95 protein-coding genes, 3 rRNA genes and 5 riboswitches (2 of these 103 running past the window's edge) are annotated in these 115,343 nt (G+C 38.5%); of the genes, 18 read left to right on the forward strand and 80 right to left on the reverse strand.

Features of this window, described 5'->3' with window-relative positions; translation table 11 throughout:
- The 21 genes from glpK to MKY46_RS20435 all read right to left on the reverse strand — a co-directional run.
- On the reverse strand, window positions 1-374 hold the 5' end (the start) of the coding sequence (gene glpK, locus MKY46_RS20335) for a glycerol kinase GlpK (protein ID WP_058844190.1). Its footprint begins 1,123 nt before the window's first position; 374 of the gene's 1,497 nt are visible here — the first part of the coding sequence; it begins with the start codon at window positions 372-374; its stop codon lies beyond the left edge, outside the window.
- 19 nt (window positions 375-393) lie between these two features.
- On the reverse strand, window positions 394-1,197 hold the full coding sequence (locus MKY46_RS20340; protein WP_036123422.1) for an MIP/aquaporin family protein: 804 nt from the start codon (window positions 1,195-1,197) through the stop codon (window positions 394-396).
- A 162-nt stretch (window positions 1,198-1,359) separates the two neighbouring features.
- Window positions 1,360-1,917, reverse strand: coding sequence for a glycerol-3-phosphate responsive antiterminator (locus tag MKY46_RS20345; RefSeq protein WP_036123424.1), 558 nt, complete (start codon window positions 1,915-1,917; stop codon window positions 1,360-1,362).
- A 67-nt stretch (window positions 1,918-1,984) separates the two neighbouring features.
- Window positions 1,985-3,628 carry a glycerol-3-phosphate dehydrogenase/oxidase gene (locus tag MKY46_RS20350; RefSeq protein ID WP_340835253.1) on the reverse strand — a complete coding sequence of 548 codons (1,644 nt, stop codon included), beginning with the start codon at window positions 3,626-3,628 and terminating at the stop codon, window positions 1,985-1,987.
- 663 nt (window positions 3,629-4,291) lie between these two features.
- Entirely contained in the window at window positions 4,292-5,260 is a 969-nt protein-coding gene (locus tag MKY46_RS20355) for a tRNA dihydrouridine synthase (RefSeq protein WP_101966914.1), read from the reverse strand.
- Between the two features lie 195 nt (window positions 5,261-5,455).
- Window positions 5,456-6,823, reverse strand: coding sequence for a 23S rRNA (uracil(1939)-C(5))-methyltransferase RlmD (rlmD, locus tag MKY46_RS20360; RefSeq protein WP_340835705.1), 1,368 nt, complete (start codon window positions 6,821-6,823; stop codon window positions 5,456-5,458).
- Between the two features lie 109 nt (window positions 6,824-6,932).
- Complete coding sequence (cydS, locus tag MKY46_RS20365; RefSeq protein WP_004225690.1) at window positions 6,933-7,055, reverse strand: cytochrome bd oxidase small subunit CydS; 123 nt, start codon at window positions 7,053-7,055, stop codon at window positions 6,933-6,935.
- Window positions 7,056-7,069: 14 nt separating this feature from the next.
- On the reverse strand, window positions 7,070-8,095 hold the full coding sequence (locus MKY46_RS20370; protein ID WP_036123446.1) for a cytochrome d ubiquinol oxidase subunit II: 1,026 nt from the start codon (window positions 8,093-8,095) through the stop codon (window positions 7,070-7,072).
- Window positions 8,092-9,438, reverse strand: a complete 1,347-nt coding sequence (locus MKY46_RS20375) for a cytochrome ubiquinol oxidase subunit I (RefSeq protein ID WP_036123448.1) — start codon at window positions 9,436-9,438, stop codon at window positions 8,092-8,094. The genes MKY46_RS20370 and MKY46_RS20375 overlap by 4 nt, the downstream gene beginning before the upstream one ends.
- Window positions 9,439-9,991: 553 nt before the next feature.
- Complete coding sequence (locus tag MKY46_RS20380; RefSeq protein WP_036123451.1) at window positions 9,992-10,906, reverse strand: diacylglycerol kinase; 915 nt, start codon at window positions 10,904-10,906, stop codon at window positions 9,992-9,994.
- 73 nt (window positions 10,907-10,979) lie between these two features.
- Entirely contained in the window at window positions 10,980-11,543 is a 564-nt protein-coding gene (locus MKY46_RS20385) for a thioredoxin family protein (RefSeq protein WP_036123452.1), read from the reverse strand.
- 157 nt (window positions 11,544-11,700) lie between these two features.
- The gene (gene gatB, locus MKY46_RS20390; RefSeq protein ID WP_036123454.1) at window positions 11,701-13,128 is read right to left on the reverse strand and encodes an Asp-tRNA(Asn)/Glu-tRNA(Gln) amidotransferase subunit GatB; all 1,428 of its coding nucleotides are present in this window, start codon (window positions 13,126-13,128) and stop codon (window positions 11,701-11,703) included.
- Window position 13,129: 1 nt separating this feature from the next.
- Window positions 13,130-14,593 carry an Asp-tRNA(Asn)/Glu-tRNA(Gln) amidotransferase subunit GatA gene (gene gatA, locus MKY46_RS20395; protein WP_058844195.1) on the reverse strand — a complete coding sequence of 488 codons (1,464 nt, stop codon included), beginning with the start codon at window positions 14,591-14,593 and terminating at the stop codon, window positions 13,130-13,132.
- 24 nt (window positions 14,594-14,617) lie between these two features.
- Window positions 14,618-14,905, reverse strand: coding sequence for an Asp-tRNA(Asn)/Glu-tRNA(Gln) amidotransferase subunit GatC (gatC, locus tag MKY46_RS20400; RefSeq protein ID WP_004225708.1), 288 nt, complete (start codon window positions 14,903-14,905; stop codon window positions 14,618-14,620).
- Between the two features lie 232 nt (window positions 14,906-15,137).
- Window positions 15,138-16,277 (reverse strand): CamS family sex pheromone protein, encoded by a 1,140-nt coding sequence (locus MKY46_RS20405; RefSeq protein WP_036123459.1) that lies wholly within the window; start codon window positions 16,275-16,277, stop codon window positions 15,138-15,140.
- A 110-nt stretch (window positions 16,278-16,387) separates the two neighbouring features.
- Window positions 16,388-18,391 carry an NAD-dependent DNA ligase LigA gene (ligA, locus tag MKY46_RS20410; protein ID WP_340835256.1) on the reverse strand — a complete coding sequence of 668 codons (2,004 nt, stop codon included), beginning with the start codon at window positions 18,389-18,391 and terminating at the stop codon, window positions 16,388-16,390.
- A gap of 14 nt (window positions 18,392-18,405) precedes the next feature.
- Entirely contained in the window at window positions 18,406-20,658 is a 2,253-nt protein-coding gene (gene pcrA, locus MKY46_RS20415; RefSeq protein WP_089934640.1) for a DNA helicase PcrA, read from the reverse strand.
- A 32-nt stretch (window positions 20,659-20,690) separates the two neighbouring features.
- Window positions 20,691-21,380, reverse strand: a complete 690-nt coding sequence (locus tag MKY46_RS20420) for a heptaprenylglyceryl phosphate synthase (protein ID WP_101966911.1) — start codon at window positions 21,378-21,380, stop codon at window positions 20,691-20,693.
- A 110-nt stretch (window positions 21,381-21,490) separates the two neighbouring features.
- Window positions 21,491-21,811, reverse strand: coding sequence for a YerC/YecD family TrpR-related protein (locus MKY46_RS20425; protein ID WP_004225717.1), 321 nt, complete (start codon window positions 21,809-21,811; stop codon window positions 21,491-21,493).
- Between the two features lie 15 nt (window positions 21,812-21,826).
- Window positions 21,827-22,882, reverse strand: a complete 1,056-nt coding sequence (locus tag MKY46_RS20430; protein WP_445299955.1) for a DUF3048 domain-containing protein — start codon at window positions 22,880-22,882, stop codon at window positions 21,827-21,829.
- A 69-nt stretch (window positions 22,883-22,951) separates the two neighbouring features.
- A complete protein-coding gene (locus tag MKY46_RS20435) occupies window positions 22,952-24,673 on the reverse strand; it encodes an adenine deaminase C-terminal domain-containing protein (RefSeq protein WP_340835260.1) in 1,722 nt (573 codons plus the stop codon).
- 199 nt (window positions 24,674-24,872) lie between these two features.
- Here MKY46_RS20435 and MKY46_RS20440 point away from each other — a divergent pair, with 199 nt between their 5' ends.
- A complete protein-coding gene (locus MKY46_RS20440; protein WP_058844200.1) occupies window positions 24,873-25,298 on the forward strand; it encodes a YgaP-like transmembrane domain in 426 nt (141 codons plus the stop codon).
- A gap of 113 nt (window positions 25,299-25,411) precedes the next feature.
- Here the strand turns inward: MKY46_RS20440 and purD are convergent, their stop codons facing one another.
- The 31 genes from purD to MKY46_RS20595 all read right to left on the reverse strand — a co-directional run bounded on the left by purD (window position 25,412) and on the right by MKY46_RS20595 (window position 60,982).
- Window positions 25,412-26,668 (reverse strand): phosphoribosylamine--glycine ligase, encoded by a 1,257-nt coding sequence (gene purD / locus MKY46_RS20445; protein WP_036123475.1) that lies wholly within the window; start codon window positions 26,666-26,668, stop codon window positions 25,412-25,414.
- 81 nt (window positions 26,669-26,749) lie between these two features.
- Window positions 26,750-28,276: a bifunctional phosphoribosylaminoimidazolecarboxamide formyltransferase/IMP cyclohydrolase gene (gene purH / locus MKY46_RS20450; protein ID WP_340835261.1), complete on the reverse strand. Its 1,527-nt coding sequence runs from the start codon at window positions 28,274-28,276 to the stop codon at window positions 26,750-26,752.
- A 113-nt stretch (window positions 28,277-28,389) separates the two neighbouring features.
- On the reverse strand, window positions 28,390-28,959 hold the full coding sequence (gene purN, locus MKY46_RS20455) for a phosphoribosylglycinamide formyltransferase (protein WP_036123479.1): 570 nt from the start codon (window positions 28,957-28,959) through the stop codon (window positions 28,390-28,392).
- Window positions 28,959-30,014 carry a phosphoribosylformylglycinamidine cyclo-ligase gene (gene purM / locus MKY46_RS20460; protein ID WP_036123480.1) on the reverse strand — a complete coding sequence of 352 codons (1,056 nt, stop codon included), beginning with the start codon at window positions 30,012-30,014 and terminating at the stop codon, window positions 28,959-28,961. The genes purN and purM overlap by 1 nt, the downstream gene beginning before the upstream one ends.
- A gap of 92 nt (window positions 30,015-30,106) precedes the next feature.
- Entirely contained in the window at window positions 30,107-31,531 is a 1,425-nt protein-coding gene (purF, locus tag MKY46_RS20465; RefSeq protein ID WP_058844201.1) for an amidophosphoribosyltransferase, read from the reverse strand.
- Window positions 31,507-33,741, reverse strand: coding sequence for a phosphoribosylformylglycinamidine synthase subunit PurL (purL, locus tag MKY46_RS20470; protein ID WP_089934998.1), 2,235 nt, complete (start codon window positions 33,739-33,741; stop codon window positions 31,507-31,509). Before purL ends, purF begins: the two co-directional genes overlap by 25 nt.
- Window positions 33,728-34,411, reverse strand: coding sequence for a phosphoribosylformylglycinamidine synthase subunit PurQ (gene purQ, locus MKY46_RS20475; protein WP_054611985.1), 684 nt, complete (start codon window positions 34,409-34,411; stop codon window positions 33,728-33,730). Before purQ ends, purL begins: the two co-directional genes overlap by 14 nt.
- A gap of 2 nt (window positions 34,412-34,413) precedes the next feature.
- The gene (gene purS / locus MKY46_RS20480; protein WP_340835263.1) at window positions 34,414-34,662 is read right to left on the reverse strand and encodes a phosphoribosylformylglycinamidine synthase subunit PurS; all 249 of its coding nucleotides are present in this window, start codon (window positions 34,660-34,662) and stop codon (window positions 34,414-34,416) included.
- A 2-nt stretch (window positions 34,663-34,664) separates the two neighbouring features.
- A complete protein-coding gene (purC, locus tag MKY46_RS20485; protein ID WP_089934996.1) occupies window positions 34,665-35,375 on the reverse strand; it encodes a phosphoribosylaminoimidazolesuccinocarboxamide synthase in 711 nt (236 codons plus the stop codon).
- A gap of 130 nt (window positions 35,376-35,505) precedes the next feature.
- Window positions 35,506-36,801, reverse strand: coding sequence for an adenylosuccinate lyase (gene purB / locus MKY46_RS20490; protein WP_089934994.1), 1,296 nt, complete (start codon window positions 36,799-36,801; stop codon window positions 35,506-35,508).
- A gap of 13 nt (window positions 36,802-36,814) precedes the next feature.
- The gene (gene purK, locus MKY46_RS20495; protein WP_036124076.1) at window positions 36,815-37,939 is read right to left on the reverse strand and encodes a 5-(carboxyamino)imidazole ribonucleotide synthase; all 1,125 of its coding nucleotides are present in this window, start codon (window positions 37,937-37,939) and stop codon (window positions 36,815-36,817) included.
- A complete protein-coding gene (gene purE / locus MKY46_RS20500; RefSeq protein WP_089934991.1) occupies window positions 37,936-38,424 on the reverse strand; it encodes a 5-(carboxyamino)imidazole ribonucleotide mutase in 489 nt (162 codons plus the stop codon). The genes purK and purE overlap by 4 nt, the downstream gene beginning before the upstream one ends.
- Window positions 38,425-38,633: 209 nt before the next feature.
- Window positions 38,634-38,732: riboswitch (purine riboswitch) on the reverse strand.
- A gap of 93 nt (window positions 38,733-38,825) precedes the next feature.
- Window positions 38,826-39,020: an NETI motif-containing protein gene (locus MKY46_RS20505; protein ID WP_089934989.1), complete on the reverse strand. Its 195-nt coding sequence runs from the start codon at window positions 39,018-39,020 to the stop codon at window positions 38,826-38,828.
- A gap of 142 nt (window positions 39,021-39,162) precedes the next feature.
- Window positions 39,163-39,438 carry a hypothetical protein gene (locus MKY46_RS20510; protein ID WP_036124085.1) on the reverse strand — a complete coding sequence of 92 codons (276 nt, stop codon included), beginning with the start codon at window positions 39,436-39,438 and terminating at the stop codon, window positions 39,163-39,165.
- A gap of 120 nt (window positions 39,439-39,558) precedes the next feature.
- A 5S ribosomal RNA gene (gene rrf, locus MKY46_RS20515) occupies window positions 39,559-39,674 on the reverse strand.
- A 187-nt stretch (window positions 39,675-39,861) separates the two neighbouring features.
- Window positions 39,862-42,789: ribosomal RNA gene (locus tag MKY46_RS20520) — 23S ribosomal RNA — on the reverse strand.
- A gap of 309 nt (window positions 42,790-43,098) precedes the next feature.
- Window positions 43,099-44,650: ribosomal RNA gene (locus tag MKY46_RS20525) — 16S ribosomal RNA — on the reverse strand.
- Together the 16S, 23S and 5S rRNA genes form the textbook arrangement of a ribosomal RNA operon.
- A 488-nt stretch (window positions 44,651-45,138) precedes the next feature.
- Window positions 45,139-46,440 (reverse strand): NCS2 family permease, encoded by a 1,302-nt coding sequence (locus MKY46_RS20530; protein ID WP_036124549.1) that lies wholly within the window; start codon window positions 46,438-46,440, stop codon window positions 45,139-45,141.
- Window positions 46,441-46,566: 126 nt separating this feature from the next.
- A riboswitch (purine riboswitch) is annotated at window positions 46,567-46,668 on the reverse strand.
- 217 nt (window positions 46,669-46,885) lie between these two features.
- A complete protein-coding gene (locus MKY46_RS20535) occupies window positions 46,886-47,554 on the reverse strand; it encodes an MOSC domain-containing protein (RefSeq protein ID WP_036124551.1) in 669 nt (222 codons plus the stop codon).
- A 185-nt stretch (window positions 47,555-47,739) separates the two neighbouring features.
- Window positions 47,740-49,293: a glutamine-hydrolyzing GMP synthase gene (gene guaA, locus MKY46_RS20540; RefSeq protein ID WP_036124553.1), complete on the reverse strand. Its 1,554-nt coding sequence runs from the start codon at window positions 49,291-49,293 to the stop codon at window positions 47,740-47,742.
- Between the two features lie 156 nt (window positions 49,294-49,449).
- Window positions 49,450-49,551, reverse strand: a riboswitch (purine riboswitch).
- A 32-nt stretch (window positions 49,552-49,583) separates the two neighbouring features.
- Complete coding sequence (locus tag MKY46_RS20545; RefSeq protein ID WP_340835267.1) at window positions 49,584-51,767, reverse strand: DUF4129 domain-containing transglutaminase family protein; 2,184 nt, start codon at window positions 51,765-51,767, stop codon at window positions 49,584-49,586.
- Window positions 51,764-52,945, reverse strand: coding sequence for a DUF58 domain-containing protein (locus MKY46_RS20550; RefSeq protein ID WP_340835269.1), 1,182 nt, complete (start codon window positions 52,943-52,945; stop codon window positions 51,764-51,766). Before MKY46_RS20550 ends, MKY46_RS20545 begins: the two co-directional genes overlap by 4 nt.
- Window positions 52,942-53,886, reverse strand: coding sequence for an AAA family ATPase (locus MKY46_RS20555; RefSeq protein WP_058845189.1), 945 nt, complete (start codon window positions 53,884-53,886; stop codon window positions 52,942-52,944). Before MKY46_RS20555 ends, MKY46_RS20550 begins: the two co-directional genes overlap by 4 nt.
- Before the next feature lie 195 nt (window positions 53,887-54,081).
- Window positions 54,082-54,762, reverse strand: coding sequence for an ABC transporter ATP-binding protein (locus MKY46_RS20560; protein ID WP_340835272.1), 681 nt, complete (start codon window positions 54,760-54,762; stop codon window positions 54,082-54,084).
- Window positions 54,759-55,559 (reverse strand): ABC transporter permease, encoded by an 801-nt coding sequence (locus MKY46_RS20565; RefSeq protein WP_340835708.1) that lies wholly within the window; start codon window positions 55,557-55,559, stop codon window positions 54,759-54,761. Before MKY46_RS20565 ends, MKY46_RS20560 begins: the two co-directional genes overlap by 4 nt.
- On the reverse strand, window positions 55,559-56,011 hold the full coding sequence (locus MKY46_RS20570) for a nitrous oxide reductase accessory protein NosL (RefSeq protein WP_058845192.1): 453 nt from the start codon (window positions 56,009-56,011) through the stop codon (window positions 55,559-55,561). Before MKY46_RS20570 ends, MKY46_RS20565 begins: the two co-directional genes overlap by 1 nt.
- Window positions 56,008-57,279: a NosD domain-containing protein gene (locus MKY46_RS20575; RefSeq protein ID WP_340835274.1), complete on the reverse strand. Its 1,272-nt coding sequence runs from the start codon at window positions 57,277-57,279 to the stop codon at window positions 56,008-56,010. The genes MKY46_RS20570 and MKY46_RS20575 overlap by 4 nt, the downstream gene beginning before the upstream one ends.
- Before the next feature lie 60 nt (window positions 57,280-57,339).
- Window positions 57,340-57,987, reverse strand: a complete 648-nt coding sequence (locus tag MKY46_RS20580; RefSeq protein ID WP_340835275.1) for a hypothetical protein — start codon at window positions 57,985-57,987, stop codon at window positions 57,340-57,342.
- A 208-nt stretch (window positions 57,988-58,195) separates the two neighbouring features.
- Window positions 58,196-58,516 carry a hypothetical protein gene (locus MKY46_RS20585; protein WP_058845195.1) on the reverse strand — a complete coding sequence of 107 codons (321 nt, stop codon included), beginning with the start codon at window positions 58,514-58,516 and terminating at the stop codon, window positions 58,196-58,198.
- Window positions 58,517-58,675: 159 nt separating this feature from the next.
- Window positions 58,676-59,500, reverse strand: a complete 825-nt coding sequence (gene nadE, locus MKY46_RS20590) for an ammonia-dependent NAD(+) synthetase (protein WP_271911045.1) — start codon at window positions 59,498-59,500, stop codon at window positions 58,676-58,678.
- A gap of 21 nt (window positions 59,501-59,521) precedes the next feature.
- Entirely contained in the window at window positions 59,522-60,982 is a 1,461-nt protein-coding gene (locus MKY46_RS20595) for a nicotinate phosphoribosyltransferase (protein WP_340835277.1), read from the reverse strand.
- 312 nt (window positions 60,983-61,294) lie between these two features.
- Between MKY46_RS20595 and MKY46_RS20600 the strand changes: the two genes are divergently transcribed.
- Together MKY46_RS20600 and MKY46_RS20605 are read left to right on the forward strand one after the other, a co-directional pair.
- Window positions 61,295-61,636 carry a P-II family nitrogen regulator gene (locus MKY46_RS20600; RefSeq protein WP_036124574.1) on the forward strand — a complete coding sequence of 114 codons (342 nt, stop codon included), beginning with the start codon at window positions 61,295-61,297 and terminating at the stop codon, window positions 61,634-61,636.
- A 15-nt stretch (window positions 61,637-61,651) separates the two neighbouring features.
- Window positions 61,652-62,950 carry an ammonium transporter gene (locus MKY46_RS20605; protein ID WP_036124576.1) on the forward strand — a complete coding sequence of 433 codons (1,299 nt, stop codon included), beginning with the start codon at window positions 61,652-61,654 and terminating at the stop codon, window positions 62,948-62,950.
- 135 nt (window positions 62,951-63,085) lie between these two features.
- On the opposite strand, the gene MKY46_RS20610 is transcribed toward MKY46_RS20605, so the two are convergent.
- Complete coding sequence (locus tag MKY46_RS20610) at window positions 63,086-63,586, reverse strand: methylated-DNA--[protein]-cysteine S-methyltransferase (protein ID WP_036124579.1); 501 nt, start codon at window positions 63,584-63,586, stop codon at window positions 63,086-63,088.
- 94 nt (window positions 63,587-63,680) lie between these two features.
- Between MKY46_RS20610 and MKY46_RS20615 the strand changes: the two genes are divergently transcribed.
- The 3 genes from MKY46_RS20615 (at window position 63,681) to MKY46_RS20625 (ending at window position 66,210) form a co-directional block, all read left to right on the forward strand.
- Window positions 63,681-64,412 (forward strand): ABC transporter ATP-binding protein, encoded by a 732-nt coding sequence (locus MKY46_RS20615; RefSeq protein WP_340835279.1) that lies wholly within the window; start codon window positions 63,681-63,683, stop codon window positions 64,410-64,412.
- Window positions 64,409-65,161 (forward strand): ABC transporter permease, encoded by a 753-nt coding sequence (locus tag MKY46_RS20620; protein WP_089934273.1) that lies wholly within the window; start codon window positions 64,409-64,411, stop codon window positions 65,159-65,161. The genes MKY46_RS20615 and MKY46_RS20620 overlap by 4 nt, the downstream gene beginning before the upstream one ends.
- A 74-nt stretch (window positions 65,162-65,235) precedes the next feature.
- On the forward strand, window positions 65,236-66,210 hold the full coding sequence (locus MKY46_RS20625) for a proline dehydrogenase family protein (RefSeq protein WP_036124585.1): 975 nt from the start codon (window positions 65,236-65,238) through the stop codon (window positions 66,208-66,210).
- Window positions 66,211-66,249: 39 nt separating this feature from the next.
- Here the strand turns inward: MKY46_RS20625 and MKY46_RS20630 are convergent, their stop codons facing one another.
- From MKY46_RS20630 to MKY46_RS20675, 10 genes are all read right to left on the reverse strand, one after another.
- Entirely contained in the window at window positions 66,250-66,861 is a 612-nt protein-coding gene (locus MKY46_RS20630) for a response regulator transcription factor (RefSeq protein ID WP_036124587.1), read from the reverse strand.
- A 21-nt stretch (window positions 66,862-66,882) separates the two neighbouring features.
- Window positions 66,883-68,031: a sensor histidine kinase gene (locus MKY46_RS20635; RefSeq protein WP_419185187.1), complete on the reverse strand. Its 1,149-nt coding sequence runs from the start codon at window positions 68,029-68,031 to the stop codon at window positions 66,883-66,885.
- Between the two features lie 130 nt (window positions 68,032-68,161).
- Window positions 68,162-69,193 (reverse strand): fatty acid desaturase, encoded by a 1,032-nt coding sequence (locus MKY46_RS20640; protein WP_036124589.1) that lies wholly within the window; start codon window positions 69,191-69,193, stop codon window positions 68,162-68,164.
- A gap of 110 nt (window positions 69,194-69,303) precedes the next feature.
- Window positions 69,304-69,804, reverse strand: a complete 501-nt coding sequence (locus tag MKY46_RS20645) for a GNAT family N-acetyltransferase (RefSeq protein ID WP_036124592.1) — start codon at window positions 69,802-69,804, stop codon at window positions 69,304-69,306.
- Window positions 69,805-69,909: 105 nt separating this feature from the next.
- Window positions 69,910-73,341, reverse strand: coding sequence for a methionine synthase (gene metH, locus MKY46_RS20650; RefSeq protein ID WP_340835282.1), 3,432 nt, complete (start codon window positions 73,339-73,341; stop codon window positions 69,910-69,912).
- Window positions 73,334-75,181 carry a bifunctional homocysteine S-methyltransferase/methylenetetrahydrofolate reductase gene (locus MKY46_RS20655; protein WP_340835284.1) on the reverse strand — a complete coding sequence of 616 codons (1,848 nt, stop codon included), beginning with the start codon at window positions 75,179-75,181 and terminating at the stop codon, window positions 73,334-73,336. Before MKY46_RS20655 ends, metH begins: the two co-directional genes overlap by 8 nt.
- Before the next feature lie 91 nt (window positions 75,182-75,272).
- Window positions 75,273-75,373, reverse strand: a riboswitch (SAM riboswitch).
- A gap of 99 nt (window positions 75,374-75,472) precedes the next feature.
- Entirely contained in the window at window positions 75,473-76,867 is a 1,395-nt protein-coding gene (locus MKY46_RS20660) for a protoporphyrinogen oxidase (RefSeq protein ID WP_058843593.1), read from the reverse strand.
- A 232-nt stretch (window positions 76,868-77,099) separates the two neighbouring features.
- The gene (locus tag MKY46_RS20665; RefSeq protein WP_340835285.1) at window positions 77,100-78,392 is read right to left on the reverse strand and encodes a globin-coupled sensor protein; all 1,293 of its coding nucleotides are present in this window, start codon (window positions 78,390-78,392) and stop codon (window positions 77,100-77,102) included.
- 624 nt (window positions 78,393-79,016) lie between these two features.
- On the reverse strand, window positions 79,017-80,303 hold the full coding sequence (locus MKY46_RS20670; RefSeq protein WP_036124602.1) for an SEL1-like repeat protein: 1,287 nt from the start codon (window positions 80,301-80,303) through the stop codon (window positions 79,017-79,019).
- A 72-nt stretch (window positions 80,304-80,375) separates the two neighbouring features.
- Entirely contained in the window at window positions 80,376-81,392 is a 1,017-nt protein-coding gene (locus MKY46_RS20675) for a YdcF family protein (protein WP_036124604.1), read from the reverse strand.
- Between the two features lie 184 nt (window positions 81,393-81,576).
- On the opposite strand from MKY46_RS20675, the gene MKY46_RS20680 reads away from it, so the two are divergent.
- Together MKY46_RS20680 and MKY46_RS20685 are read left to right on the forward strand one after the other, a co-directional pair.
- On the forward strand, window positions 81,577-82,047 hold the full coding sequence (locus MKY46_RS20680) for a hypothetical protein (RefSeq protein ID WP_036124606.1): 471 nt from the start codon (window positions 81,577-81,579) through the stop codon (window positions 82,045-82,047).
- Window positions 82,035-82,322, forward strand: coding sequence for a DUF2653 family protein (locus MKY46_RS20685; RefSeq protein WP_036124608.1), 288 nt, complete (start codon window positions 82,035-82,037; stop codon window positions 82,320-82,322). Before MKY46_RS20680 ends, MKY46_RS20685 begins: the two co-directional genes overlap by 13 nt.
- A 45-nt stretch (window positions 82,323-82,367) precedes the next feature.
- Here the strand turns inward: MKY46_RS20685 and MKY46_RS20690 are convergent, their stop codons facing one another.
- The 4 genes from MKY46_RS20690 to MKY46_RS20705 form a co-directional block, all read right to left on the reverse strand.
- Window positions 82,368-82,736 (reverse strand): ion channel, encoded by a 369-nt coding sequence (locus tag MKY46_RS20690; RefSeq protein ID WP_036124610.1) that lies wholly within the window; start codon window positions 82,734-82,736, stop codon window positions 82,368-82,370.
- 104 nt (window positions 82,737-82,840) lie between these two features.
- On the reverse strand, window positions 82,841-84,463 hold the full coding sequence (locus MKY46_RS20695) for an S-layer homology domain-containing protein (RefSeq protein WP_340835291.1): 1,623 nt from the start codon (window positions 84,461-84,463) through the stop codon (window positions 82,841-82,843).
- Between the two features lie 100 nt (window positions 84,464-84,563).
- Window positions 84,564-85,730, reverse strand: coding sequence for an endonuclease Q family protein (locus MKY46_RS20700; RefSeq protein ID WP_340812197.1), 1,167 nt, complete (start codon window positions 85,728-85,730; stop codon window positions 84,564-84,566).
- A gap of 100 nt (window positions 85,731-85,830) precedes the next feature.
- Window positions 85,831-86,001 carry a hypothetical protein gene (locus MKY46_RS20705; RefSeq protein WP_170829888.1) on the reverse strand — a complete coding sequence of 57 codons (171 nt, stop codon included), beginning with the start codon at window positions 85,999-86,001 and terminating at the stop codon, window positions 85,831-85,833.
- A gap of 208 nt (window positions 86,002-86,209) precedes the next feature.
- Between MKY46_RS20705 and MKY46_RS20710 the strand changes: the two genes are divergently transcribed.
- From MKY46_RS20710 to MKY46_RS20720, 3 genes are all read left to right on the forward strand, one after another.
- Complete coding sequence (locus tag MKY46_RS20710; RefSeq protein ID WP_036124620.1) at window positions 86,210-86,788, forward strand: TetR family transcriptional regulator; 579 nt, start codon at window positions 86,210-86,212, stop codon at window positions 86,786-86,788.
- Between the two features lie 71 nt (window positions 86,789-86,859).
- The gene (locus MKY46_RS20715) at window positions 86,860-87,213 is read left to right on the forward strand and encodes a DMT family transporter (RefSeq protein WP_036124623.1); all 354 of its coding nucleotides are present in this window, start codon (window positions 86,860-86,862) and stop codon (window positions 87,211-87,213) included.
- A complete protein-coding gene (locus MKY46_RS20720) occupies window positions 87,213-87,527 on the forward strand; it encodes a DMT family transporter (protein ID WP_058843587.1) in 315 nt (104 codons plus the stop codon). Before MKY46_RS20715 ends, MKY46_RS20720 begins: the two co-directional genes overlap by 1 nt.
- Window positions 87,528-87,811: 284 nt before the next feature.
- On the opposite strand, the gene MKY46_RS20725 is transcribed toward MKY46_RS20720, so the two are convergent.
- Both MKY46_RS20725 and MKY46_RS20730 read right to left on the reverse strand, forming a co-directional pair.
- Window positions 87,812-88,603, reverse strand: coding sequence for an ABC transporter ATP-binding protein (locus MKY46_RS20725; protein WP_340835294.1), 792 nt, complete (start codon window positions 88,601-88,603; stop codon window positions 87,812-87,814).
- Window positions 88,604-88,608: 5 nt separating this feature from the next.
- Window positions 88,609-89,655, reverse strand: a complete 1,047-nt coding sequence (locus MKY46_RS20730; protein WP_340835297.1) for a FecCD family ABC transporter permease — start codon at window positions 89,653-89,655, stop codon at window positions 88,609-88,611.
- 145 nt (window positions 89,656-89,800) lie between these two features.
- Window positions 89,801-89,988, reverse strand: a riboswitch (cobalamin riboswitch).
- Window positions 89,989-90,290: 302 nt separating this feature from the next.
- On the opposite strand from MKY46_RS20730, the gene MKY46_RS20735 reads away from it, so the two are divergent.
- Window positions 90,291-90,860 (forward strand): YdhK family protein, encoded by a 570-nt coding sequence (locus tag MKY46_RS20735; protein ID WP_271911064.1) that lies wholly within the window; start codon window positions 90,291-90,293, stop codon window positions 90,858-90,860.
- A 40-nt stretch (window positions 90,861-90,900) separates the two neighbouring features.
- On the opposite strand, the gene MKY46_RS20740 is transcribed toward MKY46_RS20735, so the two are convergent.
- The 6 genes from MKY46_RS20740 to MKY46_RS20765 all read right to left on the reverse strand — a co-directional run bounded on the left by MKY46_RS20740 (window position 90,901) and on the right by MKY46_RS20765 (window position 96,243).
- Window positions 90,901-91,602, reverse strand: coding sequence for a response regulator transcription factor (locus MKY46_RS20740; RefSeq protein WP_036124632.1), 702 nt, complete (start codon window positions 91,600-91,602; stop codon window positions 90,901-90,903).
- Window positions 91,580-92,974: a HAMP domain-containing sensor histidine kinase gene (locus tag MKY46_RS20745; protein ID WP_340835301.1), complete on the reverse strand. Its 1,395-nt coding sequence runs from the start codon at window positions 92,972-92,974 to the stop codon at window positions 91,580-91,582. Before MKY46_RS20745 ends, MKY46_RS20740 begins: the two co-directional genes overlap by 23 nt.
- Window positions 92,975-93,488: 514 nt before the next feature.
- Complete coding sequence (locus MKY46_RS20750) at window positions 93,489-94,031, reverse strand: NADPH-dependent FMN reductase (RefSeq protein WP_271911067.1); 543 nt, start codon at window positions 94,029-94,031, stop codon at window positions 93,489-93,491.
- A 63-nt stretch (window positions 94,032-94,094) separates the two neighbouring features.
- Window positions 94,095-94,712, reverse strand: a complete 618-nt coding sequence (locus tag MKY46_RS20755) for a nitroreductase family protein (protein WP_089934260.1) — start codon at window positions 94,710-94,712, stop codon at window positions 94,095-94,097.
- A gap of 62 nt (window positions 94,713-94,774) precedes the next feature.
- Window positions 94,775-95,758, reverse strand: coding sequence for a ring-cleaving dioxygenase (locus tag MKY46_RS20760; RefSeq protein WP_036124640.1), 984 nt, complete (start codon window positions 95,756-95,758; stop codon window positions 94,775-94,777).
- Window positions 95,759-95,808: 50 nt separating this feature from the next.
- Complete coding sequence (locus tag MKY46_RS20765) at window positions 95,809-96,243, reverse strand: MarR family winged helix-turn-helix transcriptional regulator (protein ID WP_036124642.1); 435 nt, start codon at window positions 96,241-96,243, stop codon at window positions 95,809-95,811.
- A 150-nt stretch (window positions 96,244-96,393) separates the two neighbouring features.
- Between MKY46_RS20765 and MKY46_RS20770 the strand changes: the two genes are divergently transcribed.
- Complete coding sequence (locus MKY46_RS20770; protein ID WP_058843583.1) at window positions 96,394-98,379, forward strand: catalase; 1,986 nt, start codon at window positions 96,394-96,396, stop codon at window positions 98,377-98,379.
- Window positions 98,380-98,430: 51 nt separating this feature from the next.
- On the opposite strand, the gene MKY46_RS20775 is transcribed toward MKY46_RS20770, so the two are convergent.
- The 3 genes from MKY46_RS20775 to MKY46_RS20785 form a co-directional block, all read right to left on the reverse strand.
- A complete protein-coding gene (locus MKY46_RS20775) occupies window positions 98,431-98,895 on the reverse strand; it encodes a YusW family protein (RefSeq protein ID WP_036118972.1) in 465 nt (154 codons plus the stop codon).
- 104 nt (window positions 98,896-98,999) lie between these two features.
- The gene (locus MKY46_RS20780; RefSeq protein WP_340835304.1) at window positions 99,000-101,213 is read right to left on the reverse strand and encodes a YcdB/YcdC domain-containing protein; all 2,214 of its coding nucleotides are present in this window, start codon (window positions 101,211-101,213) and stop codon (window positions 99,000-99,002) included.
- Between the two features lie 126 nt (window positions 101,214-101,339).
- On the reverse strand, window positions 101,340-102,512 hold the full coding sequence (locus tag MKY46_RS20785; RefSeq protein WP_419185182.1) for a glycosyl hydrolase family 18 protein: 1,173 nt from the start codon (window positions 102,510-102,512) through the stop codon (window positions 101,340-101,342).
- Window positions 102,513-103,187: 675 nt separating this feature from the next.
- Here MKY46_RS20785 and MKY46_RS20790 point away from each other — a divergent pair.
- Both MKY46_RS20790 and MKY46_RS20795 read left to right on the forward strand, forming a co-directional pair.
- Window positions 103,188-103,607, forward strand: coding sequence for a hypothetical protein (locus tag MKY46_RS20790; RefSeq protein ID WP_058843580.1), 420 nt, complete (start codon window positions 103,188-103,190; stop codon window positions 103,605-103,607).
- Window positions 103,608-103,620: 13 nt separating this feature from the next.
- A complete protein-coding gene (locus MKY46_RS20795) occupies window positions 103,621-108,711 on the forward strand; it encodes a DUF4132 domain-containing protein (protein WP_340835306.1) in 5,091 nt (1,696 codons plus the stop codon).
- Window positions 108,712-108,754: 43 nt separating this feature from the next.
- Here the strand turns inward: MKY46_RS20795 and MKY46_RS20800 are convergent, their stop codons facing one another.
- Together MKY46_RS20800 and MKY46_RS20805 are read right to left on the reverse strand one after the other, a co-directional pair.
- On the reverse strand, window positions 108,755-109,486 hold the full coding sequence (locus MKY46_RS20800; RefSeq protein WP_036118980.1) for a hypothetical protein: 732 nt from the start codon (window positions 109,484-109,486) through the stop codon (window positions 108,755-108,757).
- Window positions 109,479-110,816, reverse strand: coding sequence for an AAA family ATPase (locus tag MKY46_RS20805; RefSeq protein ID WP_101967020.1), 1,338 nt, complete (start codon window positions 110,814-110,816; stop codon window positions 109,479-109,481). The genes MKY46_RS20800 and MKY46_RS20805 overlap by 8 nt, the downstream gene beginning before the upstream one ends.
- Before the next feature lie 150 nt (window positions 110,817-110,966).
- On the opposite strand from MKY46_RS20805, the gene MKY46_RS20810 reads away from it, so the two are divergent.
- From MKY46_RS20810 to MKY46_RS20820, 3 genes are all read left to right on the forward strand, one after another.
- Complete coding sequence (locus MKY46_RS20810; RefSeq protein WP_036118983.1) at window positions 110,967-111,431, forward strand: hypothetical protein; 465 nt, start codon at window positions 110,967-110,969, stop codon at window positions 111,429-111,431.
- Window positions 111,432-111,970: 539 nt separating this feature from the next.
- On the forward strand, window positions 111,971-113,719 hold the full coding sequence (locus MKY46_RS20815) for a methyl-accepting chemotaxis protein (protein ID WP_036118985.1): 1,749 nt from the start codon (window positions 111,971-111,973) through the stop codon (window positions 113,717-113,719).
- Between the two features lie 135 nt (window positions 113,720-113,854).
- Window positions 113,855-115,343: the beginning of an amino acid adenylation domain-containing protein gene (locus tag MKY46_RS20820; RefSeq protein WP_340835309.1), read on the forward strand. Its footprint extends 1,679 nt past the window's final position; only the first 1,489 of its 3,168 coding nucleotides appear in the window; its start codon is at window positions 113,855-113,857; its stop codon lies off the right edge, out of view.

The raw sequence follows: 115,343 nt of genomic DNA on the forward strand, positions 1-115,343 counted from the left end.
AATAAATCATTGTAACCGCTTTCCTTTAACTGCTCACAAATTTCATTCGTTTGACGTGATTGCCAAACAATTGCGTTATAAACAGGTTTGCCAGTATGTTTATCCCACACTACGGTTGTTTCGCGTTGGTTGGTAATCCCAATCCCTGCAATTTGGCTTGAATCCACACCTTTTTCTGATAACACGGTTGCAATACAAGATAGGATAGATGACCAAATTTCCTCTGCATGATGCTCTACCCAGCCTGCTTGTGGAAAATGTTGTTGGAATTCTTGTTGGGCAGTGTGTACAATTTTACCCTTTTCATCAAATAGAATAGCTCTTGAACTTGTTGTACCTTGGTCTAACGCTAAAATATATTTTTTTTCTGACATAGAAATCCCTCCAAATAAATTAGTCTTCAACTTGAACATTCTTAACCGTTAATTGTGCCCCTATGAAAATAGTAACAACAATTACTGCGACAATCCAAAATGCTATACTATTTTTCCCTTCAAATATTTGTTGGAAAAACAATGCACCAAATGTACCACCAATAATTGGACCTACAACTGGTATCCATGCATATCCCCAACCAGAATCACCTTTTCCTGAAATCGGCAAAATAAAATGGGCGATACGTGGACCCAAATCGCGGGCAGGGTTAATCGCATAGCCTGTTGGGCCACCTAAAGCCATCCCAATCACAATAATTAACAGACCAACTAAAAATGGATTTAAACCATCTGTAATCGTATTTGTACCTAACGCTAAAATGCCTAATACTAAAATAAATGTTCCTATCATTTCAGATAGTAGATTTGATAAAGGATGCTTAATAGCTGGCATTGTGGAAAATGGCGCTAATTTTGTATCTGCATCTGCTGTTGCCTGCCAATGTGGTAAATACATAAAGTAAACAAGCGTTGCTCCTAAAAATGCACCAATCATTTGTGCTGCAATATATGCTGGTACATCTCCCCATGGAAAATTGCCAATCGTGGCAAGAGCAATGGTTAGTGCAGGATTTAGATGAGCACCGCTAATTCCCCCTACTGCATAGGCTGCCATTGCAACAGCAAGTCCCCATGCAAAGGTAATAACAATCCATCCACCACCAAAGCCTTTCGATTTGTTTAGCACAGTACCAGCTACAACGCCGCCACCAAATAAAATAAGAATCATTGTGCCGACCAGCTCAGCTGTAAACGTAGACATAGTGAAGTCCCCCTTTGTGATAATAGCCCATAGAAAACAAAAAGGAACCCACATTTAATCAAACTACATTAAAACATGTAGATGAACAAATGTGGGTTCCTTTTCCTAACCACGCGCTTATGAACTTAAGTTCATTTTAGAGAAAAAAACATACAGAGTCAACTATTTATTGAAATTTTCCCATAATTTCTTATTAGATGTTGTAACGGCGATAGCGCCCCCAGTTAACGCTTCTTCAATATTGTCCACTGTACGCACTAAGCCACCTGTAATAACAGGGATTTGTGTCCGCTCATAGATTTCTTGAATCATAGACGGAATAATGCCTGGTAATAGCTCAATATAATCAGGCTGTGCTGTTTCAATCATCGAATAACTTTTTTCAAGAGCAATCGTATCAATCAAAAACACACGTTGAATAGCCATAATTCCACGAGCTTTGGCTTTCATTAGCATATTGGAACGAGTTGAAATAATACCAGCGGGACGAACATCATTACATAAAAAGTCCGCTGCAAAATTATCCGTTTTTAAGCCATGAATTAAATCAGCATGAATAATTAATTTTTTTCCATGCCGATGTGCCTCACGCTTTAAAGACATCAATAAGCTAATATGCACCTCCAAGAGGACAATATAAGTGAATGGACTTGCTATTATTTCGTCAAACTGCTTAACAGTACGCGCTGCAGGAATTACCTGTTGATTATCAAAATGCATACCATTCTCTCCTTCCCTTATAATACAGGGTAAATGCTCACCTTATATTATGAGAGTAACTACCTCATTATAGCGCAGTTGTCGCTCGTTTTATTTCTTTCTTAACATCTTCTTCATATTGTGTACGTTGCTGTGCTGTCCAGTTGAGTTGCTTAGCCATTTCATCTAAAATAGCCTCTTTATATTGTTTAACAATGGCCATTTGGAAGAACATATATCCTGTACGGCGAACCATAAAGTCATTCGGATGAACGACCAATTCATGATGAATACCATACATTAATTGTGCATACAGCCATGATGGTAAAACTGGATGTCCTTCCTTAACATAGTTAAAGACAATATCTACATTGCTACCATAATGCTGTGTTAAAAATTTAGCCTCTTCTTCGGATAAGCCTAATTTTTTGCCTAATCTTGTATGGTCATGTAAGAAGGCATATAATTTCTTTGAACCGCCAATGTCACCACCAGAAATTGGTATTTTTTTTGTTGTACATGGAGAAGATTGAATGCCAAATTGTTGCTCTAGTTCCTGTGCAATCGTATTTAATACCGTTTCAGCCATTTTACGGTAGCCTGTTAATTTCCCACCTGCAATTGTTACAAGTCCTGATGGTGATACCCACACTTCATCCTTACGAGAAATTTCAGACGGATTTTTTCCGTCCTCATGAATCAACGGACGCACACCTGCCCAGTTTGATTCAATATCCGCATCTGTCACCTTTACATTTGGGAACATATAACGAATCGCGTTCATTATATAATCGCGATCCTCTTGATAAATATCCATATTACGAGCATCGCCCTCATAAAATGTATCTGTTGTTCCTACATAGGTCTTACCTTGACGAGGAATGGCAAATACCATGCGACCATCAGGTGTATCAAAATAAACAGCTTGTTTTAATGGGAACTTTGATTCATCAAAAACAATATGCACACCTTTTGATAAAATTAAATGCTTCCCTGCCTGCTTCCCTTCAATTGTGCGCACATCATCCACCCATGGACCAGCAGCATTAACCACTGCCTTTGCACGAATATCGATTGTACGGTCTGTTATTAAATCCTTTGCTACAATGCCATTGATTTTTCGCTGTTCATTATATAAGAAGTTTTCGGCTTTCATATAATTAATTAATGTTGCACCTTTTTCAATCGCTGCCTTCGCTACCTCAATCGTTAAACGAGCATCATCCGTACGGTATTCCACATACATACCACCGCCAAGCAACCCCTTTGTTTTCACTAATGGCTCCTTCTCAATGGTTTCAACTGCATTTAACATATAACGACGCTCAGCACGTCTGACTCCTGCTAAAAAATCATAGACACGCAAGCCAAGATTTGTAGAGTATTTTCCAAATGTCCCGCCCTTATGAAAAGGTAACAGCATCCAAACAGGTGTTGTCACATGTGGACCATTTTCATAAACAATGGCACGTTCCTTTCCTAACTCTGCTACCTCTTTTATTTCAAATTGCTTTAAATAGCGTAAACCGCCATGTACTAATTTTGTCGAACGGCTAGAGGTACCTGCTGCAAAATCCTGCATTTCCACTAATGCTACAGAAAGACCGCGAGCAATAGCATCTAGTGCAATACCACATCCTGTAATGCCCCCACCAATTACTAATAAATCATACTCCCTACCTTGTAGTTCCTCCATTGTTTGTTGTCGTTGTATCGCAGAAGCTGTACTCATACTTTATTTCCTCCCTCATCATTTTAAAGATAAAAAAAGACCATCAAAAGCATATGTACGCTAGGTACATACGTTTTCAATGGTCTCTCAGTTACTCAAACCTGCTATTAACTTACTTTTTATTGTAATATGCACATTCGAAAAAGGCAAGTTTATGTTTTAGCAGTATACTGTTATGTGAAGAAATATGCGCTACGAAAGTAGCTACACATGCCTAAACAAAAACGTTTTTTAGCAAAAGATGATAGCCTCTACTGTTCATTTGAAACTTAATAAACATTTGATCGTAAATATATTAAAAAATTGTAACGGTTAAAAAGGATTGAGAATTTATGAAGGATTGGTGGCAAAGAAGAAAAGGCAAGAAGTACCACAGCGGTTATACATTTTTAGATTTTTCATTTTTGATGTACTCGTTTGGATACCTGAACTCATTCTCTTGCCTTTTAGAGTCCTTTTCTGGTTACTTAGAGGCATAGGGAGATTGATTGGTGATATATTTGATTTTGTCTAAAAAATGCTGTTTGCTTATAAAGGTTAAAATAAATAGGAAGATTCATTTGTAGCCTTTATACCCGAAAAAAAGCAAGAGTAAGGAGTGGATATTGCTTACTCCTGCCCTTGCTTTTTATGAATTATGCTCCATTCTTACCAGCTTACAGGTCACTCCATATTATTTGCTTCAAAGTTATCTAGCAGTGCACGCACTTCATCTGTTGATTTCGTGTTCATCAATTGGCTTCTTAATTCACCAGCTCCACGGAATCCTTTGACATAAATTTTGAAAAAGCGATGAAGCCCTGTGATGGAACGTGGTAGTACTTCCGCATATTGATCTTGCAGATCGAGCTGCAGTCTTAAAAGATCAAGATACTCTTTACTGCTATGCTCTTTTGGCTCTTTTTCAAAAGCAAACGGATTTTTAAAAATACCTCGCCCAATCATCACGCCATCAATACCATATTGTTCAGCTAGCTGCAGTCCCGTTTGACGGTCAGGAATATCTCCATTGATTGTTAGTAGCGTATTTGGTGCAATACGATCACGTAACTTTTTGATTTCCGGAATAAGCTCCCAATGCGCATCTACTAAGCTCATTTCCTTTCTTGTTCGTAGATGAATCGAAAGGTTCGCTATATCTTGTTGTAAAATATGTGTTAGCCACTCCTCCCACTCATTTATCTCCTTATAGCCAAGACGAGTTTTCACGCTAACAGGCAGTCCGCCCGCTTTTGCTGCTTGAATCAATTCTGCCGCGACATCTGGACGGAGAATAAGGCCACTCCCTTTTCCTCTTGATGCCACATTCGGTACAGGGCAACCCATATTAATATCAATGCCTTTAAAACCTAGCTCTGCCATACCAATACTCATTTGACGGAAATAGTCGGGATTATCCCCCCAAATATGTGCCACCATTGGCTGCTCATCTTCTGTAAAAGTCAAACGGCCACGTACACTTTTCTGTCCCTCTGGATGACAATAGCTATCCGAATTTGTAAACTCTGTAAAAAATACATCCGGCCGACCTGCTTCATTTACTACATGTCGAAAAACAACATCTGTCACATCTTCCATTGGTGCCAGCACAAAAAATGGTCGTGGTAAATCACGCCAAAAATTATCTATCATGTTAAACCCAAATCCTCTCACTATGAATAAAACTCTATACTTTCAGTCCAAAATATAAAGCTCAATTTTACATTTATATCATGCCCAATAACTTTTTGAAAATCAGTCACGTTTATTATATCGAAAATCGTTCTTAAATGGTAATTGTCTAAATAGAAAGCAGATAGTATAGATTTCTCTACACCATCTGCTTTTCTACTCTACTAACGTTAGCCAAGCAACCGCTTCACAATGCGTCGAATGCGGGAACATGTCTACTGGCTGAATTTCCTGTGTTTGATAGCCGCCATCCTCCAAAATACGAAGGTCGCGTGCTAGTGTAGCTGGGTTGCAGGATACATAGACCACTCGTTTTGGCCGTTGCTCTAAAATGGTAGTTAGTAGTGCTTCGTCGCAGCCTTTGCGTGGTGGATCGACTACTAGTACGTCTGCTTCCTTGCCCTCTTTATACCATCTTGGAATAACTTCCTCTGCTGGGCCAGCCTCAAAATAAGTATTTGTAAAACCATTGAGTACTGCGTTGCGTTTAGCATCTTCAATTGCTTGTGGGACAATCTCCACGCCCATGACTGCCTTTGCTTTTTGTGCCAGGAATAAAGAGATGGTACCAATGCCACAATACGCATCAATGACGCGTTCATCCCCCTGCAAGTCAGCATAATCCAATGCTTGTTTATAGAGGACCTCTGTTTGCTCTGGGTTGACTTGATAGAAGGAACGAGCTGAAATCTCAAAACGTACATCGCCAATTGTATCAATAATGATGTCCTTGCCCCAAAGATTGATGGTATCATCACCAAAAATCACATTGGTTTTTTCATTATTCACATTTTGCATAATCGACGTAACGTTCGGAACTAATCTTTGAATCACTGCAACGGCTGCCTCTTTTTGTGGGAACTTTTTCTTTTTTGTTACAAGGACAACCATGACCTCACCTGTTGCTCGTGCTTTACGAATGACAACGTGTCGCAGCATTCCTTCGTGTGTATGCTCATTGTAAGGGCGAATTCCTATCGCCGTTAATTCCTTTTTCAAGCCTGCAAGAATGGCGTCCGCTTCTCCTGTTTGAATTAAGCAACGATCCATATCTACAATGCTATGCGTTTTTGTTTTATAAAAACCTGCAATCGCTTGTCCTTCTTCATTTACAGAGAAGGGGATTTGCGCTTTATTACGGTAATGCCAAGGCTCTTCCATTCCTTTTACAGGAAGCACAGGTGCATTAATTTTACCAATGCGCTGCATCACATTGCGCACCATATTTTCTTTCCACTTTAACTGCCCCTCATAGGATAAATGCTGTAGTTGACAGCCGCCACATTGCTTGAAATAATCACAGGGTGCTACTACTCGATCTGAAGATGGCTTAATAATATCTACAACTTTTGCAAAGCCATAATTTTTCAAGGTTTTCATCACATGTATTTCAGCTGTTTCGTTCGGAAGTGCGCCTTGTATAAATAGTGGGTAGCCATCAACCTTTGCGACGCCATTGCCATCATGTGTTAAATCTTCTATATAAACTGAAAGTCGATCATTTTTTTTCACGGGTGCTGACATTCGTACATCCTCCATTTCAATCTCCTTATTGTAGCATGTGTTGGCGAATGAAAAAAGAACAAGACTTGCCCGTTATATTGTTCTCCTCACTAACTTGAAAAAAGAGCCGCTATTCGCGACTCTTTTCTTGCTCTTTTGTAATATGATAATCCCTTGGTGCCCACCAAAATGCACACAAGATCCCAAGAATGACGACAATAAAAGGTGCATAAAAAATTAAGAAACTTTGCATACCTTGATTTCCTCCTATGCGTGATTGTCTTCTTTTCCTGTCACATAATTTTTATTGAACAAGAATAGTTTCATCAATAAATAGAGTGAAGGAAGAAGAAGGCACAGCCCTAAAATAAATGCGATGACTAAAGCAACCGCCATTTGTGTGCTTGTAAAACTATCATAAATTGTTAAATACGGATACAGTAAGTATGGATATTGTGCTATCCCATATGCAAAGAAGGCTACAGCAAATTGAGCAATAAGAAGCCCAACTGCAAGTCCGTACTTTTTACGCATGGCAATGAGCATGACTGTAATAATAAATAAGACAGCTGAAATCGCAAACATCCACCATAAATTCACCATGTGACTATAACTTTCTGGGTTAATGGATTTCATTTCATACATAATGCCCAGTGCACTAATCATTAACGGTGCTGCCCAAACAAGTGCATATTTTCGCATCAGTTTAGTCGCTTCTACGTCATTTGCTTTATGAGCATACCACGTTAAAAATACGGCTGAAATATACAGCACAGCAGCGATGCTCAGTACCACAATGCTCCAAGCAAATGGACTTGTATATAAAGTCCAGTAGTTTAGCACAGGTTGCCCATCAATCAGATCAACATAGCCTCCACCAGCAATGGCAAAAACAACAGATAAGGAAGCGGGAATTAATAAACCTGCCACACCGTATGTCAGCGTATACCCTATATGTCCTCGCGTGCCATACGATTCAAAGGCATAGTAGGAGCCACGAATTGCTAACAGTACAAGCGAAATACTGACTGGCACAAGTAAAATCGTTCCGTAATAAAAAGCAGTTTGTGGGAAAAATCCAACGATCCCTACGAAGAAGAATACTAAAAAGACATTGGTTACTTCCCAGACAGGCGATAAATAACGTTTGATAATATTTGTTAAAATATGATTTTTACCAATTAGTAGGCTATAAGCGTTGAAGAAGCCTGCACCAAAATCAATGGATGCGACAATGACATAGCCAAATAGAAAAATCCATAATACGGAAATACCTAATACCTCTAACGTCATAGGATGTCACCGCCTTTTTCAGAGTGGCGATCTTCAATTTCACGCTCGATTGGATTCTTTTTAAACATTCGAACCAAGACGACAATACTTCCTACTGCTAAAACTGCATAAACACCTGCGAACAATAGCATCATTAAATCCACATGGTCACTCGTAGTAGCTCCCTCCGGTGTACGCATTAGACCATACAGTATCCATGGTTGACGTCCAACTTCCGCAAGCCACCAACCTGCTTCGATGGCAATGATTGACAGAGGTCCTCCCGCAACAATAATCCATCTATACCATCGCGAATGAATAAATTGCCAGCCCCGTGCTTTCCCTACAACATAAAGTAATGAAACTAGCACCATAAACATACCAATGGACACCATAATATCAAAGAGATAATGAATATAGAGTGGTGGTAAATCCTCCTCCGCAAATTGATCTAAGCCAATTACCTCTGCGTTAGGATTAAAATGTGCAAGAATGCTCAAAGCATACGGAATTTTAATGGCGTATTTTACTTCTTCTCCATCTAATACACCAAATAATACAAGCGATGCTTTACCCTCTGTTTCAAAATGCCATTCTGCAGCGGCTAGTTTTTCGGGTTGATATTCAGCTAAGTATTTTCCTGAAAAATCTCCAATTACAGCAGCAGCTATGGAGAAAATTAAGCCAATTTTCATAAGTAAAAGCAAGGATTTTTTATGGTATACATGCTTAGAGCCTTTTAACATTCTGTATCCTGCAATAGCTGCTAGTACAAATGCCGATGTCATATACGCTGTCACAAGTACATGCGCTACCTTTGTCGGCATGGCCGGGTTAAACATCGCTAAAAAAGGTTGAATATTGACAAGTTCTCCGTTTACAATATCAAATCCTTGTGGTGCATTCATAAAAGCATTAACAATTGTAATGAAGACCGCTGACATCGACGCTCCAACAGCGACAGGAATTAATAGTAGCATATGTTTTTTCTGACTATCAAAGCGGTCCCATGTATATAAATAGATCCCTAAAAATATAGCTTCAAAGAAAAATGCAAACGTTTCCATAAACAATGGTAATGCAATCGTTTGACCAGCAAGTTGCATAAAGTTAGGCCACAATAATGAAAGCTGTAAGCCAATGGCAGTTCCTGTTACAACACCTACGGCCACAGTAATAACAAAACCACGCGCCCAACGTCTCGCCATTAAGATATAATGCTCATCATTCTTTTTATACCCAGTCCATTGAGCAATCATAATCATCAACGGGACACCTACACCAATCGTTGCATAAATAATATGGAACGATAATGTTAACTCCGTTAATGCTCGACTCCAAAAGACTGCTGATTCATTAATCATCTCATTGCCCCCCTAACTTCCAAATATTCTTCCAAGAATGGAAAGTAGCATAATAATTGCAACACCAAAACTTATCCATATAAGTTTCTTTTCTTGTGACTTATACAAAGGCAACACTTCCTTTCCCTTATCCATACCCCCATTTTCCACTATTACAACGAATAAAACCTTAATAACGGACCGAAATTTCAGGCTATTATTAAGGTTTCAAATTTTGTTCAACTAATATACGCACATTTGCCAAACATTTTTCTAAATTCATTCACAATCTAAGTTCTAAAGATGAAATTGTATAATTTAGTCCATTCCAATTTAATAAAGGAAGCAATCGGATTAAGTAGGTTTTCAGAGATTCTTATGTGGCACAGTTCTGGTTTTCGACTTCTATTGGGAAAGTTAACTTTGGGAGTGTGGGGGGTAGATATTTTTGGGAGTGGTGAAGCTTTTCTCTTTAGGGGACTTCCTAATATGCAGATCCCTTACTTTTATAAGTACGATCAGATAGAATCCAAAAAGCTCATCCAACTAAAATAGGATGAGCTTTTTGGATTGATTAAATACGGTCTTCTTCTCGAATATCTGCAAGTGGGACAAAGATTTCAATGTGACGCTTCAGATTTTCAAATGTCGCCGGTGCGTCTCCGCCATATTCGCCATCTAGGTTAAGATGGACTTCGTTTTCAGTCGTAACTTTGACAACGCTGGCTTTTTTATAAATGACACGATCGTCATTTAAATGTTCGCCTCGTAATGCCATAGCAGCTAGTTGAATAAACTCTGGAAGGCTTACTTTTTTCAGTACTATTACTGTAAAGTAACCATCATTAATACTCGCATCAGGGGCAAGTTTTTCAAAGCCACCTACTGAATTCGTTAAACCACATAGGAACATCATGGCGTCCCCATCAAATACTTCGCCATCATATTCAATACGCATATGGGAAGCTTTGATGGATGGAATCATTTCTACTGCCTTTACATAATAGGCTAACTGACCAAGCATTGTTTTCATTTTACTTGGTACTTCATAAGTGAGTTCTGTAATGCGTCCCCCAGCAGCAATATTAATGAAATAGCGTTCGCCATTTAAGAGACCCACGTCCACTGGTAATGTGTCGCCTTGAATTATAATGTCTACAGCCTCATCAATATTTCGAGGAATATGCACAGCACGGGCAAAATCATTTGTAGTACCCATCGGAATTAGACCAACTTTCGGACGGTTTTCAAATGGACTTACACCTGAAACAACTTCATTTAATGTGCCATCTCCACCAACTGCGATGATGATATCAAAACCACGCTCTACCGCATTTTTTGCTGCAAGCGTTGCATCTCCCTCACATGTTGTTGCATGACAGGATGTCTCATAGCCTGCTACCTCTAGTTTTTCCAACACCTCTGGTAGATGTTTCTTAAATACTTCGCGTCCAGATGTAGGATTATAAATGATTCTTGCTCGTTTCATAACATACCTTCCTGCTTCATAAGATTCTATTTCATTCAACGAAATTCTACGTTGAAATGTTGCAATGCTCTTGTTATTTTTGTAATGCGTTTGTTACCTGTTTTTTAAAGTCCTCATAGACATACGTCCAGTAAGTTGAGTTCGAGATATTTTCCTCTCGAATTTCTGCATAAAGAGCTTTTTGAGCTTCTTCAAATGTTGGATCTTCTTTATCTGGTAAACTCGCTCGTTTCGTTACGACTAACTCTTGTAATTCAGGCGCACGTGGTCCCCATTTTCCTACAACCTCACCTGCATCATCTAACAACAGATAAATCGGGATAGCACGACCACCGTTTGTTAAATAACGATCAATTAACTCTGTATCAGCATCGCGAAAAACGGTACGCATTTCTAACCCTGCCGCTTCAGCAACACGACGAATAATAGGGTTGTTTAACATAGCGTCTCCGCACCAATCTTCTGTAATAGTTAAAATTTTTGGCTGCTTATCTTTTAGTAATTCGATGAAGCCATCGTTTGTTGGCACTTCAAAACCATCATAAATACGGAAGCTCTCTTCTTTCAACGTCGTCATGTTCTCCATATATTGTTGTATCGAAATAGCTTCTTGAAAATATTGTTGTTCAGTTTTCATTGGCTCGTCCCCCTTATTATTGTCTATTCTATATTTTGCTATGAATACTCTTTTTAAACAACTATTAAGTGTTATAAATTGCAAATTAGTTACATTTTTGAAAATTAATAGCCGAGGGAGCAATAAAGCTCTCTCGGCTATTATGTTACAACGAGTATTATCGTTTGGCAATTTCTTGTTGTAATAATTTATTAACCATTGGAGGGTTGGCTTGACCTTTTGTTGCCTTCATAATTTGACCAACTAAGAAGCCAATCGCACGATCTTTACCATTTTTAAAGTCTTCGATAGATTGTGCATTGTTATCTAAAACTTCTGTTACGATGGCTAGTAGTGCACCTTCATCGGAAATTTGAACTAAACCTTTCGCCTTCACAATATCCTGTGCAGAACCACCGTTTTCTACTAATTCAGCAAATACTTTTTTACCGATCTTAGAAGAAATTGTTCCGTCAGTGATCAATTTCACCATCTCAGCAAGGTTTTCTGGTGTTAGTGCAGTATCTTTAAGGTCTTTTTGTTCCGCATTTAAGTAAGCTGAAACATCACCCATTAGCCAGTTAGCAGAAAGTTTCGCATCTGCACCGTTCACAATCATTGCCTCGAAGAAGTCTGAGATTTCTTTAGAAATAACAAGAACTCCTGCATCATATGGTGTTAAGCCTAATTCTTCTACATAACGTTTTTTACGAGCATCTGGAAGCTCAGGAATTTCTGATTTCACTCTCTCTAGCCATGCATCATCAATCGAAAGACGAACTAAGTCTGGCTCTGGGAAGTAACGGTAATCATCTGTTCCCTCTTTCACACGCATTAAAATTGTTTTACCTGTTTTTTCATCGAAACGACGTGTTTCTTGCTCAATAATACCGCCTGATAATAATACATCTGCTTGACGTAATTCCTCATGCTCTAAACCACGACGAACATAGTTGAAGGAGTTCAGGTTTTTAAGCTCCGTTTTTGTGCCAAATTCTTCTTGACCATACGGACGAAGAGAAATGTTGGCATCACAACGTAATGAGCCTTCTTCCATCTTACAATCAGATACGTCTGTATATTGAATAATTGATTTTAATTTTTCTAGGTAAGCATATGCTTCGTTTGGTGTACGAATGTCTGGCTCAGAAACAATCTCAACAAGTGGTGTACCTTGACGGTTAAAGTCAACTAATGAGTGATCCCCAGCATGTGAAAGTTTACCAGCATCTTCTTCCATATGAAGACGTGTAATACCGATACGTTTTGTATAGCCGTCTACTTCAATATCGATCCAGCCGTTTTTACCGATTGGTTTATCAAATTGTGAAATTTGATAAGCTTTCGGATTATCTGGATAGAAGTAGTTTTTACGGTCAAATTTTGTTTCTTGTTCGATTTCCATATTAAGTGCAAGTGCAGCACGCATTGCGAAATCTACTACATTTTTGTTAAGGACTGGTAGGACACCAGGGTACCCTAAATCAATTACTGTTGTATTTGTATTTGGTTCAGCACCAAAATGAGCTGGTGCTGGTGAGAAGATTTTTGAGTTTGTTTTCAACTCAACGTGTACTTCTAAACCAATGACTGTTTCAAAGTTCATGTTATTTTCCCTCCCACATTTGAGGAACTTGTTTATGGAACTCTGTTGCTTGTTCAAAAGCATGAGCTACACGGTAAATAGTTGCTTCATCGAAGTATTTACCAATAATTTGTAAACCAAGTGGTAGTCCGTTTTCAAAGCCACATGGAATTGAAATAGCAGGTACTCCAGCTAAGTTCATCGGGATTGTTAAAATATCGTTCGCATACATTGTCATCGGATCATCGACGTTTTCACCAATTTTAAATGCTGGTGTTGGGGATGTAGGCCCAATGATAACATCAAAGTCTTCAAATACTTTGTCGTAGTCTGCTTTGATAAGTGTACGTGCTTGTTGCGCTTTTTTATAATACGCATCATACGTGCCGGCACTTAGTGAGTAAGTTCCAAGCATGATGCGGCGTTTTACTTCATCACCAAAACCTTGTGCACGTGTTTCTTTATAAAGGTCCATCAAATTTGTAACATTTTCTGCACGGAAACCATAACGGATACCATCGAAACGAGATAAGTTAGAAGACGCTTCAGATGAAGAAAGGATATAGTATGCAGCAAGTGCATATTTTGAATGAGGAAGTGATACTTCTTCTACAGTAGCACCTAGGCCTTTTAATACCTCTAATGCAGTAAGCACTGATTGACGTGCTGCTTCGCCAACACCTTCACCAAGGAATTCCTTTGGTACAGCAATACGTAAGCCTTTTACATCACCAGTAAGCGCTGCAGCGTAATTTGGTACCTCTACGTTTGCCGATGTAGAATCATTTGGATCTAAGCCTGCGATGGCTTCTAATAATAGCGCATTATCTTCAACGTTGCGTGTAATTGGTCCAATTTGATCTAAAGAAGAGGCAAATGCAACTAGACCAAAACGAGATACACGACCATATGTAGGCTTCATCCCTACAACACCACAGTAAGCTGCTGGTTGACGGATTGAACCACCTGTATCTGAACCAAGAGAGAATGGTACTTCACCTGCTGCTACTGCTGCTGCAGATGCACCTGAAGATCCCCCTGGTACGTGGTTTAAGTTCCATGGATTTTTTGTTGTTTTATAGTATGAGTTTTCGTTAGAAGAACCCATTGCAAACTCGTCCATGTTTAATTTACCCACTGTAATCATGCCAGCTTCACGTAACTTATTGACAACAGTGGCATCATAAATTGGCATAAAGCCTTCTAGAATTTTAGAGGCACAAGTTGTTTCTAAACCTTCTGTTACGATGTTGTCTTTCACACCGATTGGAAGACCAAACAGTGGTCCACGCTCTTCAAATGGGACTTTATCCATTTCAGCAGCTTGTGCAGTTGCTTTTTCTTCGTTTGAAGCAAGGAATGCTTGTACATCACTGTCAAGCTTTGCAATACGCTCGTATGCTTCTTTCGTTAAGTCAGCGATTGATAAGTTACCTGCTTTCATTTCCGCTTGTAACTCCTTAGCTGAACGTTCAAATAACGTCATGAGGAATCCTCCTATGTTTTAGTATTACATGATAGCTGGTACTTTTACTTGACCATCTTCTTGTTCTTTTACGTTTAACATCATTACTTCACGGTCTAAACCTTTTACAGCTACGTCTTCACGCATTACATTCACTAGTGGTAAAACGTGAGTTGTTGGTTCAACATTCGTTGTATCTAGCTCATTTAACTGCTCCGCAAAGTCTGTAATTTTTCCAAGCTGTTCAGCAAATTTCTCTGCTTCTTCTTCTGTAATAGCAAGACGTGCTAAATTTGCCACGTGCTTTACTTCTTCTTTTGTTAATTTAGCCATTTTTCACACCTCCGAATACTGGTTCAATTCATTGTTTTTATTGATAACAATAGGGTTGAATAAAGTTAACCATGCCAATAATCATAACATTTTTCATATTAAAAATCACAACTTTCACTAAAAATATAGAAACTTTCACTACTATAACAAAGTGTTGTCTCTATCTACCTATTGTGTCCCTCTAATTCTAGCCATCTACATAAAAATATAGCCAGCACAAAGGCTGACTATATTAATCATAGACATGCACGTAAGGGTCCTTATCATTGGCCTTCTTAATGATTAATGCCTCTGGGCCATTTATAGAAGTAACGCTCACCTCAACATGAATATTATCAAATTGATTGATTAGAATACCCGTCAAATATTGCGTAAAGCCTATTATTTCTGCTTTACCGAAAAATTGGATTGGAATTTCAATCGAAAGATTTTGTATTTGCTTATTACGATAGAAGCCTGTTCCGATCACACTTGTATAATTCGAGAAATATTTATCAACGTCTTGCTTAAAAATTTTGAAGTTATTGCTGACATCTCGGTAAACATCCTGTGAATCATCAGTTGGGAACAAGACATAATTTTCATCGATACCTTCCCACTCTGCAATACTGTTCTGTCCAGCTTTTGCTATACCATAGCTAAAATATGACCCTGGAATAATTTGATTGCGAGCTTGCTGCTTAAACAAACCAACAACAATTGGTACATCTTTTAACTCTTCGCGTGTACGTAAACGGGAAACAATTTCAGCGGCCATTTTTTTGCCTTGCTCAACAAGTTCAGCTTCTGAAATTGGTTTTTCGTAATATTCGCCATACTGTTCCTTTTGGTAATAATAAATAGAGTTTAAGGCAAGACCTATTGAAATTCCGCCTAATTTCACTTTATTATCATTCGTTTTTGTTAAGTAATTTTGCTCTACAATGTGGGATAAATAAACGGGAGCCTTCGTTGCCCGTTCTTCTGGTGTCATTGTGTCTGTGGTCGGCGGATTTAATCCATCTTCTGTTTGTGAACTACGGGCAAGCCAAGAGCTCACCGTACTTTCAGCTAAATATTGACCTTCTTGGAAGTAATAGTTTTCCGTGTCAAACTCATTTTGAGATAGACGCATTAAACCAGATTCAACTTCCTTCATATCATATTTCGTATAAATATTAGACACAACAAGACCTCTGCTTGCACTCTCTTTATAAGGAATAAGCGTCTTATAATAGGATTCATCAATTTGTATGCTTGGGATAATTGTTGTTTCAGCTTTTTCTTTCTGTTGCGTTTCCTGTGTAAGCTCTGTTTCCTTCTTGTCAGAAGGTACACAGCCGACTAGCATTGCAGCAGCTACAATTGCTGGAATGAGTCGAAAAGACTTCATTATTTAGTGCTCCTTTACTAATAGTCAGTTTTAGGTCGAAGAATCACTCAACGCCATGATGTAATCGTTTCGCATTCTCCCTGTGAGAAAGATATGCTGTCATGCACTTATTAGATGAGGTTAAGTTGTTCAATTAAGTTGTCTTCATTCCAAACTTCGATACCTAATTGCTCAGCCTTTGTCAGTTTAGAGCCTGCATCTGCTCCTGCGATCACAAGGTCTGTTTTTTTGCTGACACTGCCTGTGACAGTACCACCTAACTCTTCTATTTTCGCCTTTGCTTCGTTGCGTGTCAATTGCTCAAGTTTACCAGTTAAAACAATTGTTTTACCTGCAAAGGGACTATCACCTATAGCCACTTCTACTTTTTTACCTTTATACGTCATATTCACGCCTGCCTCAGCAAGACGCTCAATGACTGCACGTGCATCTTCATTGGAGAAATACTCTACTAACGAAGAAGCCATTTTATCGCCAATTTCATAAATCGCTACTAGCTGTTCCTCTGTTGCTGCCATTACTGCTTCCATCGAACCAAATTGCTCTGATACGATTTTAGCTGCCTTTTCACCAACATGACGTATACCTAAACCTATTAATAAACGTTCCATTGAGTTTTCCTTTGAGGCTTGAATGGCATTCACTAAATTGGTTGCAGATTTTTCGCCCATACGTTCTAGTTCTACAAGTTGCTCAACTGTTAAATGATATAAATCAGATACATCATGTATTAAATCTGCACGCAATAATTGCTCTACTACTTTATCTCCAAGTCCATCAATATTCATCGCATTGCGCGAAACAAAGTATTTTATGCTTTCCGCAATTTGAGCAAAGCAGGCAGGATTTACACAGCGTAGAGCTACTTCACCTTCAATACGAATCAATTCACTATCACAAACAGGGCAATTTTTTGGCATGACAAAAGGGACTGAGTCCTCTGGACGTTGCTCTATTAGCACACCTACCACTTGAGGAATGATATCACCAGCTTTTCGAATAATGACTGTATCTCCAAGGCGAATATCCTTCTCTCGAATTAAATCTTCATTGTGCAACGATGCACGTTGTACCGTCGTCCCTGCTACTTGTACTGGCGTTAAAATAGCCGTTGGTGTTACTACACCTGTACGTCCTACTGTTAAATCAATAGTAAGTAATGTTGTGACAACTTCCTCTGCTGGAAATTTGTAGGCAATGGCCCAGCGTGGACTTTTGGCAGTGTAGCCTAGCTCATCTTGTTGAGCATACCGATCTACTTTGATAACGATACCATCAATTTCGTAAGCTAAACTCGGACGGTTTTCTGTCCAATGCTCTATAAAGGCCATGACCTCTTCAATTGTCGAGCAACGCTGACGCTCTTTGTTCGAAGGGAAACCAAGACCCTCTAAATAATCAAGCATTTCCGCATGCCCATCAATACCATATAACTCACCATCTCCACCAATAGCATAGATAAAAGTTGATAATTGACGACTTGCCGCAATTTTTGGGTCTAACTGACGTAGTGAGCCAGCAGCCGCATTACGCGGGTTAGCAAATAATTCTTCTCCATTGTCAGCACGGTGCGTATTTAATTTTTCAAATGATTTTTTTGGCATGTACGCCTCACCACGTACTTCGATTGTCACAGGATCTTTTAAACGTAGTGGGATCGCTCGGATTGTCTTTAAATTGGCTGTAATATCTTCGCCTACAACACCATCTCCTCTTGTTGCCCCTTGTACAAACACGCCATTTTCATATTTCAATGAAATAGCCAAACCATCTATTTTCAGCTCACATACATAAGAAAATTGGTCTCCAATTGCCTGGCGTACTTTACGATCGAACTCTCGTAAATCTGCTTCATTAAAAGCATTTGAAAGACTAAGCATTGGATAATCATGTGTTACTTTTTTAAAGCCCTCAACCACTGCTCCACCAACACGCTGTGTAGGAGAATCGGGATAAATGAGTGATGGATTCGCTTCCTCTAATGCGATCAGTTCATGTAATAATTGATCGTATACACTATCAGCTACAACAGGATTATCTAACACATAATAGGCGTGACCATATTCATGCAATATTTTATTTAACTCCGCTACACGCTGTTCTATTCCGTTCATTTATGTTCCTCCGCTTACGCTTTTTCAATCGGTGCAAATTGAGCTAGTAATCGTTTTATGCCAATTGGTTGTGGAAAGGCGATATCAAGCTCTGTACTATCACCTTCACCTTTTACACTGACTACCATACCCGTTCCCCATTTTTTATGAATTGCCTTATCTCCAGCCTTCCAGCCAAATTGATCTCCACCCGTTGCTTGTAAACGAGCTGTAGCAGGCTGTGTTTGTTGAATAGCACCAAGCGTGCGCTTTTGATAGCCAGCTGTTGAACGATTATTAGAGGCAAACGGTAGCTTTGATTCTGCACCTGCCTTAGAAATGGACTCTGTAATGTCTTCTGAAATTTCACCTAAGAATCGGGAGGCGTTATTAAAGCTTGAACGACCAAAAATTGTTCGGCTTTGTGCACATGTTAAATAGAGACGTTCCTCAGCTCGTGTCACGCCAACATACATAAGACGGCGTTCCTCTTCCATCTCATCTTGATCGTCTAAAGAGCGTGAATGTGGGAATATATTTTCCTCCATACCGATAATAAAGACAATAGGGAATTCTAAGCCTTTAGCGGCATGCATCGTCATTAAAATAATATTGCCCTTAGAAGCATCTTCTTTATCTAGTGCATCAATATCAGCAATAAGAGCTAAATCTGTTAAAAAAGCAATTAAGCTTTTATCATCACTGCGCTCCTCAAAAGCCTTTGTGACAGATAAAAACTCTTCAATATTCTCTAGACGACTTTCTGCTTCAATTGTTTTTTCATTTTGCAGCATTGTACGGTAGCCTGATTTATCGATGACTTGCTCCACAATTTCAGTAACAGATAAATAATCCTGCATCTCTGTAAAGCCTTTAATCATTGCATAAAATTGCTCAGCTGAATTTGCTGCTTTCCCAGTTAGACCCATGAATACAAGATCATTCATCGCATCAAAAATGGAACGATCCTGATCAATCGCATAGCGTGCCATTTTTTCAAAGGATGTAGCTCCAATACTACGCTTCGGCTCATTAATAATACGTGCCAGTGATAAATCATCATCATTATTGGCAATCAGTCGTAAATAAGCTAGTAAGTCTTTAATCTCTTTTCGATCATAGAACTTTGTTCCGCCCACTATTTGATAGGCCATATTGGATTTAACAAGTACTTCCTCCATCACACGTGATTGAGCATTCGTACGATATAAAATAGCAAAGTCATCAAATGAACGATTTTCTTTTTCAATTAATTGCTGAATCGTTTGTACAACAAATTGCGCTTCTTCTTGCTCATTATAAGCTTTATATAAGGCAATTTTTTCACCCTCTGCATTTTCTGTGCGCAGTTCTTTTGGGTAACGTGTTGTATTATTTTGAATGACGTCATTTGCCGCCTGTAGGATGCGTTTAGTAGAACGATAATTCTGCTCAAGCATTATGACCTTGGCGTTAGGATAATCCTTTTCAAAAGATAGGATATTGCCAATGTCAGCACCACGCCATCGATAGATGGACTGATCGGAGTCCCCTACAACACAAATATTTTTAAATTTCTTTGCCAGTAACTGTACAAGTAAATATTGAGATTTATTCGTATCTTGGTACTCATCTACATGAATATATTGAAATTTATTTTGATAGTATTCGAGCACTTCAGGCACACGTTTAAACAATGTAATCGTCGTCATAATCAAATCATCAAAATCGAGCGATTGATTGCGGCGTAGTCTTTTTTCATAGCCTTTATAGACACGTGCAACGGTTTGTTCATAAGGGTTTTTATCGTTCATTTGTCCAGCGTAATCGTCAGCAGTAATACATTCATTTTTCGCTGCACTAATCGCATTTAAAATCGCTCGTGGCTCAAAACGTTTAGGGTCAATATTCTCATCCTTCATCACATTTTTGATGACTGATAGCTGATCAGTGGAATCTAAAATGGAGAAATTACGAGATATGCCTAGTTGATCGATATTACGACGTAAAATTCTTACACACATTGAGTGGAAAGTAGAAACCCACATACTATCGCCGGTACCATTCCCTAGAACGCCATCAATACGCTCGCGCATTTCTCGTGCTGCTTTATTCGTAAACGTAATCGCCAAAATCTTTGATGGATATACTTCCTTTTCGATCACTAAATAAGCAATACGATGTGTTAAAACACGTGTTTTTCCTGACCCAGCACCTGCCATAATAAGTAACGGTCCATCAGTTGTTTTGACCGCTCTTTCCTGTTCAGGATTCATTCCTGCTAGTAAATTTTTTGTTAACTGTTCCATTTTGCACCGCCTTACAAACATTTGTTCTAAAATTATAACGTATTTTTAACAGCCTTAACAGTCGCAAGTGCAGCTTTTAAATCATCATATATAATATTTCCAACTACTACCGTATCTGCAAACTGTGCCATTTCCTCCGCTTGCTTTGCAGATGTTATGCCTCCACCATAAAAGAGCTTCGTATGTTTCAGCTCGTTTTTCACTGCGCGAACTACCTCTAGATCCCCATACATCCCGCTGTACTCGACATAAAATACAGGCAATTTAAAGAAATTTTCCGCCATGCGTGCATAGGCCACTACATCGTCAATCGTTAAATCCGTTTTCGCACCTGTTACTTGTGCTACTTTACAATCAGGATTTAAAATACAATATCCTTCTGCTACCAACTCTTCCCACACCATGATATCTCCGTACTCTTTTATGGCCTCATGATGTAAATTTTTAATCCATTTTGGATCATCACTATTTAATACCGTTGGAATAAAATAATAATCATATCCTGGAGTTACCGCATCAATTGTAGAAATTTCAAGCGCTATTGGTACCTCAAAACGACGTACACGAACAAGCAAATCTAATACGCCATCTAATGTCACATCATCCGTACCACCTACTAAAATGACATCTGTGCCTGACTCACAAATTTTTTCTAGTGCCTCATCTGAAATGTCCTTAGCTGGATCTAGCTTGAACACATGTCTCCATTCTAAATAATCCATTTAATTGACCACCTATCATTTTCTATCTATTCGTTTACAAGTATAGCTTATGATTCACGACAAAAAAATGAAAAAGACTGAGCAGAACTTCTACCCAGCCTCTTTCCCTACTATTCTTTTGGTGCTTGAAACGGTTTTTCATCAGGATACAAACGACCTAACATTTCATCATATGTATCATTCCCATAATCGAAGCAGCGACGCACACGTGAAATAGTTGCTGTACTTGCTCCTGTTTCCTTTTTAATGGATTCATAGGTTTTCTTCAAACGCAATAAATGTGCAACCTCAAAGCGTTGTGCCAACGATTGAATTTCACTAATCGTACATAAATCATCAAAAAACTTATAGCATTCTTCGATGTCTTTCAACTCTAACACGGCTTTAAATAATTGATCTGTTTGATGCCCCCGAATTTTTTCGATTTGCATGCAATTTTCCTCCCTTTAAGGCTGCGTTTTCACCATTGCTTGTAACCCTGGTGAAGATGGTACGAAATGAACCCACGACTTTCCTGGTACAAGCTTTACAGGCTCCCCTGATTGCTCTACAGCCATTGGTATTCCATTAACGTTCGTCCATTCGACTTCCCTCAAATAGCCATTTTGAAATACATACGCATTTCCACCAGACGTTAAATCAATTGCTTGGCGACCAACATCATCAATGGTTTGATGGTCCATTTCAAAAAATAGTACATTTGCCAATGATACTGTTTCGCCTGTTAACATATCCTTTGTGTCCACGCCAGCCGATTGTCGTTCATAGTGATTACTTTGATGATCATACACATACGAGTTGTGGAAATCTTCATTCTTTCCATAGTAAATATCAACTTGACTTGTTTCAATGCCTATTTTACCACGTTCATCGGGTTCATAAAAAGTCTGAAGTACTTTTTCACTGTAATTCATTGAAGCGCCTACCATTTCAGCACCTTTTAGGATGTTTTCGGATGTAATATATGAATTATGCGGAGCCACACGGTCCCTGGAACGACTAAAAAGTATACCATCATAAGCCATTCCATTGATATGATCGACGATACGATGATCGAGCATCGTTTTTGCCTCTGGACTATAGCCATGTGCTACATAAAAAGCATCAAATCCCTTTGCCATATCAATGAAATAGGAGCGTGCACTTCGAACTGGACCAATATTTTCAGGTAGCTCACTTTGGTATATTGCTAAAAAGCGTGTCACATTGCCTTCCGCAAGCATTTCATAAATGACATCTGCATCAGCCAATCCAGATTGTGGACGTGCTGCTGGATGATTATTAATTGTGACCATAATAGGCCGCTGTGTAATTTCTTCTAGCACAGCCTCCCCAGTGAGTGGAGCCACGAATTTGGGTTGTTGAACAGGCTCCTCCCCAACCGTTTCTTCCTCCACTATAGAGTCATCGTCTTCTCTTACTTTTGGTGTATCCTTTGAACATCCACCGATCAACAAAGCACTAAATGCCATTGCAATCCATAATTTCTTTGATTTGAACACAAGCATACCTCTCCTTTGAACACTTACACATGACGGCAATTGTTTAAACAGCTGAAACACTTTCATTAATTAGCGCATAACAGCAGGTAATAATAACTTATTCTTCATCACATCGAAAATCCCTTTTGGTGTTATACGAATATATGGTAAATGAGTGGATTGTAAAAATAATAACGTGTAAATAGCATCTCCTAATTGATAACCTCGATCTGCTAAAGCTTGTTTTAAAGCATTTTCTTTCTCCGTTAATGCAAGTACGTCTCCATCATATAAAAGTCCACCGATTGTTAATGGGATGTCCGCTATCACTTCTCCTTTTTCGACTAGGACAATGCCACCATTTCTAGCCTTCATTTCTTCGAAAGCTTTGATCATATCTTCTTTGTTTTTTCCAATTAGCAAAATATCGCCTGTGTTTGAATAGGAGGATGCAAAGCCTTGAACATCTGTCGCAAATCCTTTAATCATCGTATTCACATGCCAGTTACCTTCCCGGTTAAGGAGCATTAAATAGCACTCGTCATGATTCGCCAGTTGCCCTTCTCTAGTTATGAAAGAGTTATAAGGCTTTGTAATAACATCATTGACTAACTGAATACCAAAGGGCATTGAAAACTGAAAATCTTGTGAATCTAATGAAAAATCCAAATCTAATGCTGGGATTGCAGAATAATCAACTGATGCAAATTTATGCACACGTTCTCCATCACGCTTCAACCAAACACCCTTCGATAAGACACTTTCAGGAACAGGATGATATTCATCTTGTAAAATATTCAGGGAAGCGAAGCGACCTGTCGCGATAAACCCATGTAAATTAGACATATTATAATAGCGTGCCACATTATAAGAAGCCATTTGATAGGCATCGATTGGGGATACTCCTGCATCTAAGGCTGCCTGAATACATTTATCCATCACACCATCCTCATGGAATGAAGGTGGTGAGCCATCTGTTGTCATCATTAAATGATCAAAAATAGGAAGTTCTTTTTCTACTATTCCTTTTAGCAGATGTGGTAAATCTGGACGAATGGAAGAATAACGTAATGTTACTGCATAGCCCTGCATAATGCGACGCTCTACTTCCTCCACTGTCATTGCCTCATGGTCCCCATCAGCACCAAGCAGTTTCATGCGTGCTAAAGTTCTTTCTGAAGCTCCTGGGAAATGTCCTTCAATTTTTTTCCCAAGCCCCTTTGCCATTTGCATACGATAAAGCATTTGATCGTCGCCATGCAGCAGCTTAGGCCAGCCTGTCAACTCTCCACCAAGCAAGACATCACTTCGCTCTAGCCATTCCAATATGGACGTATTAGAGAAAACTTCTTCCTCTTGCTCCAGTTCAGTTTGTGAATCAAAGCGAGTCCACCAATAAAAAGAAAACGGTAGCTTTTTCAAGTTATCCAAAATTGAAAACGCTTTCTTATTTTCTAAATTTAAAACAAAACTTAAATTATCGGAAATAAAAGCTGTTGTTCCAAGCTGACCACAAAAATCTGCAAATGACTGTGGATGATAAAGCTGGAACGGATGGACGTGTGGTTCAATATAGCCTGGTACAATTGTTTTCCCTGTATAATCCACCACTTCTGTTCCTTCTAATAAAGGAGGCATTCTGTCACCAGCATAGACAATGCGATCTCCTAAAATCCAAATGTTTCCTACTACAAATTGTTTCAGCATACTATGCAAATAACGTGCATTTTTCAACACGATATCTGGTGCCTTTTTCCCATCGATTACTGCTAATTGCTGTCGTAACTTTGTTATTTTCCATACTGGATCCATGCTATTCGCTCCTTCCTAATTTACGTAATTTTTCATTGTGTAAATCCAACTTGAAATCACATACTACTACTGCATAATCGCATACTTTCATAAAAATTATGCTTTATGCAATCATCTTGTTTCAATCGTAACACAGCACTTTCATAAAGCAAAGTGCACCTCGCTTAATTTTTCCACAATGACTAAAGGAGGAAGTATGATGATGCAGCAAGCAAATTTAAGCGAAAAAAATGCATTTTGTCGTTTTGCAATGGGTACAAGTTTGACAGCATTTGGTATCGCTAAAGTTTCTAGAGATCCTAATTGTACAAAAGGTCGATTAATGATTGCATTAGGTGCCATGAAAATGGCTGAGGGACTCTTTAAATATTGTCCAACAAAGGCGCTCTTAAGCTCCAATATGCAAAATGCCATGAACACCTCTATGCAAAGTATGTTCAGCGGGCAAAATTCTATGTCTTCTGAACAAATCGATAAACTCATGAAGGATTTTTCCTCTGCTATATCTGGTAATTCTTCAGGTTCACAAGCTACCGCTTCAAAACAATCTGACACCAGCACTTCAACTCAAAATTCCTCAAATAGTAGCGATTCTTCAACGAATAAAGCTCAAAATCCTTCTTAGTCAAAGGAGCCGTCCCAATCTATTATTGAGACGGCTCTTACCTCTTACGTTTGAAACAACAAGAGGTTTCAAAAGATGATTAAAAATATTTTAAAATTTAGTGAAAATAACAATTACTTAAATGTACGCCAGCCAATATCTTGACGGAAGAAAAAGTGATCCCATGTTTCTGTAGCAATTCCAGCGTATACCTTTTCCTGTGCTTCCTGCAAAGTAGGAGCTTTGGCAGCAACTAACAGGACACGGCCACCATTACCAACAAATTGGCCATCCACTAATTTTGTACCTGCATGGAATACTGCATGGGATGTGGAAAGTGCCTCTAAATTCGGTAATGCTTTGCCTTTTTCAACGTCACCAGGATAGCCTTCTGCTGCAATGACAACACCAAGCATCGCTTCTTCTGACCATTGTAAATCAAATGGCTGTTCATCCATTAAAGCCATCATAAATGCCCCAAAATCAGAAACCATACGCGGTAACACTACTTGCGTTTCTGGATCACCAAAACGAGCATTAAATTCTATAACCTGAGGACCTTTCTTTGTTAAAATTAACCCAGCATATAAAATACCTGTAAAGGAAGCACCATCAGCATCCATCCCTCTAACAGTAGGTTCTACAATTGTATGATATGCAAGATCAACTACTTCTTGAGAGATTTGTGGTACAGGCGAGTATGCACCCATGCCTCCAGTGTTTGGTCCTTTATCACCGTCATAGGCACGTTTATGGTCTTGTGCAATAACCATTGGATAAATTTGTCCTTTATGTACAAAGGACATAAAGGAGAACTCTTCTCCGTCTAAAAATTCTTCAATGACAACACGTGAAGAGGAATCACCAAAGCGTTGATTGCCAATCATATCCTCGACAGCTTCAATTGCTTCTTCCTCTGTCATGGCCACAACAACACCCTTACCAGCCGCTAAACCATCTGCTTTAATGACAATAGGCGCCCCTTGTTCTTGAATATAAGCGATCGCTTTTTCTGCTTCAGTAAACGTTTCATGTGAGGCTGTAGGAATATTATATTTATTCATCATTTCTTTCGCATAGGATTTGCTACTTTCGATTTGAGCTGCAACCTTTGAAGGGCCAAAAATACGTAAACCTCTAGCTGTAAAGAAATCAACAATGCCTTCAGCAAGTGGCTGTTCTGGGCCAACAAATGTTAACGCAATATCATTTTCCTTGGCAAATTGAGCAAGACCTGCGAAATCCATTGTATCAATAGCTACAACTTCTATTTCGCCTCCCATTCCATCATTGCCTGGCGCTACAAATACTTTGTGAACCGATGGAGAAATGCTAAATTGTTTAGCGATTGCATGCTCACGACCGCCGCTTCCGATTACTAATACATTCATTTTAGAGAATCCTCCTATTTGTAAGTAAGACCGAGATGAACCAGCATCTCGGTCTGTTTTGTTTCTTATATGTTTTATTAATTAGTGTTTAAAATGGCGTACGCCTGTGAATACCATAGCAATTCCATATTCATTTGCTTTATCAATGGAATCTTGATCTTTAATCGAGCCACCTGGTTGAATAATAGCAGTAATTCCTGCCGCTGCTGCTGCTTCAACAGTATCACTCATTGGGAAAAATGCGTCTGATGCTAGTGCAGCACCTTTTGCTTTTTCTCCAGCTTGCTCAAAGGCAATTTTAGCAGCACCTACGCGGTTCATTTGACCTGCACCAACACCAAGTGTCATTTGGGAATCTGTTACAACAATCGCATTCGATTTAACATGTTTGACAACTGACCAACCAAGCTGTAATGCTTCCCATTCCTGTTTTGTTGGTTCACGATCTGTCACTACTTTAATATCTGCATTGCCAAAACCATAGCGATCCGGCTCTTGTACAAGAAGGCCACCTTCAACAGATACTACGTTGAATTGATCTTGTTTTGCTTGCTCAAATGGAATAGTTAGTAAGCGAATATTTTTCTTTTGCGTTAAAATGTCTAACGCTTCTTGTGAGAATGCAGGTGCAATGATGATTTCTAAGAAAATGTGACTTAACTTTTCAGCAGTTGCTGCATCTACTTCCATATTTAACGCGATAATACCACCAAAAATAGATGTTGAATCTGCTTCATAAGCTTTATCGAATGCTGCCTCTAATGTAATACCTGTACCAACGCCACATGGATTCATATGCTTTACTGCTACAGCAGCTGGCATTTCAAATTCTTTGACGATTTGTAGTGCTGCATTACCATCTTGAATATTGTTGTAGGATAACTCTTTCCCATGTAATTGTGTAGCATAGGCCAATGAGAAGTCTGAGCCAAGACGTTTTTGGTAGAAAGCCGCTTTTTGGTGCGGGTTTTCTCCATAGCGTAAATTTTGCTTTAACTCATATGTCATCGTTAAGCTCTCTGGGAATTCTTCTTCTGTCAGGTAGTTCGAAATATAAGAATCATAAGCGGCTGTGTGACGGAAAACTTTCGCAGCTAATTGACGACGTGTTTCAATTGTAGTTGCGCCGTTTGCTTTTAGTTCTTCTAATACTGTTGCATAGTCATTGCTGTCCACGATTACTGTTACATATTGATGGTTTTTTGCAGCAGAGCGTAACATTGTTGGGCCACCGATATCAATGTTTTCAATTGCATCATCCCATGTTACATTAGGCTTTGAAATTGTTTCAACAAATGGATATAGATTAACACAAACAATCTCAATTGGCTCAATTCCATGCTCGTTCATTTGTGCTTGATGAGAAGCATCGTCAAACTTTCCTAATAGACCACCGTGGATCATTGGATTTAATGTTTTCACACGACCATCTAAAATTTCTGGGAACTTCGTTACTTCATCTACTGCCGTTACAGCCACCGCATTATCCTGTAACATTTTTTTCGTACCGCCAGTTGATAAAATTTCATAACCTAATGCTACTAATTCCTTTGCAAATTCTAAAATACCACCTTTATTGGAAACACTGATTAATGCACGTTTTGTCACAACAATATCCTCCTAATTTTTATCGTGCTTACCACGAACTGACTTGCTTCTATAAGATTAATAGAGTTAGGTCTTACTTGTTGAGTAAGGTTCTCGACCTAACTCCTCTTCAGTTATTGTAATAATTGCCGTAAAGCCTTTGTATATAATAGATGCTCTTGCTTATGAATTTCAGCTTCTGTTGCCTCTCGATTTCCTTCAATGACAGGTACAGCAGCCTGTGCGATAATCGGACCAGTATCCATTCCTTCATCAACAAAATGCACTGTTACCCCTGTAATCTTTACACCATGATTGATTGCCTGACCAATGGCGTCCTTCCCGGGGAATGCTGGCAATAAGGAAGGATGGATATTAACAATTCGTTGCGGAAAGGCTGCTAATAATACGTCACTAATTAAACGCATATACCCTGCAAGCACAATCCATTTCACATCGCATTCATGTAAAGCATCGATAATGGCTGTCTCATAAGCTGCTTTTGATGCAAACTCTTTTGGATTTAATGCTAACACTGGAATCCCCAAATTTTCAGCACGTGTCACTACAAACGCACCGGGCTTATCTGTCACCACTAGTTCAATCTTTGCATGCAGTTCTCCACTTCCGATAGCCTCTTGAATGGCTTGAAAATTACTCCCGCTGCCTGATGCGAACACGGCGATTTTTGTTGGTGCAGTCATTACACTAAACTCCCATCATGTGAGCCATTAAACACTACTCCGTCGCCTTTGATAACACGTCCGATTGGATAAGCCTTTTCACCATTTGCTTCTACTGCTGCCATTACTTTCTCAGCTTCAGCTACTGGCACAGCTATTACAAAACCAATCCCCATGTTAAAGACATTATATAGATCTTTATCTTCTAACTGGCCTTTATCTTTTAGGAATTCAAAGATACGTAATACTGGCCAAGAACCTAAGTCGATTTCCGTTGCTAATCCTTCTGGCATCATACGCGGTAGATTTTCATAGAAACCTCCACCAGTAACATGAGCACAACCATGTACATCTGCTGCCTTTAAAGCTGCTAATACTGGCTTAGCATATAGCTTTGTTGGCACGAGAAGAGCCTCCCCGATCGGTCCTAAATCTTCATAGCCTTCAACAATGGCATCCACCGCATATTGCTGATCTGCAAAAACAATTTTTCGCACTAAAGAATAACCGTTTGAATGTACACCACTTGATGCAATCCCAATAAGCACATCGCCTTCAACGATTTTTTCACCTGTCACAATGGCAGACTTTTCACAAGCACCTACTGCAAACCCTGCTAAATCATATTCGTCTTCTTCATAAAGACCAGGCATTTCCGCAGTTTCGCCACCAATTAGTGCTGCACCAGATTGCACACAGCCATCTGCAACACCTTTAACAATTTGTTCAATTTTTGCAGGCTCTGCTTTTCCAAGCGCTACGTAATCTAAAAAGTACAGTGGCTCTGCTCCTTGAGCAACAATATCATTGACACACATTGCTACACAATCCACACCAATTGTATCGTGCTTATCTACCATGAACGCTAGTTTTAGCTTTGTTCCAACACCATCTGTCCCTGAAATAAGAACAGGTTCTTTAAGATTTAGTTTTGACAAGTCAAACATGCCACCAAAGCCACCGAACGTTCCCATTACACCTAAACGGTTCGTACGTTCAACATGAGACTTCATTCGTTTTACAGCTTCATAACCCGCTTCAATATTTACACCTGCTTGTTCATATGCCTTTGACACGCAGAGTTCCTCCTTATCATCCAAATCGCCTCAGTACCCTAGAAGTCTTTGTATAGCCTTCTACCGATCACCAATCCGTTGCGATGTTTTTCTTAACGTAATAGTTCTTTTTCATGTGGTAAGATGGTATCCGGGAAAATCTCTGTTGGATATTTGCCTGTAAAGCATGCTAAGCATAGCCCACGATTGTCATCTTCATATGGTCGTGCAATTGTCTCTACCATGCCCTCAACAGAAAGGAACGTAAGAGAATCTGCACCGATTGCATCACGAATTTCATCTACTTTATGACTAGAGGCAATCAGCTCTTCATGTGTGGAAGTATCAATGCCATAATAACAAGGATTTGTCATTGGCGGTGAAGAGATCACAACATGAACTTCTGCTGCACCAGCATCTTTTAACATTTTGACAATACGACGTGATGTTGTACCACGCACAATTGAATCGTCCACCATTACTACACGTTTACCCTTTACAACTTGAACAACTGGTGACAGTTTCATTTTTACACCACGTTCACGTAATTCCTGTGTTGGCTGAATAAACGTACGACCAACATAGCGGTTTTTAATAAGACCTAATTCATAAGGGATGCCACTTTCTTCTGCAAAACCAATCGCTGCTGAAATACTTGAATCAGGTACACCCGTTACAACATCAGCCTCAATATGCGCACATTCACGGGCAAGTTGTTTCCCCATACGCTTACGCGCCATATGAACATTAATGCCATCAATATCTGAATCAGGACGAGCTAAATAAACATATTCCATCGCACACATCGAACGCTTTTCCATATCAGCAAAGCGATCCGATTTTACACCCTCATCATTAATAATGATGAGCTCTCCTGGCTCCACAGAACGAACGAATTCTGCACCAATTAAATCAAATGCACAAGTTTCAGAAGCTACCACCCAGCCATCTCCAAGCTTTCCAAGAGATAATGGACGTAAACCATGTGGATCACGTGCAACAAGCATTTCATCCTTTGTCATAATTAAGAAAGAATACGCACCCTTTAATAGAGAAAGGGCATTTTTCACCTTTGCACGGAATGGTGAATGCGAGCTTTTCTTAATAAGATGCGCCAGCACTTCTGTATCAGAGCTAGAATGGAAAATACTCCCTTGTCGCTCTAGATACTGTTTTAAATGTGTCGCATTGACTAAGTTACCGTTATGGGCAATTGAAAGGCTACCAGTTGAGGAGTGGAATAATAGTGGCTGTACGTTTTCAATACCGCCGCCACCAGCAGTCGTGTAACGAACATGAGCAATAGCCGCTTTGCCGTTGACTGCTTTTAATTTATCTTCGTTGAAAACATCATTAACTAGTCCTTCGCCTTTCACCGCGCGAAGATGCTGTCCATCTGAAACGACAATTCCAGCCCCTTCTTGTCCACGGTGTTGAAGAGCATGTAGCCCGTAATAGCTAAGGTGTGCTGGACTTGGGTTACCCCAAATACCAAACACCCCACATTCTTCGTTTAAGCCTCTGAGTTCAGCAAGCATGGGATTGCTCCTTTCCAATTAGAACGGAATTCCTCCACTGTACCTTCTACAAGCACACCTTTGTCCCCGTTGATTTTAACAAGTGCATCATTTGTTACGACACCAATTTGGTGAGCATCTTTGATGATTTCTACAAATGCAGCAGCATTTTCTTCTTTGACAGTTACAACAAAACGAGATTGACTTTCGCTGAATAATGCAGTTGTAGCAGATCCTGCTAATGTTACTTCAACACCAAGACCGTTTGCACCGAATGTTGTCTCAGCAATAGCGACTGCAAGACCACCCTCTGCAACGTCATGGGCAGATTGTACAAGACCAGCTTTAATCGCCTTTAATAAAGCTTGCTGACGTACCGCTTCCACTTCTAAATCTATAGCTGGCGCTTTTCCTGAAATAACGCCATTATTTAATAGTTTTTGTAGCTCTGAACCACCGAATTCAGTTTTTGTCTCACCAATGACAAAGACAAGATCTCCTGCAGCTTTTACATCCTGTGTAGTTACATGAGCTAAATCTTCGATAAGACCAACCATACCAATTGTTGGTGTTGGATAAACAGCTTCACCTGAACGCTCATTATAAAGAGAAACGTTACCACCGATTACTGGTGCATTTAATGCCGTACAAGCAGCAGAAATACCATCAGCAGATTTTTCAATTTGCCAGAAGATTTCTGGTTTCTCTGGATTACCAAAGTTTAAGCAGTCTGTTATCGCAAGTGGCGTACCACCCGTTGCCACGATATTACGTGCTGCTTCAGCTACTGCGATAGCTCCACCCACTTCTGGATCTAAATAGATATAGCGAGAGTTACAGTCCGTTGTCATCGCTAAACCTTTATTTGTCCCACGTACACGAATAACAGCAGCGTCAGACCCAGGCTTCACAACTGTCGATGTACGTACTTGATAATCGTATTGATCGTACACCCACTCTTTAGAAGCAATTGTTGGTGCTTGTAATAAAGCATTTAAAGTTTCTTTATAATCCGTCACAACTGGTTCTGCGTTCTCGATTGCTTGGAACTCAGCATAGTATGCAGGTTCAGCAGATGGTTTATGATAAACAGGAGCATCTTCTGCTAACGCATCAGCAGGTACTTCTGCCACTACTTGTCCTTTGTGTAAAAGGCGAAGCATTTTATCATCCGTTACTCGGCCGATTGCTACAGCATCTAAATCATATTTATCAAAAATCGCTTTAATTTCATCTTCACGACCTTTTTTCACCACTAATAACATACGTTCTTGAGACTCAGATAACATCATTTCGTACGCTGTCATACCTGTCTCACGTTGAGGCACTAAGTCTAAATTCATTTCTACACCAGAGCCTGCTTTTGAAGCCATTTCTGCTGATGAAGAAGTAAGACCAGCTGCACCCATATCTTGAATACCAACTAGAGCATCAGATTTTACAACTTCTAAACATGCTTCAAGTAAAAGTTTCTCCATGAATGGGTCCCCTACTTGTACTGCTGGACGTTGGTTATCTGATTCCTCTGTTAATTCCTCAGAGGCAAATGTTGCACCATGAATTCCGTCACGACCTGTTTTCGCACCGACATACATAACTGTATTGCCGACACCCGCAGCAATACCACGTTGAATATCTTGATGGTCAATTAAACCGACACACATTGCATTAACAAGTGGATTACCTTCATAGCAAGGGTCAAATTGAATCTCGCCACCAACGGTCGGAATTCCGATGCAGTTACCATAACCTGCGATACCCGCAACAACTTCTTCAAAAAGATATTTACCACGTGCTGATTTTAATTCACCAAAACGTAATGAATTTAGCATGGCAATTGGACGTGCACCCATGGAGAAAACGTCACGGATAATACCGCCAACACCTGTTGCAGCTCCTTGATAAGGTTCGATTGCAGATGGATGGTTATGTGATTCCATTTTAAATACTACTGCCTGTTCATCACCAATATCGACAATACCCGCACCTTCACCTGGACCTTGTAATACTTGTGGCCCTTTTGTCGGGAACTTACGTAGTACTGGCTTTGAATTTTTGTAAGAGCAGTGCTCAGACCACATTACTGAGAAAAGACCTGTCTCTGTCCAGTTAGGTAGACGTCCTAAAATACCTTCTACCATTGCAAATTCTTCGTCTGACATCCCCATACCAGCGTATAGCTTTTCATCCTTAATTTGCTGTGCTGTTGGCTCAAACTTAGTTGTTGACATGATTTTCCCTCCACTGCTTCACAATTGATTTGAATACTGCTAGACCGTCTGCGCCGCCCACCAATGCATCAACAGCTCGCTCTGGGTGTGGCATCATCCCTAGTACATTGCCGCGCTCGTTTATAATCCCTGCGATATCTTCTAAAGAACCGTTTGGATTGTCACCTGAGTATGTGAATACGATTTGATTATTATCTTTTAGTGATTGTAAAGTTTCCTCGTCACAGTAGTAATTACCTTCACCATGTGCGATTGGAATATTGATGATTTGACCTTGCTCATATTGATTTGTGAATAATGTATTGTTGTTTTCCACTTTTAGCTGTACTGTACGGCACATAAATTTTAAGTTTTTATTGCGTAGTAAAGCCCCTGGTAATAAACCAGCTTCCGTCAGAATTTGGAAGCCATTACATACACCTAATACAGGTTTACCAGCATCTGCTGCTTTCTTAACCTCTGCCATAATGTTAGATTGATTAGCCATTGCACCACAACGAAGGTAGTCCCCATAGGAGAATCCTCCAGGTACTAATACGCCATCAAAGCCACTTAGATCTGTTGCTGTATGCCATACATATTCTACTTCTTCACCTAGCTCGTCTTTAATCGCATGATACATATCGATGTCACAGTTTGACCCAGGGAATACGAGTACTGCGAATTTCATGATTAGTTAGCCTCCTCGACTTCAAAACGGTAGTCTTCAATTACAACGTTCGTTAAAACCTTTTCACACATTTCTTTTACTAGAGTATCAATGTCACGTTCTGAGTCTTTAAGAGTTAGCTCAAGATATTTACCGATACGTAAATCTTCTACCTCACCGTAGCCGATTTTAGCTAAAGAACCTTGTACTGCAGAGCCTTGTGGATCAAGAATGCTCTCACGTAATGTTACATAGATTTTTACTTTTTTCATTGTTATTTGCCTCCGAGTCTAGAAAGTATAATAGTATAAACTTCAGTTAAATTACCAAGGTCTCGACGAAAAACATCTTTGTCTAACTTTTGCTTTGTAGTTGCATCCCAAAGTCTGCATGTGTCTGGTGAAATTTCATCTGCCAATAATACATTGCCATCCATATCACGGCCAAACTCTAATTTAAAATCAATTAATGTTACATTGATATCTGCAAAGATTGGCTGTAGAACTTTGTTAACAGCTAGTGCTCCATCATAAATGGCTGTTACTTCAGTAGGTGTCGCAAGATCCAGAACGTCAATATGTTCTGTCGTAATGAGTGGGTCGCCTAACGCATCGTCTTTATAGTAAAATTCTACGATTGGTCGTTTTAAGGCTGTTCCCTCTTCAAGACCAAGACGTTTTGCTAAACTTCCTGCGGCAATATTACGAACAACAACTTCAATCGGAATAATTTCTACTTTTTTTACAAGTTGTTGTGTATCTGATAATTGTTTTACGAAATGTGACGCAATTCCGTTTGCTTGTAATTTTTCGAAAATTAATGAAGTAATGCGATTATTTAAAATGCCCTTGCCGTCAATTTCTTCTTTTTTTTCGCCATTGAATGCTGTTGCACTATCCTTGTACTCAACTAGTAGCACATTTGGCTCCTCTGTTGTGAACAATTTTTTTGCTTTACCTTCATACAAAAGTTGACCTTTAGTCATGTCGTTTTTCCCCCTGATATTATGAGATACGCTTGTTATGAATGATCAGAATTGAATCGTGTCTCCACGATTCAACTCTGAAACATTTACTGGTGGCTCTAACATTTACTTTTAGATGGCTAAATAAATATTAGTTAAGTCCTAGTCGTTCAAAAATCATATCAACATGCTGTAAGTGGTAGTTATAATCAAAGCACTCATCCAGCTCTTCTTTTGTTAAATAAGATGTGATTTTTTCACTTGCATCGACCAATGTACGGAACTGAACTTGCTCGTCCCATGCCTGCATTGCTAAAGGTTGTACTGTATCATAAGCTTCCTCACGTACTAATCCCTTATCGATTAATGCTAATAAGATGCGTTGAGAATAAATAAGACCATATGTGCGTTCCATGTTACGTTTCATGTTCTCAGGGAATACTGTTAAGTTTTTCACAATATTACCGAAGCGATTAAGCATATAGTTAAGAGTAATTGTTGCATCCGGTAAAATAACGCGCTCTGCAGATGAATGAGAAATATCACGTTCATGCCATAAAGCTACATTTTCATAAGCTGTCACCATGTATCCACGCATTAAACGAGACATCCCAACCATGTTTTCAGAACCGATTGGATTACGTTTATGTGGCATTGCGGATGAGCCCTTTTGCCCTTTTGCAAAAGCTTCTTCTACTTCACGCGTTTCAGATTTCTGTAAGCCGCGAATTTCTGTTGCGAATTTTTCAATTGATGTAGCAACTAAAGCTAATGCACCTAAATACTGCGCATGGCGATCACGCTGTAAAGTTTGTGTTGAAATCGGTGATGCAGCAAGACCTAGTTGATCACAAACATATTGCTCAACACGAGGATCGATATTGGCATATGTTCCAACAGCTCCAGACATTTTTCCTGTTTCAATTACTTTGGCTGCTGCTTCAAAACGTTCAAGGTTACGCTTCATTTCCTCATACCATAAACCAAGTTTTAAACCAAAAGTTGTTGGTTCTGCATGAACACCATGTGTACGTCCCATCATCACCGTATGTTTATGCTCTTTTGCCTTAGCCGCAATAATATCAATGAAATTCACGATGTCCTTGCGCAAAATATCATTTGCTTGTTTGATTAAATAAGAAAGTGCTGTGTCTACTACGTCTGTAGAAGTTAAACCATAATGTACCCATTTACGCTCTTCCCCAAGTGTTTCCGAAACGGCACGCGTAAAGGCTACAACATCATGACGTGTTTCTTGTTCAATTTCTAAAATGCGATTCACATCAAATGAAGCATTTTCACGAATTTTAGCAACATCCTCTTTTGGAATATCGCCTATCTCTGCCCAAGCCTCACATGCTAAAATTTCAACCTCTAGCCAAGCTTGGTACTTATTTTGTTCTGTCCAAATTGCGCCCATTTCGGGTCTTGTGTAACGTTCAATCATCGCGTTTCTCCTTCTATTCTGACCAAATGCCAGAACTCTCGATTTGTTGTAGTGTTTCCTCTAAGCTTTTTGTCATAATCGTTACATGGCCCATTTTACGGTTTACCTTAGCTTCAGCTTTCCCATAAAGATGGATGGACCATTCAGGATATTTAGCAATTGAGTTACTGAGTGGCACGACATGCTGCCCTAATACATTGACCATAATGGATGGCGCCCAAAGTTCTGGCTTACGTAATGGCCAACCACAAACAGCACGAATATGCTGATGGAATTGTGAAACATTACACGCTTCTATTGAATAATGACCAGAATTATGAGGTCTTGGTGCTAATTCATTAATAACAATGCTACCATCTTCTAACACAAACATTTCTACTGCTAGCGTTCCTACTAAATGTAAGTAATCTGCAATTTTTAAAGCTTCTCGTTCCGCAGCTTGAGCTGTGCTTTCAGATATGCGAGCAGGCACAATTGTTTCATGCAGAATATGATGAACATGAATGTTCTCTCCAACTGGCTGACAATACGATTCACCATGACCATTTCTTTGAACAATGACCGATACTTCCTTTAGGAAAGGAACAAAACCTTCTGCAATACATTGAGAATGTGTGAATAGTTCTTTCGCTAAAGGTAAATCTTCAGTTGACTTTAAAAGCTGCTGTCCCTTGCCATCATAACCACCTCTTGCTGTTTTGACTATACAAGGATAACCAATCGAATCAATATTGGCTACTAATTCTTCATAAGTTTTTGCAACAATATATGGTGCTACTGGGCAACTAGCCTTCACAATAGCGTCTTTCTCTGTTATACGGTTTTGTGTAATACGTACCAACTCTGCTCCTTGAGGAACATAAGCCATTTGTGATAAGCGCTTTAAGCCTTCATAATCAATATTTTCAAATTCATAAGTGATAACATCACTTACTTCTGCAAGTTCTTCTAAAGCAGCTTCATCATCATATGGAGCTACAATACGAATATCAGCTACCTGCCCACACGGCGAGTCCATTGCAGGTTCCAGAACAGCCACTTTAAAACCTGACTCCTTTGCAGCAAGCGCCATCATTCGACCAAGTTGTCCTCCGCCTATAATACCTATCGTTTGTCCAGGATAAATAATCTTCGTCACACTAAGTCACCTGTGCTTTCTAATACTTGCTGCTTCGTTGCTTCACGTCTAGCATCTAATTTATTAGCAAGTACAGCATCTGTTGTTGACAAAATTTGAGCTGCTAGTAATCCTGCGTTTGTTGCTCCCGCTTTGCCAATCGCTACAGTTGCTACAGGTACACCACCAGGCATTTGAACGATAGATAATAATGAATCGAGTCCGTTAAGTGCACGTGATTGAACTGGTACACCAATGACAGGTAATGTTGTTTTAGCTGCTACCATTCCAGGTAAATGTGCAGCTCCACCTGCCCCAGCGATAATTACTTGTAGTCCTCGCTCACGAGCTGTCTCTGCATAGTCAAACATTAAATCAGGTGTACGATGTGCAGATACAACCTTTTTTTCATACGGTACTTGTAATTCATCTAAAATATCACATGCATGTTTCATTGTTTCCCAGTCACTTGAACTACCCATAATGACACCGATTTTCGGATTCATAAATTGTCGCTCCTTTTAAACGATAGAAAAATGATCAATTATTGTGCAAGCCTCTATTATTAATAGCTACTGCAATTTTTATCTATTTACAAAGAAAATCCCCAAATAAACTACTCTCTACTATTACACGTGAAAGCAGTTTACTTGAGGACTTAGTAAGACAAGAATATCTCCATGTACATAACTGCACAAGGATCTTCTCGTAATATGCCAAAAGTGCTTTCCCGCATAGTCCAGCATTTACGGTGCCGGGTAGAGACACTAGAGCCAATCCTCTAGCATATATGTGGGATTTATTTGTTTTTCCTTATCACATTTTAACAAGGGATTGCCTTATCGTCAATGCAAAAATGCGAACGTTTTTTATAAGTGCAAAAAAAATGTTCGGTTTTTGGTCAAATTTATTCAGTATCTTGAGTAGGTATAGCTTTAAATTGAATTTTTTGACGCAAAAAGGCTGGTTCACCATCTACTATATGAAAAAGCGGCTCTTCTTTTCGCCCTATGGCCATGAAACCATCCTGCTGCATTCTTGCTAAACAATCCTCGATCGACTCATTTTCTTGTACCTCATACCAAATTTGCTTTTTCCCCAACTTTTTCTTCCTTTCCACTTCACATTTTACATATTTACTACTTGTATTACATTATACCTTTTGTTGCTTAAAGAAGTATGTAAGAACATATAATGAGGTTCTTTCAATAGAAAAAACTGCAGATTCATATCCGCAGTTTTAATTAAGGTTCATTAAATCCATAAAAAGCTTTAAAATAGATACCTAAAAATAATAATAGTAGGAATGAATGAAGGACAACAAGAACCATGCGATAGCCTTTAATGCCTAAGAGAGCACTAACAATGCCTAAACCACCTAAAATAAAGGGCATAAACATATTGACTTGATAGAGAAATGTAAAAAAGCCTCCATACCATTTCGTTGAATCATAACCAAACAGAAAGAATATAAGTAGTAGACTCAAGATCGAAATAGCCGTAAAAAGGTTACGCCTCATTTTGATTCCTCCTATGAATCAAGATCAATCAATATGTATATAATTTAATTTATTATAGCATTTTATGAATATTTCATAAAACAAAAAAAGCCATGGAATATATCCATGACTTTTTAAATTGCCTAGCGACGTCCTACTCTCACAGGGGGAAGCCCCCAACTACCATCGGCGCTAAAGAGCTTAACTTCCGTGTTCGGTATGGGAACGGGTGTGACCTCTTTGCCATCATCACTAGACTATGGTCGGCTTTCAATATACATCGCATTTCTTCGTCAGCTTCTGTCGTTCAGTCAGTCACGTACTTGAGTACGCTCCTTCCCTCTCTCCATTGCTTCCTCGAACTACTCGTATCTTGAAACCCTTCATAAAAGAAATTATTCTTTCAAAACTGGATAAACGGTTCATTGAATGGTTCAAACGTTTTTGGTTAAGTCCTCGATCGATTAGTATTCGTCAGCTCCATGTGTCACCACACTTCCACCTCGAACCTATCTACCTCATCGTCTTTGAGGGATCTTACTTACTTGCGTAATGGGAAATCTCATCTTGAGGGGGGCTTCATGCTTAGATGCTTTCAGCACTTATCCCGTCCACACATAGCTACCCAGCGATGCCTTTGGCAAGACAACTGGTACACCAGCGGTGTGTCCATCCCGGTCCTCTCGTACTAAGGACAGCTCCTCTCAAATTTCCTACGCCCACGACGGATAGGGACCGAACTGTCTCACGACGTTCTGAACCCAGCTCGCGTACCGCTTTAATGGGCGAACAGCCCAACCCTTGGGACCGACTACAGCCCCAGGATGCGATGAGCCGACATCGAGGTGCCAAACCTCCCCGTCGATGTGGACTCTTGGGGGAGATAAGCCTGTTATCCCCGGGGTAGCTTTTATCCGTTGAGCGATGGCCCTTCCATGCGGAACCACCGGATCACTAAGCCCGTCTTTCGACCCTGCTCGACTTGTAGGTCTCGCAGTCAAGCTCCCTTGTGCCTTTACACTCTACGAATGATTTCCAACCATTCTGAGGGAACCTTTGGGCGCCTCCGTTACCTTTTAGGAGGCGACCGCCCCAGTCAAACTGTCCGCCTGACACTGTCTCCTGCCCCGCTAAGGGGCATGGGTTAGAATTTCAATACAACCAGGGTAGTATCCCACCGACGCCTCCTTCGAAGCTGGCGCTCCGAGATCTCTGGCTCCTACCTATCCTGTACAAGTTGTACCAAAATTCAATATCAGGCTACAGTAAAGCTCCACGGGGTCTTTCCGTCCTGTCGCGGGTAACCTGCATCTTCACAGGTACTATAATTTCACCGAGTCTCTCGTTGAGACAGTGCCCAGATCGTTACGCCTTTCGTGCGGGTCGGAACTTACCCGACAAGGAATTTCGCTACCTTAGGACCGTTATAGTTACGGCCGCCGTTTACTGGGGCTTCAATTCGCAGCTTCGCTTGCGCTAACCACTCCTCTTAACCTTCCAGCACCGGGCAGGCGTCAGCCCCTATACGTCACCTTACGGTTTTGCAGAGACCTGTGTTTTTGCTAAACAGTCGCCTGGGCCTATTCACTGCGGCTCTCATGCGCTTGCACGCTCAAGAGCACCCCTTCTCCCGAAGTTACGGGGTCATTTTGCCGAGTTCCTTAACGAGAGTTCTCTCGCACACCTTAGGATTCTCTCCTCGACTACCTGTGTCGGTTTGCGGTACGGGCACCTCTCACCTCGATAGAGGCTTTTCTTGGCAGTGTGAAATCAGGAACTTCGTCCATACGGACTCGCCATCACAGCTCAACGTTACAGTGTGCGGATTTGCCTACACACACGCCTTACTGCTTGGACGCGCATAACCAACAGCGCGCTTACCCTATCCTACTGCGTCCCCCCATTTCTCAAACGGTGAGGAGGTGGTACAGGAATATCAACCTGTTGTCCATCGCCTACGCCTATCGGCCTCGGCTTAGGTCCCGACTAACCCTGAGCGGACGAGCCTTCCTCAGGAAACCTTAGTCATACGGTGGACGGGATTCTCACCCGTCTTTCGCTACTCATACCGGCATTCTCACTTCTAAGCGCTCCACCAGTCCTTCCGGTCTGACTTCAACGCACTTAGAACGCTCTCCTACCACTGACATCGTAGATGTCAATCCACAGCTTCGGTGAATCGTTTAGCCCCGATACATTTTCGGCGCAGCGTCACTCGACCAGTGAGCTATTACGCACTCTTTAAATGATGGCTGCTTCTAAGCCAACATCCTGGTTGTCTGTGCAACGCCACATCCTTTTCCACTTAACGATTACTTTGGGACCTTAGCTGGTGGTCTGGGCTGTTTCCCTTTTGACTACGGATCTTATCACTCGCAGTCTGACTCCCGTGTATAAATATCTGGCATTCGGAGTTTGTCTGAATTCGGTAAACCGGGATGGCCCCCTAGTCCAAACAGTGCTCTACCTCCAGTATTCTCATCACGAGGCTAGCCCTAAAGCTATTTCGGAGAGAACCAGCTATCTCCAAGTTCGATTGGAATTTCTCCGCTACCCACACCTCATCCCCGCACTTTTCAACGTGCGTGGGTTCGGGCCTCCAGTAAGTGTTACCTTACCTTCACCCTGGACATGGGTAGATCACCTGGTTTCGGGTCTACGACCACGTACTATTTCGCCCTATTCAGACTCGCTTTCGCTGCGGCTCCGCCTTCTAAAGCTTAACCTCGCACGTAATCGTAACTCGCCGGTTCATTCTACAAAAGGCACGCTATCACCCATTAACGGGCTCTAACTACTTGTAGGCACACGGTTTCAGGATCTCTTTCACTCCCCTTCCGGGGTGCTTTTCACCTTTCCCTCACGGTACTGGTTCACTATCGGTCACTAGGTAGTATTTAGCCTTGGGAGATGGTCCTCCCGGATTCCGACGGAATTTCACGTGTTCCGCCGTACTCAGGATCCACTCAGGAGAGAACGAACTTTCGACTACAGGGCTTTTACCTGCTCTGGCGGACCTTTCCAAGTCGCTTCATCTAACTCGCTCTTTTGTAACTCCGTATTGAGTGTCCTACAACCCCAAGAGGCAAGCCTCTTGGTTTGGGCTCTTCCCGTTTCGCTCGCCGCTACTCAGGGAATCGATTTTTCTTTCTCTTCCTCCAGGTACTTAGATGTTTCAGTTCCCTGGGTCTGCCTTCAAGACGCTATGTATTCACGTCAAGATACTACGCGATTAAACGTAGTGGGTTCCCCCATTCGGAAATCTCCGGATCAAAGCTCACTTACAGCTCCCCGAAGCATATCGGTGTTAGTGCCGTCCTTCTTCGGCTCCTAGTGCCAAGGCATTCGCCGTGCGCCCTTAATAACTTAACCTAACGGCTTTCAATACACATCACATTTCGTTGTCAGCTTCACTCGTTCAATCAGTCACGTACTCAAGTACGCTCCTTCATTCACTCGATTGCTTCCTAGAACTGCTCGTGTCTTGAAACCCTTTTAATGTTATTAAGCCTATAAAAAAACTTAAAAAATAAATGTGTTTGTTACAATTTCAATGTCGTTTTATCCAGTTTTCAAAGAACAAGTTTTGAAGATTTTCATTCAAGAAAGAATGAACCTTCAAAACTGAACGCAAAACGTAATCTTACAAACCCTAGGTTTGTATTCCGAAATAATCCTTAGAAAGGAGGTGATCCAGCCGCACCTTCCGATACGGCTACCTTGTTACGACTTCACCCCAATCATCTATCCCACCTTCGGCGGCTGGCTCCAAAAGGTTACCTCACCGACTTCGGGTGTTACAAACTCTCGTGGTGTGACGGGCGGTGTGTACAAGGCCCGGGAACGTATTCACCGCGGCATGCTGATCCGCGATTACTAGCGATTCCGGCTTCATGTAGGCGAGTTGCAGCCTACAATCCGAACTGAGAACGACTTTATCGGATTAGCTCCCTCTCGCGAGTTGGCAACCGTTTGTATCGTCCATTGTAGCACGTGTGTAGCCCAGGTCATAAGGGGCATGATGATTTGACGTCATCCCCACCTTCCTCCGGTTTGTCACCGGCAGTCACCTTAGAGTGCCCAACTAAATGATGGCAACTAAGATCAAGGGTTGCGCTCGTTGCGGGACTTAACCCAACATCTCACGACACGAGCTGACGACAACCATGCACCACCTGTCACCGTTGCCCCCGAAGGGGAAACTATATCTCTACAGTGGTCAACGGGATGTCAAGACCTGGTAAGGTTCTTCGCGTTGCTTCGAATTAAACCACATGCTCCACCGCTTGTGCGGGCCCCCGTCAATTCCTTTGAGTTTCAGTCTTGCGACCGTACTCCCCAGGCGGAGTGCTTAATGCGTTAGCTGCAGCACTAAGGGGCGGAAACCCCCTAACACTTAGCACTCATCGTTTACGGCGTGGACTACCAGGGTATCTAATCCTGTTTGCTCCCCACGCTTTCGCGCCTCAGTGTCAGTTACAGACCAGATAGTCGCCTTCGCCACTGGTGTTCCTCCAAATCTCTACGCATTTCACCGCTACACTTGGAATTCCACTATCCTCTTCTGCACTCAAGTCTCCCAGTTTCCAATGACCCTCCACGGTTGAGCCGTGGGCTTTCACATCAGACTTAAGAAACCACCTGCGCGCGCTTTACGCCCAATAATTCCGGACAACGCTTGCCACCTACGTATTACCGCGGCTGCTGGCACGTAGTTAGCCGTGGCTTTCTAATAAGGTACCGTCAAGGTACAGCCAGTTACTACTGTACTTGTTCTTCCCTTACAACAGAGTTTTACGAACCGAAATCCTTCTTCACTCACGCGGCGTTGCTCCATCAGGCTTTCGCCCATTGTGGAAGATTCCCTACTGCTGCCTCCCGTAGGAGTCTGGGCCGTGTCTCAGTCCCAGTGTGGCCGATCACCCTCTCAGGTCGGCTACGCATCGTCGCCTTGGTGAGCCGTTACCTCACCAACTAGCTAATGCGCCGCGGGCCCATCCTATAGCGACAGCCGAAACCGTCTTTCAGTGTTTCACCATGAGGTGAAACAGATTATTCGGTATTAGCCCCGGTTTCCCGGAGTTATCCCAAACTATAAGGTAGGTTGCCCACGTGTTACTCACCCGTCCGCCGCTAACGTCGAAGGAGCAAGCTCCTTCTCTGTTCGCTCGACTTGCATGTATTAGGCACGCCGCCAGCGTTCGTCCTGAGCCAGGATCAAACTCTCCATAAAAGAAATTTGAATAGCTCAAATTGTTTTGCTGGCATCCATTTTGATGTCCAAAATTTTGTTTCGTTCACTAAGCAAAGCTAGTTATTTGAAACTTTATTGATTACGTTTTGCTTGTTCAGTTTTCAAGGTTCATTTAATAGTTACATCAAGTAACTTTTTATAATTTAACATAATGTTAACTTCATGTCAACCGTTTATGTTAATATTTTTTTAGTTGTTCGTTTATCTCGTAACAACGTGTTTAAATATATCATCTTAAAAATAAGTTTGCAAGAGTTTCATTGAAGTAAAACTATTCTTATTTATTCGAAATCAAGTTTCTTCTATATAATGTAGAAAATTAATAACTTGATTTGTTTAGGCTATGCTCTATTTTGAATGTCTTAAACCCCAAAATAGTTTCTTGTTATTTTTGTTGGCAATGAAAAAGCACCTCTAATTGTTAGTTTCTTACCTAACAATTGAGGTGCCTTTCAAAATATATTTAACTATCTTACCCAGATAAAGTACGCAAGGAAGACAAAGAATAAGCCATACATCATAGGATGAATTTCTTTTTTACGACCAGCTAATAACATTGTAATTGGATAGAATACAAAACCGATTGCAATACCAGTAGCAATTGAATAACCAAGTGGCATCATTAATACTGTAAAGAATGCAGGTACTGCTATTTCGAATTTATCCCAATCAATTAGACGTAATGATGATACCATCAGTACCCCTACGATTACTAGAGCTGGTGCAGTTACTGCTGGCGTTACAACAGCTAGTAATGGTGAGAAGAATAAAGCTACTAAGAATAGTACTGCAGTTACGACTGCCGAGAACCCTGAGCGTGCACCCGCTGCTACCCCAGAAGTTGACTCTACATACGCTGTTGTTGTTGATGTACCAAATAAAGAACCGATTGTCGTTGCTAGCGCATCCGCCATTAAGGCACGCCCTGCACGTGGTAATTTATTATCTTTTACTAAGCCAGCCTGTGTCGCTACAGCCATTAAAGTACCTGCTGTATCAAAGAAATCTACAAACAGGAATGTTAACACTACTACTAAAAACTTCACGTTAAATAATGTTCCAATGTCACCAAGTGGTTCCAACGCTACCATAAATGTAGAGTCTACACTTGGAATAGCCGAAACAACTGCTGTTGGAGGATCAATGATACCTGTGATCATCCCAATAACCGCAGTAATGACCATCCCTAAGAAAATACCAATACTACGGAATTTAATGATAAGAATAACAGAAAGAATGATTCCGAATACTGCTAGTAATGTAGCTCCAGTAAAAGTTCCTAAAGTTACTAATGTCGCTGGACTATCAACTATAATCCCTGCACCTTGTAAACCTACGAATGTGATAAATAAACCAATACCTGCTGAAACAGCATATTTAAGTTGTACTGGAATGGCGTTAATAACAGTTTCACGAATACCCGTTAAAGATAAAATGATAAAGATAATTCCAGAAAAGAATACACCTGTTAAACCAGTTTGCCATGGAATACCATAAGCTCCGACTACAGTAAATGCGAAGAATGCATTTAATCCCATCCCAGGAGCAAGTGAAATTGGGAACTTAGCGAAAATCCCCATAATCAAAGAACCGACTGCTGCTGCTAATGCTGTTGCTACGAAAACAGCACCTTTATCCATCCCTGCATTTTCTAGAATACTTGGGTTAACAGCTAGAATATATGCCATTGCAAGGAAGGTTGTAATACCACCAATTATTTCTCGGCGATAATTAGTTCCTAATTCATCGAACATGAAATATTTTTTCATTATCAAAAAATCCTCCGTATGGTCGTCTTCAATATCGAAAACAAAAAAGACACGCTGACTACTCTACTAGTCGCATGTCTACGATATATTTCATCACCATAGTGTGTGAAATAAATTAGTGTTTATACATAGATAAACCCAAATCGTAGTCAAGTTATTTACGGTAACTTGGTAGAAACTCACGGGCCTTATTCCCGACATTATACGACGACGTATTTAATTTACATTCGTAATATATCATTTCATTTTTTAGATTTCAACCCCATTTCCGAACATTTTTACAAAAATAAATACGAAAGTTCGTGTAAAATTCTTATTTAATGTTCATATTCAAATAATTCACCGCTAAATAAACGTAGTACTGAACATTTCTGTAATCAATAAAAAGCAAAAACCCCCTGGAACTCTTTCGAATTCTAGAGGATCGTCCCTTGAACGTTATGACTTAATTCATCACTTTACTTTGTAAGATTTGAATCCTTTTTTCTAGTTTTTCTTTCCAATCATCCGCTAATGCATCCACTGCTTGTATTTGTTTCATAGCTATCGCATCTTTATTTTTAAAGTACACTTCATTGCCGTACAAAACTGAGATACGCGCAGGATGCTTTTCCACAACTTCTATTGTTGAATCTGCACAAATTGACCCTTCCTCCAGTACGCGTGCAAGATAACCTGTATAACCTGTTTCAATTAAACGTTTAAGTAATGTGGTTGCCTCAGTATATCTATCAATCGTACTACATGGAATACGTCCTTGTGTGATTTGTATGACGGCATTACCTATTTTATAAATATCCCCAATACAAACATCCGCTTCTAACATATTCGTTACTGTTAAATTTTCACCAAATGCAGCAGTAGGCAACGGTTTTCCAAGTTCATGTTCCCATTGTATGTAATGCTCTGCAGGGTATAAACAAACTGCACGGTCTGGGCCACCATGATGTTTTTTATCTGCCACATCATCCCCTTCGAAGCCACGTGATGACAAATAAACCTCTTGCATTTGTTGCTTTTCAATTCCTGTAATCATCGAACGTCCTTTACTATCAAGCAATTCTTTCGGCATTCCAACAGCAAGTGTGTGAATTATTGGCCTATTTTTCTCCATTTAAATCCCCCCTAATCTGAATAGTACAATTCTTTTGCATTCATTTAGTTTACTACATACAGCACTTTACCAGCAATTGCTGCTTTAACCTTGATATAATTCGAATCATACAATCTATGAATAGACTAAAAATGATCACATCAAAAAACCCTAAAAACCTCTCAAGGCTTTTAGGGCAGTTGCTGTTATTCCCACTCAATCGTTGCTGGTGGCTTAGATGTAATATCATACAGCACGCGGTTCACGTGTTTTACTTCGTTTACCATGCGGACAGAGATTTTCTCTAGTACGTCCCAAGGGATACGTGCCCAGTCAGAAGTCATGCCGTCGATAGATGTTACAGCACGGATACCGATTGCGTAATCATACGTACGTGCATCGCCCATTACACCAACTGAACGGATATCAGGTAATACCGTGAAGTATTGCCAGATGTCACGGTCAAGACCAGCATTTGCGATTTCTTCACGTAAAATGAAATCTGCTTCGCGAACGATTTCTAATTTTTCTTCTGTAACTTCACCAAGTACACGAATACCTAATCCAGGACCTGGGAATGGTTGACGCCAAACGATTTTTTCATCAAGACCAAGTTCTAAACCTAGCGCACGAACTTCATCTTTAAATAACGTTTTCAGTGGCTCGATTAATTGGAATTGCATATCTTCTGGAAGACCACCAACATTATGGTGTGATTTGATTGTTTGCGCCGTTGAAGTACCAGATTCAATGATATCTGTGTATAGAGTACCTTGTGCTAAGAAATCCATACCTTCAAGCTTCGATGCCTCTTCATCAAATACGTAAATAAATTCATTACCGATAATTTTACGTTTTTTCTCCGGATCTGATACACCTGCAAGTTTGTCCATGAAACGTTTGCGAGCATCAATTTTAATAAGATTCATATCAAAGTCTTCTGTGAATGTTTTCATTACTTGTTCAACTTCACCTTTACGGTTTAAGTTGTGGTCTACGAACATACAAGTCAATTGATCGCCGATTGCTTTATGAATTAAAACTGCTACAACTGATGAATCTACACCGCCAGAAAGAGCACATAATACTTTTTTATCGCCAACTATTTCACGAATTTTTGCGATTTCAAGCTCAATGAAGTTAGCCATTGACCAGTCGCCTTTTGCCTCACAAATATCGAATACGAATTGACGTAGTAAGTCATTACCATAAACAGAGTGACGTACTTCTGGATGGAATTGTACAGCATATAATTTGCGTTCTACATCTGCCATTGCAGCAATCGGACAAGATGCACTTGTAGCAATTACTTCAAATCCAGCTGGAACTTCTGTTACATGGTCACCATGGCTCATCCACACAATTTGCTCAGTTGGTAAGTCTCCAAATAACTTATTTGAAGTAGTGACTTTGATTTCCGCTTTACCATATTCACGCGTTTCAGCACCTTCAACTTTACCGCCATTTGTATGTGCCATTAATTGCATCCCATAGCAAATACCTAATATTGGTAAACCTAATTCAAAAATAGCTGGATCCACATGGAAGGCATTTTCATCATAAACAGAGTTTGGGCCACCTGAAAAAATAATACCCGTTGCGTTCATATCTTTAATTTCTTCCGCAGTTACCGTATGTGGGTGCAATTCACTGAAAACACCAAATTCACGGATACGACGCGTAATTAACTGGTTAAATTGGCTACCGAAGTCCAGTACAACGATTTTTTCTTGCTCTTTTAATAAAGGGCTAGCTGTCAAAATTTCCACCTCTTCTACTATTTTTAAAGGATATTTTCATTTGTTCAAAGAAAAACGCGAAGAAAGTAAAAAAACTTTCTACGCGTTCATAAGCTCTAGAATAGTGATAAAGGCGAATGCGTAGCAAAGTAAAGTGATTTACTATACTTTTCACCTAACGAAAACATCCGCCTTCATAGAGAAATCATTTAAGGTGATTTCGTAGAAACATCCGAACCCTATTATCGAACTTATATGAAAGCAATCCTTGCATTTAATTTTTTTCATTTTACTCTTTGTACACATTAAAATCAACTGATAGTGCGATTGATTAAATATTCCCAACTTTCTTTCAGCTCTCTAAAATCGACTTCCTCCTTATCTTTTCCATAAACATGTTGTTCATATACTTCTGTCAGCTTTTGCATTTCATCTGTCTCTAGCGCAGCATCTACTCGCTCAGCGAACGCACGCAATGTTTCCCCATCTCTTCTACGCAATCCAATACGGGATAATTGCTTCAGCAATACATGGTAAGAAGAATCGAAGTTTGACCAATCCGCTACCTTTTTGCGATATACACGCACATGCATCTTAGGAATCCATGTTTTACGTTGTAAGTATAACGTAATACTAATAATGATCAGTAAAACCACGATGGCAATCCACACATAAGTGAATTTTTTCAGCCATGTCCATACTGCATCTAAATTAAATGTTGATGGAGACTGTTCCTTTTCAGATACCTTTTCTTGTGGTTGGGGCTGCTCTGGTTTTTTTTCTGGCTGCAATACCTCTTCCTGATCAGCTGTATCTAGTGGGATATCATAATCAATATTCACATTACCTGTAAAGCCGATGGTAGGTTCAAACTCCATCCAACCCGTGCCAGGTATATATGCTTCCACCCAAGAGTGCGCATTGTCATTCGTGATTCGATATTCGCGCAGTCCGTCTGTTATCGGTCCTACTGTGCCAGGTGCAAAGCCTTTAACCCATCTTGCTGGTATGCCTAGTGAACGTAAAAGCACAACCATCGAAGTGGAGAAATTATCACAATAGCCTACTTTAGTATCGAATAAAAATTGATCGACATAATCTTGATTTTCAGCAGGAATTGCCGCTTCATTTTTATCGTATCTAAAGCCATTGGTTCTAAAGTAACTTTCCACAGCTTTAATTTGATCGTATATCGTAGCTTTACCTTGCGTTATATCAGAAGCTAAATCTCTTACACGCTGCGGCAGCTGGTTTGGTAATTGTAGAAAACGATTATATGAAGGATCTAATGTTTCAAGTGTAGTAGGATATGACAATTGAAGCTGCTCCATACTATAAACTGGTTCACTATAAGACAATGAGTAGTTTGATAACGATTTTGATTCACCCGCCTGCTGCTCTATCGTCATTTTTTCAGTCTGCTCATCCTGAATAAATAAAGTGGCGTCTTGAGCTGAAACAGATAATAAACCATAAGTTTGAATCAAAAATGGCATTGGAACAGCAATATCTAATTGAATTTGTCGCTCATTTTCTGGTAATCCTACTTGTAAAGAAGTATGAATGGGTGTATTTGTTTCATAGACATTTTTGCCAAAGTTTCCATCCGAAATAATCCAGCCTTTTGATGTATACGTATCTTTTGTTTCAATACGCCAATAATGCCGATCACGAGAAGAAGCCGTGAAAATTAATGTATTATCCCCTTGGAATGGGCCTCCGAGCTGACTATCATCTTGGCCATAGCCAACTGATTTTTCCCCAGTTCCGCTTCCAGCTTGGCCAGTAATTTCTTGGATGAATGGCACAGGATCTGCCCATGTTGGTCCTGTCTTTGGTAAAAAGAATGCGACAGAGCTAACAAGCAATACTGAGACAAGCATCGGAATGACAATTTTCCATTTCTCCAGTATAGTACTCGTTGTCTCAACTTGAAGCCATAGACGTTTAACAAAGAGTACTCCTGTCATAATTAATCCAAGTACAATAACTTTTACAATAGCCGCTTTACCATCATAATCACTAAACGTATCTAATGTGGCAATAAAGAAGACAGTCATAGCAAAAAAGTAAAATATATTTTTCCGCACTGAAACCCAATGGTGAATTAGATAAACAAGCATCCAAATTAATACAAGAAATAGCACTGTCCTAAAGGCATTTGATACTTGTCCAAAATCCCCTGATAGTATAGAGGCCATATTCCCTGTCCATTCAGACAATAAAAACGGTAAAGTTTCTCCTGAAAAAACGGGGCTTGTACTATAAGTGAAGACAATAAGCCAAGTAATATAGCCTAACTTCACTAATCCAGATAATATTGGGTGTACTCGGCATAAACTTAACGCTAGGGATAAACCAATAAATACAAGGAAGAGGTGCATCCCGCCAGTATTCGTTAATTGCATAATAGGAATAAGCCATTCACGCAAAATGAAGAATATAATAATATACGCAATGGTTAATTCTATAAATTCCGCTAATGGTCGTTTCACGGTTTCATCACCTCCGTGAATAAATGATAAAAATCTGTTGGGTCTACATAAACGATTTGAATATGTTTATAACGCATCATAAGCTCAGATTGCACAGGTGGCTGTTTTGCCACTACAAAACAAATACAGCTTTTCACTAAATTCGCAAGAGTATGTAGTAATTCTTCTGATACATCACTTGTCACATAAAGCAATGTTGCAACTTGCTTAAAAGATTGCTGATCATAAAATCTGAATTTGACATTCTCTGTAGGCTTTATAGCAGCTAAATGATACATAATCTGATCTAATTGCTTTTCACCTTGTATAACCGGGAATACTTTCGTCATTTCTCCAGCAGAAATAAAAGATAAATCTCCTCGTTCTTGAACAATCATCTGTAGCATGGATGCTACTAACTCCACTTTTTCTTCAAACATTGGAGATTTTTTAGCGTCTAATACGAGCAATAACTCTGAAGATTGTCGATCCTCAAACTCCTTCGATTGTAAGGTTTGCGTTCTCGCAAATGATTTCCAATGAATCCATGAAAAGCGATCTCCTGGAACATACTCTCTTAACCCAACAGCCATAGATGTGTCCTTTACAATGGAATAGGGTGACATCATAGAGCCAACATCATATTTCGTTTGAAGGGTAGCGTATTTCATCTCCCTGATTCTCGGATAAACTAAAATAGTTTGTTCCTTTTCTGCTATGACAGGCTTTTTTGCCCAGCCAAAGAAATCATAGAAAACCATTGTAACCCCTAAGTAGCGATGCTCTCCACGAGGCATCTTTTCCAAGTCATAATGCCAGCTAAATTTTTTCCTAAAGCCAACAAACTTAATGGCATTTGAATTTTCTATTTTAGCCTGTACTAACCCTTCACTATCTACAAGTTCCTCCATCATGATATAGGCAAATGGGAAACGTGTTCTTCTTTCTATCGTAATAAACACCTTTGCCGATTGCCCTCGTTCTATATGATTTGGTTCAATTTTACGCTCTACAAGTAAAATATCTTCTCTCACTACAAGGAACAAGAGTGCGTACACTAAAAATGGACTAACCGTAAAAAATACAAACCAGCTGACGAATCCTCCTTGGAACATAGCGTAACTAAATATTACGACCATCAAAAAGGTAATCAATAAAAAATGTTTGCTTTTTTCTAAAAAGCCTTTCCATTTCTTCATTGTTCTGCAAACCTTTTAGTCGGAACAGGTGTACTCGCAATAATGCGCTTGATTATTTCGTCTGCGGCTACGTTATCGTAGCGTGCATCTGGTTTTAAAACTAAACGATGGTTAAAGACAAATGGCACAAGATATTGAACATCATCGGGTGTCACATAGCTGCGCCCTTTCATAAATGCATAAGCTTGAGAAGCTTTCATTAGCGCTAATGTTGCCCGCGGACTCACCCCTAAATAAACATAGCTATTTTCCCTTGTTTGGGCAGCAAGCTCCACCATATAATTTTTAACTGAATCTTCCACATACACGCCCTGAACAAGCTCCTGCAATTCAATTAATTGCGTTACAGATAACACTGATTCGATTTTTTCAATTGGTTTACCATTTTCAGCTCTTCGCAAAATTTCTACTTCCTGCCCTCTAGATGGGTAACCCATTTTTATCTTCAATAAAAAGCGATCCAGTTGTGCCTCTGGTAAAGGATAGGTACCCTCATGTTCAATCGGATTTTGTGTGGCCATAACAAAAAATGGCTGGTTAATTAGCAGTGTTTTTCCGTCAATTGTGACAGATGCCTCCTCCATGCCCTCTAATAAGGCAGATTGTGTTTTTGGCGACGTACGGTTTATTTCGTCTGCTAATACAACATCCCCCATAATTGGTCCTGGGCGAAATTCAAACTCCATTGTTTTTGGATTATAAATAGATATACCAACTACATCTGAAGGCAATAAATCTGGTGTAAATTGAATGCGCTTAAACTGTGCGTCAAAGGATTTCGCAAGCGCTCGCACCATCATCGTCTTTCCTACTCCAGGTACATCCTCTAACAACACATGCCCTCTCGCTAATAATGCGACAATACTAAGCTCAGCAACCTCTCTTTTACCAATCATTACTTTTTCTATATTTTCTAAAACATCCTGTATTTGAGAATTCATAAATCAAAAAAGCCTCCCATTCCATCAGGCAATTATGTGAATTGCACGATAACTTACCCTAAGCATATCGAAATCTGTCTTCTAAAACAATTATCTGAAACCGCTACATACTATTGATCCTCATAAAGAAGGCTTGTTTGAATGTTATCAAACAAGCCTAGTCCTTATTATATAACGTCATTCCGTAATAGAATGTTACAAATTTATTCTTTTTAACCATATTTCTTCCAATGATGTAGCATCTTCTTGTAAAAAAATATCAGTTATCGTCCCAGAAATAATAATTTCTCCTTCATGTAAAACTAATATATCATCTGCTATTTCTTCAGCAAAAGACAGCAAGTGTGTAGAGAATATGACCGTATTCCCTTTCTCCTTTTCCTCCAACATCATATTTTTCAGCTGCGCTATCCAAAATGGGTCAAGGCCATTAGTCGGTTCATCTAAGATCAACAAAGAACCGCTGCCAAGTAAGCTTTGCGCAAGATTTAATCGTTGTAGCATTCCCTTAGAAAACTGTTTAGCCTGTTGCCTGCGAACGTCCCACAAGGAAACGCGCTTCAAAATGTGTTCTTGTTCATATTTATCTACTTGTTTTAAAGATGCCAACAACTCTAAAATTTCAGCGGCAGTTAGCATAGTAGGGAAATCTACATCGTCAGGCATATAACGAATTGCCTGTGGTTTATGCCATATCATTTCCCCAGATTTTTGCTTTTCTTGACCCGTTAATAGTCGAATCAACGTACTCTTTCCTGCTCCATTGCCTCCAACCAGCGCTAAAATTCGACCTGAATGCAATGTAAAGGTTGCTTCTTTTAAACCTCTATCATTATCATAGACATTAGCTACATTTTTCGCTTCTAAAAGAATCATCGTTGCTGGTCCTCCTTTAATAACTTCGTAGCAAGCATAAGCGGCAAAACAATCCAACAAGTCGTCACAATCCCATATACCACGTGACCCAATGGCGACAAATAAAACTTCGTTACTCCATAAAACGCTGGACCAAGCACACTAGCTTGATTGCTGAATATAAAATAACCAAAGCGCAGCCATTCCACAGGATTTATATGTATCGTTATGATGGTAAGCTTTTGTAAAACATGACCAGCTACAACTGCACCTAGAGCCATTAAAGCATAAGATATAAGCAATAAAAAAAAGGACCATACAACAAGTGATAATGCTAGTGCAAATAACCTTGTTTGGGCAAATGCCCCCAGTGCAATACCTATTGATACAAAAATAAAGATACTTAATAGCGTAAGGGTAACTAAAACAAACGGTAATCGTACGCCGCCTAAAAAACCACCTAATGCTAAGACAACACCAAATGCCACTAACACAACCAGTAAAAAGGCAAGTGATGTTGCTACATATTTGCCTATAATATATTGTCGTCGTTTCATCGGATAGGTTTTTAGTAACGAATACCAACCAGATTCTATATCACCAGCTATACTCATACTTCCAATGCTTACAATAAATAATGGTAATAGAAACAATAATACATTTAAAAATGATGCTGTTTGACGTGTAAAACCCTCGATATCAGGTAAAGCCATTTGTTGAATGACAATAATTGCTACAAAAACAAATGTAAAAAGAAAGGCTACTAGTTGCATCCAACGACTTCTTAAAATTTGCTTCAGCTCTATTTTCACAAACATCACTCATGTATCCCCCAATTAAACGTTAGCAAATCCTGATAAGCCAATAGTTGACCATCTCCTTCATTAGTCATCCATTTTTGCGCTTCATCTTTTGTCGCAAATGCTAGAACTCCATAGTTCATCGGAGTCCAATACTCTTTGTTGTACACAAATGTCGCTTTATAAATGTCAATCCATTCATTGTTTGCCTTATTTTTAATATAGGCTGCGCCAACTTCATCCTCACCATTTAGCTCAAGATATTCCATCAGACACCCAATATCATCAAAAATCTCATAGTCTCCATTTTTCAAAACAATCTGTCCAGCATATTCATTATGAACAATACTCATATTACAAATTTCACAAACATCTGTTTCACTGATAATCTCACGTGGTTTATATGTTTTATCGCTACATCCTACCAATAGTGCACTGCATAAAATCAAAATAGTTATCCATCTAGTCATATTCGCATCCCTCTTTTCCAAAACCATAAACCACACATAGATACCACTAGACCAATTAACAATTGTATGATATTTATCGAAAACTCCGTCTTTCTCATATCGCTAAGTAATTTTGGTTCATTATCTACGAGTAGATTTTGTTCTGTTTTATTAATTTGCTGATCTAGTGACGTCAAGATCATGACGCTTGGTGATGCTACAAAAAATTGATAAACTGGTTGTCTCACCATCCACTGTCCAAAGCTCGATACAGCTACGTAGGGAACATCCCCGAAACCATCGCCCGCAACATCTATCCCAGTATAATCATCATAAAAATTGCCAATGAGACGCAAACCTTGGTGGTCTGATCTTGCCGTTAATATATTTCCCGTAAACTGATTATCATTTATGATTGAGTCATCCTCTACCTTTGTACCTTCTAATGCGGTCTGATTCATTCGAAAGCGATTTTCTTGTATTTGAATGTCTGAACTTTTTTGCAATGCTACACCTACTCGATTATTATGAAAGCTATTTTTTCTTATCATTGCTTGCTGAGTGTCATACATTAAAAGACCATAGCTATTGAAATCGTTATGGCTACTGACTGTATTATTAGCTATTTCTAAGTCAGTAGTCATCATGATCATTAGACCTGTAACATTATGTAAATACGTATTGAAAAGCACCTCCACACCACTCGAATACATAAAGTGTGTTCCGTAACGGCTATTCGTCACCTTGTTTCGTTGAACATCGATTTGCTTCACTTCTTCTACGTATATACCATCTTGCACTTGTTCAATAGTATTTTGTTCGATGGCAATGTCCTCGCTTTTAAACACAGCAATCCCATTGCCTTTTTCAGCATAATGTGACTGATTACCAATAATCCTATTTTCTAACATTCGAACATGCTTTGAACGTTGAATATGGATACCTACTTGAACATCTTTTACCTCTATCTCTCTCAACTCTAGATTCTCTGCCTCATTGGCTACAATGCCTTTGTTTTTTGCACTTATCATTATATTTTCTACAGAGACATTAGCTACATGTTCAATTTTTAGTGCAGGGTTATTATTTAAAGAATACAACTCAACCCCCTCTTCTCCGCGTAGTATAATTGGTTTCTTCACCGTAAAATTCCCTTGGTAACGACCAGCAGGAATATGAATAATCTCTCCAGTTTTCGCTTGATCAATAGCAAATTGAATATCAAATTCCGCATATGCCGTTTGACTTGTAAATAGAAAAAACAAAAAGAAAAAACTGATTTGTTTCATCACTCTTCACCTCCCCATTCAGCATGAAAAGACTAGAGGAATGCCCCCTAGTCTAACGCTTTAATGACTGTGTCCCTCTTGTTCATGATTCATTTCATTCGAATGCATGGAACCAGATTCGCCATTTTCTTCCTCAGCCTTTTTTTGCATCATTTTCTTCTTACGTCTCTCCAATGCATCATCTTTAATTTTTTGAAGATCTTCAACGTAAGCATTCGAATTTTCTTGGATATATTTATCTGCCTCAGCCTTGTTCACAAAATAAATATAGCCCCAGTTCATTGGAGATTTTAACTCTGTTTTCACAATAGTTACATCTTCAACCTTTGCCCAATCCTTTGTCACAAAATCACGGACAAATTTTTCATTTTTTTCTTCATTGGCAACCTCCGCATTTAACAAACAGCCAATATCGTCATAAAAAGCAATGGACCCATCTTCTTTTATAGCTTGTGTTGAAAATACTCCCATCTCGTGATCTTTCATGTAAACCTTCATATTACACATTTCACAAACTGTATCTTCCTTTGGCTCTTGTAACCGTGGGTCTACTAGCGAAGCAACCTGGACAGAATTTTCTTTCAATGTTGCTGTTTCATTTTTCGTAGCCTCTTGCTCCGTTTCCTTCTCTTTCACTTGGGCTTTTTCACTGCCACATGCTGCAAGTACAAATAATAATATTAGTGCAGGTAACCATAATTTTTTCACAACTATTTCCTCCAAATTTAGTTTTCTGTTGCTATACTCTACATTACAGATTAGTTGTGAAATTAGTTAAAAATCGGAGTGAAAAATTGGAAAAATTATCTTGAACATTCAATGAACATCTTCACTTCAAATATTTTGAATTTAGAGCAATTCTTTTTCCACTCTTATATAAAAACTCCCCACACTATGAATGTGGAGAGCTCGTTATTTATATGGAAGAACGGTAACTATTGAGTCGCTTCTTTTGTTTGCTTAAACGGCTTAGCTTTAACGCAGTTTCATTTAATTCCCGACGAATTTGTAAATCACTAGCACTATCCATATGAATAGGCGCTGTATGTTGATGTTGCTGCTGTTGATTTGGTGCATTTATTGAACTGTGCTTCTTCTCTTTATTTTTTTGCAAACTATTTTTAAATAGTTTTTGTGGATTTTGCCCAAAGTTATGGCTAATATCCCCAGCATGCAAATACTGATTTTCTTGCCGAAAAACACTGCTTGTCGTTGCACTCACTCTAGAAGTCCTCATAAAAAGTTACCCTCCCCTACATTTTATTATCCTTATAGGTAATTATATCGACATTATATGCTGATAATTAACAACATAGAACCAAATGGCATAAAAAAAGAGAGAAAAGAGCTATTTTCAAAAGCGAAGTTCACTTTTTCATAACTCTTTTCACTCATCTTACTTCCAAAAATCATCAAATATCGTAATTGGCATATGACGTTTATGTTGAGAACGCAAATAATATCCTTCTAAGATTCGGCGTGGTTCTTCAGGAATTTCTTTTCCCTCTAAATAATCATCAATTTGATCATATGATACACCAAGTGCCACTTCGTCTGGCAATGATGGACGATTCTCCTCTAAATCCGCTGTTGGCACCTTTTTATAAAGATGCTCAGGACATTTAAGTTCTGCTAACAGTTGCTTACCTTGTCGTTTATTTAGACGAAAAATCGGCATTAAGTCCGCTCCACCATCACCAAATTTTGTATAAAACCCCGTAATAGCCTCCGCAGCATGATCCGTTCCTAACACAACTGCCCCATTCATCGCGGCAATTGAATATTGCACCTTCATACGCTCACGAGCTTTTTCATTCCCTTTCACAAAATCATTCAGCTCAACGCCTGCATTTGCTAAAGCCAACACACTAGCATCTACAGCATTTTTTATATTCACAGTGTAAATTTTCGTTGGTTTTATATAATCAATGGCATCCTGACAATCTTGTTCATCAGCCTGCACGCCATATGGTAAACGTACAGCCAAAAAAGAATACTTCATTTCCCCAGCCTCTGCATTTAGTTCATCAATTGCCAACTGTGCTAGTTTTCCTGTTAACGTCGAATCTTGACCACCAGAAATACCAAGAACGAATCCTTTTACAAAGCTATAGTGTTGTGCATATTCCTTTAAAAAATCAATGGATTTACGTATTTCTTCCTGTACATTAATAGTAGGCAATACACGTAATTCTTCAATAATTTGTTGTTGTAAAGTCATTGTACCCGTCACTCCTCTTATTTACATTTGCTTAACCATATTGTGCACTTCTTCAATATTACGCATTTTATTATCCCAGCATTTTTGGCTGAGATCGACTGGATACTCTTCAGGATTCATCGCACGCTTATATTCATCCCATAACAATTCTAAATTTTCCGTAGCATAATCACGCATTTCCTCTAATGTAGGATTTTGATAATTTATTGCTCCGTTTTTAATAACATGCTGATGTAAATTTTTTGCTTCAAAATTTGTGACAAACTTTGATACAAACGTATGGATTGGATGGAACATTTTTATGCGTTCCTCAGCTTGAGGGTTTTCTTCTTGCATCGTAATATAATCGCCCTCTGCCTTTCCATTTTTTTTATCGATAATACGATAGACATTTTTTAGTCCTGGCGTGGAAACCTTTTCTGCATTGGCCGAGATTTTGATTGTATCTTCAAGTTGCCCTTCACTATTTTCGATGGCAACCATTTTATAAACTGCACCTAACGCAGGCTGATCATAAGCTGTAATAAGCTTTGTACCAATTCCCCAAACATCTACTTTTGCACCTTGAGATTTTAAATTTAAGATTGTGTATTCATCTAAATCATTCGAGACAATGATTTTGGCATCCTGGAAGCCTGCAGCATCCAACATACGACGAGCTTCTTTTGATAAAAACGCGATATCACCGCTATCTAAACGTATGCCAATAAAGTTAATTTTGTCTCCTAGCTCTTTAGCTACTTTAATAGCAGTTGGCACACCTGATTTCAATGTATTGTAAGTATCTACTAAAAAAACGCAATCACGATGACGTTTAGCATAAGCATGGAATGCATCATAATCATTTTTATAAGCTTGTACTAACGCATGGGCATGTGTACCAGAGACAGGAATCTTAAAAAGTTTACCTGCTCGAACATTACTTGTGGAAGCAAAACCACCAATAAACGCTGCCCGCGTTCCCCAAATAGCAGCATCCATTTCCTGTGCACGCCTTGTCCCAAATTCCATCGCCACTTCATTTTTAGTAATTTGTTTAATACGGCTTGCCTTTGTGGCAATTAATGTTTGGTAATTAACAATATTAAGCAATGCCGTTTCAATAAGCTGCGCTTCTACTAATGGAGCTTCAATTCGAACAATCGGTTCATTGGCAAAAACAAGCTCCCCTTCTACCATAGAATACATATCCCCTGTGAATCGAATATTTTTCAAGTACTCGATAAAGTCCTCCTTGTAGCCCACTTCCTCACGTAAATAGGTAATATCGGATTCGCTAAAATGAAAATCACGTAGATAATCAAGCATTCGCTCTAACCCAGCAAATATGGCATAGCCATTACCAAAAGGTAATTTTCTAAAATATAATTCAAAAACTGCTTTTTTATTATGTATGCCATCCGCCCAGTAGGATTCTGCCATATTAATTTGATATAAGTCTGTGTGTAGCGCTAAGCTATCATCTGCATAGTTTGATCTCAAAAGAAACCCCTTCTTCCGCTTTGATAATTAGTCCTAGTATACACTATATACCCAAATTCTTGCGTTTTACATATCTTCTATTTGATGTTAGGTTTTCTAACATAAATAGTCAGAAAATTTAGAACTGTTCACATTTTAGACACATTTTTTAGTACCGCTTTCATTCCTTTTATAAAAACATTTTCTGCAAACTATTTCGAGAATAGAATTATCAGATGTAAGGTAATGTAACACGAATTCTAAAAAAACAATTGCATTGATTTTCATTCCGCTTTAACATGTAAATTAAATTTACGCAAGGAGCTGGTACACATGAAAAAAATTGAAGCAATCATTCGTCCTGAAGTTTTTGGGGCCGTTCGGGACGGACTTGCAAAGGAAGGAATTGCAGGTTTAAGCGTCTCTGAAATTGCCGGCTGTGGTCGTCAGTTAGGTAGAACAGGACTCTTTCGCGGCAATACGTATGAAATTGAATTTTTACCTAAATTGAAATTGGAAATGATTGTGGACGATGGGAAAATCGATGCCATCGTAGAGATTTTATTGCGTGAAGCAGCAACTGGCAAGGTCGGGGACGGAAAGATTTTCATTTATCCAGTAGAACAAGCAATTCGTATCCGAACAAAAGAAGTCGGATCGATTGCAGTAGAGTAAAGGGGGAAGTTGTAGATGGATGCAGTATTATTATCGGTTAATTTAATTTGGGTGATGCTTGGCACTATTTTAGTATTCTTTATGCACGCTGGTTTTGCTATGGTCGAGGCTGGATTTACCCGCTCGAAAAATGCCGTCAATATCATCATGAAGAATTTCCTAACGATTTCCCTTGGTGGCATTGTCTATTTTTTATGTGGTTACGCCATTATGTTCGGCGACACAGTAGGTGGTATTTTCGGCACTAGCGGCTTTGCTTTAAAAGGAGTAGATGATCTTTCCTTCTTTATCTTCCAAACAATGTTTGCTGCAACTGGAGCAACGATTTTGTCTGGCGCTGTCGCAGAACGTACTAATATTTTTGCTTATATCGGAGTCATTATACTTATGTCTTTAGTTGTTTATCCTGTTGTTGGTCACTGGGTATGGAGTGGGCAAGGCTGGTTAACAGATCTAGGCTTTGTTGATTTTGCCGGCTCTACAGTTGTTCACTTAACGGGGGCTGTCGCAGCATTTGTCGCAGCTGTTATGGTTGGACCTCGACTTGGTAAATATGAAAATGGTCGAGTAAATGTAATTACAGGACACAGTATTCCATTAGGAGCTTTAGGCGTATTTTTACTTTGGTTTGGTTGGTTCGGCTTTAATGGAGCTTCAACGTTAGCTGCCGATCCTGAACTTGTTCCTAGTGTTATTTCCAATACATTCTTTGCAGCAGCTGCTGGTGTAGTTGCTACCGCTTTCTATACGAAATTCCGTTACGGTCATATTGATGGCTCCCTTACATTAAACGGTGCATTAGCCGGGCTTGTAGGGATTACGGCTGGTGCTGCGAATGTCAGTATCATGGGCTCCCTCATCATCGGCTTAATCGCCGCGCCATTACTTGTAGAAGGTGTACGTTTCCTTGAATGGAAGCTAAAAGTAGATGATCCTGTTGGAGCGATTGCGGTTCACGGTATTTGTGGTATTTGGGGAACATTGGCAGTTGGTTTATTTGACATTGGTGGTCAAGGTTTATTGTATGGCGGTGGTTTTGGTCTACTGGGGATTCAAGCAATCGGTGTCATCGCAACAGTTGCCTGGGTTAGCGTATCTGTGTCAGCAGGCTTATTGATTATCAAAGCATTTATCCCATTACGTGTAACAGTTGAAGAAGAGATTGCTGGTTTAGATGTAATGGAGCATGGCGCTCCTGCTTACGAATTCCAAGACATTTTCAAAAGCTCTGCTGTACGAGGAGAAACCTTTGCTCATCGCTTAACACATTTCGGTAAATCACAAAGCAATGTCCAAGAAGAACAACATGTATAGCTAGTGGAAAAATCTGCTCCTGTATCTCTAGATGATGGGGGCAGATTTTTCTTTTTTAGTTAGGTAATTATTTCCATTTTTTTGCTCGAAACGCTCTTCCCATTGCTCAAACCCCTTCATCAACCTTCACTTAATTTAAACTTGCTCTAACTCAAGTAAAAACTGTTTCATAGCGAGGCCACTTCGGAAGCCTGTTAATTGACCATTTTTGCCAATGACTCGATGGCATGGAATAATCGCTAGTATTGGATTTGCACCAATTGCAGTTCCTACAGCTCTAACTGCTTTCGGATTACCAATACGTTGTGCGATATTACCATAGGATGTTGTTGTACCATAAGGCAATTCTTTTAGGGCTTCCCAAACGGCTAATTGAAAAGGAGTTCCCTTTACATGGACAGGTAGGTCAAACTCAGTAAGCTCCTTGTTAAAATAAGCGGTTAATTGAGCCTTATATGGCTGTAATTTTTCTGGATTTTCTTCAAAGCCATACCCTTTAAAAGGTTTTTTAGCCCACACTTCTACTTCCTCAAATGATGCATTTGGTGTTCCTATATAGACAAGACCTTTATCTGAAGCCACTAGATACATATCCCCCTGTGTATACGTTAATGTATCGACATACAATATTTGCATTTCCAAATCCCCTACTTTCTACTATTTAAACTGCATCTTCCAGTCATTTCATGCTACAGTTATTTTACCGACTATAACAAAGGAGCTTCAATAAATGAATACGTTATATGAGCCTGCCATTCACTTTCAACAAGTTCATTTTTCAGTAAATGACAAAATAATATTAAAGTCAATTACTGGGTCATTTCCAAAAGGGCAAATTACGACTCTTGTTGGTCCTTCTGGTGCTGGTAAAACAACGCTACTTAAATTATGTAATGGTCTTCTGTCACCAACAAACGGGCATATACTCGTTGAAAATCAGCCTATTTCTACATATGAGCCCACCGCTTTAAGGAGACATGTTGGTATTGCTTTACAGGCAGCTCCGATGATAGCAGGTACAGTGCTAGATAATCTCGCCCTTCCCCGTACACTACAGGGGCAAAAACTCTCGCAGCAGGAGGCTGTCCAATATTTAGAGGATGTTGGATTAAACGAAAGCTTCTTACACCAATCAACAAGTGAATTGTCTGGTGGACAACGTCAAAAGGTATCCATTGCACGAACCCTGATCAATCAATCCTCTATTTTATTATTAGATGAAATTACATCTGCGCTGGATCGTCAATCCGTACAAGAAATTGAAAAATTGATTGCTACTATTAACAAAAAATACAATGTCACGATAATTTGGATTACACATAATTTGCAACAAGCATTGACAATTGGTCACTATACATGGGTTATGATGGATGGTGAGTTAATTGAAACTGGTAAAAGTGCTTTACTTGAAGCCCCAACGAATCCACGTGTTGCAGCGTTTGTTCAGGGGGTTAATCAATGACATTTACAGCCTTATCCTTAACCCTAATCTTTGTCTGTATTCCTCTCATATTATCTAAAACATTAAAGTTGGGTCTTGAAAAAGATACGCTCATTGCAACGTTACGTTCCATTGTTCAATTGCTTGCTGTCGGCTATATTTTAAAATTTGTTTTTGACGCCAATAGTTATGGTTATATACTTCTCATGGTAGCGCTAATGATTGTCGTCGCAACATTAAATGCACGAAAAAAAGGGGTGGGTATTAAAGGAATTACTTGGAAAATAGCACTGACACTTGTCGTCATAGAAATTGTTACACAAGGTGTCTTGCTAGGATTTCATATTGTTCCAGCTACTGCCCAGTATATCATTCCGATTAGTGGGATGTTAATTGGCAATTCGATGGTGCTGTCCATTTTATTTTTAAATCGTTTTACAGCTGAAATTAGTAGCCATAAAGATCAAATGGAATTAATTTTATCGCTAGGTGGCACGCCAAAACAAGCCGTTCATCGCCAACTGATCAATGCCGTAAAAGCTAGTATGATTCCTACGATAGAAAGCCAAAAAACAATCGGTTTAGTACAGCTACCAGGTATGATGAGTGGGCAAATTATTGGTGGGGCTGACCCTATCCATGCTGTCCAATTTCAACTTTTAATCATCTTTGCGCTCTTAACAACAGCAACATTATCCAGCATCATGATTGGTTTTTTAAGTTATCCTGTGCTATTTAATGAACGTATGCAAATACTTGATATGAAATAATTGTTAAGCTGAAATGAATATAGTTTAAAACATTTATGTTATACTAAAAAGAAAATGCAGTTAGGAGAATGACCATGTTATTACGCGATTTTTTCATCCAGTTATCTGAAAACCAACTATTAAATAGTGCTGCAAAGAAATATGGCCTAAAATTAGGAGCACAGAGTGTAGTAGCTGGTACAAATATTGAAGAAACAATTGCAAGCATCAAAGAACTAAATGCACATAATATTTCTTGTACGGTAGACAACCTAGGTGAATTTGTTTCAAGTAAAGAAGAAGCAACGGCTGCAAAAGAAAAAATCCTTACTGTAATCGAAGCCATCCATGAGAACGGTGTTGCTGCACATATTTCATTAAAACCATCTCAATTAGGTTTAGACATTGATGTTGATTTTTGTTATGACAACCTGTATGAAATAGTAGAAAAAGCCGCTTCTTATGATATATTTGTTAACTTTGATATGGAAGACTACGGCCGTCTTCAAACATCCTTTGATATGGTAGAAGAGTTATCTAAAACATTTAATAATGTTGGTACAGTTATTCAATCCTACTTTTACCGTGCAAAAGACGATATCGAAAAATTCAAGGACTACCGTTTACGTATTGTAAAAGGTGCTTATAAAGAGCCTGTAGAAGTCGCCTATCAAGATAAATTAGATATTGATTTAAACTTTATTGAGTTGATTGAATATCACTTGCTACACGGCAAATTTACGTCAATTGCAACACATGATCATAATATCATCGCACACGTAAAACGCTTTGTTGCAGATCATAATATTCCACTTGATAAATTTGAATTCCAAATGCTATACGGTTTCCGCACTGATATGCAAAAAGAGCTTGCAAAAGAAGGCTATAACTTCTGTGTGTACGTTCCATTCGGTGAAGATTGGTACGGCTACTTTATGCGCCGTTTAGCTGAGCGTCCTCAAAACCTTAACCTTGTAACAAAACAAGTGTTTACGAAAAAAACGAATACTGTTCTTGCTGTAGCAGCAGGTGCATTCGTTCTTGGACGTATAACAAAACGCAAAAAGTAAAAAAACGAACCTTATCGCGCTCATGCGATAAGGTTCTCTTTATTTGTTCCATCCTTTTTCTTTAAAGCGTGCAATGGCCTCAATACGATTACCAACATTTAGTTTTTCTAAAATGGTTGAAATATAATTACGTACCGTTCCAGCAGATAAAAATAGCTCTGCCGCAATTTCCTTTGTCGTCTTGCCCTCTGCCACAAGTGTCAGCACCTGGCTTTCACGCTCTGTTAAAGGATTTTCACTATCATCCTCATAGACAAAATCAACAAGCTCTGGTGCATAAATACGTTTACCGTCCATTATTGTACGAATCCCACTTACTAATTCCTCAATAGGGCTATCCTTTAATAAATAGCCTCTTACGCTCGCTTTCCTAGCACGCTCGAAATAACCTGGTCTGGCAAATGTAGTTAAAATAATGACCTTACAATCTGAGCCAATACTATGCATTTCTTCTGCTGCGTCTAGTCCCGTTTTCACTGGCATTTCAATATCCATAATACAAATATCAGGCTGATGCTCTGCCACCAGCGTCAATGCTTCCTCACCATTTTTTGCTAAGCCGACGACCTCCATATCCTCTTCCATACTAAGTAAAGAGCGAAGAGCCCCTAATAGCATCCCCTGATCTTCAGCGATCACAATTCGTATCATGTCACAAGCCTCTTTTCTATTCTATATGTTCTTCAGATTTTCTTTGACATTTTGATGCGTAATAGCCACTGGTATAGTTACCGTTAATGTAGTACCCTCAACACTTTCAATCTTAAAGGACCCATTAATAAACTCTAAGCGTTCCCGCATTCCCTTCAATCCGTTCCCCGTTTTCCATGCTTGTTTTTTCGTAATACCTTGTCCGTTATCCCGAACGATTAAGTAAACTTCCTTAAAGTTTTGATGGAAAGCAATTTCACATTTTGTTGCTCCACTATGTTTGACAACATTATTAACCGCCTCTTTTAGGCACATGCATAAAACATTTTCGACAAGTGGCGGAACTTGCAATGCATTTTTATCTCCTTCAAAAACAAACTCCATTTCTGCTGCCTTTAGTATTTGAGAAATACGCATTAGCTCATCCTCAAATTTTGCCGTCCGCATGTCTGACACCAATTCACGAACCTCTTTTAAGGCAATGCTTGCCGTCTGGCGTATATCCTTAATCTCAATCAAAGCCTGCTGTGGATCACGTTCAATCAACCTAGAAGCTAGATCACTTTTTAAGCCAATCATGGACAATTTTTGCCCCAAAGTATCATGCAAATCACGAGCAATTCGTTGTCGTTCCTCAAAAACAATTAACTCGGCAATACGTTCATTAGCTGTTTCTAACTGCCCCTCTAAGTTTTCACGTTTATTTTTGGAATAAATCGTTAATGGTAAAAGAACAACAGCTAGAATGGTTAGCACAACAAAAGGTAGCTGCGATAAAAATAAGTGAAGCTCCACAAAGAAGCCGACACCGGTAGATATAACTGTAAACCCAATATGTAGACCGTACATAATATAAAAGCCGACAGGTCTTCGTATGTTGCCAATAAAAAATGCTGTGAAAATAGATAGATACACATAGCCATATAAGATGGTCATGACAATATTGATGGCCATTTCAAAGCTGATCCACATATAAACTAAACCGCTTTTCGAATTCATGGAAAATCGATAGAAAATAAAATAAAGCATTAAAAACGTAATGCCAATCGAGATTTCGATATAAGATGATTTCCTAAAAATGAAGAAAAACGGTAGGAAACAAAAAATAATCCATAAATATACACTGAGCATTGGACTATTCGGAATAATACTATGCCATTTCCTCAACATAATCTCACGCTCTTTCCTACTTTTCCCTTATTATAACAAGAAAATTTAATTTATGCCTGCACATGCTTTAGACAAAACCCATCCTTTTACATAAAACAGCCATCTCGTTTGCAGAGATGGCTGTTTTCAACTAAGCGGCAATACTGCCTCTTGCTTTGCGTTTGATGATTTCATTTACTTCTTTAAACGATACAAATTTGCCTTGATCTTCATCATATAACTTGTAACGTAATGATTCTAAACTTGTACGTAACGTAATCGTTGTTGCCATGTGTAAAGGCGGCGTTTCATTATGTGCTTTTTCAAGATTATAGTTAGGTACTCGAGGAGCTAAGTGATGGACATGGTGGAAACCAATATTCCCTGTAACCCATTGTAAAATCTTTGGCAATTTATAATACGAGCTACCTTCCACTGCGGCTTTAACATAATCCCATTCTGATTCATGTTCAAAATAAGAATCTTCATATGTGTGCTGAATATAAAACAGCCAAATTCCTAAAGAACCAGCAATAAATAAGGTAACGCCTTGGACTAATAAAAATGCTTGCCAGCCCATGAAGAAAATTAAAGCAGCACAAATTCCGACCATAACGATATTCGTTAAAATTGTGTTCAAGCGTTCTTTCTTTCTTGCATCCTTACGATTAAAACGATTTAAGATAAGCACCATATATAATGGTCCTAACCCAAACATAACGAATGGGTTACGATAAAAGCGATACCATAATCGTTGTCCCTTTGAAGCTTGCATATATTCTTCCACTGTCATCATATCAATATCACCAATACCACGCTTGTCTAGGTTTGAGCTTGTTGCATGGTGAATTGTATGTTCACGTTTCCATTTTTCATATGGGAATGATGTTAGCACTCCAGTAAAAAATCCAACCCAGTCGTTTGCTTTTTTACTTTTGAAAAATGATCCGTGTGTGCAATCGTGAAAAATAATAAAAGTTCGTACGACAAACCCCGCTGAAATGGCACTTAAGCCAACTGTTAGCCAAGGTGAAACATCTACTAATAAGTAACCAGCCACCCACAATGCAATTAACGGTACAAGTGTATTTATCATTTGAAAAACACTTTTACCCGTATTAGATTTAGCAAATGGCGCTACATCTTGGCGTAACTTTTTTGTTTTTTCTTTAATAGTTGCCATCCTTTACTCCCTCGTTTCTTTTTTTCTTATGACCTCATCATAAAACAAGAGTACAAGTCAGTAACAGACGCAAACATCATAAAAAGGATATGACATTTGTCATATCCTTTTTATGATGTTGGTCCATTCAAATGCAACTGATAGAACACAAGGTCTAGCCATTGTTCAAATTTATAGCCTGCATTTTTAATTGTACCTGCATATTCAAAACCTAATTTTTCATGTGCTTTAATGCTAGCAATGTTTTCTCCATCAATGCCAGCAACGAGTGTTTTGACACCCCGCTCCTCTGCAATCGCTATAAGCTTATGCATGAGCTTCGTTGCAATTCCCTTTTGATAATGCTCATTATGCACGTAGACGGAATGCTCCATTGTATATTGATAACCAGGGTAAGGACGGAATTGACTATAAGTAGCAAAGCCAGCAACAATCCCATTTTCCACAAATACAAGCAGTGGATTGCCGAATGCTTGCTGCTCCTTATACCATCGCATTTTTTCATCTAAAGTTTGTATATCATATCGGTAGACAGCCTTACTTGTTAAAATAATATCATTATAGATGTCTAAAACCTCAGGTATATCTTTTTCTTCCATGAATCGAATCATCCTGCTCACTTCCTTAATGAAATTGTCCTCACACTCTTCAATGATTCAATGGAATGGATATAGATAGTCAATTCATTGACTATCTATATCCTCCTATTTTACGCCTTAAACATTGAAGTAGCGAGCATCGGGATGAGCAAAAACAATCGCTGAAACAGATGCTTCAGGCTCCATCATAAAACCTTCTGTAAGGTGAACGCCAATATCCTCAGGCTTTAATAAGCCGAATAGTTTTTCCTGATCCTCCAAGTTAGGGCACGCAGGATAACCGAAAGAAAAACGTTGCCCTTGATATTTAGCTGCAAAACGATCTCTCATTGTAAAATCAGTGGCATCTGGGAAGCCCCATTGGTCACGTATTTCTTGATGCATACGTTCAGCAAAGCCCTCTGCTAATTCTAGTGCAGTCGATTGCAGTGCATGGCTTTCAAGGAATTTGCCAGAATCTTTTAACTGACGAGCTGTTGCCATAACCCCTTGCCCTGCTGTTACCACCATGAGCGCAATATAATCCATTTCTCCACTCTCTACCGTTTTTAAGAAATCGGCAAGACATAAAAATGGTTCTACTTGCTGGCGCGGGAAAGTAAAACGTTCAATTTCTGTTTTACTATCGGCAGGATCATAAACAACGACATCATCCCCATCCGCTTGAGCAGGGAAAAATTGATATAAACCTGAAGGCTTTAATAAATCACTTTTTAAATAATCATCTACTAAATCCTTTAGCTCTGTTGCTCGTGAATCACCGGCATCTAGCAATTGCTGAACCTGCCCTTTCAAGCCTAAATGATGTCCCAGCAATGTACGCATATTGACGTATGGATATAAATGCGATACTGCATAGTCTTTCTTCACATGACGACGTAAATCAGCTGGTAAAAATACTGACGCTCCCTTTACAGTACGTACTGGCTTTATTGTTATCTCTTTAGCTGGACGTGCAGCTCTTTTTACATCTGCCTCTAGACGTTTTTGACGAGATTCCTGGATTTCAGCTAAGAAATTCGCACGCGTTTCCTTACCCATTAATAGATTTGCTTGCTCTAATCCCTGCATAGCATCCTTTGAATAAATAACTGGACCATTGTATTCATCTGCAATTTTTGTTTCTGTAAAGCGTCGAGAAAGTGCAGCTCCACCAACTAAAATCGGTACATCAATGCCAGCCTCTTTGAAATCCTGAGCAGTAATGACCATCTGTTGCGCTGATTTTACCAGTAAGCCTGATAGCCCGATAAAATCTGGTTTTTCCTTGCGAATCGCTTCAATCAATTGTGCTGGTGTTACTTTAATGCCTAAATCGACAACCTTATAGCCATTATTACTTAAAATAATATCAACAAGGTTTTTCCCAATATCGTGCACATCTCCTTTAACGGTAGCCAAAACCATTTTCCCTTTTCCAGCACTCTCTTCATCCTTTTCCATGAATTGCTCTAAATGGGCAACAGCAGCCTTCATCACGCCTGCTGATTGTAAAACCTCCGCTACAATGAGTTGGTTATCATTAAACAATCGACCTACCTCAGCCATACCAGCCATTAAAGGACCATTAATAATATCAAGTGGCGCCTCAAAGATTTCGCGTGCAGCATCTAAATCCTCAATCAGCCCTTCTTTTGTACCTTCTAAAATATAATAAGCTAAACGACCTTCAACCGTTTTTGGTATATCCGCTTCGGTTTTTTCTTTCTTTTTATCACGATAAAAGTCTGTGAATACTGCTAATGTTTCATCATTCGTATTAAACAGTAAGTCATTTGCAAGTTTAATTTCTGCCTCTGGAATGGATGCATAACGCTCTAGTTTCTCTGTATTGACAATGGCATAATCTAAGCCGGCCTGTGTACAATGATAAAGATACACAGCATTCAGTACTTCACGGCCAACTGGTGGTAAGCCAAATGAAATATTACTTACACCCAGTACAGTTAATGTCTGTGGCATCTTTTCTTTGATTAGTCGAATTCCTTCAATTGTTTCTAGAGCCGATCCAATATACTGCTCATCACCAGTCCCTACAGGGAACATCAACGGGTCGAAAATGATATCCTCCGGTGCAAGTCCCCATTTTTCAGTTAGTAATTTATAGGAACGTTCGGCAATTTCAAGCTTGCGATGACGATCAACGGCCATTCCTATTTCATCAATGGTTCCAACTACCAATGAGGCTCCATACTTCTTTACGAGTGGCATTACTGCATCAAATCGTTCTTCACCATCTTCTAGATTTATAGAGTTAATGATGGCTTTTCCTTGAGAAAATTTTAATGCTTCCTCAATGACCTTTTCATCTGTCGAGTCGATTACAAGAGGAACCTTAACCTTTTTCACAACCTCCTGCATAAAACCACGCATATCAGCTAATTCATCACGATCAGGGTTGGCTAAACAAATATCAATAACGTGTGCACCATTTTTTACTTGCGCACGTGCAATTTCTCCAGCTTCTTCAAACTTCCCATCAATGATTAAATTCTTAAATTTACGAGAGCCTATAACATTCGTTCTTTCACCAATAAATAATGGACGCATAGAACCGTCATACAATAATGGTTCGATTCCTGATACCGCATGACCATGTGTTTTCTCTGGTATTTGGCGTGGTTTTTCATCTTTTAAAACCTCACGGATAGCTGTGATATGAGCTGGAGTCGTCCCACAACATCCACCTACAATATTAAGCCAGCCCTTTTCTGCAAAGCCTTTTAATTTTTGTGATAAAGATTCTGGTGATTCATGATAGCAACCTTCTTCATCCGGTAAGCCTGCATTCGGATAACAGCTAATATAGCCTGTGGAAAGCTCTGCTAATGAACGAATATGATCCGTCATAAACTCTGGTCCAGTCGCACAGTTTAAGCCAACGGATAGTGGTTTAATATGTTCAATAGAAATATAAAAAGCATCAATCGTTTGCCCTGCGAGTGTTGTACCCATCGGTTCAATTGTTCCTGAAATCATGACGGGTAGTTCTTTGCCAGTTGCCGCGAAAGCACGTGCTACACCTAGAGTACCTGCTTTTACGTTTAACATATCCTGACTAGTTTCTAGTAAAAGGACGTCTGCTCCTGCCTCAATTAACGCCTTCGCCTGTACATAAAAGTTTTCCTCTAGCTCATCAAATGTAATACCGCCAGTTACGGATAATGTTTTTGTTGTTGGACCCATTGCGCCAGCAACAAAGCGTGGCCAATCTGATGTTGAAAAGTTATCCACTGCTTGACGAGCAATTTCGACGGCACGTTTATTAATTTCTTCCGCTTTTGCGCCAAGATCATATTCATTTAACACAAGAGGCGTCCCGCCAAAAGTATTCGTACAAATAATATCTGCGCCTGCCTCTAAGTATTTATGGTGAATTTCCTTAATTACATCAGGTCTAGTCAGCACAAGATTTTCATTACAGCCATCAAGCTCCTCCCCGCCAAAATCCTCAGCGGATAAGTTTTCGTTTTGTAGCATTGTTCCCATTGCGCCATCAAGAATTAAAATACGTTTCTCTAGTTGCTTTTCAATCAAGTGCTTAGCCATGTATACTTACCCCTTTTTTCTGTTCATCCAATTGCTCAATATATTTCATCAACTCTAATGTCATATCATAACGTAAAAATGGAGTGATAAGGTAAATGCCATTGAAATACTGCGCAGCCACCTCTACTAATTCCTTCGCAATGGCAATCCCCTCAAATGTTGCACGTTCTTTATCTTCACCACAGGCCTTCATTCTTGCTAAGGCATCTTCAGATAATTTTATGCCTGGCACCTCATGATGTAAGAATTCAGCACTTTTATAACTTGTAACGGGCATAATACCAATATAAATAGGTGCTTGTAAATGCTTGGTTGCCTCATAAATTTCCACAATTTTTTCCTTCGTATATACTGGCTGTGAAATAAAGTAGTCTGCTCCATACTCAATTTTCTTCTCTAAGCGTGCCACAGCACGATCTAATACACGGACATTTGGATTAAATGCAGCAGCTACTGAAAAATTTGCTTTTTTACGAAGTGGTTTACCTGAGAAGGAAATACCTTGATTTAACTGCTTAATTAATTGGATCAGCTCCATTGATGAGACATCATAAACACTTGTGGCACCTGGGAAGTCCCCAACTTTTGTTGGATCACCAGTAACAGCTAACACATCATGAATTCCTAATGCATTTAACCCCATTAAATGTGATTGCAGACCGATTAAATTACGATCTCGGCATGTAATATGTGTTAGAGGACGTACACCATTAGTACTCTTCAACAATGCACCCATAGCAATATTGCTAATACGTGGAGAAGCCAGAGAATTGTCTGCCATCATGACGACATCTGCTCCTGCATCATACAATTGTTTTGCCCCTTCCAGAAAACCATCAATTTCCAGATGTCTAGGTGTATCTAGCTCTACAATGACAGAGCGTTCGCGCTTTACTTTTTCATGAAGAGGTTCATACTTCGTTGGCTCTGCTTCACGAACAATTTGAATCTTCTCGGGTTTGGCATACTTTTCATGAACTGGTGATAACTCTTCTAAATACTTCTTCGCTGCTGCTATATGCTTCGGTGTCGTACCACAACAGCCTCCAATTAAGCGTACCCCTTGATCACGTAATTCCACAGCCGCTCGACCAAAATATTCAGCTTCTGACTCATAAACGACACGACCATCTTCTAAGTCAAGGAGTGAAGCATTCGGATAAGCCGACATAAATGCCTTATCAGGAAGTTCTACACCTTCAAACGCCTGAATGGTATGGTGTGGACCTAAACGACAATTGACACCCACAATATCCGCACCAAGTTTTTCTAGCTCATGCAGGGCGTTATTTAAAGACATACCGTTTTGTAAAACACCAGGTTCGTGCATGGAAACTTGCGCAATAATCGGTAATTTTGTCTTTGTCCGTAGCATCTTTAAGGTAGCTGTTAATTCTTCAAAATCATAATAGGTTTCGAGTAAAAGGCCGTCTGGATTCCCAGCAAGTAAAACACTCGCTTGCTCCTCAATAGTTGCTAAGATTTCATCTAACGTTGCATCACTTTTACGAATACCACGAATACCACCAATTGTCCCTAAGACAAACTGACCTCCATCTGCCGCAGCTCGCTTTGCGATTGTAATCGCTGCTTCATTAAATTGTTGGACACGCGATTCTAATCCATAGCGAGCTAATTTAATGGCATTTGCACCATACGTATTCGTTTGGATGATATCAGCACCAGCTGCAATATATTCTCTATGAATCTTTTCAATTAACTCAGGTTTCTGTACATTCATTTCCTCATGACAATACTCCAAACCATAGCCATAAAGTACTGTGCCTATTGCGCCATCTGCCGTCAATACATGCGTTTTTAACCTTTCAAGCAATCTCATTAAACTAGCCTCTCTTCCTATATCTCTGTATAATAAAAAGCCTTCTTTTATAAAAAAAAGAAGGCTTTAATGACTCATCATTGTTTTTTCCTTCTCATCTTCGACTCAATGGTCTTCTGGATTTAGCACCTGACAAAAAAGTTGGTTGCTGAAGCTTCAATGGGCCAGTCCCTCTGCTTCTCTTGATAAGAATGTAGTATGAATTTTTTAAATAATTAAAAGAATCATATCGTTTACTGACGAATGAGTCAAGACTATTTCACATAACAAAGATATTTTTCACTTAAAAGCTTAGAAATTGGCTAGTTCCTTTGCAAGCTCCTCACCGATTTTTTTCCCATTTTGAATACAAGCACCAATCCCTACCCCAAAGTATGAACAACCTGCGATGGATAGATTAGGATAGTTTTCTTGTAATTCTTGAACTAAACCTTGTAATGCTTCACGGTGAGCTAGATCATATTTTGGCATTTGATCAATCCATTTTGTGACATTAATAACTGTTGGCTGTTCCTCTATTCCTAGGCTCTTGCGCACATCCTCTAAAGCAACCGCTGCTAATTCTTCGTCAGACATGGCACGGAGTTGCTCATATGCTGGATTGATGCTTTTATAAAAGAGTCGCACAAGTAATTTATGATCTCTTGATGTATGCCTCCATTTACGACTTGTCCAAGTTGCAGCATTACATGTAACGTCAGAATTATGTGAGACAATATAGCCCGTTCCATCTGCTGGCAATCTAGAGTCTGGTACATCAAAACCTAAATAGATCGTAATTGCTGAAGCTGTCGTAAATTGGTCAAAATAACGGTTTAATGATTCATCCTGTAGTAGGCCTTGAACAGCCTCATTCGGCAGTGCTAAAACGACATAATCTGTCTCGATGCTTTCACCATTAGCTAAGGCAATTGAATAGTGGTTTTCTTGCTTTTGAACATTGACAGTTGCGACACCCTTGATGATCTCTACATCAGTTAATGTTTGTTCGAGACGATCAATTAGAGAAGATAAACCGTTTTTGAACGATATAAACTTTTTATTGGCTGCTTTAGCAAATTGCTCACGATTCGCATCAAAGCCTTTTATGATACTTCCATACTCGTTCTTATAGTCAATCAAGTACGGTAAAGTAGAGGCAATCGAAAGCTGGTGTAAATCCCCTGAATAAACACCTGCAAGAACGGGTGCAATTTGATTTTTCACAAGCTCTTCCCCTAAATAATAGGTTAAAAACTCTCCAATTGAACTTTCCTTTGTGAAGTCTTTGTTTGGTAAAGTCAAATCTTTTAATGCATCTTGTTTACCTTGCTCTGTAATCAATGTGCTTTGCTCCAAGGATGCCAAACTCATTGGTATTCCAAAAGTAGAATCTGCCGGAATGGCATGTAATTCATTATTCGTATAAATATAGGAAATACCTGTTTCGTTGTAAACTAGATTCTCCTCAAAATCAAGCTCCTGTACAAGCTCCATAACACCTTTATGACGAGCTACAATCGAGTCAGCACCTGTTTCCATAATAAAACCTTGCTCATGTGTTGAATATAATTTGCCCCCTAAATATGTATTTTTTTCTACAAGCACTAGACGCACATCTACATTATTTTCCTTCACTTGACGTTGTAAATAATGCATTGTGCATAATCCTGTAATACCGCCACCTAATACAACAACTGTTTTCATAGTAACCGCCCCTATTTTTAGTTCTTCCTACAGTATAAACTTATTTTCATTGAAAATTACGTTAAACCCTTTACAAATTTAGCAAAAATAGAGCTACCTCATCTGTGAGATAGCTCTAGCTTAATCATATGGAATTTCCATTTCAAGGTTTACAAAAAATACACATATTTATAGGTACTATAGTGTTTAATATGTTTAAAAAATACGGAAACATAAACGTTAATTTAGTAGTCTATCCTTTTAGATTTTGGGAAAAGCTCGCTAAGTTTTCTGCTGAATTCGTTACTTCTGTAAATGATGTCCCTAACTCGTTTAATATCCCGACGATTGCTTGTATTTTCGTTGCCATACAGTCGTTTTGATCCTTTGCTTCTGTCATGGCTCCCAATATGCTTGTAAATTGACCTTCAGTTTGTAACATGTTTTCCTCACCTGACGCTACTTCATCTTGAATATTTGCCAGAGAATGCTCTAATTTCTCTGTCCGTTCACTCGTTTTTTTCAATAACAATGCCACCGAAGTAACCGAATCCTTCGTTTGAATAGATAATTTACGCACCTCATCAGCCACTACACTAAAGCCTTTGCCCGCTTCTCCAGCACGCGCCGCTTCAATTGCAGCATTCAATGCCAACAGATTGGTTTGATTAGCAATATTAGTAACAACATTCATGATTATCTCCATTTCCCTAGACATATCCGATAATTGTTCAATATTTTCTTCTATATCATGAAGTGAATGAATAATATTAAGCATATTTTGTGATTGATTTTTTAAACGTTCACGACCTTCAAGTGCTTGATTTTCAGCCAGTGTTGAGACATCAAGTGATTTTTTAGCCAATTGTTTAATTTCGTCAGATTGCTTGCTTAAGCAGCAAAATGAATTATTTGTTTCCTGAGAAATTGTGGCAAGTGCTTCGGAAGAATCAACAATTTGTCGTTCAATAGCTTCTTTCTCATGCATCATTTTTTCTTTCATTTGTTCTACAGTGTTTTCAAAAGCCTCCAAAACCAGCTGCTGCTCGAAATTACAAATTTTCGATATGGCCCTGATCGTATTAAATTGATCTTGGGGGTGCTCTATATTTTTTTCGACTAAATCAATAAATGATATGGATAAATCTTGGAATGCGCAAATATACCATTGGGTTCTAAGCCCAATATGAACATGTACCTTTGCAATTTTTACTCGTCTTTGGTAATACACCTCATCAATGGTTCCGTTAAACATTTCAATAATATGCTGCCGTAGCGTTACTTTAAGTCTGTCTACAGAACTATGATGACTTATAATATCTACCAAATGATGCTCTGTTCCTATCATGTTGTAAAAACGGTTTACGATGTGATCTACATTGTCCATAACATATGGCTGGAAAGCTTTTAAATATTGTAAGTCTTGCTTCGTTAGATTCAGCATTTCAATTTGTTTCACCATTGATTGGCGAGTAGACAAATCCATTTTTACTGTATATTGCTGTAAATCCAATACCTTCGTCTTTCTCTGTTTTTGAAAAATCACACATCTTCCCTCTTTCATTCCGTTTACTTTCAGCAGGCTGAGAAACACCAAATCCCTTTTTTAACATATTGATTGATACAAGAAAAAATACCGATAAAAACAGATTAGCTATTATGCTATGGGCTAATACTCTTTCTGTCTGGCACACTTCCTCCAAAAGCATGTCGAGTACCTCTTTGTACAATCACATAAAAAATATTCCCGCTCAGCAAGCAGACCTAGTCAGTACATGACTAACAGTAGACTTATTTACGTATGCTTTATTTCAAAATCACTCATTTACATTAATCATTTTATAAATTGCTGTCAATCTTATCGATTCCGTTTTTTTACATATACCACACCAAAAGTCCCTATCTTAAAATTAATGGTAATGCATAAGAAAAAAGCTACCACAATATTATTTGGTAGCTTTTTTACCCGTTTTCTTGTTTATTATGCCTATTTTTTTTATTTTTCTTATCCTTTTTTATTAATCTTCTTTAAATATCACTATATCAATATTTTTTACCCTCTCCACAAGAGCATCTATATACCTAAAAACACAGCCCGTTTTAAATCAAAAGTTTTATAAATGTATGGCAAATAAATAATTCAAATAAACTATATTTTTTCACACAAAATTTACAATCCTTTAAGTTCCTGTAATATTTTAGAAGCTTCTGCAACACCAGCATCCGCTGCGAGGCCATACCACTTGATGGCTTCTTTCAGATTTCTAGCAATTCCTTCACCTTTATTGTAAATATGCCCTAGTTGTAGCTTAGCATCCGCGTCTCCTTGAATTGCAGCCTGTTTAAACCAATGAATACCTTTTTCGATATTGCGTATACCAGTTAGTCCATTACTCCATATATAGCCCAAATCATAAAAGGCATCTACATGATATTGTTCAGCCGCTCTTTCATACCAAAAGAGGCCGCGGTTTACCTCCTTTGTTTGACCCAAGCGTCCCTCTAAATATATTCCACCAAGCCGATATTGCGCTTCGACATAACCTAGCTCTGCTGATTTTTTGTAGGCATTAAAGGCTGCTTCTACATCTGCTTCGACACCCAGTCCCTGCTCGTATATAATTCCTAACGTAAACATCGCCTCTGCCACATTTTTTTCAGCAGCATAGTCGAACCATTGTTTTGCTAATATAAAATCTTGCGGTACGCCCTCCCCATTGAAATACATATCCGCTAAATTATTGGCGGCATCCGCATGCCCCTGTAAAGCTGCTTTTTCATAGTATGAAAAAGCAAGGGAATCATTTTCTTCCACACCAATCCCCTCAAAGTAAAAATTCCCTAGTACGTATTGAGCATCTGCATGATTCTGAAGCGCTGCTAATTCAAACCATTTCAATGATTTTTCAGGTTGAAAATGTTCACCTTCTCTAGCGTTGTAGTATTCTCCCAATTGATATTGTGCATCTGCGTCTTGTTCTTCAACTGCTTCTTTATATAAATCAATAATGACTTCATGATCTAAATCCTCTTCATCTAAAATAGGGAGCTGTTCATCTTGATGACGGAAGTACCACTCCACAATATCAAGTACATCATCAACTACTGCTATACGGCTTGCTAGCTTTTCTAACGAAGAAATTTGCCAAACAAGGATATAGATAGATTCGGGAATGGCATCACGCAAGACATCGTCATATTCCGCTAACAATGTTAAAACATTCTCCTGTATGGACTGAGATTGTTCTGAATGGATAATTTGTAAATGCCGTTGTTGCTGTTCTTTCAATAGCCCTCGCACTATTTGATACAATATTTTTTGCAAGGCTGTTAGGGTAACTTCCGTGAATGTAAGTAATTTTATATTTTGAGCAAACCATGTATTTTCTGACTGTGTCAGATTTTGTAGGGAATCAATTCTTTCTTTATTTCGCTTGGCTAACATTTGCTCGTACATTATTTTCCTCCCTTGCACACTATGTAAAAAAACTGCCTTGCCACTATTATATGGAAGACAGTTGAAATTTGGTTACACATATGCTCTCAATAATAAGCCAACGAATAGCGTAATGATTAAAAAAACTGTAATATGGGCCCATTTATACATATCTAATAAGCCTATAAATTCTCGTGTAAATGCATTGGGAACATAGTAAAAGGCTGTCTTTGAGCCAATTCCTTCTGCATCTAGCTTTGCTTTCTTAGCATAAATACTTGCACGAAATACATGGAAATTATTGGTCACAAATAGCGAACGATATTTTTCTCCCTGCGCATGATGGTCCATTATTTTTTTGGAAAAGACCATATTTTGTTCTGTATTGGTCGATTGATCTTCGAGCAATATCTTGTCAGTGGGAAGATGATGTACATCTATTAAGTATTGTTTCATGGCATATGCCTCGGTTAGCTTTTCGTCATTGCCTTGACCACCAGAGACAATAATAAAAGCTCTCTCCCCATACTTTTTATACTGCTTTACTGCCTCATCTAAACGACTTGCTAAAAGTGGGGGCACTTTATCCCCAATTAACCCTGAGCCCAATACAATAATATAATTTGGTTCATAGCGTATGGGTGTAAAATGATACAGTATTGCATAGGCAAGGACACTTGTGTATAAAAACATTGTATAGCCAAAAACCAAAAACGCATAGAAGAAAAGAATATGCCAAAGTATATTTTCTATTTGGATAAAAATGACGAAAACATACCATATCATCATAATAACAAAACTTAGTCCGAGAATGGCTAACATTAAATTACGTACTTTACGCCCTTCCTTCTCTAATAATACTTTACTATTGAAAAACATTGCGATTGATAAAATAAACATAATGCTTGGAAAGCTTCCCAATATAATAAATATCCCCATTTCTGAAATAATCCCCTGATCATTTGGCAGCAATAATGGATAGTGCATAATGAACGCTCTTATCATATATATCCCTATTAAACCTAGTGCTACCGCATTGAGAAAGCGCCTTTTTTCTGTTAAGTACAACACGAGAAATAATGTGGTGAAAAGTGTTAAAGTTAGTAGCATCGTTTCACTCCTTTCTATTGCAGAATTTTCACAATCATGGCATTTGTCACTACTTGTTCAAATTTGATAATATAGCTCAATTATTGAAGGCGTTTGTTTTATTTTTTAATATAGTTCATGTAATATTACTATATAAGAACTAGTTTATGACCAAATTCAAAATTATATTGGAGGAATGTAAGTAATGAAAAAAATTCTTGCCGCTCTTTTTGCAGCGACACTGATATTTTCGACTGTTGGTGCAACATTATTCATTTCGGATACGCCAACGGCAGAAGCTAAATCCTATAAATCAGGTAAAAAAGGCTTCACTAACAACAACAACAATAATAGCTCGAATATCCAAAAATCTAAGGATACTTCTAAAGATCAAAATAATGCAACAACAAATAAAAACAACTCATCCTCTACTAATAAAGTAGATACTACTAAAAAAGGTGGCTTTTTCTCTGGCGGTCTAATGAAAGGCTTAATGCTTGGTGGTCTAGCTGGTTTATTATTCGGCAGTCTATTTAGTGGCATGGGGATTCTTGGCAATATTTTAGGTCTACTCATTAATGTAGCTGCAATTGCCGTTATCGTGATGCTTGTGGTTAAGATTATGAATATGTTTAAAGAGAAGAAGCGCAAAGAGGAAGCACAATGGCACAAATAATCAACGAACAAGATATTATTAATGCTATTTGTTTATCTCAAGCTTATTATAAAAACATTCGTCCCGAGGCAGTTCTTGTCGAATTGACTTACGAAGATGACGCTGGCTTTGGTGCAGAGGTTGAAGTAAACGGTCAAATCGAAGTGCTTAATACAGCAGCTATGATTGGTGCATTACGTGTTTGGATTAAAGATGTTCTACATAGTGACCCATTCTCAACTGGGATTGAGCTTGTTTTAGACGACGAGGAAGGCATTATTGCCAAACTATCATAAAAAAAGCAGTACAATGAATTGTTCAAAAATTCATCGTACTGCTTTTTACTTTTTCAAACGTTTCTTCATCTCTTCTTTTTCTTCCTCATTCAGAGAAAAATCTACGATAGAACGCCCTAGCATTAGCAACATAATAAACATTACTCCCGTACCAACTATTAAATAAATCATTGTAAATACTTTAGAATAAGTCGTTGTTGGATATAACCCTGTTTCTACGCCTGTTGGTATCAAACTCACTACAGCAAAATACATAGCATCTAACCAGTACCATCCTTCCGTTCCCTTGTAAAACAGTGTTCCTGATAAAATGATTAAAAACAATGTAGTAAATAATGAGATAAATTGAGGACGTTTAAATGACTTCCACAACCCTTTTACTAATCTTTTCGCAGATAATATAAATGACAGCATCCCCATTCTCCTCTTTAAATACGTTCTACAACATAGTTAGACTATACTTCGTTTTTATTAAAAACGTCAAAAGGTAGAGGTGATGTCCCCCTACCTTTTCAGCATTATTTAATGAATATTTGACTAAGGTTTGTAAATATTTTAGCGGCTTGACCTCTTGTTGTGACAGCTTCTGGTGAGAATTCCCCTTCATTTCCTGTCACAATCCCCAACTCATACAACATGGTAATGGCACGTTTTGTTTCTGCATTATAAGAGGTTACATCTGTAAATGGCACATCGCCCTTTGCACTATATGGTTGATTAAATTGCTGTTCATAGGCACGACTTATCATTAATGCTAGTTGAGCACGTGTAACAAACTGTCCAGGGTTAAATTTCCCATCCGTTCCTTTAATAAGCCCATGAACATATGCTGCTGCAATTTCTGATTGTGTTACTGCGTCATAATTTGCAATGTCAGTAAATGGTGCCTTCTCATCTGTAGATAACTCTAAACTTCTCACAAGAATAGCAGCGGCCTGCGCACGCGTTACACTACTATCAGGTCTAAATGTCCCATCCGTATAACCATTCATTAGCCCAGCATCCGCAGCTTTTTGAATGTATTCTTTCGCCCAGTGCTGTGCTGTATCTGTAAAGCTTACTGTTCCCTTTGTAGTGAAAGTAATCGTTGGATTTTGAATACTTTCATTACGAGCTGCATCGATTGCTTTGATGGAAACATTGTAGGTTGTATTTTCTGTTAAATCTTCAAGTGTAAATGTTGTCGTATCTGCATCCAATGTTGAGATTAATTTTCCATTCACATAGACATTGTAATTTGCCACACCTACATTATCTGTCGCGTCCTGCCATTTAACCTCTACAGTTGTACGATCTTTCACATCTACTTGAATAGCCTTCGTTATATCCCATAACGAGCTAGTTTTAATGATTGGTAAAAATGCTTCATTTGCGACTGCTAAATAACCAGCTTCACTTAAATGAATGTTATCAGGGTTTGGTAAATAGCTTGCAACATCCTTTGCAACAACATCGTATGTCGGCACAAAAATGGCGCCTGCCTTTTCAGCGGTTGCTTTAATTGTTGAATTCACTGTAGCCAATAACAGTTTAAATTGATTTTGTAGATTCTCACTATAGTATGGGAAAGAATTATAATAGCCCATCACATATATTTCTGCTTGTGGATTTATCTTTTTGATTTCAGATAGGATTGTAGCAATATTCGATACAGCTTCTTTAGTAGCTTTAACAAGGGCCATCGTATCAATTCCCGTTGTTTGGGACTCTTTTAATAATGGTAATAAATCATTTGCTCCAGCCGTTAATGTAATGATTTCTGCCTCTTTAATAGAAGCTCGTAACTTTACTTGTTCCTTTGTGTATCCAAAACCTGTGACTGTTTTTTCTACATCATTTTGTAAATCTGCTAAAACATTTTTGGTAGTGTAGCCTGACATAGCAAAGCCCTTATTATAAGAAGTAAGGAAGCCACCCTGCTGTAAGGCCTGTGCAATAAAATCCGTGTAGCCTAACCCAATAACACCTACCTCATTCATTCCATGTGCTAATGAGTCGCCTAGTGCCACATAATCAGATTGAATAACCCAGCTTGGTGCTATGTAGTCGTCTTGTTCTTGTGCATTAGCTACTACAGGGATGGTTAATTGCAAAGCCAGTACACTCGCTGCTAAATAACGAAATTTCTTTGATAATCGCATTTACTCTCTCCTCCACTTGTAAAATAGTCATTGTTTTCACTATTTTACTAGAGGCGAGTTAAAAATAGGTTAAATTACAGCAATCTTTTTAAACTTTTCTCTACTCAGACTGTATTTTTCCATATATTCCACCACCACCAACCTCGATCGCTAATTGACCCGTTCTAGCTAAATCAATTAAATGGGCGATTTTATGTGGCACAACTTGTTCAAGCTGGTTGAGCGTTACCACATGTAAAATATTCATTTCAGTACCAAATGCTTCTATTAGACGTTCCATCATTTTAGGGCCAATACCAGGGATGAAATCAAGTGGTACTTGATGAATATAAGGCGGTCTATTTCGTTCATTCAGAAAATCCTCTGATAGTTCCTGAATACGTGTAGCTACACCCTTTACGATTTGCATACTTCCACAGTTTGTACATATGGTAGCTTCGTTACCTAGTCGTTCTCCACATTTAGCACAGACCGTTTGATGATACTTGCCAAGCAAAGGATTTAAACCATAATTCGCTGTTACTGCTCGACCTTGTTGTTCATGTAGAGCCATTTTTAATTCTGCAAAATTTGCTTCTGCTAATTGTAACTTTTGATACTCACGTGCCAGTTTTCCAAGCGAATGGGCATCAGAATTACTAACGAACGTATATGCTTGTAATTCTTTGATACGACTTACCATATTGGTATCAGAGCTTAACCCTAATTCAATGGCATCGATAAGCTGCGGATCAAAGACTTCTGTTAAGCTACGCTCAACCCCTCTACCAAACAAACTTTTAAATGGTGTAAAAACATGGGCAGGAATAAACAGACCTCCCAATTCATGCACCTTTTGCTGTAATATGAGACCGTCACAATAAATTCGCTGTGAACTCAAGTGGATATTTTTCATATGTTGGGACATCCAATCAGAGAACTGCTTCATTAGCATCAGTGTTGGAAAGTAAGCAAGCACATGAATAGGTCCATGACAATATTGATCGTAAATTTCGATTTCCGACCCTGGAATCAACGTTGTTTCCTGAAAGCGTAGGCCGCCCTCTTTTAATTCCTGTAGTTCACCTTGTTCAATCATCTCCATCATTTCTTCGATTACTTCGGGTGAATGACAATCAATAATCCCAATAATATCTAATCCCTTTCTAGCACTAGCAGTCTCTAAAATTTTTGCTAATGTTAATGTTTTACTGCCAGTAATTTTCACTGCTCGCCCACTAGAAGTACGCCCAATATGAATATGTAAATCTGCATAAAATGTTTGCATTTCAATCGCTCCCTTTAGTATTTCAAGTACGTAAATTTTTTTGTTCAAGCGGACTCAAGATAAAAATACCTTACATCACAGCAAGGTATTTCTCACTTTATTATGATGGATGATTGGTGGTAGTGCTATTATTTGTCTCATAAGCACCTGAACTATGTGATGACCCTGACGATGAATCATAGGCAACTAATGTCACACCAATCTTTTTTTCAAGCTCGTTAATTTTCGCAAGTTGCTGTGGATCTAATTGAGCAAATTTAATGTCTTCCATTATCATCAATCCTTTCACTCATAAAGTTCCCTGAAATAAAAAAAGTATACGTCATTTCACCTCATCACAATTGCGTACTGCTTTGTGATTTAGCTAATTTCCAAACGTTTGTTGAATGAAAATGACTGATATTCAGTCATTTTTTTATTGACATTGTTTTTCTCATCCTGTAACATACTAAACAAGTAAGGCAAAAGTGAGGGATTGCATGTCAAAGGAAGAAAAAATTATTCAAGCTGCAATTGAAGTTTTTCGCGAAAAAGGAATTGAAAAGACGAAGGTTTCAGATATCGTCAAAGCTGCTGGGATTGCTCAAGGAACATTTTATCTCTACTTCCCATCACGCCTTTCTGTCATGCCAGCTATTGCAAAAAATATGGTAGAAAGAATTATTACTACCGTAGATGAAGGTGTTTCAGATCATAAGCCTTTTGATCAGCAACTTGAAGAGGTTGTTGAAATCATTTTCTCGATCACAAAGGAATATGGTGATATCGTTGCACTCATTTATGCTGGAATTGCACAAACAGAGCATTTAAAAGAATGGGAAAGCATTTATGCACCATACTATGATTGGATGAGTAATTTCTTATTAACGGCTCAACAACAAGGCATCATTCGAGATTCAATTAATCCATCACGGTCAGCAAAGCTTATTATTGGTCTAATTGAATCTGCCGCAGAACAAGTTTATTTGTTTGATGACAGCAAGGATGAAACGATGACACTGCTTAAGCTTGAACTTCTAGACTTTTTATATCATGCACTTGGCCTACGTCACGCGTAAGTGACGTTCTCTTTTACCTATAAAATGACTGAACGTCAGTCATTTATTCTATTGATGAAAGGATTTTAATTATGCAAAAAGAATGGTTATATGTCGGTCTAACAAGTTTATTTGAATTATTTTGGATATTTGGTTTTAATGTAGCAAGTTCCTGGTGGCATTGGATTATTATTGTGTCTATAATTGCTATCGATTTTCACTTCTTATCAAAAGCTTGTGAAAACCTACCTACTGGTACCGTATACGCTATTTTCGCTGGTGCAGGTGCAATTGGCACTACGTTAATGGACATTTTTATTTTCGATGGAGAGTTTAATGCGATTAAAGGTATTTTCATGTTTATTTTAATATCGGGCGTTATTGGATTAAAATTAGCAGATAACGCACCAACAGATCACGATGAAAAGAAAGGAGTGAATGCATAATGGGTTGGGTATATATTTTATTAGCAGCAATAGCCGAAATTATAGGTGTTATTGGATTACGCTTTTATAGTCAAAATAAAACGATACGAAATTTATTATTATATGTCGGTGGCTTTGGATTATCATTTGCCCTTTTATATGCTTCCTTCAATTATTTACAGCTAAGCATTGCCTATGTTGTCTGGGTAGGTATTGGTACTGTCGGTGCAGTGCTTGTCAATATCATTTTCTTTGGTGAATCCAAAAATCTACCACGAATTATCAGTATCATCGCTATTATCATCGGTGTAGCAGGATTAAAGGCCGTATCTTAATTAAACTACAATCAAAGGACATCCTTCTAATATCGAGGAATGTCCTTTGTCATTTAAACCATTGAGTATATCTTTGAACCTGTTACATTTTTATAATTAAAAACAGATACACTGCGGTCCTTACTCTAGCTAATGAAAAATCCGTCTCCTGTATAAACATTGACTATTTTTCTAACTAAGAAATATAAAAACTCTTCCTGGTATGACTGTTTCCAATGCCATGTATTTTCGTAAATGCTACTTTCATAATGAATATATTATGTAAAATAATTGTCCTTACTTTTTTAAACTTGACTGACCTTCTTTGCGAATTGATCAGGAACATACGTGAGGTATGGTTTACCAGTCAAGGAATGTGTTTGAATATCAGCAAAAACACCAAATACTTCTTGTAACAATGCTGGTGTTAGCACTTCCTCGGGTGCCCCATGACACACAATTCGACCTTGCTGCAAAACGTAAATTTGATCACAGTACATTGCCGCAATATTCAAGTCATGTAAAGCCGCAACTACTGTTAAATGTAAGGTTTGAATTAAGTCCATAAGCTGAAGTTGATGTTGGATATCTAAATGATTCGTTGGCTCATCTAATATAAGCACTTGTGCTTGCTGTGCTAGTGCTCGTGCAACCATTACACGTTTTTTCTCTCCACCTGAAAGGGAGCTAAAGCTTCGTTTTTCTAAATGAGCTATACCTGTTTGCTTCAAAGCATCTTTAACAATTTGAAAATCTTGCTCTTGATCTAGCTCTAACAGTTTTTTATGTGGCGTTCTCCCCATGCAAACTAAATCATGTACAGTGAAATCAAATAAAACAGGTGTATCTTGACTAACAACAGCTAAATTCTTTGCAATTGCTTTACTAGATTGCTTTAAAATATCATGCTCATTTAATAATACCGTCCCGCTTTCAGGTTTTAGAAGACGATACATATTTTTTAGCAATGTTGATTTGCCACTACCATTAGGGCCAATTAACCCAACAAACTGCTTTTTCTTTATTTGAATACTTACTTCATGTAGTATACGTTGATCGTTAATGGAGAATGATACTTGCTTTGCTTCTAATGTCATATAAGTTAATCTCCTTCACCGAAAGAATAATTATTGCGACGGAGTAGCCAAATGAAAAATGGACCTCCACAAAAGGCTGTAATAATACCAATTGGCATTTCCTGAGGAGCAATGATAATTCGAGCAAAGGCATCAGCCCACACTAAGAAAATCCCCCCTATTAAAGCACTAATCGGTATCACATATTTATAGTTAGATCCCACAATTAAACGTACTATATGAGGGATAATTAGACCTACAAAACCAATAGAGCCACTGACTGCCACCAGTACACCTGTTAACAGGGAGACAAGTAATATAAGCTGAATCCGAAATTGCTGAAGATTAACGCCTAACGTCACTGCCGCTTCTTCCCCAAGTAAAAGTAAATTTAAATTTCGATAGTGTAGCCAGAGAAGCACAAATACGACAAAAAATATGGAAGCTGGAATGATAATATTATTCCATTTAGCTCCTGCTAGACTACCTAGCATCCAAAACATAACAGCTTTTAAAGCCCCCTCTTGCTTTGACATCATTAAAATAAAATTAGAAATGGCCGTTAAAATAAAGGAAACAGCCATACCTGCCAATAACAGACGAAAAATAGAAACCCGTCCCCCAACACGTGATAAGAAAAACACCAGTGCAATGGCAAGTAATGATCCTAAAAAGGCTGATATTGAAAGCGCGTAAATACCTAAAAATGAAAAGGCTCCTAAAATAATTACAGAAGTAGCTCCGACGGCTGCCCCTGAAGAAATTCCTAGAATATATGGGTCAGCAATGGAATTTCGTACAAGCGCCTGAATCGCTGCCCCCGCAATGGCTAACCCCGCTCCAACAATAGCAGCTAGCAAAACACGAGGTGCTCTTATTTGCCAGATGATGATCTCCTGTGAGCGACTCCAATCCTGCTCTATGGCATTTTGTATAAAGGGGATTTTAGAAAGAATAACTTTCCATACATATAATGGTGTAACTGAAACTGAGCCAACCATTACAGCAAAGGTCATTGAAACAATTAATACCATAAAAAGTACGAAGGAAAATAACATAAATTTTTTATTCATCTGTTTCAAACTCCTACTGAATAGTGATGAATGAAGCAATAAAAAAAGGTATTCCATACGCAACGACGCATAGAAATACCCTAGAATAAACAAAGTCAGAAAAAATCCAGCTATTGTCCGTAATTGCTTGCATCCTCGTGGGCATTACAGGTATTACTAACTGGCAGGTCTCCTGGCTTCGATTCAACACCCTATAATTGCCTTCCCATTCTTCCACAGTGGCAAATAATATTATAGGACTCCTCGTTACAGTTGCGGGACAGCGTCGGACTTACACCGACTTCCCTTTTAAGTGACATTATAAAATGGCACACCAATAGTATTTGAATTTATAAAATTGTGACGATTCTATCATACATTTTTATAGATTGTTAGTCTACATGGAATTTTATTTCTAAGGAAGAACAATATATAAGCTGTATCTTCGCAGTTTTGCTATTTGCTCGTTATAAATTGGCTATCTATTACTTAATAGTTTTGGCATGGGAGGATACTCCACCACATCTTAGCCACTTTTCCTATCACATACATCAATAACATTTCGCTCTCTTCATTCATGTCAAAAAGCAATTGACATCCATCATTTCTGCACATTTGTTTGCTACAGTAAGGGAAAATAGTGAGGAGGATATTACATGATATTTAAAAGAAAATGGTCTACTGGACTTCTAGCAGTAACGGCCTTCATTAGTTTAACAGCTTGTGCGGAGGAGCAAACGAAGCCTGCATCTCCTTCCAATAACACTGCTGAAGAAATGGATCATTCTACGATGAGCCACTCAAGCTCAGGTGAAGTACCATCCACATTAAAGAACGCGGATAATCCGAAGTTTTCTGTTGGAAGTAACGTGATTATTACGGATGGACATATGGACGGTATGAGAGGTGCCGAAGCAACAATAATAGGTGCCTATAACACAACTGCCTATGTTATTTCCTATGAGCCAACTTCCGGTGGAAAGCGTGTAGAAAATCATAAGTGGGTGATTCATGAAGAATTGATTGATCCAGAAGAAGCACCACTAGCCCCTGGCACAGAAGTAAAAACGGACGCAGCGCATATGGAAGGTATGGAAAATGCGACTGTCCGTATTGAGGAGGCTATCCAAACGACTGTTTATATGGTTGATTACACTTCGACCACAAATGGTGAAGCTGTTAAAAATCATAAATGGGTGACAGAAGAAGAATTAACCTCAAAATAATATGAACAACCTCTCCAGCATTTCTGGCAGAGGTTGTTTTCTAGCTTTTGTGTTGTAACGGTTTTCTATCAATTGACTTATGCCATTTATAGCCGATACCCCATACTGTTTGCAAGTAATCATCCGCAGGGAACCCACTTTTTCTTAATTTTTCTCGTAAATTACGCACATGAGAATCAATGGTACGATCTTCAATTGTCACATTATATCCCCAGACTGTGGTGATTAGATGTTCTCTAGAAAATACTTTATTTTGATGATCTAAAAATAAAACAAGCATGGAAAATTCCTTTGGTGTTAGGGGAATTGCCTCATGTTGAAAATATAATTCAAAGGATTCCTTATCTAAGCGAAGACCCTCAAAGCTAATAACCTTTTCCTCTATTTTCGATCTTCTTAATACCGCATATATACGTGCTAATAACTCTTCCTCATCGAAGGGTTTTAATATGTAGTCATCAGCACCGAGGTTTAAGCCTTTTACAATATCCGCATGCTCTCCTTTTGCAGTAAGCATAATGATGGGTACATCCCAAAACTTCCTAATTTCTTGGCACGCCTGCCACCCATCCATCTCTGGCATCATAACATCCAAAAGAATTAAATCTGCATGCCCATCTTCTAAAAAATCGAAAGCCTCTTGAACGGAAGACATAGCTCTACAATAAAAATTCGGCTCTAAATAAAGGGTTAATAAATCTAACATTCTTGGCTCATCATCAATGCATAAAATGGTTTTCATCTGTTTCTACCCCTTTAAAAGATAATTCAAAAGTAGTTCCTTTATTTATTTCACTGCTAACCTTCACTTCGCCCCCATGCGCCTGTACAAGTTCCTTGACAATAGCAAGCCCCAGTCCAGAACCACCTAAAGCACGACTACGAGATTTTTCCACTCGATAAAATCGTTCAAAAATATAGGGTAAATCCTTCTTTGGAATCCCCTTCCCTGTATCTTGAACGATAATGCTTAAAACATCATTGTGTTTCTTTGCGGTGACTGAAGTCGTATCTCCTGACGCACAATAGATTAATGCGTTATTTAATAGATTTATTAGGATTTGCTCTAGCCTTGCTTCATCTGCCCATACTGTCAAACCCTCTTCATAACGTACAATAAAATGTATACCCTTCTCTTGAAAAGCAGGGCTTAGCTTTTTTTCAATGTTTGTAAAAAATGAATTTAAATGTACGTTTTGTTGTTCAATCACAAACGAGTTTTCATCCATTTTAGCTAAATCAAATAAATCTTTAATTAATCGAGAAAGTCTATTTGTTTCTTCTATTATAATGGCTAAATACTTTTGGCGATCCTGCTCTGTTAAATCCCGTTTCGAAAGAATGTCGGTATAGCCTTTAATAAAGGTTAGAGGTGTGCGAAGCTCATGTGCAATGCTCGATAAAAATTCCTTACGCTCATGCCTTAAATGATTCAGATCGTTAGACAACAGCTGTATAGCATTCGATAAATCCCCAAGCTCATCCTTTCCATTGGTAGAAAGGGCGACTGTAAAATCACCTTTGCTCATTTTCAATGTGGCCTCTTTCATTTGAATTAATGGTTTAGCAAGCTTTCGAGATAGAACGATAATGACTGCTATAGTGACAAGACCAGATACTAACCCAACGATGAGAAAATGTTTATTTAAGCGTTTCATTAACGCATGAATGGAGTCTGTATTTTGAAACATAAAGACATAGCCAATCGTTCTTTGCTGATTTTGAATAGGACTAATAGTGGCAATCGCTTGAACCTCTTGCCAATCATCTTGTAAGATCCTTCCCTCATACGGTATTTTTCCCTCAATCTTATGGATCATATCACTAATTTCTAAATCAGGCTGCGAAGAAACCAGTATTGTTCCCTCATCATCAGTCACTACTACATCCGTACTTTCATTAGATTCCATAAGTACCACATGTGCTAGCGTTTCCTCGTTGAAGTTCTGTTCTAATACCGTACGATGTGAATTTCCCCTTGCTTGCAAACTTGCTAGCTCTTCCTCAACTCTAGAATTGGTTAAGGAGACATGTAAAAAAAACATCATAAATGTTTCGATACAAAATAATGTAATAAAAAAGATGATGCCCAGCTTTAGTGATAATTTTCTCATCTGTAACCACCATTTTAGAATTTCTTAAAAGTATAGCGTGAAAGTATGAAGATTTCATGCAGAAACAACATTAAAAAAATGTCTATAACGAAATGGACCTCCACTAAGGGAAATTTCTTGATGCTAATGCTTCTTCTTGTGCAGGGTCTTGAATTCGGCACAACTTTATAAAATGATTGTCACAACCCATGTACGTCAGCAACAGTTAATTAATTTAGTACATAATATTGCTTAAGCTATCTTCGTTAACCTGACTTGCTATAAAATTAGTTGATGAGTAATGGATTGATTGAAGAAAAACAAGCGACTCTTTGGGGATTAGCGTCACAGAAATAGTTTTGGTGAGAATAATGCGGGTGAAACAGCTCATCGGAGGATCCTTGAAAGCTTAGCTCTATGCAAAGAACAAAGTGATCGTTCACAAAGGAAATCAACTTTGCTTTGCTCAACTGCCATTCTTATTTTTCTAATAAGATGACCCATAAGTAAAGTATACTTATGGGTCAGATTTTAATTAAATGTATTTTTTTGCCCAGTTTAAAAAGTTATCGATGACTACATCAAGGAATTTTACTGTACCTTCATCAGTTAAATTGCCTTCTGCATCGAATTTAGTGTGAACAGCACCAATGTAAACATCATTGCCGCTTAGTAATGGTGAGTTAATGCCAGGAGAGAATAAAATATCGCGTAAATGTAATTGCGCTTTTACAGTACCTAAGTTCCCCATAGATGCACCCATAATGATAGATGGTTTACCAATCATTACTTTATCTACACGAGATAGCCAATCAATGGCATTGACCATAACGCCTGGTACTGTACCATTATATTCTGGTGTCACCCATAGTACAGCATCTGCCGCCTTTACTTTTGCTTTAAAATCAAGAACCTCTTGCGGTGCTTCATTTTCGATATCTTGATTATACATTGGTAGATCCTTTAAGCTTAAAACTTCAAGATCTAACTTTTCTGTATAACGTTTTTGAATAAATTGAGCTAATTGCATATTATAAGATTCTTTACGGATACTACCAACGATAGCTACCACTTTCATGATGTTTCCTCCTAAATGTACATTATTCATAGTATTTGTATAGCAATTCTATTTTATACCACATTAATAATAAGTGGCAAATTCTTCAACTGGCTTGCGATAGCCTCGTAAGCGACGACTGTCTTCTTTTTCTTTCCCAATTGTAATCATCAGTGCTATCTCTTTGGTTTCTGGCACATGAAATAGTTCTCGCAATTTCTGATGATCAAAGCCAATCATTGGACAAGTGTCCCAGCCGCGATTTTTTGCAGCAAGCATAAATAGCATGGCAGACAAAGACGCATTTCGAATAGCTTCATCCTTCATAAATGTCTCACCACGTTCTTCATAAAATTTAGTATTCTCTGCAACAATCTCTACTAGTTCACTAGCTGTTATTATACCCAAATCAACCATACCTTGACTTAGTTCAGCAGTATCCTTATAAGCTTCTTTATCACCTAAGACAAGGATTACCCCTGAAGCTGAATGCACTTTATATTGACCAAATGCCGCCTCTCGCACCTTTTCCTTCATATCCTCATCCAGCACAACGATATAGCTTGCATGCTGTAAGTTAAATGCTGATGGGGCGAGCTTAACATCCTCCAAAATAGGACGAATATCTTCCTCAGTCATCTTAACGCCCTTGATAAAATTATTAGCAGAGCGACGCTTATCAATCAGCTTGGAAAATTCCACTTATTAAACCTCCAATATAGTTATGTATTCATCCAGTAGTAACCCTACTGAATGAAATAATATTACTCATATTCTTTATCGAACGTAATGGAGCTTCTTACAGTATCTATTGGACGAACGAGGCCTTCAATCTGCTCACGCTTTGGTTCTAAAAACGGTGGTAAGGACAGTTTCTCACCTAGCGTTTCATATGGCTCATCACCCATAAACCCTGGACCATCTGTAGCCAATTCAAATAAAATTTGAGGTGCTACCCGTGCATACAATGATTCAAAGAAATGACGATTTACATAGCCAGATGTATGGAAGCCAAAGCTTTCAAAACGTGCAGTCCATTCATCTAATACTGCACGATTCTCTACACGAAAGGCTGCATGGTGAACCGTACCAAAGCCTTGTCGAGCAACAGGTAACACAGTGTTATGCTCTACAATAATTTGAGCGCCATTTCCACCCTCACCTACTTCAAATAGATGGAAATCCCCTTCTTCTGCAATTTCTTTAAAAAGCATCACTTTTTCTAGCATATCTTTAAAATATTTCACATTAGCTACACGAACAAATACTGGCCCTAAACCTGTAATTGCAAATTCTACTGGGATGGGACCATCTTGCCAAGGCGTGCCTGAAGCAACTCCTGTATTATGCTCATCAGAAATAAGCTGATAGTGCTGATCGTCAAAATCAACAAAGGACAATGTTTTTTTACCAAACTGTTCTTTAATACCTGTATGTTTTACAGTCAATCGATCAAAGCGCTTTACCCAATAATCTAAAGCTGCATCCGTCGGTACACGGAAAGAAGTTTTTGATATTTCATTTGTTCCATGTACCCCTTTTGGGATGTTTGGGAAATCAAAGAATGTCATATCTGTCCCTGCACTACCTTTATCATCTGCAAAGAATAAATGGTATGTTTGAATATCATCTTGATTCACTGTTTTCTTTACTAAACGCATACCTAAAACGAATGTAAAAAATTTATAATTCTCTTCAGCACTACTTGTAATAGCCGTTACATGGTGTACACCTTTTAAATGATTCATACAATATTCCTCCCATTTATCTCGACTTCGAGATATATGTGTAAAATTTTTTAATAATTAGTAGCGTTTTTACCTACTTTTTTAAGAGACAAAATCATTGTGTCCAGCTCCTGCGATTCCAATACTTCAAAAATCTCGTTTATTTTTTGTTCATGCCTAGGGAAAATCCTTTCCATTAAAGCCTGTCCCTCATAAGTTAATAACACATACGTAACACGTCGATCTTTCGGACATGCCTTTCGATATACATAGCCTTTTTGCTCGAGCTTATCAATTACATAAGTAATACTACTGCTTGCAATTAATATTTTTTTACCAATCGCTTGAATAGGCTGCTCTCCATGATGGTACAAAAATTCAAGAACCGAAAATTCGGTTTGATTTAAATCATATTGAAGTAAATCTCTTTTAGTGGCATCCTGAATCGTTTGATATGCTCGGAACAAGACCGTAAATGCTTTTAAGTTACGATTGTCTTCCTTCATACGACTCCCTCTTTTACTTCGAATTCATTTATCTTTAATTCGAGATAATAATAACATATTCATTTTTAATCAGCAATCATTTTGTTTCTCACGTTTGCCATCTTCTTCTACGGGTAGAATGTAGTTGTAACTTATAAAGGAGGATTTTACATGAAAAAAGACGTCAATCAAAAACAACAACAGCTAAAAGCATTCCGAGTAAGTGATAAAGATCAACCTCTAACAACCAACCAAGGATTAAAAATATCGGAAGATGAACATTCACTAAAAGCTGGTGAACGAGGACCCACTTTATTGGAGGATTTTCATTTTCGTGAAAAAATGACTCATTTTGATCATGAACGAATTCCTGAACGAGTGGTACACGCACGCGGGTCTGCAGCTCATGGAATCTTTGAAACCTATAAATGCGCGAGTGACATTACAAAGGCTCAATTTTTAAATGGACAAGGAACTAAAACACCTGTCTTTGTTCGTTTTTCTACCGTTGCAGGCTCAAAAGGATCTGCTGATACTGTCCGTGATGTACGCGGCTTTGCTACAAAATTTTATACACAGGAAGGTAATTATGATTTAGTTGGTAATAATATACCTGTTTTCTTTATTCAAGATGCCATTAAATTCCCCGATTTTGTACACGCTGTAAAGCCTGAACCGAATAACGAAATTCCTCAAGCTCAAAGTGCCCATGATACGTTTTGGGATTTCATTGCAAATAATCAGGAATCTGCCCATATGGTCATGTGGCATATGTCCGATAGATCCATCCCACGAAGCTATCGAATGATGGAGGGCTTTGGTGTTAATACCTATCGCCTTGTCAACGCTGAAGGAAAAGCACACTTTGTTAAATTTCATTGGAAACCTATACTTGGGGTTAAATCATTAGTATGGGATGAGGCGCAAATCATCGCTGGAAAAGACCCCGATTTTCACCGTAGAGATTTATGGGAATCCATCGAACGAGGCGATTTCCCAGAGTGGGAGCTTGGTGTCCAACTTATTCCCGTTGAGGATGAATTTAATTTTAGCTTCGATATTCTCGATGCAACAAAAATATGGCCAGAGGAAGAAGTTCCAGTACGTATCCTTGGGAAAATGACACTGAACAAAAACGTTGATAACTTTTTTGCTGAAACGGAACAAGCTGCATTTCATGTTGGACATGTTGTACCTGGTATTGATTTTTCAAATGATCCTTTACTACAAGGTCGCTTGTTCTCCTATACAGATACTCAGTTAATAAGACTTGGAGGACCGAACTTCCATGAAATCCCTATTAATAAACCAATCTGTCCCTTCCATAATAACCAACGAGATGGCTATGGCCGACAAACCATTAATGTCGGGCAAGTTAGCTACCATAAAAACTCCTTAGCCAATAACTCACCCTCTCCTGTCTCTGAAAGCGACGGAGGATATAAACATTATGAAGAAAAATTGGAAGGACACAAAGTACGTGCACGTAGCGATAGCTTTAAAGACCATTTTTCACAAGCAAGATTATTCTGGCTCAGTATGACCGATGTGGAGAAAAAGCATATTATTAATGCCTTTAGCTTCGAACTTGGAAAAGTAAAAAATAAAGACATTCGAAAACAAGTTGTAGATATGTTTGCTCATGTCAGCTACACACTTGCATCAGCTATTGCTGATCAAATTGGTATAGTACCACCAATCCAAGTAGAAGTACCACATACTCAACAAACCTCACCTGCTGTTAGCCAAATGATCAATGCAGTCGAAAGTGTTAAATCTTTTAAAGTAGCTCTGATTGTAACAGACAATAGTAGTGAAAACTTAAACGAACTAATGGCTACATTGTTAAGTAAAAATATAGTGGTTGAACTTGTGAGTACTAAGCAAGGCATCCTAAATGGCTTTGAAATTCAAGAAACATTAGCTACTACCTCCTCCGTTCTTTATGATGGGGTTTATGTGACTGGAGCTTTCCAGCATTCTGATCAGCAATCTAAAGCACTACAATTCATTGAACAGGCCTATCAGCACTGTAAAACAATAGGCTATACGGAAAATGTTTCGTTTTTACAGCATCTTGCCAATAAAAATGGTGTGGCAAACAATCTGAATTCTTTTATTCGTTTCCTTGCTAAGCATCGACATTGGGTACGATAATGAATGGAAAAGCCAGCTAACGTATTGAATCTGTTAGCTGGCGTATTTCTCTTATTTAATTCGTGTAAATTCCTTTTCATTTCCGTCAACAAATTCAACATCGACTTCAATGGATTGGTAGTTGGCTTCAATATTAAATACTTTAATTACTTGATCGATTACCTCATCATTAGGTGTTGTCGAATCGAAATTTAACTGCTTAAATAATGGCTCTAATTTTGTATAAGCTTCATCCCCTTGTAGTCTTTCATTCTTACGGTCATCCTGTAACTTCGCTTCTATACCTGATTTTTTGTCTTCATATTCTACCTCATATGACTCTGTTGCAGAATAATCAACATCTAATGAAAACTCTAAAAAATTAAAGGTCATTTGGTCTGTTGGCGTATCACCAGTCTGCTGTGTACCATTTTGATTTGCTGGTGCGTTAGTAGGTACGTCCTTTACTTCATCCTTATTACAGCCATAAAGAATAACAGTCATGAAAGAAATCGTTAATAAAAATTTCAATTTCAAATTATACACTCCCTTCTTTCCATATTATTTCCCCATCCAGCTATAAACTAACCCAAAAAAGACATCTCCTTTGATGAGGAAATGTCCTTTTAATGACACGCTAATTAATAATAGAAGTTGCGATCAACTTTATTTTCTTGAATAGCCTTTGCTAAACGGACTGTTGAGATAGCCAAGTCAGCATATGACACACTCTTCGTAGCATTAAAGTTGTTTTGCTGTGCATCAATTAGACCCATACCATGTGCTAAAGCAATATAGCCTGTATACGCTGGATCAATTGAAGTTGCATCAGCAAAGTTTAATTTATAAATATCTTTATATTTAGCAACATTGTCTAATTGTAATAGTTTGATTGACCACTCTGCGAACTCTTGACGAGTCAGAGTCGCATCCAATGCAAATTGATTTGCAGGCTGTATGATCCCCATTTTAACAGCTTGTTCTACTACTCCATAGAGTGGATGCTTTTTATCAATATTGTTAAAGGATTGCTTTTCACCATCTCCATTACCATAGTAACCATATGTTAAGGAATGTAATAAAATTTTCAATGCTTCTCCTTTTGTCACAGCAGCATCCGCATTAAAGTTTGCTAGATCTTTTACCTCTAACACATTTTGATTTAATAAATAATTTAACTCTTTGGCAGCCGTTGGGTGAGAAATAACAGGCTTCTCTTTAGAGTCATCTACATTATTTAACCATTCACCAGAAATAGCATCAATCTGGTTAAATAAACTACCATTGTACGTAGGAGCATACACTAAATCATAATGTTGTTTATTCTCCATATCTTGTTTTACATATTGTAGTTGCAATGTAAGTGCCTTGCTATAGGCTTCTTTTGCTTTGTCAGCTGAAATAACCTTATTGATAGATGGCCAGCTATCTATCTTTTGCTTATATACACTTAGTGAGCGTAAAGATCCATCAGAGCCAATACCTACATATAAGCCATCTCCTACAACTGCAATTCCATTCATAATGCGTGGGAAGGTGAAGTAATATTCCTTACTATATTGATCAAATACAGCATCCTCGATTGGCATTGAATACTCATGTAGATATGAAGGTGCCCATTCCTTCAAGTAATCAGTTGCCTTCTTCAATGCAGCGTCCTTCGAAATAGCATTTACTTTGTTATCTACTAAAAAATCTCTCGATAGGTCATGATACTGAACTAGTTCACCTGTCGCCTTATTGATTTCTAAAGAGCTACCAGATCCACCATTGCCATACATATACGTATAGCTTACAGAGTATATCGTCTCACCATTGTCATTTTCTCTTTCATCTACTAATTCTATATTGAGCTTCGCTTTACTCTCATCAACCTTTAAGAAATTTTTCGCGAACTCTTCAGCCTCAGCTGCCGTCATACCGTTCTTTCTTGGTGGTAATGGCTGTGCTGAAATTTTCTCAACACTCTTTGTCTTCGGCAATTGCTCAGTAAAACCATTTGCTGTCTGCCATTGCCCATTTAGAGCATGTACACCATTGAACCCTGTGGCAGGCGTATACACAAGCTTCACATTACGTTGATTAGATCTGTAGTCGTAATCAATATAATAACGAAGCTCGACAGCTAAATTATCACGAACTTGTGCCAGCATATCTTCCTCATTCTTTTTTTGATCTAAACGATCAAAGGAAGCTTTACTAATAGATTCTGCATTACTAGACATCCCCGTAATTTCACCATTTGCCAGAACATGAATAGTAATACTTTGATCTCCAATAAGAACCCCATTATAAATTGGTGAATAGACAAAGGAGTAAGTAATTGGTTCTGATAACGGTCTAGTAATATTAAAACCATATTCGTTATAATCATCACGAAGTTTGTAATTATCCGAATCAACAAATTTACCCAGGAATTTTTGTGCAATTTTTTGCGCCTCATTCTCTGAATACTTTGCTGGATAGATTGCTTCTGCTATATTTGCAGGCTGATAATAAAAACTTTCTAGTTCTAAATCATCGCCCTTAAATACAAAACTACCATGTGCATCTTTACCATTAATTGTCTTATAGAAGTTTAGTTCATATCGAACCGTTGTATCATCTCTATAAAAATGACCTGGTCCAGAATTAAAGTCATTATCCGCTACAAATTGGAACTCTTCTGGGAATAGTGAACGTAATTTTTTTATCAGCATGTTTTTTGTAACTTTTGTTTCAGTTGAAGCTACCTGAATTTCGATACGCTCCGATGATTCCTTTACATTTGCAGATACATGCGAAATTGGTGCTAAAATACCAACAGAAAATGCTGTTGACGTCAAAATAATACCTAACTTTTTAAATTTACCCAAAATATCCCTCCTAAAATACTATTTACCATAATTATAATGTATTTTCCGATATTTAGAAATGTTTTTTACAGATAATTTCCACTTAGAAGAAAATACATTGGGTAAACCCTATTTTCCTTCCTCATGTTATTTCTTCACCACATCAAAATTGGCTCCAATTAATACCCAATTTTGAGGGAATGGTAGCCCCAACTTCCAATAACCAATACCACGGAGATTATATTGTTTAATAAGATTGAATTTTGCTTGAATAGATCTAGCATCTTCAAACCACACCATATGTGCCCTACCTTGCTCATCATAGTATTCAAAGAATGGTGCTTGGGCTCGCCAATCAAACTGAATTGCTGCATTATAACGTTTGGCAATTTCAATGGCTCTTTGTGGGCTAAGTGCTTCCGCGTACGGTCCACCCTGTACAAAAGGTAACGTCCAGTCATAGCCATATAAATTTTGTCCAAGCATAATTTTACTTGCAGGTATTTCACTAATCGCATATTTTACAACAGCTTCTACCTCAGGGAGAGGCGAAACGGCCATTGGCGGTCCTGCAGAATATCCCCATTCATAGGTCATGAGTAAAACAAAGTCGACTATTTCTCCATGCGCCCTATAATCATGTGCTGCTGTCCATGGACCTCGTTCACTATCACTTGTTTTTGGAGCTAGTGCAGTAGACACTGTATATCCTTGAGCATGGAATTTTTCGACAGCTCTTCTTAAAAAATTGTTATAAGCTTGTCGTTGATCTGCTGGCAAATTTTCAAAGTCAAAGTGGATATCTTTCACTTCCCCAAGTCGCTTTGCTTCTGCAAGAATATTATCAAATAATAAATCTTGAACAGCCGTACTTTGAAAAATATCTCTCGCTAACTCGCCACTAAAACTAAAATTCTCCAGATTGGAAATAACCATAGCCAGAGATGCTCCCGTATCATCCGCAATTTGTGTCACACCTTGACTCGGTGGTCTCTGTAGGGTTCCATCCCTTCTTGCCTCATAACTGAATAAAGCTAAATATGTTAAATAGGGACCCGCTTCCCTAGCCTGATTCAAGAGGGCCTCGCTAACAGATGTTCCTCTGGGCTCTAAATACGCCAATGTTTCTGCCCTGGTTTTTGGCGGTTGTGGAATATATAATCTCGTTCCAATAGCTAATGGTTGATTGGGATTAATACCATTTACTTGAGCAAGCGTTACATAATTAATACCAAAGCGTTGCCCGATTGACCATAAGCTATCGCCTGGCTGTACATAATAAAAACTTCCGACAATTGGGATCACAAGAGCTTGCCCCACAACTAAACGATTTGGATCGGGAATTTGATTGGCCTCTACAATACTCTGAACCGTAGTCCCATACGCCTGCGCAATACCCCATAAAGACTCGCCAGCCCGTACAACATGTATTTGAATGATTTTGCCTCCTTCTCGCTTGATAAAATCATACCTATAAATCTTATGAAACCCGATAAGAAAAGATGTCTTGCTACAACACCACAAAAATCTATTACTTCGAATAGTGGATGAATTTTGTCATCCTTTTTAAAATAGTTTTTTTATTAGTGTATGAATAATAATTTCCTAAGGCTTCGGAACCCCCATTCACCTGATTTTTTGTTTGCTATGTATTCTACTGCTGTATGCCATGTACTCGATAATATCCATGTTTTTACTTTCCCTTCATTTTAATGTTTTCAATATATCTAGTGTCCTATCTTCTGCTTCTTCTCTACTATTTGTATAAGAAAACGCAAAATGATACACAACCCTAAAATATTTATCGTACAAACGTTCTATATATGACATATCCTTCTGTATAAATTCCCCCTCTTTCTACCTTATACATAAGTCTCTGTACGCTAGTTTTTGTCGCACTTTTCCCGAAATATTTAACGCAACTAGTATCATATGCCTTATTCTTTTCACTATCACCACTCTTGTATAATGAAATTATTGTAAGGAGGTGTTAGATTGCGTTTATTTTACCAGCAAAAAGTAATCGGCAAGAAATCTCGTAAGCTTCAAAAAATTCCATTTTCTATTGATGAGCCTGTTACAACTTTACAAGATTTACTTGTTCAACTTGTGACACAGCAGGTACAACAATTTAATGAAAAAATGGTCGATACACCACTTCATCTTTACTTAACGGATCAGCAATTAGATGACGCAACCCAGTATGGGAAAGTACATTTTGGAGAGAAGAAAAATGATTCTTTACAGTCCGTTGACCAAGCCATGTCCAATATGCTTCAAGCATTTCAAGATGAGCTGTTCTTGGTCCTTCACAATGAGGAGTCGCTAGATTCTCTTACTACACCTTTAACCATACAGGAAGACGATGTTTTTACATTCATTAAATTAACTATGCTTGCAGGACGCATTTGGTAAGGAGGGATATTTCATGACACTTTCACATGAACAAAAAACATATTTTCAAGGTATAGTCGATTCCGCACCTATAGCTATACAGCCATTAGCTGCAGCATTACTAAAATATATGGACAACAGAGATTATGAAATAGAACAGCTGATTGCTGCTCAACAAAATTCAACACTTGAAGAGCTATTTAGTGGTCCACTATTTGACGTGCTTACGCTATTTTCTTCACAAGAACGTGCACTAAAGATTAAGAAACTAGCATTACGTTTTGATGCTACAATGTTCCAAACCGATGTTTTACGTCGATCATTTCGTTCATCTCAACCCGTGCAGGATCATCTTTTCCACTGTTTACAATTAATAGAAGAAATGCTGACCTTTGAGGAAATTACTTTGGAGGAGTTACTAGCGAATCATCATCAATACGAACATGGTACCTATCCCAATTACAGCTCTTACGTTTTGAAGAATGAAAATATAAAAGTAATGGGCTTTAACGTCTTTGAACAGTTGCTTGCTGACGAACTCTCTTTAGAAAATCCTTCTATTGAAGAGGTAGTGGAAAGTATTTTATTTGATGAGCATCACAGTAGCTTTTTCGGTCATCCGTTCATTCGGGGTATTTTTAAGTCCAATAACCACCGTATGCATGAAGCTCTTGGCAAATTATTAGTAGCAGCTGCCCGTCAAGAAGGGCTACGACAAGCAATCGTTGAAAATATTGACCATGGCAATCTTGATGCACAGCTAAAAATGATGAAACTTATTCAAGAACATCAACTAACACGCTTCTCCTCTGTGATTCGAGCAGTCGATACTTGGATGGGGCTTGGCTATAATAGCTTTGAAAATCAAAAAGTGACGGAGGAAGTTTTAGCTTTAGCTGTCCAAGCCATCGAACAGGATAACTTTATTGAACAGCTACTAAAGAGTGATCGTACAATTGATATTTATGTCGCATTATGGGCAACTGCTACAAGGGACTATACAAGGCTAGATGCTGTCGTGACAACGCTCTTAAAGCGTAACAAACATATCCAGCTTACAACGCTTGCCTTTTTAAAAAATTTATCTAAGACCTCCTTTACAGCGCCATTTGTGAAGGATTTAATTTTAACGACGAAAGATATCGAGTTATTTGCCTTTGCATGGGGCAATTTCCTCTATGCTAACCACTATATTAATAGCGAGTATGCAAGAGATCATGAATGGGATCAAAACCTTCAAAAATTCATGCAAGAAAATGCACAGTTGCAAGGCATTGAATATCTATTATTCAAACAACTGGAATGGGCTAAGAATGAAGTTACAAAAGAAGGGCTGAATATTACAGGTAAACCTTTATCCTTTGTCCATGTCCATTTATCATTAGAAGATTTAATTTCAACCCAAATTATTTTGGCCCATCATGTACAAGATGAGGTATTATTCCAACGAATTATTGCACAGGCAGATTCCTACTCACCATCAAGTAGAATCGGCTTACTTAATATTTATTGTCTTGATCCTAAAACACAAGGTCAACGTGAATTTTTATTTAATTCTTTACGAGATCGCAGCTCCATCAATCGTTCTCTTGCATTGAAAAAAATACATGCTCTGACACCAACCGAAGAAGAAATCGTAAAAATTGAAGATCTTTTAGCTAATAAATCAGGGGCACTTCGTAAAGAGGCTATCTCCTTGTTAAAAGCTCAACCACAGGACCCGTTATTGCAAAGTGCTGAACGACTGATAAAAGATAGTAAGCAGTTAAAAAGGCTTGGAGGACTTGAATTACTGTTAGAAGCTTCTAAGGACGACAATTTAACGAGTGAGCAAATTACCACTTTATGTTCCTTATTACCAAAAATAACAAAAAGTGAACAAGTTCTGTTAGAACAATTAGTAGCAAGGGATGTACCACAGTATAACGAGCGCAATGGCTTTGGCTTATATACGCCGCATTCCCCTATTCAATATGATCGTATTGCCGATGGGGCCATTCAAATGAATGGTGAAGAACCTTGGCAGCAGCTTGTTCCTTTCTATGTACAGACACCGACACCATTTGAACAATTTTTTCAATATGATATTGAAAAATTGCTGTCGAAGCTTGAGCAACTTATCCAAGTACTTGATGAACATGCTGAACTTGAGTATGAGACGTACCAATGGAATGATACGCCTATTACTACAACGTTAGGACAACAATATAGTGTCCTGACAGATAAAACGGACAGTCGGCGAGATGCTAGTCTAGATGCTTATCCTATTCCTGAGGAAATTGTTCAATGGATCAAATCATCTCTATTTAGCCGTGAGGACTTAGTCTATTTTAATTTCTACAATAATCTATCAGAATACCCTGCTGCCCATGATCTTTCCGATGCAGCCCATACACTTATTAAACCTTTCTTCCAATACGAAGAAATTAAAGCACGAGTTGTTCAATTTGATTCCTTGAAATATAACTATACGATTCAACAAATTTTCTCTGTGCTATCGCAAGATAGCGATAAAATTTCAGGAGAGACAATGTTGCATAAAGAAGCTCTCTCATTACTAGAAAAGCATGCTCCTGAATTTAATAGCTTTGAACAGGCTATCGGCATAATGCTACAGCTATTCAAACAAATCCCTGCAGATCAGTGGCAGCTTGATGTTAGAGAGCAAAGTTATTATTACTATCGTTCTACATCTACTATTATTGATTTGGATGTTATTGAGACATTTGTAGAGCGATGCTGGTCTGGTTACTCAACCTATGGTGAATATGTCAAAATGCTCGCGATCAATGAAGAGCTTACAAAGCGTATGAAAAACGAAGGCTATAGTGCTAATGTATACAATTTATCACTGTTCCAATATTTAGATGCTATGAAGGCTGGGTTATTGACACAGGATCATTTATTTGAAGCCATCTTTACTGATACACTTGCTTCAGAAATATTTAACGAGCCTAATAAATTACTAGAACGCTATCAGCAGTCATTTGAAGACTTAACAGATTTTTTTGCTATTCGTGAACAAGCGATTGATCGTATTTTAGCCATAGAGCTAAAGCGTGGTGATACACCTACCACTGTAACCAAGCTTGCTAGTAATATTTCTTATTTTGAGGGTATTCATTATTTCTTACAAATTCTACAGGCACTTGATGGAGAAAAGCTTGCGCGAGGTTATATTTGGCAAGCCGAAACGAAAAAGGATGTATTCTCTCGATTGCTAACTAGCTGCTACCCTAAAAAAGAAGAAACGGCACAGCAATTAAAAGAGGCGTGGGAACAAACAGATATTTCAAAAGAACGTTTAATCGAAGCCATGATGTACAACCAGCATTGGATAGACCTTGTCAGTGAGGTCATTGACTGGGATGGATTAAAGGAATCAGCCTGGTATTTTATCGCCCATACAACTGATTCTTTATCAGACTTTGCCAAAGATCAGATTGCCCTCTTCTCTAGCATAACTGCTGAGGATTTTCGTGATGGTGCATTCGATTTAGCTTGGTTCCAAAGTGCCTACGAAACACTTGGTGCAAAAAAATTCAAACTCGTCTATGATGCAGCAAAATATGCTTCTGAAGGAGCCAACCATCGTCGGGCACAGCTTTATGCAGATACGGCTATCGGTAAGCTCAGTCCCAAACCATTTATGCAAGAAATTCAAGACAAGCGTAATAAAGATAAATTACGCGCACTTGGCCTGATTCCTTTAAATAAATCTGATGATAAAGATGCCCTAACACGCTATCAATTTATTCAACAATTTTTAAAGGAAAGTAAGCAATTTGGTGCGCAACGCCGGGCTAGTGAAGCACGCGCAGCCAGTATTGCACTAGAAAACTTAGCACGCAATGCTGGTGATGGAGAAGCCACACGCTTTACATGGCGTATGGAATTATCAGCCTTTAACGACATCAAGTATTTATTTAAAGCACAACAAATCGAGCAAATTACAGCTCATTTGCAAATTGAAGAAGATGCGTCTGTAGCCATTGTCGTTGAAAAGGATGGTAAACGTCTAAAGAATATTCCTGCTGCATTAAAAAAACATGCTGCTATTGTAACCTTGCAGGAAGCTCGAAAAGATTTACAAGAACAATATAAACGGGCGCGTCCAGCACTGGAGCAGGCTATGGAATTAGAAACTGTATTTTCAGCTGATGAGCTTATCCATTTATTAGCTCATCCGATTCTAGCTCCCCTTTTACAAAAGCTCGTCTTTATCAGTGATGAACATGTTGGCATGCTTACACCAGATGGCTTACAGCTTTTATCTGCTGACATTGTGGCACTGGCACCAACGTCCGCCATCAAGATTGCCCACCCTTATCACCTTTTAGAAAGTGGTCAATGGAGACAGTGGCAAGCCTATATGTTTGAGCACAAAATACAACAACCATTTAAGCAAGTGTTCCGTGAGTTATATCTCATCAATGCAGATGAAAAAGCACAAAAACAATCATTGCGCTATGCAGGACATCAGGTAAATCCATCACAAACAATAGCTTTGCTGAAAACACGAGGCTGGCAAATGAGTTATGAAACAGGTCCTCGTAAAGTGTATTACAAGGAAAATATTGTGGCATCCTTGTATGCACAGGCAGATTGGTTTACCCCAGCAGAAATTGAAGCACCTGCAATCGAAGGGGTTTACTTCTATGATCGTCTAACCGGCAAAAATATCGTGTTAGATGTTATTCCTGCTACGATATTCTCTGAGGTTATGCGAGATATTGACCTTGTTGTCAGCGTTGCTCATATTGGTGGTGTAGATCCTGAGGCAAGTCATTCTACTGTTGATATGCGCAGTATTATTGTAGAAGAATTAGCTAAATTATTGAAGCTAAACAATGTGGAAGTGAAAAAACAGCATGCCCTCATTGAAGGTAAGCTAGCAAGCTACTCCTTACATTTAGGAAGTGGTGTGGTGCATCAAGTAGGTGGTTCGATGATTCCGATTATTGCTGTTCCATCACAGCATCGTGGACGAATTTTCTTACCAATGGTGGATGATGATCCACGCACAGCCGAAATCATGTCAAAACTGTTATTACTAAGTGAAGATACTAAAATTAAAGATCCTGCCATTTTAACTCATATTCGTAGCTATGAACAAATGCGCTAATGTAAGCCAAGTAAAAACAGGTGACAAAACAAGTCACCTGTTTTTATTGTACATCCGTTTTAATCATTTCAAATAATAGTGGTACATTCGTACCTCGTTGCAATGAATGGCAACCTTCCATTAAAAACGACCAACTTTTCTTTATTTTTTCCCTATAAGGTAGCTCTGAACTAACCGGGAGATAGGCTCTCAAATATTCTTCAATTGTGCCAGATAGATTGTCCATAAACGCATCAGCTTTTTGTATTTTTTCTGTTGGGATTTCATTGCGCTCATCCCATAAAACATGCTCTAAATTCGTAGAGAAATAAAACAATTGATAAGGTACTTTCATACGATTAATGCTAAAATGGTCGTTGGCAATTAAAATTTTAGCATTCTTCGCTTTCATATCATTACGTTGTTCAATTTGTTCTTTACGCTTAGCTGACTTCACTAAAATAGCATCCTCAGTATAAAATAAATTTTGCTCAATTTTCTCATCTACCTTGACACATTCCGGTGCAATAAAGCAACCATCCGTATCTGTAATATGAACGACAGCAGTTAAATCATTTGCTAAAAATTTATATTTTTCAAGATAGCTTTGGATTACTCGTACCACACTATTTTTAATATTCGGGATACGTTTATGGGCATCCCATTTTGTCAAAATATCTTCACGTTGTACATCAAAACGTATGGTTGAATTCGCAAAGTGAGCATCTAAATAATCCTCTAAAATAATTTGCTCCGTTTGTCCTTCCACAATGATTAAGAGTACCTTTTTAGTCATACTGAACACCCGCTTTACGAAAAGCACGTTTAATTTTAAATGTTTTGGTTTCCTTATAGACATCTTCATCCTGTCCACCAAGTTGAATAGCACGTAAGTAGACATCTCTAGCATTATTTACTTCTTTAATGCCTTTTAGCTGCATATAGCGGTGATTTTCATTTGTCGTTGTAAACCATAAGTTTTTAATAGCTAGCACCTCTAACACACGTAGATTATGGGATGTAAAAATAAGTTGTCCTTTTCCATCCTCATCTATCACTGTTAACAACTCACCCAACAAATATTCAAATACTCCCGAATCTAATTCATCAATAACCACACAGGCATTCGGATTATTGTAGACAGCTATCAATACACTAAGAACAGAAATGATCTTTAAAATCCCCTCAGACTCTGTTCGCAGCGGTAATTCCCTCTCTCCACGCTGTGATAAAAATTCAAAACGAATTCCCGGCTCACCATTATCCATCATTTGCTTTGTAATCACATTAATTTTAATAGTTAGACCTGGAATAATAGCCGTTAACACACGGTTACTTTGCTCAATTACTTCACATAATGCATAGAATGCATCCTCTCGTAATATTGCTGGTCCCTTTAAATCGTAAGGTATTAGACCTCTCGTTTTCTCTAAATGAATACTAAACGGCATGATCCGTTCTTCAAATAATGGTGCTATATTTTGATTATTAACAACATGTAAGTCTCTATTAAAATCAACCGCAATATTTTGAAGTAGTTGCATTTCTTGCTCCGAAAGTCGTTCCTGTAACAATGGCTTTACATCTTTATGGAATAGAAATGACATATATTGCTTTCTTGCTAACTGTTGAATAACAAGTAATTGGATACGTGCCTGCTCACTTAAATCAGCCAGTTTTGATTGACGAATTCGGACGTCCTTCTCTGTTACAGCTACTAATATCTTTGAACGCTTCCCTTTAGCATTTTCTCGATAGCTAAGACGTTCCAGCGTTGTATATAACCGATGCTGATCCTCCTGTAGCTCCACATAGTAATTTACATAAAACGTCCCAAATTGATTTTCAACTAAAAATTCGACATCTATGCAGGCTGTTTGCTCACCTGCTAAGATAAGTCGTTTTTCTTGTGAGGGTAGTTTCACTTCAGCAAGCCAACCCGATATAAGTGTCTTTAATATTTCAAATGCATCCACAATGGTTGTCTTTCCAGAGCCATTCTGTCCATACAGCCCTACAACATTTGCTTGTAGAAATGTCTCAAAATTTACTCCTAGTACAATTTCGCCTTGTCTTACATTTCGCAAATTTTGTATGTTCATCTTTTTTATTTTAATAATCGCCATTTGCTAAACATCCTTTTAACCTTTTTCCTTATTATAATGAAAATTGTTATATTTTATAACAATTTCAACCTTAAGTATCGACTAGCCTAAAGCCTATGGCAATTATCGCAATAGGCATATGTTAGAAAAAATGAAGAAAGGTGTGTTTCATTGGTTTATCCTAGATTAGCTCCTGATGATTTTAACAGTCAATTTCGCCCAGGTATGAAAATATGGGTAACACTCCCCACAGGTACTTATGCAGGTACATTGATTCGAACATTTGGCACGGGAGGAAGAACAGCTGAAATCCAGCTAGATAACGGTCAAATAGTGACTGTGGATGTTAGTCAAATTACTGCCGCAGGTACAGGTACACCACCTGGTAGTTCCTATCCTCCGCCATATCCACCACCCTATCCACCACCTTATCCGCCACAACCATACCCTCCACGTCCATATCCGCCACAACCTTATCCACCGCAACCCTATCCTCCACGTCCATATCCACCACAGCCCTATCCGCCGCAACCTTATCCACCACGTCCAGGAGGGCAATATCCCGGTTTCCCACCACCATTAATACCAGGATTGCCTAATATTTTACCAGGTATCTTTGGTAATCCTCGACCATAGCCAATTAGAAAAGGTTATTTCTTTGTTCATCTTTGAATAAAGAAATAACCTTTTTTTCATTTTATTCCCATAATAAAAATGACAGAAAACCATAGCATTCTCAATGCATATCAGACATTACAAAATAAGTAAAAAGCCCTAACAAGGAGTTGAAAAATAGGATATCCACCAAATTTTTAATTCAATTGAAATCGACTAGTTCCAAGCAAACTTCTTTTTTATACTAGTAATCGTTCTAGTTTTTGTAAAAATACAGACTAAAATACAAAATAGACAGACTAAAAAACTAAATTCCATTCTTTAATTTTATAAATCTAGACTTTAAATAGTAAGTTTTCTGGGTTGTGAATCAATTTTTTTGGCAGTATAGTAGTTTAATGTTAGGGGATAAATAGATTACTTTGCATTCATAAATATTTAATATGCATCTGGACTTCTACGAATAACATCACAATCTTCAATGTGCAGTACATTGACTAAATTATCCATTTCTTATCCTTAGCTTGAAATATTTGTTATATCATATTAGGAGGAAAAGTATGAAAAAACGCAAGAAGCAGCATATGTCCATTAGCAAAAAACTAACCGTAATAATGGTAAGTATTTTATTATTATTTGGTTTAGTTACTTTAGGCCTTTCTTATTATATTGTCAGAAATAGTAATTTAACAGATATGGATCAATCGCTCTCTGACAAAGGCATGATCTTAGCAAAAACGATTGATATCAATACGTTGAAATCAATACTAGATAATCCAACAAACAGTAACTCCGACGCCTTAAAATTAACAAGAGAAATGGATGCGATCAATGACAATTCTGATAGCATTACCAATCTATTTTTAATTACGGTTAATGGAGAAAATATTAATGCACCTGTTCTTTCATCTAGTATACTAGAACTAGGTGCTGAATATAATCAAGATATGATTGCTATGGGTTTATCTCCCGATTTCCTAGCAAGAATCAAAGAGGTTTTTAACACAAAAAAAGCAACAGCAACAGATATTTATAGCGATGAGTTTGGTAGCTACAAAACGGGCCTCACACCCATTTTAGATGAAAATGGTGATATGTTGGCTGCATATGCCATTGACTATGACGTATCGATGGTAACTGGAAAAGCCATGTCTGAAGCTCTATGGACATTATTAGTCACTGTTATTTTCTTAATTGGTTCATCTATTGCTGTATACACTCTTTTGAGAAAAAAATTAACACCAATTCAACAGCTTTCCTTACAATCTAAAAAAGTAGCAGAAGGTAATTTAGAGCTTGAACCATTATCCGTTACTTCTACAGATGAAATAGGAACGCTCACACAAAACTTTAACTTAATGATTGAAAATCTAAAAACTGTCATTAAAAGTACAACAAACGTTTCTGCTCGTGTGTCAAACACAGCCAACGTTTTATCGGCAAATATGCAGGAAGCTTCCGATTCTTATAATAATGTAGCTTCTTCTATGCAAGAAATTGCGAGTGGTGCGGATCTCCAAGTTCAAAAGGCAAAAGAGAGTACGATTACTATTGAAGAAATGAGTATTGGTATCCAACGCATTGCGATGACATCCAATCAAATTTCAGAATCCTCTATCTTAGCATCAGAGGAAGCTGAAAGAGGTAATGAATCGACAAATAAATCAGTTGCACAAATGAATGCGATTAGTAAAGCTGTAAATCAGTCTGCTGCTTCTGTTAAATTACTTGGCGATCACTCCAATAAAATTGAAGAAATTGTGGGCATTATTACGGGAATCGCTTCCCAAACAAATTTACTGGCATTGAATGCAGCCATCGAAGCTGCCCGTGCTGGAGAAGCTGGTAGTGGGTTTGCAGTGGTTGCTGACGAGGTACGTAAGCTTGCTGAACAGTCTGAGGCATCTGCACGGGAAATTTCTACACTTATTTCTCATATCCAGCATGATACAAACGAATCTGTCAATATCATGGTTCACGCTGTAGAAGAGGTCGATCATGGAATTGTTATGATTAATGATTCAGAAAAATCATTTAGCCAGATTCTAACTTCCATTCATCATGTAACAGGACAAATTCAAGAGCTTTCTGCTACGATTGAAGAAATGGCAGCTGGTATGGAAGAAGTAACATCTGCTGTTAAAGATATGGAAGACTTCTCTATCAATTCAAAAGACAATACGAGAGCAGTTGCCGCAACTTCTGCCTCTCAGCTGAATACCGTACAACGAGTTTCTGAAGAAGCTCAAGTATTATCCGAGTTATCTGATGAACTATTAAATGTTGTTAATACCTTTGTAGTGAAATAAAAAAGCGAAAGGGCTGCTCTTATCAGGAGATGTATGTCCGTTAGAATTCTGAGAATGATTCATTTTCTGTGGAACTAATGGCATAAACACTCCTTCATAAGTGTCTGCCCTTTTCTAAAATAGGAGTTGTCATGATTGAATAATAAACGAGAATTTGATGTATACCCATTAGAGAATAATACGCATTCTTATGAGCCACAAACTCTACCATCCAATCGTACACAACTGTTGAACGAAGAAGATTTACTAGCCTATCAAACTTTAAACCAAACATTAGCTGACTACGATCAAAACACCACAATACCTGACGTATTTTATCAGGCAGCACAACAGTTTGCTGAACGCATTGCATTGTCCTTTGAAAATGGTAAGATGACCTACCATCAGCTAAATGAACAATCCAATCAAGTTGCTCACATGCTAATAGCAAACGGTCTGCAAAAAGGAAACTATGTGGCAATCGTTATGGAACGAAGTAAAGAAACAATCATCAGCCTTTTAGGTGTCCTGAAAGCTGGTGGTGTATATGTTCCTATTGATCCAAGCTACCCGAAAGAACGGTGTCAGTATCTATTAAACGATACAGGTGCCCCGTTTATTCTAACGAAAAACGAACATACAGCATTACTGAATGATTTCATACATAATGATTCCCAAACACGTACAGTGTTAACGATCAACCAATCAGAAAAAGGCTACTCACAGGAAAATCTAACTTGTGAAATACATCCATCCGACCTAGCCTATATTATTTATACTTCTGGTTCTACGGGCAAACCAAAAGGGGTTATGCTTAAACATGAATCTGTTATTAATTTGATTACAGATAATCAAAGAATCTACCATTCAACACAAGACGATGTATATTCTCAGTTTATCTCCTATAGTTTTGACCCATCAGTAACAGAGACTTTTACCGCTTTCTTTTCTGGAGCAAGGCTTCATATGCTAACAAGTGTGGAACGTCTATCGATTGAAGCATTTGCTGATATGATTGGTCGTGAGCAAGTAACCGCTGCCACTGTACCCAATGCTTTCTTTACACAGCTAGCAACACATTTACCTGTAGAATACCGAGAAAAACTGACAACACTAAACTACCTATCTGTTGGTGGCGAAGCTCTATTACCTGCTGTCGTTCAAAAATGGCATGAAAAATTTGGATTAACTACAGAAATTATTAATCTTTACGGACCAACTGAATGTACAGTATTGTCCTCTTACTTCAAGATAAAGGATTCTATAATAGATAAACAATCCAGTATTCCTATTGGCAGACCAATCGCTAATTATGAGATGTATGTTGTTAATGACGATGAGCAGCTTTGCCCAGTTCATGAAACTGGAGAATTATGTATTGCAGGTGCTGGTTTAGCAGCAGGCTATTTACATCAGCCAGAAAAAACGGCTGAGGTATTTGTACCTCATCTATTGAAGCCAGAACAAAAAATGTATCGTACAGGTGATTTAGTTCGCCTATTACCTAGTGGTATTATTGAATTTGTTGGGCGCAAGGATTCACAAATCAAAGTAAGGGGCTTCCGTATTGAGCTTGGAGAAATTGAAACGGTGTTAAGCAATCATCCTAACATTCAGGAAGTCGTAATCATTGCGAAGAAAAAGT

Origin of the sequence: Lysinibacillus sp. FSL M8-0355, from assembly GCF_038008985.1 — a bacterium.
Taxonomy (GTDB): Bacteria; Bacillota; Bacilli; order Bacillales_A; family Planococcaceae; genus Lysinibacillus; species Lysinibacillus fusiformis_D.

Bases quoted from the DNA above. Each gene is read 5' to 3' on its own strand.
- MKY46_RS20340 (WP_036123422.1), bottom strand. From the start codon at position 1,197: ATGTCTACGTTTACAGCTGAGCTGGTCGGCACAATGATTCTTATTTTA.
- MKY46_RS20345 (WP_036123424.1), bottom strand. From the start codon at position 1,917: ATGCATTTTGATAATCAACAGGTAATTCCTGCAGCGCGTACTGTTAAG.
- MKY46_RS20350 (WP_340835253.1), bottom strand. From the start codon at position 3,628: ATGAGTACAGCTTCTGCGATACAACGACAACAAACAATGGAGGAACTA.
- MKY46_RS20355 (WP_101966914.1), bottom strand. From the start codon at position 5,260: ATGATAGATAATTTTTGGCGTGATTTACCACGACCATTTTTTGTGCTG.
- rlmD (WP_340835705.1), bottom strand. From the start codon at position 6,823: ATGTCAGCACCCGTGAAAAAAAATGATCGACTTTCAGTTTATATAGAA.
- cydS (WP_004225690.1), bottom strand. From the start codon at position 7,055: ATGCAAAGTTTCTTAATTTTTTATGCACCTTTTATTGTCGTCATTCTT.
- MKY46_RS20370 (WP_036123446.1), bottom strand. From the start codon at position 8,095: ATGACGTTAGAGGTATTAGGTATTTCCGTATTATGGATTTTTCTATTT.
- MKY46_RS20375 (WP_036123448.1), bottom strand. From the start codon at position 9,438: ATGATTAATGAATCAGCAGTCTTTTGGAGTCGAGCATTAACGGAGTTA.
- MKY46_RS20380 (WP_036123451.1), bottom strand. From the start codon at position 10,906: ATGAAACGAGCAAGAATCATTTATAATCCTACATCTGGACGCGAAGTA.
- MKY46_RS20385 (WP_036123452.1), bottom strand. From the start codon at position 11,543: ATGAAAACTGAACAACAATATTTTCAAGAAGCTATTTCGATACAACAA.
- gatB (WP_036123454.1), bottom strand. From the start codon at position 13,128: ATGAACTTTGAAACAGTCATTGGTTTAGAAGTACACGTTGAGTTGAAA.
- gatA (WP_058844195.1), bottom strand. From the start codon at position 14,593: ATGACGTTATTTGAACGTTCAGCTAAGGAGTTACAAGCGGAAATGAAA.
- gatC (WP_004225708.1), bottom strand. From the start codon at position 14,905: ATGGCTAAATTAACAAAAGAAGAAGTAAAGCACGTGGCAAATTTAGCA.
- MKY46_RS20405 (WP_036123459.1), bottom strand. From the start codon at position 16,277: ATGAAGTCTTTTCGACTCATTCCAGCAATTGTAGCTGCTGCAATGCTA.
- ligA (WP_340835256.1), bottom strand. From the start codon at position 18,391: ATGAACGGAATAGAACAGCGTGTAGCGGAGTTAAATAAAATATTGCAT.
- pcrA (WP_089934640.1), bottom strand. From the start codon at position 20,658: ATGGAACAGTTAACAAAAAATTTACTAGCAGGAATGAATCCTGAACAG.
- MKY46_RS20420 (WP_101966911.1), bottom strand. From the start codon at position 21,380: ATGGATTATTTAGAATGGAGACATGTGTTCAAGCTAGATCCAGCTAAG.
- MKY46_RS20425 (WP_004225717.1), bottom strand. From the start codon at position 21,811: ATGCAAATCGAAAAAATTCGGGGGCATCAAACAGATCAATTATTTAAA.
- MKY46_RS20435 (WP_340835260.1), bottom strand. From the start codon at position 24,673: ATGGATCCAGTATGGAAAATAACAAAGTTACGACAGCAATTAGCAGTA.
- MKY46_RS20440 (WP_058844200.1), top strand. From the start codon at position 24,873: ATGATGCAGCAAGCAAATTTAAGCGAAAAAAATGCATTTTGTCGTTTT.
- purD (WP_036123475.1), bottom strand. From the start codon at position 26,668: ATGAATGTATTAGTAATCGGAAGCGGCGGTCGTGAGCATGCAATCGCT.
- purN (WP_036123479.1), bottom strand. From the start codon at position 28,959: ATGACTGCACCAACAAAAATCGCCGTGTTCGCATCAGGCAGCGGGAGT.
- purF (WP_058844201.1), bottom strand. From the start codon at position 31,531: ATGCTTGCTGAACTCAGAGGCTTAAACGAAGAATGTGGGGTGTTTGGT.
- purL (WP_089934998.1), bottom strand. From the start codon at position 33,741: ATGTCAACAACTAAGTTTGAGCCAACAGCACAGCAAATTAAGGATGAA.
- purQ (WP_054611985.1), bottom strand. From the start codon at position 34,411: ATGAAATTCGCAGTACTCGTATTCCCTGGGTCAAACTGTGACATCGAT.
- purS (WP_340835263.1), bottom strand. From the start codon at position 34,662: ATGAAAAAAGTAAAAATCTATGTAACATTACGTGAGAGCATTCTTGAT.
- purC (WP_089934996.1), bottom strand. From the start codon at position 35,375: ATGACTAAAGGTCAACTTTTGTATGAAGGTAAAGCAAAAAAATTGTTC.
- purB (WP_089934994.1), bottom strand. From the start codon at position 36,801: ATGATTGAACGTTACACAAGACCCGAAATGGGCGCAATTTGGACAGAA.
- purE (WP_089934991.1), bottom strand. From the start codon at position 38,424: ATGAATCCGAAAATCGGTGTCATTATGGGTAGTTCAAGTGACTGGGAA.
- MKY46_RS20510 (WP_036124085.1), bottom strand. From the start codon at position 39,438: ATGAGGCGTAACCTTTTTACGGCTATTTCGATCTTGAGTCTACTACTT.
- MKY46_RS20530 (WP_036124549.1), bottom strand. From the start codon at position 46,440: ATGAAAAAATATTTCATGTTCGATGAATTAGGAACTAATTATCGCCGA.
- MKY46_RS20535 (WP_036124551.1), bottom strand. From the start codon at position 47,554: ATGGAGAAAAATAGGCCAATAATTCACACACTTGCTGTTGGAATGCCG.
- MKY46_RS20550 (WP_340835269.1), bottom strand. From the start codon at position 52,945: ATGAAGAAATGGAAAGGCTTTTTAGAAAAAAGCAAACATTTTTTATTG.
- MKY46_RS20555 (WP_058845189.1), bottom strand. From the start codon at position 53,886: ATGAATTCTCAAATACAGGATGTTTTAGAAAATATAGAAAAAGTAATG.
- MKY46_RS20560 (WP_340835272.1), bottom strand. From the start codon at position 54,762: ATGATTCTTTTAGAAGCGAAAAATGTAGCTAATGTCTATGATAATGAT.
- MKY46_RS20565 (WP_340835708.1), bottom strand. From the start codon at position 55,559: ATGTTTGTGAAAATAGAGCTGAAGCAAATTTTAAGAAGTCGTTGGATG.
- MKY46_RS20570 (WP_058845192.1), bottom strand. From the start codon at position 56,011: ATGACTAGATGGATAACTATTTTGATTTTATGCAGTGCACTATTGGTA.
- MKY46_RS20575 (WP_340835274.1), bottom strand. From the start codon at position 57,279: ATGAAACAAATCAGTTTTTTCTTTTTGTTTTTTCTATTTACAAGTCAA.
- MKY46_RS20585 (WP_058845195.1), bottom strand. From the start codon at position 58,516: ATGAGGACTTCTAGAGTGAGTGCAACGACAAGCAGTGTTTTTCGGCAA.
- nadE (WP_271911045.1), bottom strand. From the start codon at position 59,500: ATGACTTTACAACAACAAATTATTGAAGAATTACGTGTATTGCCTACT.
- MKY46_RS20600 (WP_036124574.1), top strand. From the start codon at position 61,295: ATGAAAAAAATTGAAGCAATCATTCGTCCTGAAGTTTTTGGGGCCGTT.
- MKY46_RS20605 (WP_036124576.1), top strand. From the start codon at position 61,652: ATGGATGCAGTATTATTATCGGTTAATTTAATTTGGGTGATGCTTGGC.
- MKY46_RS20610 (WP_036124579.1), bottom strand. From the start codon at position 63,586: ATGCAAATATTGTATGTCGATACATTAACGTATACACAGGGGGATATG.
- MKY46_RS20615 (WP_340835279.1), top strand. From the start codon at position 63,681: ATGAATACGTTATATGAGCCTGCCATTCACTTTCAACAAGTTCATTTT.
- MKY46_RS20620 (WP_089934273.1), top strand. From the start codon at position 64,409: ATGACATTTACAGCCTTATCCTTAACCCTAATCTTTGTCTGTATTCCT.
- MKY46_RS20625 (WP_036124585.1), top strand. From the start codon at position 65,236: ATGTTATTACGCGATTTTTTCATCCAGTTATCTGAAAACCAACTATTA.
- MKY46_RS20630 (WP_036124587.1), bottom strand. From the start codon at position 66,861: ATGATACGAATTGTGATCGCTGAAGATCAGGGGATGCTATTAGGGGCT.
- MKY46_RS20635 (WP_419185187.1), bottom strand. From the start codon at position 68,031: ATGTTGAGGAAATGGCATAGTATTATTCCGAATAGTCCAATGCTCAGT.
- MKY46_RS20640 (WP_036124589.1), bottom strand. From the start codon at position 69,193: ATGGCAACTATTAAAGAAAAAACAAAAAAGTTACGCCAAGATGTAGCG.
- MKY46_RS20645 (WP_036124592.1), bottom strand. From the start codon at position 69,804: ATGATTCGATTCATGGAAGAAAAAGATATACCTGAGGTTTTAGACATC.
- metH (WP_340835282.1), bottom strand. From the start codon at position 73,341: ATGGCTAAGCACTTGATTGAAAAGCAACTAGAGAAACGTATTTTAATT.
- MKY46_RS20655 (WP_340835284.1), bottom strand. From the start codon at position 75,181: ATGAGATTGCTTGAAAGGTTAAAAACGCATGTATTGACGGCAGATGGC.
- MKY46_RS20660 (WP_058843593.1), bottom strand. From the start codon at position 76,867: ATGAAAACAGTTGTTGTATTAGGTGGCGGTATTACAGGATTATGCACA.
- MKY46_RS20670 (WP_036124602.1), bottom strand. From the start codon at position 80,303: ATGTACGAGCAAATGTTAGCCAAGCGAAATAAAGAAAGAATTGATTCC.
- MKY46_RS20675 (WP_036124604.1), bottom strand. From the start codon at position 81,392: ATGCTACTAACTTTAACACTTTTCACCACATTATTTCTCGTGTTGTAC.
- MKY46_RS20680 (WP_036124606.1), top strand. From the start codon at position 81,577: ATGAAAAAAATTCTTGCCGCTCTTTTTGCAGCGACACTGATATTTTCG.
- MKY46_RS20685 (WP_036124608.1), top strand. From the start codon at position 82,035: ATGGCACAAATAATCAACGAACAAGATATTATTAATGCTATTTGTTTA.
- MKY46_RS20690 (WP_036124610.1), bottom strand. From the start codon at position 82,736: ATGCTGTCATTTATATTATCTGCGAAAAGATTAGTAAAAGGGTTGTGG.
- MKY46_RS20695 (WP_340835291.1), bottom strand. From the start codon at position 84,463: ATGCGATTATCAAAGAAATTTCGTTATTTAGCAGCGAGTGTACTGGCT.
- MKY46_RS20700 (WP_340812197.1), bottom strand. From the start codon at position 85,730: ATGCAAACATTTTATGCAGATTTACATATTCATATTGGGCGTACTTCT.
- MKY46_RS20705 (WP_170829888.1), bottom strand. From the start codon at position 86,001: ATGGAAGACATTAAATTTGCTCAATTAGATCCACAGCAACTTGCGAAA.
- MKY46_RS20710 (WP_036124620.1), top strand. From the start codon at position 86,210: ATGTCAAAGGAAGAAAAAATTATTCAAGCTGCAATTGAAGTTTTTCGC.
- MKY46_RS20715 (WP_036124623.1), top strand. From the start codon at position 86,860: ATGCAAAAAGAATGGTTATATGTCGGTCTAACAAGTTTATTTGAATTA.
- MKY46_RS20720 (WP_058843587.1), top strand. From the start codon at position 87,213: ATGGGTTGGGTATATATTTTATTAGCAGCAATAGCCGAAATTATAGGT.
- MKY46_RS20725 (WP_340835294.1), bottom strand. From the start codon at position 88,603: ATGACATTAGAAGCAAAGCAAGTATCATTCTCCATTAACGATCAACGT.
- MKY46_RS20730 (WP_340835297.1), bottom strand. From the start codon at position 89,655: ATGAATAAAAAATTTATGTTATTTTCCTTCGTACTTTTTATGGTATTA.
- MKY46_RS20735 (WP_271911064.1), top strand. From the start codon at position 90,291: ATGATATTTAAAAGAAAATGGTCTACTGGACTTCTAGCAGTAACGGCC.
- MKY46_RS20740 (WP_036124632.1), bottom strand. From the start codon at position 91,602: ATGAAAACCATTTTATGCATTGATGATGAGCCAAGAATGTTAGATTTA.
- MKY46_RS20745 (WP_340835301.1), bottom strand. From the start codon at position 92,974: ATGAGAAAATTATCACTAAAGCTGGGCATCATCTTTTTTATTACATTA.
- MKY46_RS20750 (WP_271911067.1), bottom strand. From the start codon at position 94,031: ATGAAAGTGGTAGCTATCGTTGGTAGTATCCGTAAAGAATCTTATAAT.
- MKY46_RS20760 (WP_036124640.1), bottom strand. From the start codon at position 95,758: ATGAATCATTTAAAAGGTGTACACCATGTAACGGCTATTACAAGTAGT.
- MKY46_RS20765 (WP_036124642.1), bottom strand. From the start codon at position 96,243: ATGAAGGAAGACAATCGTAACTTAAAAGCATTTACGGTCTTGTTCCGA.
- MKY46_RS20770 (WP_058843583.1), top strand. From the start codon at position 96,394: ATGAAAAAAGACGTCAATCAAAAACAACAACAGCTAAAAGCATTCCGA.
- MKY46_RS20795 (WP_340835306.1), top strand. From the start codon at position 103,621: ATGACACTTTCACATGAACAAAAAACATATTTTCAAGGTATAGTCGAT.
- MKY46_RS20800 (WP_036118980.1), bottom strand. From the start codon at position 109,486: ATGACTAAAAAGGTACTCTTAATCATTGTGGAAGGACAAACGGAGCAA.
- MKY46_RS20805 (WP_101967020.1), bottom strand. From the start codon at position 110,816: ATGGCGATTATTAAAATAAAAAAGATGAACATACAAAATTTGCGAAAT.
- MKY46_RS20815 (WP_036118985.1), top strand. From the start codon at position 111,971: ATGAAAAAACGCAAGAAGCAGCATATGTCCATTAGCAAAAAACTAACC.